This window comes from Lyngbya sp. PCC 8106, from assembly GCF_000169095.1.
GTDB lineage: Bacteria > Cyanobacteriota > Cyanobacteriia > Cyanobacteriales > Microcoleaceae > Capilliphycus.
Genome location: NZ_AAVU01000010.1, coordinates 57,672 through 171,036 on the forward strand (window position 1 = coordinate 57,672; position 113,365 = coordinate 171,036).

Consider the following 113,365-nt stretch of genomic DNA (forward strand, 5'->3'; position numbering starts at 1 on the left):
CTTTGGGACTCACTAACACAATATCAGCATTTAAAGCCCGTCGTATCCGAGTATTACTATCAAAAAGAGAGGCTTGAAACCCAAGCTGCATAAACATTAAAACATCGGCAAAGGCAATCCCAGAAATTGCTACAAACAAGCGACTTTTATGGTGAGTCAGTTGTAACCATCCTAGCGGTGTTCGTCGTTGTAATTGTTGCAGCCACTTGATCATAATTCCACCTCAACTTGAACTTGCAAATTGGTAAATTTTGCTGCGGTTTGACTAGAGTTATCATCTAAACGGACATGAACTTCTACAACTCTTGCATCTATGTTTTCACTCGGATCAGTATTAATCACGCTTTGCTGTTGTACTTTGTGATCAATTCGTTCTACTGTTCCTGTTAATATTTCGGGTAAAGCTTCACTGGTAATCTTGGCAGTTTGTCCGAGTTTTATTTTTTGAATATCGCTTTGATAAACTTCGGCGATCGCATACATTTGTTGAGTGCGCCCCAACTCGATAATCCCTTGATTAGAAACAACTTCTCCCGCCCGAGTATGAATATCCATCACCACTCCATCTTGGGGTGATCGCACATAAACTTGGGCTAAATTGGCGTTCGCTTGTTTAACGTTGGCGATCGCTTGATTGACTTCTGTTTGGGCAACCTGCACATCAACAGGGCGAACTTCTGCTAAACTTTCTAATTGTGATCGCGCTTGACTAATTTGTTGACTTCCGGTACTTTGGATGCGACTCAGCGTAACTTCGGCTTCGATAATTTGTTCTTTTGCAGTGCGATTAATTCGGTCTAAATTCGCGACCGCTTCGATAATTTGTTCTTTTGCAGTGCGGTTAATTCGGTCTAAATTTGCGACCGCTTCGGCAATTTTTTGGCGACTGGTTTCTACGTTTAACTGTTTACTATCAAACGAGGATTGAGAAATTGCGCCTTCTGCGTACAACTGTTGATACCGTTGATATTCGGCTTCGGCGTTGTTGAGTTCCGCCCTCAACCGACTGATCGTGGCTGCTTGGGCTGTGCTTTCCCCTTCCCACTGGGCTTGAATACGGCTAACGGTTGCTTCTTGGGCGCTGCGTTCTCCTTCCCACTCGGCTTGTATCCGTTGAAGGGTGGCTTTTTGAGCGGCTTCATCCCCTTGTAATTGCGCTTGGAGGCGGCTAATTTGTGCTTTTTGAGCGGCGAGATCTCCAGATTTTGCCCCCGCTTTAACTTGTTCTAGACGGGCTTTTGCAACTTCTACGTCTTTTTGGGCTTGTTCTAACTGGGCTTGTAAGCGATCGCGAGAATCTAAAATCGCAATAATGTCTCCGGCTTTGACTTCATCTCCTTCTTGGACTCGTAATTCAGCAATTCGGCTTTCTTGGGTAGAAGTCGAGGCTTTGAGTTGAATCACTTCCCCATCGGGTTCTAAGCGCCCCAAAGCCGTGACGGTTTGGATTTTTGGGGTAATGGTTGTGACGGCGGGTGTCGTTGGGGTAGACGGCGATCGCAAGGGGAGATAAATCGCTACACCACCGATTCCTAAAAGGGCGACACTGGCGATTGTCACCCACTTTCGGGGGAAAGTTTGATTGATTCTGGCTGCATCCTCCATGAGAGGCAACTCCTTGTAAAAAGTTTTACTGAACCGTTTAGTCTCATTACTAAACAGTTTAGTTAAAATAAAAGAGACTGTCAACTGGAAAAAAATGATGAAATCCTCAAACCCCCAAAAATCATCTCGCCCCAAAGCATCTGAAAAAGCGAAAGCCATTCTCGAAGGTGCGATGCAAGAGTTTATGCTGTCTGGGTATGCTGCCGCAAGTATGGATCGAATTGCCACCGCCTCTGGTGTGTCAAAGCCAACGCTTTACAATTATTTTCAAGACAAAGAAGGTTTATTTATTGCCTTGATTGAACAATTAGTCGAAAAAAGATTTCAAGATTTTTTTACACCCCAATATTTCCAAGAACCTATTCCTTCAGGAAAAGGAGAAATTATTTTGCGTGAGTTGGCTAAAAAAATTGTCGAAGATGCTACCAATGATCCGCAATTTCTCGACTTTATGCGAATTATTTTAGGAGAATCTGGACGGTTTCCCGAATTAGCCCGTAGCTTTACTCGTACCATTAAAGCAACTGCTTTTCAAGCCATTACTCATCTATTTGCCAGTTGTTCTGAACTTAAAACCGATGATCCTGAAGTCGCCGCCCGAATTTTTTTAGGAACGATGGTTCATTTTGTGATTACACAAAAGCTGCTGTATGGTGAAGATATTTTGCCGATGGATAGTGATCGTTTGATTGAGGGGTTAATGAGTTGCTTAACTCGTTAAATGCAATAATATTTTATCACTAATCTCTTGAATAGTTATTCCTCTTGACACAGATTCTTGAGAAAATTTTGACCTGCTTGTTCTAAGTCTTCATTAATCGAAAAGGTTAGGCTGCGAACTCGAATTTTGACACCAATTTCTTCATTGAATGGATTTTTAAAAGGTACGGGATAAACGAGAACAGCGTTAGAACAATTTTTATGCGACGCATAAGTGTTTACTTGGTCAATATCAGAATTTGATGGTTTATCATCGGGTAGTTTGTATTTGGTATCGAGAATGTAGAGAGTATTTTGGGTTGTCGTGTTGTAGATTTCTATATCAATTCTACGCCGTATTTTTCCAATATAAACCGGACTTTGTATCCGAACCGATAAATGAGAGGGAAGATTCAATTTTAGCCATTCTGCAACAAACAACTCGTACAAGTTTGCCATATTTACCAAAAAGGAGAACATTGTATAGTTTCCAACTTGGTGAGACGCACCACAATTATCGAGGAAAAACAGACAAATTGAGTGCATTATTTGATAATCTTGATTGAGGCGATTATAAGAACGATTAACACAATCTTTTCCTTGAAATGAACGGTGAGTAACTAATCCATTCAGAACGTGATAGGCTTTTCTAATCTTCGGAGAAACTGTCGGCGAACACAAGCCAGTCCGACCAATAATGTACAGCGTCCAAAGCAAAATCTGGTTATCTTCTATATCCGCAGTCTGTTCATCGTAGTGACATTTTAGCTTAACGTTCCAGGGTTTTTTAACTGTTTCTCGCAGGTCAATTTTTCCGCGAATAGCCGAGAGATGGCTACTAACAGGAATATAAGTTCGGTAAAGTCCCCGGCGAGTCCGAGCGAGTATTTTATCGGCGAGAAAAGCCGCAAGTCTGCTATAAAAATCGTCTACGCTTTGACATTGGGTAAATTGATGATCAAAGATTTTAAAGCTTTTCAATTGATAAGCATATTCTAACATTCCGAATAGATTAGAAATGGGAACTTTTGGCTTGATGTAAATGTGTAGTTCGGGTGTTAGGATAATTTGACCAACCCATCCTCTAGGTTTGAGTTTATATTTGTTGTTGGTTTTAATAGAGGGAAACTCTACATCAATTAAATGTTTGTGATTTTTCCAAATGAGTTCAGCAATTTCTTGGTCTAGTTCATCCCGTTCAAATAGTTTGGGTTGGTGTTCGGTGAGTTCTATAATTTTGGGTTGGTTCATTTCAAATTAAACTATAAGGTTAGATTCACAAAGCTTAAAAAGAGATCCCCCTAAATCCCCCTTAAAAAGGGGGACTTTTAAGCTACTTATTTCTTATTCCCATCCCTTTTAAGGAGATTTTCAATCTTATTCCCCCCTTTTTAAGGGGGGCTAGGGGGGATCAAAAGGGGGACTTTTAAGCTACTTATTTCTTATTTCCATCCCTTTTAAGGAGATTTTCAATCTTATTCCCCCCTTTTTAAGGGGGGCTATGGAGGATCAAAACGGGGACTTTTAAGCTACTTATTTCTTATTCCCATCCCTTTTAAGGAGATTTTCAATCTTATTCCCCCCTTTTTAAGGGGGCTAGGGGGGATTAAAAACGTAAAAACATGACAATCAAAAATTTAAGTATTTCATACAACTTTATTGTTTAAAAAGTTTGTTCTTAATCTCAGACCAGCGAAAATTCTTGATTATATCTCGCTGATCATAAAAATATTCTTCTAAATAGGGTTCAATTTCCATCGTCCAGATATCCTCAATGTTATTTTCCAAATCATCAACTAAGAAAAATGAAATCCCCAGTTCGTGATGGGGGTCATCAATTGTTTGATTCAAATATTTTAGAATATCGATTAATTCTTCGATAAATTCACTAATAAAACGGTGTTCATGGTAATTACGCAATACATCATAATTGGGAGAAAGCGTAATAAAAGAAAAGCGGCGACGAAGTGCGTGGTCAACCAAAGCAATAGAACGGTCAGCAGTGTTCATGGTTCCAATAATATAAACATTTGGGGGAATTCCAAACGGTTCATTACTCCCCGCTAAACAAATTTTTTCACGTCGATATTCCAACAAATACATCAACTCTCCAAACACCTGAGATAAATTCGCCCGATTGATTTCGTCAATAATAAGAACACAAATTCCTTCACAGGATTCTGCTTTTTTACAAAACTCAAGAAATCGACCCGAAACCATTGAATAGGTTAACTGTCCGTCTTTTGTATCAGGACGAATTCCCAGCATAAAGTCTTCGTAGGTATAGGCGGGATGAAACTGAACCAATTCAGAGAAACCTTGAGTACCTCCTATTAAATGTTTGGCGATTTTTTTGGCGATGAATGTTTTTCCTGTTCCGGGTGGCCCTTGAAATATCACCTGTTTTTTTCTGTTAATTATCTTTACCCATCTTTCTAGTTCTTCTTCTTCAAAACCTGTACTCTTAGCACATTCAACGAGACTGTATAAAGGCTGTAAATTGAGATATTTACAGATATATGGAAGAGGATTTTGGGTCATATAAATTAACATCAGAGGCAACATTTTTTGAAAAGTTTTATCCAAGTAATATATAAAGTCATCGACTGACATACGACAGGCTTCTTCAATGCCTATTTCAATTTCAGAATGATAAACCTCGGGATCAATATCATCATAAATTCCAAGAGAGTTTAGTTTTTCGATAAATTTTTCTTTGATTATTCTTTCTGGAGATCGGGAATCTAAAAGCTCTATTTCATCCTTTAAAGATCCTATACTAACAAAAATGTTATGTTTATTGATAATTTTTGACTTTATTTGTAGTGATTTGGGCGTTAATAAAATTAAAAAATCACACACAGTATTCCTTGCCCAATTTTTACAATAAATTTCAGATTTGAAATAATCTCCCCGATTATTTTGAGAATTAATAATTTTTAAACTCCTGAAAAGATTGACATAAAAACATGAATATAGTTTTTGCTTTTTTCCAAGATAATTAATGGTTATATCTACAATTTTTTGAGCAGTTGAGGCGATTTTTACCAAATGTTCTATTTGTGATAAGTCTAGTAAAACCTCACCTTTATAATCCGCTCGATTGTCTATCTGCACCATAACATTAGGTATAACTTCAAACATCTCCTTAGTGAAAAGAAAATCTTCCTGTTTCTCACTCATTTTAATCTCAATCCCTTTAATATTTACTTTAACAGTCAACCAATTAAACGTGCAGTAATTAACTCATTAACCATTGTACCTTCAAAACGGTCGCCATCCAGCAGAATTAAAGATGTTGATGTTGGTCTGGAAAAAATGCGACAACAACGGTATAATTATCTTGAATAATTTCAAAAAAAGTTGGTATATTTTCTGATTTTAGTTGTAAAAATGATCACATACTGAACTGTATATTTATCTCTTAAACGCCCCCTAAATTCCCCTGCCCCCTAAATCCCTCAATAATGGGGGACTATAAAAAGCAAATTCTAATTCCCCCCAGAATTGGGGGGCTAGGGGGGCTGATAGTAACCCGTTCAAAATTAATCATGCTAGACCAAACAAAAACACCATTACTAGAAACTTTAAAAACCCTTGCAAATCGACCTCATGCAGCCTTTTATGCACCGGGACATAAACGGGGAAACGGAATGAATTTGTTATTACAAAATGTCTTAGGTTCATCAGTATTTAAAGCAGACTTACCCGAACTCCCAGAACTTGATAATTTATTTGCACCCGAAGGCGTTATCGAGTCAGCACAACAACTCGCAGCAGCAGCATTTGGGGCGGAACAAACGAGGTTTTTAGTAAATGGTTCAACCGGGGGAATTATTGCCTCAATTTTAGCAACTTGCGGAACAGGTGATAAAATAATAATGCCGCGAAATGTTCATCAATCTGTCATTTCTGGGTTGGTTTTATCGGGAGCAATACCTGTGTTTTTACAACCCGAATATAATGCCGAATGGGACTTAACCTATTCCATTACTCCCGAAGCTGTTGAAACTGCATTAAAACACCATGCAGATATCAAAGCGGTTTTGATGGTTTACCCAACTTATCAGGGAATTTGTGGAAATATTGAACAAATTGCAAAAATTACCCATGACTATAATATCCCGCTTTTAGTCGATGAAGCACACGGGCCGCATTTTTATTTTCATGCTGATTTACCCATTGCCGCATTAACAGCAGGAGCCGATTTAGTGGTACAGTCAACTCATAAAGTATTGGGTGCAATGACCCAAGCTTCGATGCTCCATCTTCAAGGCAATAGAATCGACCGATCGCGTTTAAATCAAGCTCTACAAATGATACAATCTAGCAGTCCGAGTTATTTGTTATTAGCGTCTCTAGATGCGGCTCGTCAACAGATGGCAACTCAAGGACAAGAGTTGATGAATCAAACCCTACAGTTAGCCGAAACCGCCAAAATATCCTTAGAGAAAATTCCCGGAATTTCTGTATTGAATTTACCTAAAATAAAACAAAATTCATTTATCGCTTTAGACTCAACTCGCCTGAGTGTAAACGTCTCTGATTTGGGGTTAACAGGTTATCAAGCCGATGAAATTTTACATCAACAATTTGGAGTTACGGCAGAGTTACCCAATTTGAAGCATTTAACGTTTATTATTAGTTTAGGGAATACCGAAGCTGATATCGAACAACTGGTTAAAGGTTTCACTCAATTGTCGGAAATGAGCCATGATTTTCAAACAATTTCCCCAGAGTTTCCGCTTCCGCCTGTGTTTTCCTCTGTAGTCAGGTTTTCACCTCGCGATGCGTTTGAGGGGGCGAGTCAGAGGCGAAGCGTTGATGATTGTATTGGGTGTATTAGTGCGGAAATGGTTTGTCCCTATCCGCCTGGAATTCCGATTTTGATGCCAGGTGAACAAATTAGCGCAGATGCGATCAATTACTTACATAAAGTTTTGTCAGTGGGTGCGACAATAACGGGATGTAGTGATCCAACTCTCGAAACCCTGAAAATATACAAGTCTTTCCATTAAGATAAAAGAATCGAGCGCGTTCATTCTAAAAAGATATATTCTTAATTTCAAGTTATTTTATGCCTTCCAAACTCTGGCCTTATATCACTCCCGGTATTCCCGATGAATTATTTGAACGTTTACCGGGTATTCCGATGAGTAAACGAGAAGTTCGCATCTTGTTAATTTCTCTGCTGCAACTTCAAAGCGACTCTGTAGTTTGGGATATTGGTGCTGGTACTGGTACAATTCCAGTAGAAATTGGTTTATTATGTCCTCAAGGTCGAATTATTGCAGTCGAACGAGACTCTGATGTTGTCAGTTTAATTCGCCAGAATTGCGATCGCTTTGAGGTTGATAATGTAGAAGTTGTGGAAGGAAGCGCACCAGAATGTCTGCAAGATTTATCGCCGATTCCCCATCGAGTCTGTCTAGAAGGGGGACGGGATATCAAAGCGATTTTAGCTGAAGCCTGGAAATATCTACAACCCGGAGGCCGAATTGTGGCGACAGCTTCTAACTTAGAGAGTCTTTATGGAATTTCTGAAGGGTTTGCCCAGTTGCAAGTTCGTCATGTTGAAGTGGTTCAATCTTCCATTAACCGTTTAGAACGTCGGGGAGGAAGTCAATCTTTTGAAGCGATTAACCCGATGTTTATTCTCAGCGGCGAGAAACTCGATTAGGGAAAATTGTAACTTGTTTACTCAATACCGTCATACTTAGAGTTAGGGGATTGAGAGGTTTAACTGTTTCATCCCGCATCGTGCCATATCATTTGTCCTATGTCTTGGTCTCGCATCTTTAGTGGAATTGTTGCAATCACCGTCGCCCTCGGAATGATTCTTTGGGGAGGATGGTACTTTACGATTGGCTTTGGGATTATTATTTATCTCGGGCAACTCGAATATTTTCAGCTTGTTCGGGCAAAGGGAATTGAACCTGCGGGGAAAACAACCTTAGTGGTGAGTCAAGCCTTACTGATTACGGCGGCTTTTGCACCCACTTTAGTTGATGCGATGTTTGCTTTGGCGGGAACACTAATCTGTTTTTACTTGTTGTTTCAGCCGAAGCTATCCACGATTGCTGATATTGCCTCCTCGATTTTAGGGCTATTTTATGGAGGGTATTTGCCGAGTTATTGGATTAGATTGCGGGTTGGCATCGAACACCCTTCACTTCTGGTCAGCAGTGCGATTACTAATCCTCAGCTTAACCTCAACTGGCCGCAGTTTTGGATTCATCCGGGTAATCTTCCGGTGGGACTGACGGCAACATTACTCGCGTTTCTGTGTATTTGGGCGGCGGATATTGGGGCTTATACAGTCGGGAAGTTATTTGGGCGAACTCGTCTATCGGATATTAGCCCGAAAAAAACGGTCGAAGGGGCTGTTTTTGGCGTCATTGGCAGTATGGCGGTGGCAATTACCGGGGCTTGGTATTTGCAATGGCCGATTTTTCTGGGGTCAGGTGCGGCGTTGGGGTTATTGATTGGGATTGCCAGTTTACTCGGAGATTTAACCGAGTCGATGATGAAACGAGATGCAGGGGTGAAAGATTCTGGACAATTGATTCCGGGTCATGGTGGAATTTTAGATCGGGCTGATAGTTATGTGTTTACAGCACCGTTGGTTTATTATTTCACCACGTTGTTGTTACCGTTGCTTTCGCGGTTATCTTGAGAAACCAATGTGAGGTTAGAAGTCAAAAGACAAAAGATAAGATCTCCCAACCTCCCAATCTCCTCTTAAGGATTCACTTGAATTTCTCCTTTCATCTGTAATTGTTCGGGACTAATACTTAACTGTTGAAGATTGACATCTGTTCCCAGGTCAATGGTCATGTTATCCAAATCATAATGCTGCTGTTGCTGAGGAAGTTTTAAATGGGGAGAGGCGAGTAATAATTCCGTTGGGCTGGCAAGGTACAATTCGGAGTGAAAGCAAAAAGGAGTTAATTCATCGTGGGTTGATAGCATCTCTGCGGTTAGTGTCAGTTGATCCTGGCCTAAGATAATTTGTAGATTTTGCAAACTTTTAATGTCATTTGGGAAAGAAAGATTGCAGTTCTTTGGATTCTGCGATTGAATCAAAGGAAGAAGGAATTTTGTGATCGCATTGGTGAGCAGAGGAGCTTGTAAGGAGGTGTTCAGATCGGCGGAAAGCAAACAGACTTGACAATCAACAGGAAAGGATTTGAGCAGCTTTAGGGGTTTGCCTTTGAGAACTTGACCGATGTTGATCTCAATACCAGATGCACACAGATCAACTTGGCTGAGGTGTAAGCCTCGATAAACCGCATAGGCAGTCCAAACTGTTACCTGAGAAATATGACCCGTCAATATTGAACGATTATTGCCAGAGATTTTAATGTCTAAAGCATCTATTTGTTCAACTTGCGATCGCAACCATAATTTTACAGCCCGCGATAAAACCTTGCCAACCAGTGGTTTAGATGATGTCTCAGTTGAACTCATAGATTGAAAGTGCATTTTACAAATTTAAGTTTAAACTTCCATTGGGTGATGTGGACAGAATCAGAAGATTAAAAAGAAAATCTTTGAACTGCTGTATAAACGTTATATACCAATCTCTACCCAATGTTTGACATGAGAGCCTGACAAATCGGTTTGAGGCAGTAGGAATGTTTAGATTGAGATTGCGTAAGAAGAATTACTGATTGCTGTAATATTTGTACATAGTCTACCAAATTGTGCCAAAATTTAGCGTGGTTCAAAAGTCTATGAGAAGATTGTCTACGCAATCTTGACTGATATGGATGAAAGGCTACAAAAAATCATGGCAACTTGGGGCATTGCCTCTCGTCGTCAAGCCGAACAAATGATTCTTGCTAAACGAGTGCGGGTCAATGGTAATATTGCTCATTTAGGACAAAAGGCAAATCCGTCATCTGATGACATAGAAGTAGATGGGAAACCAATCAAACCCTCTCATCGACCTGTGCCAATCTACCTTTTATTAAATAAACCAATTGGGGTGGTTTCAACCTGTGCTGACCCCGGTGGACGGCGCAACGTATTAGACTTGTTACCTCGCCGACTACAGAAGGGCCAGGGAGTTCATCCGGTAGGACGTTTAGATGTAGACTCCACTGGAGCATTACTACTCACCAACGATGGGGAACTCACCTTTCGCCTCACCCATCCTCGCCACCATGTTCCCAAAACCTATCAAGTTTGGGTGCAAGGTCATCCACCCGAATCTGTGTTGCAAGCATGGCGCCAAGGGGTGATATTATCAAGTCGAAAAACTCTAAGCGCTGAAGTCCGACGGCTACAACAGAGCATTGATTCTCAAACGCTTTTAGAAGTGATTTTATTTGAGGGGAGAAATCGACAAATTCGGAAAGTCGCAGAGCAACTCGGCTACCCTGTCGTTAAACTTCATCGGAGTGCCATTGGTTCAATTCAGCTTAATCCTCCGGGAAAACCTGAATTAGCACCGGGCCGCTATCGACCGTTAACCCCGTCTGAACTTGAATTTTTACAAAATCAGGTGAATCTTTAGCCTCAATATGCCAAAAGTCTTCTCAATCACTTATATAAATATTAAGGAGTTGTGCGTATGAAAGTGAGTTTACCGTTCTCAATGATTAGAAAAAATCTGGGTGACAATAATCGTTCTGTGACCAGTATTGAACAAGCTCAGAGATTGGTTGAGGTTGGCCTTCAACTGCGTCAAACTCGGGAACATCATTCTCTATCATTAGATATGGTGGCAGCCTACACCATGATTCGCCGCCATTTACTCCAAGCTTTAGAAGAAGGTATAGTCGAAAATCTACCTGAACCCGTCTATACTCAAGGCTTAATCCGACGATATGCAAACGCCCTGGGTTTAAATGGCGAGGAGTTGGCAAATTTCTTCCTTCCTGAACCGATTATTCTCTCACTGGAGTCTAGCTCTTGGTTGTTACCGTTACCTCAGTTACGACCAACCCATCTTTATCTGACTTATATTCTGTTGATTTTGGGGACGATGAATGGCTTAGTCTATTTGATCCAATCCTCTCCCCAAGTTCAAATTCTACCGGAGTCCAGAATTGCGGAAGTCCCAGCTACAAGTACAACTCAGTCGGTGAGTGTTTCCGCGAACAATTCAACTCCAGGTCAAGACCAACTTGCGGTGCAAGCGACATCGACTTCCATTAACAACAATAAGACAAACTCCCCGACCTCCCCTGTTTCCCCCCCTGCGCCGATTAACCAAACCGTTGAAGTGGGAATTACAGTCAAAGATGAATCTTGGGTTTTGATTGAAGTGGACGGAAAAACTGAATTTCAGGGGATTTTAGCGGGCGGAAGCAAACGAAGTTGGAAAGCCAACAATGAGTTAGTGGTTGTCGCCGGGAATGCAGGCGGCGTGATGGTAACAGTCAATAACGGCAAAAGCCAACGTTTAGGAGAACCCGGTATGGTTGAGGAGGTCATCTTTAAAAGCAACCAACCCCAACCTCAAACGTCTAACTCTAACTCCTAAAACGGGCGATTTGTCGCCTTTGTCAGCCGTGAAAGCGAGTCCTCACACGACCCTAGATATTTATCTGGGCAACTATCTGGGCAACCGACCATAGGTTTCGGTCAATGATCTAAGGCGATCGCGAATTTCATCGGTAATGGCTCCGGGTAAGAACCGCCATGACCAGTTGCCTTCTGATGTACTCGGCTGATTCATCTTCGCCTCGCTACCTAAGCCTAAAACATCTTGCAAGGGCAAAATGGCTTGATTCGCCACCGATGCGAGTGCGACTTGGATTAAATCCCAATGAATGCCGTGACCCATCGTTCCGCCCACATAACTCATCACTCGGGCTTGGGCTTGCAAGGAACGTTGACTAAACCAACCCACAGTGGTGTCATTATCGTGGGTTCCGGTATAAGCGACCCAATTGGGCGTACTGTAATTGTAGGGAAGATAGGGATTACCTGACCCAGAATCAAAGGCAAATTGCAAAATCTTCATGCCGGGAAGTTCAAATTTATCCCGTAGCGCTTCGACTTCTGGGGTGATTAAACCCAAGTCTTCGGCAATAATCGGCAATTGGCCAAGCTTCTCATTTAACAGATTAAACAAGGCTTCTCCGGGCGCTTCTATCCAGTAACCATTCACCGCAGTTGTTTCACCTTGGGGAACGGCCCAAAATGCTTGTAGGCCTCGGAAGTGGTCAATCCGCATAATATCTACACAGTCTAAAATGGATTGCACCCGTTGCAACCACCAGTTAAAGCCATTCTGTTGAACTCGTTCCCAGTTATAAACCGGATTTCCCCAGAGTTGACCTGTGGCGCTAAAATAATCGGGTGGAACTCCCGCCATTAATGACGCTTCACCTGTTTCGCCGTCTAAGCAAAAGATGTCAGGATGGGACCAAACATCCGCGCTATCATGTGCCACATAAATCGCCACGTCTCCAAAAATTTGAATTCCCTGTTCGTTGGCGTATTGTTTGAGTTTGGACCACTGACGGAAAAATTCAAATTGTAGGAATTTATGAAAGAAAATTTGATCGGCGAGTTTGTCGCGCCATTGTTGGATGGCTTCGGGTTGGCGGCGAGCAATATCATTGTCCCATTTATGCCAACTTTCGCCATCATGGGCTTCTTTAATTGCCATGAATAGGGCATAATCATCTAGCCAGTATGACTTATTTCGACAAAATTCCTCAAATTCGTTTTCTTGTTCGGTGAGGGTTTTTTTGAAATTCTGACAAGCTTTATTAAACAAGTCCCATTTGAAAGCTTTAACTCCATCAAAATCAACTTGTTCGACGGGAAAAAGTGGTGTATTGACTAAATCTTGAGATGTGAGTAATTCTTCCTCTAATAAGAGATCCGGACTGATAAATAACGGATTTCCCGCCATTGCTGAATAGGATAAGTAGGGAGAGTTGCCAAATCCTGTGGGGCCAAAGGGCAAGATTTGCCACAGTTGTTGTCCACTATCTCTTAAAAAATCGACAAATTGATAGGCAACTGGGCCAACATCTCCGATCCCATATCGACCGGGTAGTGAAGTGGGGTGAAGCAAAATACCGCTAGATCTTGGAAATGGCATGATAAACGCAATTGCGACTGTGATAAATATCTGAATACTTTAAGGGATCATTTGCCTTTAGACATCCAGCTAAGGGTCAAATTTTACTGGCTGGTTGGCTTGGCACGACAGTCCGTGTCCGTTTAGATCCTTTATTCATCTTACTCCTGTTGGAGACAGTCGTTAATCAAAAAAGACAAGATCCTATTCGTTATCGTTGGTCAACCCCTTCTCTCTAATGTTAGTGTCTTGATTTTGAGTTTTGATTAAATCTCCTCAAGTCTTGAGTTTTTGACTGCCAAAAAATTATTAATCAGATGATTTTATTTTTAATAATAAATTTCAAAACATTTTTTACATCAATACTAAAATCCTGAATATGAATCAACTATGAATTAAAGATGATTCATCCATGAAAATTCTCGGAAAATAGGCTAATTGTTTGATTTTTGCGGAAGTTTTAGATAGAGTAGATAAGTTAGGTTAAGGATTCAAAAGACCCGCTTACAAGCTATTATCCTAAAATCTGCAACCTCAAATCTCAAGTAACGACTAAAGATTTAAAACACGATTATGTTGACTGCATTCACCGCCGGACTATTACTGATTACTCTCTCTGAACTTGGAGACAAAACCTTCTTTATTGCGGTAATTCTCTCCATGCGCTATTCTCGAAAACTGGTTTTCATCGGCGTTACTCTGGCTTTAGCCTTAATGACAATTTTATCCGTTTTTGTTGGAAAAATTGTCTCTTTTCTTCCCGAAGTTTATATCCATTATGCGGAAATTATCCTCTTTTGTGCCTTTGGAATTAAACTCTTATACGATGCCAGCAAAATGTCCGCTACATCAAATAAAGAAGAAGAACAAGAAGCCGCAGAAGCTGTTGAAAAAAGCGAGTCAAAATTTCCAAAACGCAAAAGTTCATTGGGAATTATCTTAGAAGCTTTTCTCTTGACTTTTACGGCTGAATGGGGCGATCGCACTCAAATTGCAACCATTGCGTTAGCGGCAACTTATCAACCCTTGGGAGTGGTTTTGGGTGCCACTTTAGGTCATGCGATTTGTGCAGCTATTGCGGTTGTTGGCGGACGATTAATTGCTGGAAAAATTTCTGAACGGATGATTACTGCCATCGGGGGGTGTTTGTTTATTCTGTTTGGTTTAGTTGCGATTTGGAAACGGGTAGGAACACAAACAATTTAGCAGGGAACAGGGAACAGGGAACAGGGAACAGAAAGAAGGCAAAAGGCAAAAGTTTTCTAGGGGCGGCTTGATGCGTAAATCTATCTTACCCAGAAACAACCTTTATAAATTGGCCCCCTTTCAGTCACCGGAAACCTGACACCTGACCCCTACATTTTAACCGTTGGGTCGTTGAATAATTGTCTCAATAATCCGCCGTTTAGCTTTAGTATCAATCCCAATTAAACGCACATAATCATTAGGATGTTCAGATAAACAAGCCTCAATTTCTGCCATAATTTCCGATTGATGAGTGCTATCAACTATTGAACAGGTTTTCCAAGACCCTGTTTTAAAACGACGAGAATCAGCATATTCCAAACCAACTCGATATCCTGCTTCTATAATCTGTTCAATTTGTTCGAGAACATCTAAACTCAGATTCGTTGTCACCGCCTGACCTTCACTAATAAAAGTTGATCCTTTGCTATCCCCTTGCATTACCCCTGTTACTTTGCTATCAAAGCGATGAGGGGGCATAACGGGGTTATAAGGAAGATGAGTTTTTTGAGTATAATTTTCTTTTTGTTCAACAGGATTTAAGGGTCGTTGAGGTGGGATTGTATTGGGATGAAAAATGCGGTTTTGGTTATATTCCTCTACTAATCTTAACTCTTGGATGCGTCGTTGTTCTGCCACCATCTGATGACCCATTTCTAGCAAGTGAGAGAATTTAAAATTAGGTTTGTTAAATTCTGGTGGCTTTTCCGTACTATTGACAATTCGCTTAGAAATTTTTTCGATTCCCATTTGATGAATAAAGCTTTGAATTTGTTCATCATAAATTCGCGATCGCAATGCACTAAAGAAATCTACTGACTGTTCTGGAAACTCGTCAACTAACTTAATAATATCTTGTTTTAAAAGTTCTTGTTGAAAAATCCCCTCAACAATTTCAACCCGTTCTTTTGAGTTGGGTTCCCAATAGAACTTTTCCATTCGTCCGTCTCGAATAAGCGGTGCATAAAGCGTGGAAAAATCATTTCCGGTGACAATAATTGGAATCCGTTGTAAAGGGGTTTCATCGTAACTTCCGGGTAACTGAACATTCGTCGGATTATCCGCAATATTCATTAAAGTCGCGTTGACTAACTGAGTATTAACCGTGTATTGAGTTCCCGAGTCAAAACGTCCAGCCCCCGCATCAATATCATTAATAAATAATGCACACATTTGACCTCTGACTTTTGTTTGTTCTGAGGCTTCACGATACCGCAGTCGAATTAACCGTGAAGGATCTCCAGCATCTGGACTCTCTAATTCACCGCCAGAAATTGTTACAGGTTCAAATCCCATTTTCTCAAACACCAGTTCACATTGAAAGGTTTTTCCTTCTCCCTTGCGTCCATGAATTCCTAAAATTAGGGGAACTCGCAGGTTAGAGATCTTTAAGAAATTTTTGGTGATATGAACGGCTAATTTGTCAAGAAACCGGGGAGAGATATAATAAGACATTGGAAAAGTAAGATCTGATTTGACAGTCTTATTTTAAGATAAAACAGACCTTTTGAATTGCATTTGATTAAATTGTTACAGATTGACCCTTCAGTTATTCAAATGTTTACCTTTTCCTCAAGCCAATTTCAGAGGATGTTCTAAGGGTTTGGGTTGAGGTAAAGGTTTACCCTCCTCTTGATATTCTTGAAGCAGCAATTCTAACACCTCTTGAGCATTATTTAATGCTTCTTCATAGGTGTCACCGTGAGTGTGGAATTGTTGGGTTGGAAAATCAGGTAAATGCACTAAGTAACACCGATCTTCGTTTGACCACTGCATCACAATTGTATAATGAAGTTTCATTGTTCTCCTCCTTGCTGTTCTTGAACTTTTTTCAATATCTCTAGTTGACGATTGACTTCTTTTTCGATATAAGGTTTTGCATCATCTCCATCTTTTCCTGAAATAGTAATAGGTTGATCGGGAAGTAGAGGATGAATCCATCTGGTGTGACTACCCTTTGCAGATCGATGAATAAATCCAGCTTTTTGTAAGAGGCTTTTTAGTTCTCGAATCTTTTTAGGCATAACCAAGTATTTTGATATAAATTTTAGCATACATTAATTAATTTTTTCAATGCAGATGCGGAACAAAAAAACTCTGGTATAACAAAATCTGGGATTTTATTTTTTATAGACTGCGGTTTGCACAACCTCAATTTAGAAAAAATCTGTCATAATAAATAGAGTAAATTTGTTAAAATTATTGATTTTTAGCTGATGTGCGGACGATTTACTTTAACCGATAACGGCGAACAAATTCCCGAGCAATTTCAGTTATCGGAAATTCCCGAAATCACACCTCGTTATAATATCGCTCCCACCCAGTTGGTTGCAACAGTTAGCATGAATTCAAAATCGGAAAAACGACAATTTAACTGGATGCGTTGGGGGTTAATTCCCAGTTGGGCGAAAGATCAAAAAATGGGTGCAAAATTGATCAACGCTAGAGTCGAAACCGTTACCGAAAAACCCTCATTTCGCCAAGCTATTCGCCAACATCGCTGTTTAATTATCGCGGACGGGTTTTATGAATGGCAAAAACAAAAAGATGACAAACAGCCCTATTATTTACATCTTGAAAATCATCAACCGTTTGGGTTTGCCGGACTTTGGCAACGGTGGAAATCACCGGAAAATCAAGAGATTATTTCCTGTACAATTTTAACCACAGAAGCCGATAACCAAGTTCGTTCCATTCACCACCGACAACCGATTATTCTTTCTGAAAATAATTATTCTCAGTGGCTTAACCCCCATCTAACCAAACCCCAGGAAATTTTACCCTTATTAACCGCTCAACCCCGTTTGAACTATTATCCCGTTAACCCTGTTGTCAACAACCCCCGCCACGAAAAAGCCGACTGTATTCAAGAAAAGGGATGAAAAATTTCAAGAATTTGTCATAATAAATAAAGAGAAAAATCACAAGAAGGAAAACATTTATGACCTTACCAAACGGCCCCCAAACGCCCCGGGTTCTCAGAATGATGAAATTCGTTGCTCGTCCCTTAGATTATTTAGAAGATTATTATCGGCGTTACGGTGACTTTATCCGCATCGGTAAGTCAGCAACTCCCCTTGTTTATGTCAATCATCCCGCAGCAATTGAAAAGATTTTTACCGCAGGTTCTGAACAATTTAGAACGGGAAATGCCGGAGGAGTTTTACTGTTTTTACTCGGAGATAATTCAGTTTTGATGGTGGATGGAGAACGCCACGAACGTCAACGCAAACTGTTAATGCCTCCCTTTCATGGTGAACGCTTAAAAACTTACAATCAGCTTATTTGTGAGATTACCAAAGAAGTGATGTCACAAGTCAAAATTGGTCAACCCTTTCGAGTTCGGACTTTAATGCAGGATATTACTTTGCGAGTGATTTTAAAAGCCGTTTTTGGACTCACAGAAGGCGAACGTTATGAACAATTACGACATCTTTTAAGTGCAATGATGGAGTCTATTGGTTCACCTTTAGCCGCGAGTTTAATGTTCTTCCCAAGCTTGCGTCAAGACTGGGGCGAGTGGAGTCCTTGGGGGCGTTTTTTACGCTATAAACAACAAGCCGATGAGATGATTTATGCCGAAATTCGTGAACGAAAACAACAGAGAGACTTTGACGGCGATGATATTTTAACTCTGTTAATGTCGGCGCGAGATGAAACAGGTAAACCGATGAACGAAACTGAACTTAGAGATGAATTAGTGACCTTATTAATTGCCGGGCATGAAACCACTGCTTCCTCTTTAACTTGGGCGTTATATTGGACACATTATCTACCAGAAGTCAAGGATAAATTATGCTTTGAATTAGCGAATTTGGGCGAAAATCCTCACCTGAGCGAGATAGCCAGACTCCCCTATTTAACCGCCGTTTGTAATGAAACATTGCGAATTTATCCCGTTACATTAACATCGGGTGTACGGGTGTTGAAAAAGCCCTTAGAATTGGGTGGTTATTCCTTTGAACCGGGAACGGTATTATTTCCCTGTACCTATCTCGTTCATCAACGAGAAGATATTTATCCCGAACCTAAAAAATTCAAACCCGAACGATTTTTACAACGGCAATTTTCACCCTACGAATTTTTTCCTTTTGGTGGGGGGCATCGTCGCTGTATTGGCAGTGCAATGGCAACTTTAGAAATGAAAATCGCTCTAGCAACAATTTTATCAGATTGGCAACTCAAACTTCCCCATCATAAAGCCTATAAACCTGTTCGTCGAGGCTTAACTTTATCTCCTCCCGCTCAGTTGAGTTTAGTTGCTGTAAATCGTTTAAACTAATAAAGAGTTAAAATACAAAAAAGGGTGTTATGGTTGTTCCCGTTGCAGTTGTATTAGGAGTAGGTTCAGGACTGGGTGCTGCTGTTGCTTATCAATTTGCACGTCAGGGGTATGCGGTGGCGTTGATGGCGAGAAATTTAGACCATTTAACTCCGGTTGAACAAGAAATTAAACAGTTTGGAGAAACAGCAATATCAGTAACAGTAGATGCGACAGACATCATCCAAGTTGCAGAAGCATTTGCAGAAGTTCAAGCCGAATTAGGAACCCCAGAAGTGCTGATTTATAATGCCGGAATGTTACAAATTGGGGGAATATTAGAACTAACTCCCGAACAGTTTGAACAAAGCTGGAAAGTGAATTGTTTTGGTGCATTTTTAGCCGCCCAACAGGTGTTACCCGCAATGGTTGAACAAGCCAAAGGAACGATTATTTTTACAGGTGCAACTGCGGCTATACGAGGTTCTGCGAGGTTTTCTGCTTTGGCGGTGGGGAAATTTGGTTTACGGGCGTTGGCGCAGTCTCTAGCGCGAGAATTTGGGACTCAGGGGGTTCATGTTGCTCATGTGATGATTGATGGGTTAATTGATACGCCGAGGGTACGAGAAATGTTTCCCCAACGTGAACCAGATACCTTGATTTTACCCGATGCGATCGCTAAAACCTATTGGCAATTACATCAACAATCGGCAACAGGTTGGACGTTAGAAATGGATATCCGTCCCTCGGTAGAAAAGTTTTAATTCAAGTTTTATTAATTCAGGTTAATTATGACTGGAACTGTGGCAATTTTTTACGACATCGAAAATCTTTTAAAAGGATATGGGTCTTCTCAAAACTATATTAATAGTATTTCCCTAAAATATGTATTTAATAAAATTAAAAGCATTGAAAGAGTCGAATTTATTGCGGTGCAAAGAGCCTATGCAAATTGGAGTGATCCGCGATTATCTGTGATGAAAGGAGAAATTAATGAACTGGGAATTGATCCCATACAAATTTTTGGCTTTTCTAGAAATACCCATAAAAACGCCGCCGATATTCAGTTAGCAGTAGATGCTATTGATTTGGCTTATCTCAGAAATTATATTGAAATTTTTGTGATTGTCTCCGGTGATGGGGGATTTTCTGCTTTAGCCAAAAAACTGCATGAATATGGAAAATATGTGATTGGTTGTGCTTATTTTAATGCCACAAATAAAATTTTTGAATCCGTCTGTGATGTTTTTATTGGGATAGAAGAACCCGAAGAACATGAAAGAGAACGAGGAGATTTAGAAAAGGTCTTAAAAATCACCAATCCTAAAGTTATCCGATTATCAGAACAAATTCCTCGACTCACCACAAAAGATAAACAACAAATTATCAACCAGTCAAAACTGATCATTAACTGGTTTACAAAAGATAGTGAAAGTCACAGAGAATTAGAAACAACCGGAATTCATTTATCTGTTGTTAAAGAAGCATTCAAGTATGGAGTCGAAAATTTAAATTCTTCTTTGATCGGTTTACCTAAATTTGTTAATTTTCTCCAATTTATTTGTTCATCAACACAGATTAATGTTTTAAGATCTGACCGAAATGAGACAATCATTGCGTTACGAAATGCTCAGATCAAAAGTTTTGAAGCTTTACCAGATATTGAGTCAGATTATTTGCATTCTATAGAAAATTACCAATCAATATTAGCCCATGGTACTCCTTGTCTAAAAATGACAAGTTCTCAATATCTAAAGCAAATACTGATGGCATTATCTCAACAAAATAACCCCGAAGCCAGTCTCGACATATTACTTGATTATATTAATCATTTATATCCTGATTTAGAAAGCGAAATCATTAACTCCTCATTGATTACATTAATAAATATTGATCTCTTTGAAAGACAACCTCTGGATAAACCTTTATCTGAACAAACTTTCAGGTTAAAATCTGATTATTTAGATCCGGAATTAACGCTCAATAAAGTCAAAGAAGCAATCTCCTCAAAATTATCCAGTTTTTGGGGAGAACATTTAAACTCTGATACCCTAAATACACTCTTATCAGATTTATAGAACAAAAATCCTCAAAATGTAGAGATTTTTCAGATAAAGTTTTACAATGTCAGAAAAGAGAAATTGTGATTATAGGTTGTATGGATACAAAAGCGTTTAGAAGAACACTGCAAAAATCAGAATCCTATCACCGGAAAGGCTTCGGACATGAAGAAGAAGTCGCTGGGGTGATGCAGTCGGCTTATCAAAGCAGTTTAATTCAACAAATTCGGGAGAACAACTACACTCTCGAACGAGGAAATGTCACAATTCGACTCGCGGAGGCGTTTGGCTTCTGTTGGGGTGTCGAACGGGCGGTAGCAATGGCCTATGAAACTCGTCAACATTTTCCCACAGAACGGATCTGGATTACTAACGAAATTATTCATAATCCTTCAGTTAATCAACATTTGTTGGATATGAAGGTTGAATTTATTCCCGTTATCGACGGAGAAAAGGATTTTTCGGGAATTGGTATCGGTGATGTTGTAATTTTACCTGCTTTTGGGGCGAGTGTCCAAGAAATGCAAATTCTCAACGACAAAGGCTGCAAAATTGTCGATACAACTTGTCCTTGGGTTTCTAAGGTTTGGAATACGGTTGAAAAGCACAAGAAAAAAAGCTACACATCTATTATTCACGGCAAATACAAACACGAAGAAACCGTCGCTACCAGTTCTTTTGCTGACAAATATTTAGTCGTGTTAAACCTCGCGCAAGCTGAATATGTTTGCAACTATATTCTCAACGGTGGAAATCGTCAGGAATTTTTCGCTAAATTTAAACACGCTCATTCTGAAGGGTTTGACCCGGATAAAGATTTGGAATGTGTGGGAATTGCCAACCAAACGACGATGCTCAAAAGCGAAACAGAACAAATTGGAAAGCTGTTTGAACGTACCGTTATGCAAAAATACGGCCCAGATCAATTAACCGAACATTTCCAAAGTTTTAACACAATTTGCGATGCCACACAAGAGCGTCAAGATGCCATGTTGGGTTTAGTCGAAGAAAAGCTTGATTTAATGATTGTGATTGGCGGTTTTAATTCTTCCAACACCACTCATTTACAAGAAATGTCAATAGAACGAGGAATTTCTTCCTATCATATTGATAGCCCAGAACGGATTATTTCCGGCGATTGTATTGAACATAAACCCTTAGAAAAAGATATCGAAATCGCAGAAAATTGGCTACCCGAGGGAAAAATTGTTGTCGGTATTACTTCTGGGGCTTCAACTCCCGATAAAGCGGTTGAAGACGTGATTGATAAGATTTTTGAGTTGAAAGGTAGTGCTGTTGCAGTGTAGAAACTTTTAAGGTTTCTAGTAGTAGGATTTTGTTGAAACTGAGTGTAGCGAAGAATAGAAAATTATTTCTGAGAGGCTTCGTTACACTTAGAATCACAGATTGAACTCATTACTGTGACAGTTAGCCTAGTGACACCATTAATAGAAGTGAAGCTGGAGTTGAGTCTGTACTTTCAATAATTTTGACTTGTGCAATCTCAATAATTGTCATAATTCGTTAAAACAGAAATAATCAAACCTTTAACATTTTCCACTATCACCACTTATTCAATACACATCATCCAAACAACCATGAAAACATTAAACAGCCCTAAAACTTCCCCCTTAATTCAACGCCTGCAATGGGTATTTAATCCTCTCGAATATATGGAAACGAATGTCAAAATTAATCGGGATATTTTCAACACCCAGGTTACAGGTGGTGTCGGGCTAATATTTGTCAATAGTCCTGAAGGAATGCAAGAATTACTGACTCGGGATACCAAAGAATTTTACGCCCCAGGTTCAATTAATGAAATTTTGAAACCTCTACTCGGTGAACAATCTGTTATGCTATTAGATGGTGATCGTCATAAACGACAACGTAAACTCTTAATGCCTCCTTTTCATGGGGAAAGAATGCGAACTTATGGCGAACTAATCCTTAATATTACACAGCAAGCCACCGCAAAATTGAAACCCGGTCAACCGTTTATCGCCCGAAATGCCATGCAAGAAATTACGTTAGCAGTTATTTTACAGGCGGTTTTTGGGATTTACGAAGGGTCGCGTTATGACAAATTAAAACAATTAATTACTTCATTACTCGCAGTCACAGACTCTCCCGTAAGTTCGAGTTTATTATTTTTCACATCCCTACAAAAAGACTGGGGTGCTTGGAGTCCTTGGGGAAGATTTTTACGAATGCGCCAAAAAGTTGACCAATTATTGTTTGCAGAAATCGAAGAACGTCGCCAAAATTGGGATGAAAATCGCACCGATATTCTAAATTTAATGATGGCGGCGCGAGACGAAGACGGACAACCGATGGCCGATGAAGAATTACGAGATGAATTACTCACTTTATTGGTTGCAGGTCACGAAACAACTGCAACTGCAATGGCTTGGGCGTTGTATTGGATACATCGACAACCAGAAGTTTATCAAAAGTTGATTCAAGAGTTAGAAAGTTTACCCGAAAATGCTGACCCGATGACAATTTTCCGGCTTCCTTATTTAACAGCCGTTTGTAATGAAGCCCTGCGAATTTATCCCGTTGCGATGTTAACTTTTCCCCGAGTCACAAAAGAACCAACACAACTTCTAGGATATGAATTAGAAGCAAATATAGGTTTAGCGGGTTGTATTTATTTACTTCATCATCGAGAAGATTTATATCCCGAACCCAAACAATTTAAACCCGAACGATTTTTAGAACGGAAGTTTTCTCCCTATGAATTTTTACCCTTTGGTTCAGGTGCGCGTCAATGTATTGGGATGGCGTTAGCGCAGTTTGAAATGAAGTTAGCACTGGCTCAAATTTTACTTGATTATGACCTAACTTTACTTGAAAAACGTCCGGTTAAAGCTGCACGTCGAGGGGTAACATTATCGCCTGTTGGGGGAATTAAAATGATGATGAATGGAAAACGCACTCCCTCAAAATCTGTCGCCATTCCCGCAACAGTTTAGAAAGACTCATCTAAAGTTTTAGGGGCGAGTTTAACCTCATGTACGACAATATTTGTAAATTCATTGCTGAAGAATTTTCCACCGACTTAGCCAGTTGGTTACTAGGTGAACCCATTCAACTGACGCAACTCAGCCCCAAAGAACTTTCTATTGAACCCATTCGCACCGATGCGTTAATCTTAAAACAGTCTAATAATTTAGTTCTTCATGTTGAATTTCAGACTAAAACGGAAGCCACAATTCCCTTTCGGATGACAGATTATCGCCTGCGAGTACATCGGCGCTATCCTGATAAAGAAATGCACCAAGTCGTTATTTATCTCAAACAAACGGCTTCCGAGTTAGTTTATCAAAATACATTTACTTTGACTCGAACTCGCCATGAATTTGAGGTAATTCGCTTGTGGGAACAGCCAACCGAACAATTTCTTGATACACCGGGATTATTACCTTTTGCGGTATTGAGTCGAACCGATGAAAAAGTGGAAGTGTTGCGGGAAGTCGCGCGTCGAGTGGAGGCGATTTCTGATAGACGAGTTCAGTCTAATGTCGGTGCATCTGCTTTTATTCTCGCTGGGTTAGTATTAGAGAAGGAGATTATTGGGACTATTCTTAGGAGGGATATTATGGAGGAGTCTGTGACTTATCAAGAACTAAGAAGAGAAGCGCGCGAGCAAGGACTTCAGGAAGGTAGAGTAGAAGGACTTCAACAAGGACTTCAACAAGGACTTCAGGAAGTCGCTCTCAATTTACTGAGGAGTGGAATGAGTCTCGAACAAGTGGCGAATTTCACAGGTTTATCCCTTGAACAAGTTACACAATTACAGCTTATTTCTACTCAAGCTGAACCTCCCGTTTCTGACGATAATTAGTTAATACAAAATTGAAAAAATAATGCGACACAAGGGAATAGGGAACAGGAGTAGAAGTAAAAGAGGGGGCTGGTTGATTGAGGTTAATTATGATAAACATAAATCTAGATGGAACCCGCCCCCGTCACAATATCGAGTTAAGTCTTCTCTCCAATTTGGATGTCTGGTTTGGCAATTCCTTTTTGAACTTGGGCGTGTTTTTCTACCCCTTCAAACGCATAACGATTGTAACCATTGCGTTGAATTAATTCCTCGATATAAGCTACCCGTTCAGTTGTGGCTGGATGAGTCGAGAAGAAAGAGGAACCGCCTTTAGAACCCTTTTCTTCTGCTAATGTAATCATCAAATTATGTAAACCATCTGCCGCATATCCAGAGGTTGCTAATACCCGAGTTCCCACTAAATCAGCTTGTCGTTCTTGATCACGATTGTAGTCTAAATTAATCAAATTGGCAATAATATTTCCGAGGGGAACGGTATTATTCAACGCTGCATTAACAATCTCTCCCAGATTATTATAAACATTATTGGTAATCACTTGTTTAAACCCATGAGAAAGCACCGCATGACTGACTTCATGGGCTAATAAACCTGCAAGTTCGGCTTCCGAATTTGTTTTGAGAACTGCGCCAGTATTGACAAAAACTTTCCCTCCCGGTAAAGCAAAAGCATTCAACGCCTCATCTGCAACGACATAAAATTCATAATCAAAGTCATTTCTTCCCATATATTGAACGATTTTATTTCCCAACTCATTCACATAGTCAACGACTTCTCCTTCTTGAACAATGGGTAACTCTCGCTTATACATTCCCGCAATTTGATTTCCAATTCCAGACTCTCCTTGAACCAAAAGCGTTCCCATTTTTATCCCTTCTCCCACAATCGCCCCCACCGGGTTACAGGCACCAATAAGAAGACATCCTCCCACTCTCACTGCTGTTCCTACAATTCCCCGTCTCACCATTTGTCCTTCCAGTCTTCCTTGAAATTTTTTGAGGTTTTTATCTGCACTTTCTGTTAAGGCTGAAGTTTGAGGATGTTCGGGTTGAATGAGAGTAAATTGACGCGCTGCAATGGAAGCTTCTAAGTATTTTTTATCTGCTTCTAAGGCTTTTACTTGAGCAACAATAAGTTCATAATTATCAGGAAATAAACTGGTTGCTTGTTCTAAAACCTTGAGAGCGTGTTGAAGTTTTTCTTGTTTTTGATACGCTTGAGACAGGAGTAAATGACCGGGAATAAATGCAGGATATTGTTGAACAAATTTTTGTAACGGACTCAAATCAGCGGTTTCTTGCCAAACAGCTTGTGCTTCAATCCACAGCGGTTGTGCTTCAGGAATCAACTGTTTAGGATTGGTAATTTGTCGTATAATTTGAGGTCTTTGTTCAGCTTTAAAAGGTTCTTTAACTTGTCGATAAATCAGTTCAGCTTTGGTTTTATTTCCATTGCGATAAAACTCGTCAGCTTGGGCTAAGAGGGTAAAACGTTCTGAGCGTTGAAATTCTTCTTCGAGATTTTGGAGTTTGTTTTCTAGCTCAACTTTAGGGGTGGGCTTTTTATCTGATGTTGAAACCGATAGGGGTTCTAAATTGGCAATTTTTAGAGAATATTTACCCGACTGTTCTGTTGAATTAACACCGCTAACTTGTAGCGAATAAGTACCCGTTTCTGAAAGGGTAATTTGCAGTTCTGACTTCAATAAATTGCGGCTAACTTGACGACTTTCGCCAATGTTTTCACCTTGAGGATTGAGTAAAATTAGAGTCGGAACAAAATCGGAACTTTCTGCGGTAATTGTTACAGATTGACCTGCTCTGGCGGTAAAATGATGAGCATTGAAGGATGTTTGATTAAACTGTTGTCTGACATCCGCCCTGAGAACTCCATCTTCTGCTAAAATAACGATAGAAGTCATGGGAGTTACGGCAGAAGTTGCAAACGCTTTACCCCCAGCGAGCCAACCGAATCCCAGGGTGGTTAACCCCAAGTGAAGGCTAAGAAACAGAGCCGCTCCTAAAGCTACCCATCTAAAACGATTGATTGATTTCATCACACCAAGGAAGTCTCTAAGTATACCTATTATAGAAATATAGAAGACTTCTCCCCTAAAAGTGTTTCAGGTTTGAGGAGTTCAATGCAGCACAATTTATCCCCTCATTGCTCGCCAATCTCCAGGGATTTTATCTAATTTTTGTTGGGTTTTGTAACTTCACCCCACCGACATCACAAGCAAGAGCGAAAGCAGAACAAACGAGAAAGCCTGAAGCCTTTAGTCAAGGAAACTAAGAGCCTCAAACTTTCAAGTTTAACTGAAGCATCAATGGACTACCGTAAAAAACAACAGACCAACCATAAGACGATTAAAGTTACCAATGTAATAAATCGTTCAGGCTCTAATAAACCCGCCAGAGGACTGAGTAAACTACCTAAAATCAAGCCGAGAATCAGACCAAAAACCGTCAATAATACAGCTCGACCAAATTGATTTTCTTTACGATTGAGAAAATACAAACCTGCACCGACACCGAGCGCCAGAGGAAGCTGCAACAACTGAATATTCATTCCCGGATAAATACTCAAAAGACTTAATCCCCCGTACATTGCCGAAGTCCATAAGACATCAGAACGAGTGGGAGTGTCAATCATTCGTTGCAACCATGCAGGCTTAGAGGAATTAGACTGTTGTACCTCATTAGTCGAGGCTTTTTGTTTTTGTAGCCTCCGTTCTTCAGCAAATCGAATGCGTTCGGGAACCTTAATTTTCCCTTCCTGGCGCAATTTTAGTCTATCCATCAAAATGGCATCGTAGGCCGCTTCGATGGACTCAATGAGCTGACGCTCACCAGTATATTGCTCTCTCAGGCGATTGCGTGCATCCTGAATTTCATCAAAGGAGGCATCGACAGTGACCCCAAGCTGTTCGTAGGGACTTTGCTCACTCATCGCAGTTTTTAAACTTTTTCTCTAGATTAAGCTTAACGCGATCACCCTAAATCTAGGGGATCAGGTTAAGGTTGTTTACCTTAAAAAATAGACATAGACAGTCCATACTGACCAGTATACAAGACACCGCTCTAGGTGGAACGACTTAAGACGGAACACTGACAATTCCAGACCACTGAACTTTTTTGAGATGGTCTCGGCGATAGGAGAAAAAAGACTGCGGTTGCTTGTAGGTGCAATCTGGCGAAATCGCCACCTGTTCAGGGCTAATCCCCAACTGTTCTAACTGTAAAGCATTCACACGACGGACATCAACCCGTACTTTATCCGGTTCAGAGTCCGGTAAAATCGGAGAGGGTGCCAAATCAAATAATGCGGCTAAGACATCTTCAACAGAAGTTGTAGCTTGGGGGAGAATCGTTATCCCCAACTGTAATGCTACCTCAGAGGAGACTTGATAGACTTCCCCAGAAATAGCTGGCCCCATGGCAATCCGCAAATTGATCAATTGACTGCCTTGAGCTTGAAACTCAGCGATCGCTTGGGGTAAAATTTTACTCGCGGTTCCTCGCCAACCCGCATGAATAGCCGCCACATTTCCAGTTTGTGTATCGGCAATCAAAACAGGTACACAGTCAGCGCTTGCTACCCAAACCGCTTGTTGGGGATGTTGAGTCAGTAAAGCATCTGCGTCTAAAAGTTCAGCCGAGTCCGCCGAGTCAGTAGAAAGTAAAGGCTGAACCTGGGCTGTGTTTAAAACCAAATTGCCATGCACCTGTTTAACGCGGTAAGCCGCAGCGTTAGGTTCTAAAACCTCGACCAACTCAGCGGGAGTTCGAGGACTAAAATGGCGACTGAAAAAGCCATGAGGCCAAGCATCGAGTAGACTGCATTTGAGATAGGGTAATTCTTGCCATTGATGCCAGTGCCAGGTGTACATTTTACAGTTTACAGTGACCAGTTTTTACAGTTTACAGTGACCAGTTTGACCTATTGCCTGTTGCCTATAGCAAGATTGCTTATTGCCTGCTATATTATCGTAATTTGACTGTGACTCTCAATTCCCAACGTTTAGAAGCTGCAATAGAAACCTTACAGGAGTTCGCTGAACCCGATAATACTCACAATCGCGATCCCGAACCTGATTTCAAACTGCATTTATTTGAGTGTATCCCTTCAACCAATCAAATCTTGTGGGAATTGATAGATTCTGGAGCAAAAGCCGGAACAGTCGTGATCGCCAGCCAACAAACCGCCGGACGGGGACAGTGGGGACGACAGTGGCAATCGAGCCAAGGTGGGTTATACTTGTCGATGGCTGTAGAACCGCAAATTCTAGCCAGTCACCAAGCCCAACTGACGCTTTGTAGTGCCTGGGGAATTGCCACAATTCTGCAAGATTATCACATTCCCATTCGTTTAAAATGGCCGAATGATTTAATTCTGACAGAACGTAAGTTAGGTGGTATTCTGACAGAAACAAAAGTAAGCAATGGGCAAATTATTCGAGCGGTCATCGGGGTCGGCATAAATTGGGCAAACTCCATCCCAGAAACGGGAATTAATCTGCAAACTTACTTTGCTCAAAATCCTCCAGTCAGGGTATTTTCATTAGAAATGTTAGCCGCACTGGTTGTACAAGGATTAAGAATGGGTCTGCGGCAGTTATTAACAGTCGGAATAGAACCTGTCTTAAAGTCCTACTCGCAGCTTTTGACCTGTATCGGGCATCGAGTTAGAGTAGCAGAGCAATCGGGTGTCATCATTGGAGTCAATGCAGCAGGCGAACTCCGGGTTATGCTAGAACCTGATCAGGCTAATAAAGCCCAAGAAATTTACATTGAGCCAGGTAAAATAAGTCTTGGCTATGGTTCAGATGAATCATTTAATATCAAATCTTGACCTATTCACATCGGTTGTGTGAGGAAAATGACGGAATCTCGGTACTCTAAGCAACAGCTCCAATCTCCAGATTGTCAGTTCGTGGAGCGTGGGCAATCCCGTAACGAGCCAAAGCAATCATCTACCCGGGCGGATATCGGTAAAATTCGTTCTCGTCTGATCGCAGGAAGTTCAGCCATTTTAGGGTTAGGCTGTGCGACCAGTTTAGGGATACTAGGCGGTAGTGCGATCGCCACGCAACAATTTTCCATTCCAATAGACTCCCAACCCTACGATTCGGGGGCTTCCTATTCGGCACCAGAATCCTATTCTGCACCCAGTTATAGCGCACCAGAATCCTATTCGGCACCAGAATCTTATTCTGCACCCAGTTATAGCGCACCTAGTTATAGCGCACCCAGTTATAGCGCACCCAGTTATAGCGCACCCAGTTATAGCGCACCCAGTTATAGCGCACCGGAATCTTATAGCGCACCCAGTGGCAGTTATGGCTATTCCTCTGGGGGTTACGACTCTCAACCGGGCTACTATTCCCAACCCGCACCCGCCCCGGATTATCAAGCCCCTACAGGCGGCTATGGCTATTCTACCCCTGAACCCTATTATCAAGAACCTGCGGCATCTGATCCTCCACCCGTCGAGAGTTATTACGCAGAACCGCCTCAACTCGAAATTCCGACGATTATTCCTCCTCCTTCAGAACCGATAGAGTTACCCAGTAAAGAAGCAACCATTCCATCTGGGGAAGATACTCTCATTCTTCCGGGTAAACAACCTATTGCGGCACCGCCCGTGATTTCACCCCAAGCCGAAAACTCAAATCTTGATCCGGCAGGCAATAACTATATTGATCCGACAGAATACAATATTGGGGCGACAGGTGGTTATGAATCCCCCAATACGGTGATTTTCTCGGAACGTTCAACCGGATGTGAGTTTGCCGTCGGCGTGGGCGGGGGTGTACCCACTGGGGCTTGTTTACCTGTCCAAAGTCCGGCTTACACCGCAGATGGTAATCCTGTTTATCCTCCGAGTTTAGTGGGCGGAGGTGTTGGCGGGAGTGGCAATCCTCTGGTTAGAAATAGTAATTCAGTTAATAGCAATAACGTTTATCTCGGCAATGACAACACCTACGCCGGGAATTCCAATTCCTATTACAGTAGTAACAATACTTGGCAACCCGCACCCCAGCAATGGTACGGAGAGTCACCCAGTCAGGTCTCTGTCTCGGGTTTGAGTCCCGTTCAAGTTGGGCCGGTGAGTGTGAGTGCGATGAGTAATTCTGGGATGAGTTACTATAACCGTACCATGCGCCCCCCGGCGGTTTCTGGAAATGGCGACACAAATTTATTGTTTCCCCTGAGTATTCCAGCGCCGATTACGTCTTTGTTTGGTTGGCGAACTCATCCTGTATTGGGTTATGGTCGTTTCCACACGGGAATTGATATTGGGGCGGATACCGGAACGCCTGTGGTGGCTTCTTATTCGGGTCAAGTTACAATTGCTGACTGGTTGGGGGGTTATGGACTGGCGGTGATTGTTGATCACCAAGCAAAATCCAACGAAACCCTTTATGCTCACTTATCAGAACTGTTTGTGCAACCGGGAGATTGGGTCAAACAAGGAGAAGTGATCGGACGAGTGGGAAGTACGGGAATGTCTACCGGGCCACACCTTCACTTTGAGTTGCGGAAATTGACCGATCAAGGTTGGGTAGCGGTGGATGTGCAAACGGATCTTGAATTTGCCCTCGCCCAACTCTTTAATACGATGCGAACCGCAGAGGTGCCGCCAGAAACCTTTATTGCGGCTTTACCCCAAGAAACCTTTGATGCAAGTACCGGAACGCCTAAATTACCGCCATTACCGCCAGGAATGGATATTATTGTTCCTAACCTCGAACCCCCGACTTTGAGTTTTGGGTTTACAGAGAATGTCAAATCACAACAGGAACAGTAGAGTTTGTAGAGACGTTCAATTGATGGGAGCGTCTCTAATGATTTATCCTAATAAAACGGCAAGTAAAGCTTTTTGGGCGTGCATTCGATTTTCAGCTTGATCCCAAACTTTTGATTGTTTTCCTTCGATCACAGCGTCGGTAATTTCTTCTTCTCGGTGGGCGGGTAAACAATGCAAAACAATAGCATTATTAGCCGCTTTTGCCATTAATTGTTCATTAACTTGATAGGGTTGAAACTGAGGAATGCGGGTGCGGGCTTCTTCTTCTTGACCCATACTCGCCCAAACATCAGTATAGATAACGTGGGCATCTTTTGCCGCTTCTAGGGGGTTATCTGTAACGGTCACTTCGGTTTTGCTATGGGCAATTTCAGTCGCTTGATCAACAATATCACGATTGGGTTGATGATCAGCAGGAGCAGCAATTCTCACATTCATTCCCACCATTGCACACCCTAACAGCAACGAATGTGCCATATTATTTGCACCATCGCCAAAATAGGTTAAGGTTAAACCCGAAAGCTTTCCAAAACATTCCTGAACGGTCATTAAATCTGCGAGAACTTGACAGGGATGTTCACGGTCTGTTAGAGCATTAATAACCGGAATTTGAGCATAGTCGGCGAAGGTTTCAATATCTTTTTGTTCAAAGGTACGAATCGCGATAATATCAAGATATCGATCCAACACTCGGGCTGTGTCTACTAAAGGTTCACCACGACTAACTTGAGTAACACTGGGGTTGAGATCAATGACTTGTCCGCCCAACTGATACATGGCTACGGTAAAACTAACCCTTGTTCGAGTCGAAGCTTTAGAAAACATCAAGCCCAACACCTTATTGCGTTGAACTTTTACCATTCCTGATTTGAGTTGCGATGCCAACTCCAGCAGCGAGTACAACTCATCGACACTCACATCAGCCAAACTGAGGAAATCTCGTCCTTTCAGTGATTCCATAGTCGCCCTGTCAATTTTCCGTGTTCAGTGAAACGTTGGTATTCGCTCACTCATTCTCGTGTCATTTTAATAGATTAAAGTTGATCGCGATCGTGAACTTTATACAAAACTCGGAATTTCTCAGGGAATAGGGGTATTTGGGGAAAGCCTATTTACTCGACCCTTTTCCCCATTCTATAAATGATCTCAGATTCGGAGGTGTGTAGGGGTTGACGCCTGGCGGCTCATTCTGATAAATTATGAATAGTATTTTTTATAATCGAGTGTTGAACAAAATATTTTTATCACAACCATCCCATTGTATGATAGTACCCTAAGCAACCCGAAAAAGTCAAGAGAGTCTGCCGAAAAAAATCGCGAAATTTCCGGGAAAAACGAGTTTGAGCGCAAAGTGCGGTCTTGGTGGTTTCCATCAAGGAGCAACTTTGCAAGAGAAGGCAATGAATAATGAATAATTGTCTTCCCTATGTCCCCTGTTCCCTGTCCCCTGTTGGTTCTAAAATAGCGATCGCTCTATCAATTAAATCACAACCCTGTTCTACAGACTCAATTTTCGCCAATTGGTTACGGAGTTCATTCGCCCCTGCAAACCCTTTCGCATACCAAGTCATGTGTTTGCGAGATTGATAAATTCCCCGTTCTCCTTTATATTCACCTAAAGCCTTGAGATGTTCTTTGGCGCATAGCAGACGTTCCATAATATTGGCGCCTGGTTTCACTTCTCCCGTCTTCAAAAACGCATCAATTTCACCGACTAAAAACGGATATCCCAACGTTCCCCGCGAACACATCACCCCATCAGCGCCCGTTAACTGCAAACAATCGATAGCACTTTCGACGGAAATAATATCACCATTGGCAATCACGGGAATAGAAAGAATTTGCTTAACTTTAGCAATCCATTCCCAGTTTGCCTTACCATTATACCCGGCAGCGCGAGTTCGAGCGTGAATTGTGATCATCGCAGCGCCCGAGTCTTCCATACGTTTAGCGAAGTCGAGAATATTAATTTCGTTGTCATCCCAACCAATGCGAGTTTTTACCGTCACCGGAACGTTAACCGCCTCGACAACCGACTGTACAATGGCTTCAGCAACTTTTGGCTGTCGCAACAACGACGAACCCCCGCCTTTTTTGGTGATTTTATTCACCGGACATCCCATGTTAATATCAACGGTATTGGCGCCTTCAGTAACCGCACGTTGGGCAGCTTCGGCGAGAAAATCAGGCCGACAGTCAAACAGTTGTATACTAATAGGGCGCTCGTTGGGGTCAACTTCCATCATTTGCGGAAGTTCTTCGAGATGACGAACTTGGGAAGCATGAACCATCTCAGTATACATCATCGACTCTGGGGCATATCGCCGCACTAAGCGCCGAAATACCAAGTCTGTGACACCCGATAACGGGGACTGAAGCACTCGACTATTCACCTCAACCGAACCAATTTTGAGGGGAGTGGATAAAAATTGTTGAAGTTGCGGGGAGAGAACAGACATAGTTTGAGTGTTAGGAGAAAAAGAATTTTAAGTAGAAACTAATGTTCTTGCCTATGAAGTCATTTTAATATTTTTAAAGCTATTTTTCATCTCAAACAAGTCCTCTCCCCATCAACTTCGGTAATTTTTAACAGAGGCTTAGGGAGAAAGGTCAAACCCAAAACTGCATCACTCAACACCCCTCAGACATAAGAGATAATGAACTTGGCATAACTAAACATCCCCCAAATCTAACGTTAGGAAATACCAAGCCGACGCTTGACTTCATCTAAAGAAATAGTTTCTGTTAGCATTTGATTAGCGATTTTCGAGCATCTCCTCAACAGTCATCTTAATATCGCTGGCAATTTTTTTCAGCAAGGTTGGTGAAATATCTTGTCCTTTGTGAAAAGGTACGGTTGTTCCTCGACCATCCTCATGGCGGAATTGCTTATGTGAACCTTTCTGGCGAACTTCAACAAATCCCAAATTTTCCAATATGCGAACAACTTCTTGAGGTTTTAGAATTGGAATATTGCTCATGCTGAATGAATGATAATTTGTTGTGTGCCGACAAACTGAGTCTCAAAGGTAACATCTTCTTCGAGTAGCATTTTTATAACTTCTGTTAAATTATCTTGAAGTTCATCAAGGGTTTTTCCTTGAGAATGGGCGCCCGGAAAACCGGGAACATAACCGACATAAAGTTGGGTGTCAGGGTCTTTTTCTACAATTGCTGTAAATGTTTTCATTGGGTTAACGTCAATTTAGATATTTATTTAAAGCCAAAGCCGTGCTAACTGCAATTATAATTAGTCTCGGCTGAACCTGGGACTGTTGATAAATGGCGAGGGGGGTCAAAACTTAGAAAAACCTCTCCCCCAACCCCTCTCCTACGAGGCGAGGGGAGTTCAATTTTCTTCCCTCCTTTCAGGGGGGACTGAGGGGGGTCAAAACTGCATAACTCAACACCCCTCAGACATAAGTGATAATGAACTTGGCGTGACTCTCTACCCCATGAAGCGAACTTCTCTCAACCCCTTCCTCTGGCTAACGGTTTTTGTTGGATGTTCTGGACTATTAACGGCAATACCTCCTGTTATCGGACAGACAAATTCTGCTGTATTATTAGTTCAACAGTCCGATGAACTCGAAGAAGCCAACCGACTCGAACAACAGGCTGTTCAACTCTATCAACAAGGAAAATATAACGAAGCCATACCCATACTCAAACGGGTTCTAGAAATTATAGAAAGACTTTTAGGAGAAAACCATCCCGATGTTGCCCAAAGCCTCAACAACTTAGCAATACTCTACCGTGACCAAGGACGCTACAGTGAAGCTGAACCCCTCTTCCAACGTTCCTTAACTATCTATGAGAAAGCCTTGGGAGAAAATCATCCCGATGTTGCACAAAGCCTCAACAACTTAGCACAACTCTACTACTCCCAAGGACGCTACAGTGAAGCCGAACCCCTCCATCAACGTTCTTTAGCGATTCGCGAGAAAGCTTTGGGAGAAAATCATCCCGATGTTGCTACCAGCCTCAACAACTTAGCACAACTCTACGACTCCCAAGGACGCTACAGTGAAGCCGAACCCCTCTACCGACGTTCCTTAGCGATTCTTGAGAAAGCTTTAGGAGAAAACCATCCCGATGTTGCTACCAGCCTCAACAACTTGGCAACACTCTATGTTTCCCAAGGACGCTACGACAAAGCCGAACCCCTCTACCGACGTTCCTTCGATATTTATGAGAAAGCTTTGGGAAAAGACCATTCCCTTGTCGCACTCAGCCTCAACAACTTGGCATTACTTTACGACTCCCAAGGACGCTACGATGAAGCCGAACCCCTCTACCAACGTTCCTTAGCCATCTACGAGAAAGCCCTCGGAACTGAACATCCCGATGTTGCCACCAGCCTCAACAACTTGGCATCACTTTACGACTCCCAAGGACGCTACGATGAAGCCGAACCCCTTTACGAACGTTCCTTAGCGATTTGGGAGAAAGCCTTGGGCGAAAATCATCCCGATGTTGCACTCAGCCTCAACAACTTAGCATCACTTTACGACTCCCAAGGACGCTACGATGAAGCCGAACCCCTCTATCAACGTTCTTTAGCGATTTGGGAAAAAACTTTAGGAGAAAATCATCCCTCTGTCGCACAAAGCCTCAACAACTTGGCATCACTTTACAACTCCCAAGGACGCTACGACAAAGCCGAACCCCTAATCCAACGTTCCTTAGCGATTCGCGAGAAAGCCTTGGGAGAAAATCATCCCTCAGTCGCCACCAGCCTCAATAACTTAGCAATACTCTACCATTTCCAAGGACGCTACGACAAAGCCGAACCCCTAATCCAACGTTCTTTAGCTATCTGGGAGAAAGCCTTGGGAGAAAACCATCCTTCGGTCGCCGCCAGCCTCAATAACTTAGCATCATTTTATCTATCTCAAGGAGACACAACTCAAGCGATGAATTTTCTGAGTCGGGGACTAGAAGTTCAAGAACAAAACCTGAATGTTCTTTTAGCAACAGGTTCGGAACGTCAGAAACAAGACTCGATGAAAACAGTTTTAGGGACGACTTATGCTACTGTTTCTCTGCATATTAAAGATGCACAGAAGAACTCAGAAGCGGCACGTTTAGCCCTCACAACTATTCTCCGTCGCAAAGGTCGGATTTTGGATGTAATGACTGATAACTTACAACTGTTAAGAGAAAATATCACGCCTGAAAATCAACAATTTCTCGATGAATTAGCCGCAGTTAGAACTGAATTGGCGACTCTGATTTACAACCAGCCTGAAAATATCCCCGAAGAACAATACCGTCAACAAGTTGCCAATTTAAGACAAAAATCGGAGCAACTCGAAGCCGAACTTTCTCGCCGCAGCGCCGAATTTAGAACCCTTTCAGAACCCGTTACCGTGGAAGCGGTACAACAGTTGATTCCCGAAGATGCGGCGTTAGTTGAATTTGTGTTGTATGATCCTTTTGATGGGAAAGCTGATAACTTTCACTATGCGGCTTATATACTCAAGTCTTCCGGTGAACCGCAATGGGTTGATTTGGGAGAAGCCGAACCCATTCACAAAGCGGCTTTCTTTCGTTTCAATTTAGCCCTAAAAGACAAAAAAGATGCTTTCATGGGAAATTCCAATCAAGTTAAACAAACCGGACGAAAACTTGATGAACTTCTCATGCAACCCATTCGAGAAAAGTTGGGGAATGTTAATCATATTATCATCTCACCGGATGCCCAGTTAAATTTGATTCCGTTTGCGGCGTTGGTTGATGAGAATAATCAATATTTACTGGAAACTTATAAAATTACTTATCTCACAACGGGACGAGATTTAATTCGTTTCCAACTCGAATATTCTCACAAACAACCGCCCGTTATTGTTGCTAACCCAGATTATGATAAACCCGGAGAACCGACAACCGTTGCTGTTTCAAAAAACTCTGAAATTTCCCCTCAAACTTGGGGGGACAGAGGGGGGCTATCCCAAACTCGCGGAATGAATCAACTTTCTAGAGGGGTTGAGATGAGTTTTGGGGCGTTACCGGGAACGGCTGAAGAAGCAAGGGTAATTGCACCGTTATTGTCTGATGTGACGTTATTTACCCAATCTCAAGCCACAGAAAATGTCGTTAAACAGTTGCAAGCACCGAATATTTTACATATTGCGACTCACGGCTTTTTCTTAAAAAATCTCCCGAGAGTTGAACCGGATAATACTTTTGGTTTAATCTCAGAAAACACTCAACAAAATACCCCAATTCAAGAAAATCCTTTAGTGCGTTCAGGGTTAGCATTCGCCGGGTTTAATCCTCGTGATAGTGGTTCAGAAGATGGGGTATTAACAGCGTTGGAAGTGGCAAATTTAAAGCTACGCGGTACAAAGTTAGTCGTATTATCGGCTTGTGAAACGGGGTTAGGAGAGATTGAAAACGGAGAAGGGGTTTATGGTTTACGTCGTGCGTTTACGTTGGCGGGGGCGGAAAGTTTATTAATGAGTTTGTGGACGGTTAGCGATGAAGGAACGAAGGAATTAATGATTAAATATTATCAACGGTTACTGCAAAATCAAGGGCGTTCAGAGGCTTGGCGTCAAACTCAGTTAGAGATGTTAAATTCTCAAGATTATCAACATCCCTATTTTTGGGCGGCGTTTGTTCCGGTAGGAGATTGGACACCGATGGAAAATTGAAATATTATTTAATTTGTATTTTATGTTTTCAGATTATAAGCTATCAGGATCAATATTTAACTCTCGGAGTTTAGCGGCTAGTTTTTCTGTTTGTTGTCGTTCAAGTTCGAGTTGTTGTTGTGTGGTTTGGGCTGTTTCTTCGGCTGTAATTGCCCTTTGTTCAGCAGTTTGGGCTGCTTCTTCGGGTGTGGGAACTAATACCCATTCTGGCGTAAAAAATCTCAATTTATGTTCATAAATTCCGATAAAAAGTTGTAGCTGTTGACTCCAAAGCCATCCCTGTTCGTTGGGGTGAATGTCTTGATATTTGCCATCAACTAAGTGAAATCCCTGAAATTCTAGAGTGTCTGGAGAAAACCAAAAATAGTCGGGTGTTCGGAAGATTTCTTGATAGATTTGTTTTTTCTCATTCCGATCTACTTTTGCGGTTGAATTGGATAATAGTTCGATAATAACGTGAGGATATTTGCCGTCTTCTTCCCAAACTACCCAACTTTTTCGGGGTTTACGTTCGGTGTTTAATACAACAAAAAAATCAGGCCCGCGAAAGTATTCTGATTTGTTTTGATTCGGACTATAATAAATAGTTAGATTTCCCGCTGCAAAATAATCTTCTTTGTCTTTCCATAGCCAGTCTAAACATTTTAGCAGTAACAATAATTGTTGTAGATGTAAATAACTTTCCAAAGGTAACTCCTGACTTTCTAAGTCACTCGGGGGATATTCTATTTCTACCCATTCTTGTTGGGAATTTTCCAAGTATTGAGCTATGGTCATGGTGTTCTCCCGTTGTATCTCTGAAGTTTATTAATCTAGTTTTTATCATAGCTTATGGATGAAATATCAGGGCGCAAGACTTACGCCCTCCTGGTGTTTAATCAAGCTATTTTTAGGGTTTTTGCGGCTTCTAATAAATGCTGATGAACCGACTCCGAAGCCGCCACTAATAAACCGGGACGACTGTAATTTTCACAGGTGTTTAAAGGAGGGGGAACACTTCCGTCATGGGTGGTAACAATACATCCGGCTTCTTGGGCTAAAAATGCCAATGCAGCCCCATCGATAAATTTACCCGCCCGAATTACTGTTCCACAAACACAACCACTTAAAATACCGTTATGGTTGGGAATTTGAGCATCAGAACTGTAGTCATTTCCGACATCAATAACATCATAATTTTTCTGGAGTAAAGGTTTAAATTCACTCATTCCCCATCCGAGTAAAATGATCGGTTCTGTTGACTCTAATTTAACCGGAACACAAGCGTCTAAGTCGTCTTCAAGATAACCTGTAAACGTTCCTTCACCTCGCAGTGCATAATAATAGGTATTTAAAGCCGGAGAAATAGCTAATACGGCTTCAAATTCATCACTGTTGAGAACGGTGAGAATAATTTGATAGTTGTTGTGTCCGTCCATATAAAACTTCGTGCCATCAATGGGGTCTAGTGTAACTAAATAATCCCCTTTTTCTCCGAGTTCAATACTGCGAAAATATTTGGTATTTCCAGACTGTTCATGTTCTTCTCCATAAAAACGAATATTTGGAAAAGTTCCTAAAAGGGCGACTTCAACTAAAGTTTGAATAGACAAGTCGGCGTCAGTTAAGGCTTCAGCGAAGAAGTTATCTCCGTCTTTGTTTGGAAGGGCGCGAATAAGAGGCTGAAGTTGACGCGCATAACCCGCAGCGACTCGCAGATAGGGAAGTAGTGTTTCTAAAATTTGGCGAGGGGTTGGGGTTGGGTGAGACATAGCTTTGGGAAAAAGATGAAGTTCAACTCTAGCAAAGCATCTTCTTTTCGTTCTGACAAGTAGAAATAGAGGAGTTTAGGCGTTTAGAAGTTCAGAAGTTCAGAAGTTCAGCAAAAAAGATAGAATAGCTATACAATTATTTTTTTGATCTCTCGTGAAGTTTCTGACGACTCTCTTACTGTTGTTGTTGCTTTTGTTAACGTTTTCCCAACCTGCACAAGCTTCTCTGTGTCGCACTGTCAATGAGAACAGAATTTGTATTCTGAGTATTAAGCGTAGTGCTAAATATCATTGGGAATATCGAGCGTCTGTGAGTATTAATGGCAAAAAAACACCTGTTGAACTTTATAATTGTCGCAGACGGACTAAAATTGAGAGTTCGGGAAAAACGAAACGGTTTGATAAAAATGGAGCGGGTGAATTGATTTGTAGTTTGTTAGAACAATCATAAGTTAAAAGCGTTTATTCTGCCATCTTTTCTCTAATCTATTGATCAATCAGCGTCTTGATTGGGTTGAATGAATTGAGGAATGTTATATAAAACAACAGGATCAGCACGATGTTGAGTCAGGGGCATAACTTTCGGAATCTCAGTACAAATTTGGATTAATTTTAAATGATATCTGTTAAACTGAGTGATTAATGCTTTAGAATATAGTTGATTTGGCGACAGAGGGTTAGAGTTGAGCGATGAGATCACCTCAGAAATCAATTTAGAGAAAAATGATCTCCTATTTTTGGTAAACTCTGATCGATAGAAACTAACACAAAGAGGATAGGGAATGGCGTCCATCTGCGAGTTGCACCAACAACTGGTTAACAAGGAACGCTCGGCTGTAGAAATCGCCCAAGAGGCGTTAGAGCGTATTGAGCAGCTAGACTCAAAATTAAACAGCTTTTTATGTGTAACAGCAGATCGAGCGTTGCAGCAAGCCCGACAAGTGGATGCTAAAATTGCCGCAGGAGAGGAAATTGGTCTACTCGCTGGAATTCCAATTGGCATCAAAGATAACCTCTGCACTCAGGGAATCACTACAACCTGTGCATCCAAGATTTTAGAGAATTTTGTACCCCCCTACGAGTCTACCGTGACGCAAAAGCTGGCGGATGCGGGTGCAATTATGGTGGGAAAGACGAACTTAGATGAATTTGCGATGGGGAGTTCCACCGAAAACTCTGCCTATCAAGTTACCGCAAATCCTTGGGACTTACAACGGGTTCCGGGCGGTTCTTCGGGTGGTTCGGCGGCGGCGGTAGCGGCGGATGAATGCGTTGTGGCGTTGGGTTCCGATACGGGTGGTTCGATTCGTCAACCTGCTTCTTTTTGTGGCATTGTGGGCTTGAAACCGACTTATGGGTTGGTGTCTCGCTACGGTTTGGTGGCTTATGCGTCTTCTTTGGATCAGATTGGCCCTCTGGCCCGAACGGTTGAAGATGCAGCGATTTTATTACAAGCGATCGCCGGTTATGATACTAAAGATGCCACGAGCCTAAATGTTCAAATCCCGAATTATCTAGCCGCCCTCAAACCCACTCTCAAATCCAAAAGCCGCGTCAAAGTTGGTGTGATCAAAGAAACTTTTGGAGAAGGGTTAGATCCTGTTGTTGAACAAGCGGTGACAAAGGCAATAGAAACGTTGCAAGAACTAGGCGCAGAAATTCAAGTGATTTCTTGTCCGCGTTTTCGTTATGGTTTGCCCACTTATTATATTATTGCGCCGTCGGAAGCTTCTGCAAACTTGGCTCGTTATGATGGGGTGAAATACGGTTTTCGCAGTCGGGATGCAGAAAATTTAATTGATATGTACTGCCAAACCCGTGCAGAGGGATTTGGGGCGGAAGTTAAACGCCGAATTATGGTGGGAACCTATACCCTGTCGGCGGGATATTATGATGCTTATTATCTCAAAGCTCAAAAAGTCCGAACGTTGATTAAACAAGACTTTGAACGAGCGCTTTCTCAGGTAGAAGTGTTGGTTTGTCCGACTGCTCCGACAACGGCTTTTAAAGCAGGTGAAAAAACGGCTGATCCCCTCAGTATGTATTTGTCTGATTTAATGACAATTCCAGTGAATTTAGCGGGTTTACCTGCACTCAGTATTCCTTGTGGGTTTGATGAACAAGGACTTCCAATTGGGATGCAATTAATTGGGAAAGTGTTAGGAGAAGCTCGACTGCTGGAAGTGGCTTATGCTTATGAACAGGCGACAGCTTGGCATATACGCAAACCTCAGCTTTAATCAATTAGAAATCACTCTATTGGGTGATGTCATTCGGTCTGAGAATCAGTAAACTGGAAAGTATATCCAAAACATGATGACGATCTAAAAATAGCTTGGATGCCTAAACTTGGCTCTGAGCTATTTTTTTATAAAATACTGTTTTTATCTACAAATAAAATGGTTCCATAATAAAATTAGAGAATCTGTACCCGAACCTAATCTAGAAAGATTAAGCTGCAATAGAATTACTCTCTCTGATTTATTTGCCTTTCATCTGGCCCTAAAATATTTACAACTTAAGTTTTGACGAACTCAATTCTAAGACATTCTAGCTCACCTGGATGAGAAAATCAAAGGTTTAAACTATCTTTAACTCTCATCCAGATAAAATTGAAATCACTCGGGAATTTTCATCAAACAGCCAACAATATTAACGGATGACTGTGATTAATTTCCCATGAAATCTGAGCGAATAGTGACTTGAGTACCCCAAGTAATCACTTTATACTGTGCTTCTAGGAGTCTTCTTCAGCCGTCGTTATCTGTATAGATTCAACTTCGGGTACAGATTTCACTTCTAATGTTCGGACTCGGTTAATCGCTGCTGCGAGTTCAAACCGTCGAAACATGGCTAAATCTCCTTGAGGAAAAGGGGTAATTACATCTAATCCTTTTTCGGTAATATCCGCCATAATTTGAGCTAAAATTTGAGGGAGTGTATGTTCACCATTAATATACTTTTTTCTAGCATAAACCATTGCGGCGGCGATCGCCCGTAATTGATCTTTAGAAACAAGCTGTTCAACCCCAGATAAATCAACATCTTCTGTTCCAAATGTGACTTCATCTACATCCCGAACTTTCACCCGTACATCTCGCCGTCCGTGACTGGGATCTAAACTTTCAGTAACAGGAATACGGGATCGAATTTGACCAAACTGTTCACCGCCTTCTGTTGTTCGACCTGTGGTAAATTCTGCGGCGATTTCTTTGGCTTTTGCGGTTAATTCTTGAGGTTGAAAATTATCCATTCCAATCACCGTATCCGCCACATCAAAATAATCCCCACTTCCACCCATCACTAAGATTGTAGACACACCATAATCAGTATAAAGTTGGCGAACTTTATCAATAAATGGTGTAATCGGTTCTTGTTCTTTGGCAATTAAGGCTTGCATTCGGCGATCGCGAATCATAAAATTAGTTGCCGCCGTATCTTCATCCACCAATAAAACTGGAGAAACATCAGGATTAACCGAGTCATTTTCTAGCTTTACTAAAACCTCTAAAGCTTCCATAATGTTAGCTGCTTGTGAGGTACTTCCACTCGCATTTTCAGTTGAAAAATTCTGGGTAGATCGTCCTTGAGGCAATTGATTAATAAAAGGTGAAATATCAACACCTGCAACGCTGCGACCATCTTCAGCCCTAATTTTAACTGCGTCTATACTGGTCGTTACACATTCTCGTCCGTCTCCAAAAATATGATTATAAATGCCCAATTCTATCGCATTCAGTAAGGTCGATTTCCCGTGATATCCACCCCCTACGATTAGGGTAATCCCTTTAGGAATTCCTAAACCTTTAATTTCTCCAAAGTTAGGGCAATTGAACTCAACTTCTAGAGATTCGGGTGATTGAAACGGTACAACATCAGTTTCTAAAGGTCGTTGATCAACCCCACTACGTCGAGGTAAAATTGCACCATTAGGAATAAATGCAACTAACCCTTTTTCAGCGAGTTGTTGACGTAACCAGTCGGCATCTTCTACTGTCTCAACATGGCGTTTACAGTGTTCAGGATCGAGGTTTTTATATTTAAGAGAACGTTCAACAATTAGGGGAATATCATCACAAATCATCGTGGCGGCTTGTCGTCCTAAAATTTGCCGTCCTCGGGCGGGAAGTCCGACAAAAAATCGCATTTCAATCCCTTTTTCTTGGGTCGAAGGCTGAGGTTTGGCTCGCTGAAAAACCGGGTTAACCCCGATAGATTTCGGTTGAGGAGGAGCGACATAAATCAAGCTGGCTGAGGTGCGTTCTAATACCTCTTGTCCCATTTTTGTAATCGCAATCATCCCGCTTTTTCCTGTTCCTCGGCGGCTACTAATCTCTCGACTATTGCGATCAAATTGACGAGTCAGGTAGTCTCGCAAAGCAATTTCTCGAATCCGGTTTTCGTAAAGTTCTGGGGGAAATCCGGCAATATTTGGAGAGATATGAACTCGAAACTTACTCGGAGCAGCAAAGGGATCACCTTGAACGTAATCAATAATCAGAGTAAAGTCTTCAAACTCATAAGTACCGAGAACGTCTTTATAGGCTTTATAACCTCGGTTGTCTAGGTCAAGTAATTTTTGGCGGAGGTCTTCTTTTGTGTTCATGAGTCAGATCTCAATGAGTGTATGATTAATTGTTTCTATCCGGAAGGGTTTTGCTGTGAGTTGAATCTTCACCCTACTTACCAATTTGCCGAATCAGAAAGCCAAAGAGAGAGCCTACCTTTTGAGTGAATGAACTTATTATATCAGAGGATTTTCAGTTTCTCTCAGAGGTTCATGGGCTAATTGTTCGGGTGAACTATTAAGGGGTGAATATTGTCCCAATTTTGTCCCCAATTTTATTTAGTTTTCTAATAGGTGAGTGACGACATTCACCAGAACTTGAGCTGAACCCATGAGAAATTCTCGATCAAGATTAGCGAGAGTATCAGTGGGTTGATGATAGTGAGGAGAACGTAAATTCGCGGTATCTGTAACCAATACGGCTGCTATATTTTGATACCAAAAGGGAGCGTGATCGCTGCGTAAAACGTCAGGTGTGAGTATACCTTTTAAGGGAATCGGCAAGGTGACAATGGGCGGTAAATTCAACTCAGATACATGAGAGGATATTCCCTGAAATGATGCTAATAAATCTTGATGTTGGGCTTCTCCCACGACGACTAAAAACTCGCCTTTGTCACTAGAAGTTTGGCTATTTGCTGGTAATAAAAGATCGACATTTAACCCGGGAGGATAGTGTTGACAGCCCTCAACTCGACAAGCATAACCGACCATATCAAGGACAATAACATGACGTAAAGTTTGTAAGTTTTCGGGACGACTGGTAAATGCAAAACTTCCCAATAGTCCGAGTTCTTCTTGATCAAAAAATACAATTTCTAAGGACGTTGCTGTTGGTGTTGAACCGAATAACCGAGCGATTTCTAAGATAACGGCGATTCCGCTACCATTATCATCGGCACCGGGTGAGTTAACGACTGTATCATAATGAGCGCCGATTAATAGAGTTGCAGCATTCGGATCATCGGTAGGTCTTTTAGCAACAATATTAACCCCTTGTTCAAAAGGTTGCAAGTCAGGAGAAAACCCAAATTTTTGGAGTTGTTCGATTAAATAATTCCGAGTATATTCACGATGGTTTTCTGTTGTTCGTTCTCCGACAATATTTTCGAGATGACTCCAAATTTGATCGGGGTTGATTTCTTTGTTTAGCGGAGAACTAGAGACTTGAATTTCAGAGGGTAAAGAGGTTTTAATGGGCTTTTGAGAACTAGCAAAATCTGCGGTTTTTGAAATCCTGTTAGGATCAGGGGAAATTGCAGTATTTTCGGGGATGAATCGAAAGTCTAAAAGTGTTGTCTTCCCCTGCCAAATAGCCACGAGAAGACCTATGATTAAAAACAAGGCGACGATTCTTTGATTAGTCATTTTGATCGACGCTCAATCTTCCTCAAAATCAATCTCTTTATTGATCACTTGCAGTCCATTTTCAGTCTGTGTGACTTGAGGAATGGTTGTGATGGAATCAAAATAAGCCAGTTGAGGTTTTTCGGGAAGCCAGTCGTCAAAACGAGGTTTAAAATTGTCAGCAATTTGCCAAAATGTCTTAATTTCTTGTTCCAAACGTTGAGCGAATTGATTAATAATTTTCGCTTTTTGACCCAGTTGGGGCCAAATTTCTTTGGCTTGTAATTCATACAGTTTGACTTGTTTAACGGAGAGTTTTGCTTGAGTTTTTTTGAGTCTTAAACGGGTTGCTTTCATCTCTCGTTCAAGTTCGGGTAACTGGATTGACCATTCAGCCAATTGAGTTTGACAGGCTTGAGAAAATTCGGCTTGAGCTTCTGGTGAGTTATCTTTTGGAAACAGAAGTATTGCTTGAAAAGAGGAACGCTTGGCGCACAAAGTATGATACTCCGCTTGGATTTCATCCACTTGTGCTTTGATCTCGTTCCATTCTGATTGAAGCTGTTCAATAACTTGACTCATGGTTTAATCGCTCGTTAAAACAGAGGCATTGTTTTAGTTTACCAAAAACTGAGCCGTTAGATTATCGTAATTTTGGGTAATCTCTGACCTGATTTTGGGTGAGGGAAGTTAACGATACTATCAAAAATTCAGTTTAATGATTTTTGGTTTTAGTGTTGACTAAATTTATAACGCAATAATTAAGAAATTGTGATTACCACTAACCTCACTTTACTATAATTAAATTAGATGTCAAGTTCTAGCGGGGGCAAATATGGCTTATTTATGCGAACTGAGTCCGAGTCAAAAAGTCTACTTAGATATGCAAGCAAACCAAACCGTTGTCACGACAGTCAGCAGTAGTCCCGGACAACAACAGCAGTCTAGTAGCAGTTTTACGACGGGAAGTTGGACTTCTCCTCCTCAGGTTTATCGTAATAATGCAGGAATTACAATTGAGATTGAAACAGCACAGGGAAAACACTATATTAATGTGCAGGGAAATAGCATAGGAGTGATCGATCATTTACCTTCGATGAGTCAGTCTGAGATGCTACAACTCCAACAAGTTTCCAGCATTCCAAATCGTACAATGTCTCCGATGAAACCGATGGAACCGATGAAAATGGAGAATATGCAGATGAATATGAAACCAATGGAAATGAAAATGGGAAATATGGAAATGCAAATAAATTCTCCTGAAAACCCTGCTTCTCAAGTTAAACGTTTTTGTAGTCAATGTGGAGCATCTATTCAATCAGAAGACCACTTTTGTTCAAGTTGTGGTCATCGCCTAGACTAACCAAATTGAGCAACTTTTAGCTGGCACTATTACCGATATTGTCATCGGATTTTTTGCTCATCTCCGGCTTGACTATTTTTAACTTTCTAGAACCTGAACCCTCTCTTGGCCCACCTTCAAAATCATCCTCCATCAAGTTTCCGATTGCTTCGTTTAGTTCTCCAGGATTCATAAAGATAATCTTGGAGTTATTACTCGCACTTAATTTATGATGTGCTTCCACATATTGTTTAGCAATCATATATTGAATAAACTCTCGACTATTGGGGGGAATTTGTAGAGATTTAGAGAGAATTTCTATGGCTTCGGCTTCACTTCGAGCAATACTAATTTCCGCCCGTTTTTTGTTTTCTGCTGCTTTTTCTTGCTCCATTGACTTCATAATTGCAGCCGGAGGGGTAACACTTTGGAGGTTAACCCGAATCACTTTAATTCCCCAATTTCCGGTCGCTTCATCTAAAGTTTTCAGGAGTAAATCGTTGATTTCATTAATTGAGGAAAATAGTTCTCTCATCTCAATTGTGGCAATTTTTGCCCGCAGCGTCGTCAAAACTAAGTTAGAGATAGAATCTTCAACTTGTTCGACCTCATAGTAAGATTTCTCGATATCTTCGATTTTCCAAAAAACAACAGCATCAACCGTTAAGGGAGTATTATCCCCGGTAATCACTTCCTGGGGTTTAATATCAATAAACCGTTCCCGAGTGGTATCGTAGTGAACAATCTTTTCTAGAAAAGGGAGAATATAACGAACTCCAGGTTTGAGGGTGCGATGACGGCCATTTAAGCCTTCAACAATGGCTTGATCTCCGCCACTGACGACTTTAATGGAGGAATTAAACACAACCCCAATCACTAATGCAGCAAAGAAGCTGAGTAAATATTGAGCCATAATGATGATGTAATGTCGAGTACCAAGTTCAAGAATAGGTCTATAGTAGCACCGTTTCTTCTCAATAGAGCAATGCCCTATAGACCGATTGACTGTTCCGTTAAACCAAAGGCTTTGTTCAGTCCTCTTTTCTTAACTCAACTTCACAACTGATGACTCAAAACCGCCCGATAACGAACTTGATTATTTCTCACTTTTTCCATGGCTTGATTTGCTTTTTCCATCGGGAAAATTTCGACAATGGGTTCAATTTGATAACGTTCAGCAACCGATAACATATCCTGCATCATCGCCCGTCCCCCGATCACCGACCCTAAAATTCGCCGACGCTTCATCAATAAAGGAAAGGCTGGAAAACTCAACGGGGCGTCGGGTACCCCAACCAGGGTTAAAGTGCCATCGGAGTCCAGAAAGTCAATGTAGGATGCCCAGTCTATGGACGCCGGAGCCGTACTTAATAGGATATTTAACGGTTGAGATGGGGCGGAAGGGGGTTGATTTTTTTCGACAATTACAGTTTCATCGGCGCCGAGTTGATGGGCAAATTCGGCTTTATCTTTTGAGGTGGTAAAAACAGTGACTCGGTTGCCCAATTTACTGGCAAATTGTACGGCGAGATGACCTAACCCCCCACTCCAATCACTCCAATTTCTAATCCTGAACCCATTCCCGCATATCGTAAGGCTGAATAAACGGTAATTCCGCCACAGAGTAAAGGCCCTGCAACATTTGTTTTAATACCATCAGGAATTGCAAAGGCAAACCGAGAATCTACTTCTAAATAATCAGCAAATCCTCCTGGCCCAGTGGCAATTAATGCTTGCATTTGATCACAGAGATTTTCCGAACCTCGCAAACAATCTCGACAGGATAAACAAGAACTTCGTTGCCAACCAATACCTACGCGATCGCCAACTTTGATATGATTAACTTGGGAACCGATTTCGATGACTTCTCCGATCACTTCGTGACCGGGAACGATGGGATAATTAGTCATTTCCCAGTCATTATCAACCATGTGTAGATCGGAGTGACAAATCCCACAAGATAAAACTTTAATGATACATTGAAAGTTCTGGGGAGATGGGGCTTCATAACTGTAAGGTTCGAGTTCTGCACCGGAAGTTTTAGCAGCTAATCCTTGAATTTTCATAGATTTTTTTAGGTCGATATAGACACTTTTTTTGCGCTGTTCGCGCTCTTATTTGTTGTTGGACTTTAGTCCGTTTTCTTGCGCCAAAGCACTACAATGACTTAACGGTTTGTTGTTGGACTTTAGTCCGTTTTCTTGCGCTAAAGCACCCCAACGAACTGAGTTTATTTTTGCTGATTTTGGGCTTGACTCATTATAAACTGCATTAACCCTGGAAACAACCGATAGGCTTCTGTTGCTATCGATGTCAACCCGACAACGGTTTCAGATTTTTTCTGATTCACCGCTTCCCAAATCGCCTTAGCAATATCTTCAGGTTGACTCACAAAAGAGGATTCTAACACACTTTGCATTTGTTGGCGACGGTTCTCTACTTCGCTGTTATTTTCGCCCCGAAATTGCGCTCTTTCCATGAAATTACTGTTAATAACTCCCGGATGAACGGCACAAACATTAATGCCTTTTGGATCGAGTTCTAAACGTAGAGTTTCTGTTAGTCCAGTTACCGCATATTTACTGGCACAATAAGCAGTCATATCGGGTAAAGGCATTTTTCCCCCAACAGAACCGACGTTAACAATTGTTCCTTTTTTGCGTTCAATAAAATGGGGCAAAAGGGCGTTAATTGTATGTACATAACCCCAGAAGTTGGTATTCATTAATTGTTGCCAATCTTCTAAGGTTGTTTTTGCCATAGAACCCGTTAAACAAATTCCGGCATTATTCACTAACACATCAATATTTCCGTAAACCTCTAAGGCTTTTTCAACTAACTCTTGAACCTGTTGAACCTCTCCCACATCTGTAGCAATTGCGAATGCTGAACCGCCAAGACTTCGCACTTCGTTTGCAGCAGTTTCTAATCGCTCAAAATTCCGAGCGGTTAACACCACATTATAGCCTTTTTGAGCAAAGAGTAAAGCCGTTGCTTTCCCACTGCCTTGAGACGCGCCAGTAATTAAAACCGTAGAAACCATAAACTCTAAAATTGTGAAAGGATCAACTGTAAATCGTTAGAACTTGTATTCCATATAGTTATGATAATCTTTTCATCTGAAAATTCAATCCTCAAAAAGATAGAATTTGAGACGGCTGAAAAGTACAACCGGAAAAAACCTCTTTGTTATGATGCAAAACTCTAATTCAACTTCTCCCTGGCTTGTCGCGTTGGTGGTCTTGGTCGGTGTCATTGCGGTTTCAACGGGGGCAATTTTAGTCCGTTTAGCAATAGCAACCGCCGAAGTCAATACAATCGGATTTAGTTTAGTGATGTCAGCATCTCGCCTCAGTTTTGCGGCATTACTTTTAGTTCCAACTTGGCAAAAAATTACTTGGAAAACGCTACAACCTGGCGCGTTATTTTATGCAGCCATAGCCGGAATTTTTCTAGCCTTACATTTTGCGACTTGGATCACCTCTTTATCTTATACCTCGATAGCCGCTTCGACAACATTAGTCACAACTAGCCCGGTTTGGGTGGCAATATTATCAGCAATTTGGTTAAAAGAAAAACCGTCAAAATTAACAATATTGGGGATTATCATTGCTTTAACCGGAGGACTGATCATTGCGTTAGGAGACGGGAATACAACAGAAGCGAGTCGTAACCCAATACTCGGAAATAGTTTAGCCTTAATCGGGGCTTGGGCAATTAGTTTTTATCTCATTTTCGGACGAGAAGCCCAACAACGAGGCTTTAAAATAGGCGGATATATTGCAGTCGCTTATAGCGTTGCCGCAGTAATATTATTACCTTTACCCTTTTTCTTCGGAACAAATTATAGCGGGTACCCGAGTTTAGTGTATGTTTACCTAGTGCTGATGGCAATTTTACCGCAACTCGTCGGACATACCAGTTTTAGCTGGGCGGTTAATCGCACCTCTCCAACTTTAGTGATGTTAGCGATATTATTTGAACCTGTGGGGGCAAGTGGTTTAGGATATCTATTTTTTCAGGAAATTCCTTCTTTAACAGTGGTCGGAGGTGCTATTATAATTTTAATCGGAGTAGCGATCGCCGTATTAGGTACAAAATCCAATACAATTTAATCTGAAAATAACGCTACACTTCTAATAACAGCAGTTCACTAGCACTTCGAGACCCCGAACTTTTTCCGAAAGGGTTGGCAGATGTCACCCAACTCTATACCCTTTAACTTAAAGTCGATTGCTGCTGGAAATTGCTTCTATCGATGAATTAACGCTTACTCAACATTTAAACAATTACCGATGACTGCTACTCAAGCCACTTTTCCGATTGACCTCGGGGCCTACAAACCCCTCTCACTCGATCCCGCTAATGCGACTCTCACCAACGAACAGCGGGAAACCCTCAAAGCCAATATCCAATTTTGTCGAGATCTGATTGTCTTTTTCACCGCCACGGGTGCAGCTAGAGGCGTCGGCGGTCATACAGGCGGCCCCTATGATACCGTACCAGAAGTCATGATCCTCGATGCCTTATTCCGAGGCGCGGCTGACAAATTTGTACCAATTTTCTTTGATGAAGCCGGACACCGAGTTGCGACTCAATACCTGATGGCTGCGCTGGGGGGTGAACTTCCCGCCGAAAAACTCCTACATTACCGCGAAGCTCATTCTACCCTACCGGGACACCCTGAACTTGGACTTACTCCAGGCGTAAAATTTAGTTCAGGTCGTTTGGGTCATATGTGGCCTTATGTTAACGGTGTAGCGTTGGCAAACTCAGGTAAAACGGTTTTCTGTTTGGGTTCAGACGGTTCACAACAGGAAGGAGACGACGCCGAAGCCGCCCGTTTAGCCGTTTCTCAGCAGCTTAACGTTAAACTCCTGATTGACGATAACGACGTAACCATTGCCGGACATCCTTCTGATTATATGCCCGGTTACAGCGTTGCCCAAACTTTAGCGGGTCACGGACTGAAAATTTTAGAAGGAAATGGCGAAGATATTGATGATCTTTACCGTCGGATATGTGAAGCCGTAAATACCGATGGCCCGGTTGCCGTTGTCAATAAGCGTCCGATGGCGGTTGGTATCGAGGGGATAGAAGGGTCTGAACATGGTCACGATGTGATCCCCCTCGATAAAGCAATTAAATACCTCGAAGCCAAGGGTAAAACTGCTGCGGTAGACTATCTCAAGAGTATTGAGAAGCCGAAGAACACCTACACTTTCATGGGTTCGAGTGATAAACTGGGGTCGAACCGGAATGTGTTTGGGGAAGCGGTGGTTTCGGTTTTGAAAGGAATAAGTGATGCCGAACGCAAAGAAAAAGTCATTTGTATTGACAGTGACTTAGAAGGATCTTGTGGTTTGAAAGCGATCGGTGAAGCGTTCCCAGATATTTATATTAAAGCCGGAATCATGGAACGAGGCAACCTCTCGGCAGCCGCAGGCTTCGGGATGGAAAAAGGCAAACAGGGAATTTTTGCCACGTTCAGCGCCTTTTTAGAAATGTGTATTTCTGAAATTACGATGGCACGGTTGAATTATTCTAACCTGCTTTGTCATTTTTCTCACTCCGGTATTGATGACATGGCTGATAATACTTGTCACTTCGGTTTGAACAATATGTTCGCTGATAATGGCTTGGATGATGGCTATGAAACGCGGTTATATTTCCCCGCAGATGCGAACCAAATGAAGGCTTGTGTTGAGTCGGTCTTTTCTGATCCGGGGTTGCGGTTTATTTTCTCAACTCGTTCAAAAGTGCCTTATATTCTCAACACTGATGGTAGTAATTTCTTCGGCGACGGATACAAATTTGTTCCGGGGAAAGATGAAGTCATCCGCGAAGGTACAGCCGGATATATTATTAGTTTTGGGGCAGCTTTGTATCGTTCTCTCGATGCGGTTGAACGTCTCAAACAAGAAGGAATTGATGTCGGTTTAATTAATAAGGCGACGTTGAATGTGGTTGATGAAGACATGATGGCAAAAGTGGGTCAGTCTCCAATGGTGATCGTCTCAGAAGCGTTTAACCGTCGGACTGGACTGGGTAGCCGTTTTGGAACTTGGTTGTTAGAACGTGGGTTCTCTCCGAAGTTTGCCAGCTTAGGAACTCATCACGAAGGTTGTGGCGGCTTGTGGGAACAATTCCCCCATCAAGGTATTGATCCAACGGGTATTATCAACAAGGTTAAACAGTTAGCCAAATAAAACAGTTTAAACAGTTGTAGGGTGCGTCAACTCATTAATCTTTAAATTCTTGATAAAAAATGAGAGAAATTGACGCACCATAATCATATTAGGGGCGGGTTTATATAGGTTATTGATGGGAAACATACATCTGTACAGAACTCGCCCCTACTGTTTACTATAAAACCCGTATTCTCGCCCAAATCAATTAATCATCATAACTAAAATTTAGACTCACCATTTCGTTAGAATTTCCTCGACGACAAAAGACAACATTGTTACCCCGATTTTCTTTGAAACAAGCAACTTGCTGTTCAAACGCTCTAAGATTATTCTGATAACGACCTGGATCAATACCGAGTTTTTGTCGAAATTCTCCCCATGTCACATCGACAACAGCTTCACCTCCACAAATCATTTCCACTTCGCCTCTTTCGATATCCACATCCCCGAGATCGACTTCCACTTCTGCATCTTCTATTTCTAAAATGCGACAGGCTTCTAATTTATTCTCTCCACAAGCTGCTAAAATAGCGACAAGTGGGATCGCCAGAGTGAAAATTCCGATTGATCTAATGGGTTTTAACACGATAGTCTTGACTCAATTCGACTCGATAGGATTAACTACATCGATATTTGAGCCGACTTCGGAAAGTTTACAAAGGTTATATTTAGGTTATATTTAGGTAAACAAGATTATCTCAAGGTTAAGCGATTCTCCTATTGAGAGGCTACGCCAACGCAAACCCCGTATGAGGTCTAACATCAGGAAGATGAAACCCTAAAACAATGCGATCTTTAGGAATTCCAGCTTCTACTAATTCCGGTGTAATTCCATCTTCGGTATCATCCCGTTGAACCCAAATTTTACCCTCAATAATATCCAAGTGAACCATACAACTGTGTATTCGCTTAACTCCATCCCATCCCAAACTAATAATTAAATAACTATCTATTTCGGAGTCAACAACTAATTTATATTCAACCTCATCATGGGTGTAAAATTTTGCATTTGCAGCTAAAACTTGTTTAATGATTTGTCTATCCTGGTTTAAGGTATCCATCGGACAATCACCTCTTTTTTGGGTTCAAAAATTAATAAATTTAGGTTTTCGGTTTCGATTAAAAGTTGACCTATGGGTTCTTCAAAAGTAGATTGATAAGTTGTTTCACGCACAGCTAGATACAATCCACGATTCGGTTCTGTTTTACGAAGAACAGCACGATACATCACAAACTGTCCAACTGCATTTCGCAAATCTTCAACATCAGAATAACCGATAAAGCTTTTGATTTCAACGGCTATTTTTTGATCTTCTAGTTCGGCGGCGAGTAGCTGTTTTGCACCTAAGTCTACATACATATCCTTAGTTCCCCATCTCAGATGCAAGGGATCGTGAGTAATTGTCCAATTCTCTTTAATTAAGGCATTTTTAACCGCATCGTGATAGAGATCTAAAGCTGGCATAATTCTCTAGAACAGCAATCAATATCTACTATTATACCTGATTTATTCAAGTTGGGAAAGTCCCAATTTTCGAGCTACTTCTATAGAAGCAACCGGATAAACGGTTTCTGTGGGAGTTATTAAATCCCTCTAATCTCCCCCACAAATAAATTGATATTGTTCGCGAACAAACTCAGAAATATATTCAATTTTAAGACTCCATTCTTGAGTATATTTTTGTAAGATTTCGCCTTCTTGATATCACGACTAATATATCAAATCATAAAAATTCTGTTTTAGTAAAATCCGCACCTTCTAATTTCAGAAATATTTTGCGAAGAAGCTGTTGTCATCAATACAGGATTACAGCTTAAAAAGATGAATTTAAAGAAAATCATTCAAAGCATCATTCGCGAGGAACTTGACGGAACTTCTGAAAATTGGGTACGATTTTCGAGACTCGCATTAATATTAAGTCGTGATGGAATTAAAATCCAAGCAGGATACTTTGATAAAAATCCAGATTTTCGCATTTACAGAACCAACAATACTAATGTATTTTATATCGCGCTACCTGAATATTTACCTCAAAATAATACAAAGCATCCTCCCATCAGAAAAAGAGTATCTCAATCTAGAAAGGTTATTTCCAAAGCGGTTAATAAACCTCCTCAACCCAAGCTTACTCCAGATACAATTAATTCCCCAGAAAGTTTAGAACAGGCTTTTTTAGACATTCTCATCTATTTAACTGAAAATCAACCCAATCATTTTATTCACCCAGAAATCTTCGGCAATCAATTTTATTACATCTATCAGAAACCCATTCGACAAGTGATAAAAGAATTTTTTCCCAATAAAAAACTGAAAAATGTATTAAATGAAAGCTCATTATTCTTAGTTCGAGAGTCGTCTAAAGACTCAAATAAATGGGAAGTCGCGATCGCCAAACTTGTCAAGCAGGTGTTCTAGAAACCATGAATTATTTGTTAACAGGAGTAGTTCTAAAAACTATATAGCAAGGGTTTTAGGGATTGATCTTCATCCTATTTTTAGGAAAGTTCAGGGTGTAAGCAAGAGGGCGCAAGTTTTACACCCCGACAAAGTTGTATTTTGTTGTATTCTATCGAGTTAAAAAATCCTAAAATTTACTTGCTATCCCAGAGGATGTTTAGCTTTCGATAAAGCCGCCTCATAGCTTTTTTTATTGCTTTGAACAGACTTCATCAAATCAACAACTGGGTTAGGATAATCCACCCCTAATTTAACACCAAACCGCTTTTGTTCTACGGGTTGTAACATCCAAGGTTCGTGAACTTTTGACGCAGGTAAAGCCGCTAATTCTGGCAACCAATGCTTAACATAATCACCATTGGAGTCATAATCTTTAGCTTGTTTAGGAATATTAAAATACCGAAACCCTCGCGCATCATTTCCGACTCCTGCGGTATAGTTCCAGTTTCCCCAATTACTACAAACATCATAATCAACTAACAGCGACTCGAACCATTCCGCCCCCATTTTCCAATTTATTCCCAAATTTTTAGTCAGAAAACTGGCTACATTTTGCCGCCCTCGGTTCGACATAAAACCTGTCGCTGCAAGTTCGCGCATATTCGCATCAACTAGGGGAAAACCTGTGGTTCCTGTACGCCAACATTCAAACCGTTCCCAGTCTTCTTTCCAGGGAATTGAAACCCCTTGTAACCCAGACAGACGGAAGATTTTATTGCCATGTTTCAGACAAATAAACCTAAAATAATCCCGCCATAACAACTCAAATACTAACCAATAAGTTGAGTCATTTTTTACCCGTTGTTCTTCATAATCTTGTACATGATCATAAATAAAACGAGGTGATAAACATCCTAGTGCTAACCAGGGAGAAAATTTAGAGGAATAATTTGCCCCTAACATTCCATTCCGGGTTTGTTTATAGTCTTTTAAACAATCTTGTTCCCAAATATAATCAGTTAACCGAGAAATTCCGGCTGTTTCTCCGCCTTGAAATTTTAAAACTGATCGTTGATCAAACTGAGGTGTTTCTAAACCTAACTTTTGTAGTGTTGGCAATTCTCCAACTTCAATTTGAGGTAAAATCGGTAAACGTTGAGGTGTGGGAAAGGACGCATAAATTGTGCCATTTTTCTCAACTTGTTTCCGAAATTGGGTGAAAACTTCAGGAATTCTGTTAATTGAAAACGGTAAATCATCAAGATCATAAAGGGTTGCTCCCCAATAGGATTTTAATGATACATCTAAAGGGTTTAACGCTTTTTCTAATGTGGTTTCAACGGCTAATTCTTCTGAGGTTACTTCACGATAATAGTAAACTTCATCAATTCCTAATTGTTTGACAAGTTCAGGAATAACTGTCTCCGGGAAATCATAACGAACGATTAAATCACTTCCTAATTTTCTCAGGGAGTTGCGTAAATCTGTTACGCTTTCGAGTAAAAATTGAGCGCGAAATACTCCCGTTTTAGGAAATCCAAAGGAGGTTTTTCCAAATTGTCGGGGGTCAAAACAGTAAACGGGAATGATCTCTGCTTGCGCTTTCACTGCTAAATGTAGCGGTTCATGGTCATGGACTCGTAAATCGTTACGATACCAGATGAGAACTCGTTTATCACTCATTTTTCCTTGACCTGAATTAACCTCGTTACAAATATTAACAGAGATATCAGAATTTAACAATTTCACACAAAATTAACAACAGAGGTTCAATGCAATTACAATTAAATGATGGCTATATTTGAAGTGATCAGCGTCAAATTAGAGTTATACTTATAAAAGGTGCAAGCTTAATCTATTAATAATAATGAATATAACTATTGAACTTGAAGTTTTTCAGAAAGAGTGGTTACAAGGTATTATAGAAGGTAATCCTTCAACTTTAGAACTGGGACGCCGTTTTGCAAGAAAATTAGTAACTCAGTGGCTAGATGTCGATGAGTCCTCAGATGATATTGTCTATTGTGATGGTAGCGGAGATGGAGGAATTGATATTGCATATCTGCATCGAGGTGATAGTCTAGATGAAAGCACTGAAGAAGGAGATACATGGTATTTAGTTCAAAGCAAGTATGGTAAAGCATTTTCAGGAACGGGTACTCTATTAAGCGAATCTCAAAAAATAATTGATACTCTTGATGGTGGTCGAAATCGACTGTCATCATTAGTTGAAGATTTAGTAGAACGTTTAACTAACTTCCGACAGCAAGCATCAGAACGTGACAAGATGATACTTGTATTTGCTACAGAAACCGCCTTAAATGATACAGAAAAACGAGCGTTAAACGATATTCTCAGTATGGGAAGAAATAGATTAGGAGCAATTTTTGATGTCGAAGCCGTTTCAATTGAAACAATTTATCAGAGAATTATAGAAAATAGTCCTACGCGAATTAAAATGCCTTTAAGAGCAAGTGATGCTAAGGGGGATAAATTATTGGTTGGTGCAGTTAAATTAAAAGACTTATACAATTTTATGAAAGATTATAAGGAATCTACAGGTGACTTAGATCAACTCTATGAGAAGAATGTTCGTCGTTTTTTAAGCTCAAGAAGAAAGGTGAATAAAGCCATCAAAAAAACTCTTGAGCAAGAGCCAGAAAACTTTGGACTTTATAACAATGGAGTGACCATCGTAGTCGAAGACTTTGGAAAAACAAATAAAGGATATGGATATGAGTTGGTTGAGCCTTATGTGGTTAACGGCTGTCAAACTACTCGAACTATCTGGGATGTTTTATATAAAAAGCTAGAAGCTGGTGGTACTGGCTCTAGTAAAACCTTACAAGAATGGAAGGAAAAATTATCTAAAGGAGTTGTTATTCTTAAAATTGTTAAAGTCGGCTCAGAGGGGGAAGAACTATTAACTCAAATTACACGTTATACCAATAGTCAAAATGCTGTTAATGAAAAAGATTTTTTAGCTTTAACATCTGATTTTAGAACATGGGCTAAACAGATCGCAGAAAAGCATAATCTATTTCTTGAAATACAACGAGGTGGTTGGGATTCACAAAAAGCATTGCAAAGTCAAAATCCTGGTACACATCAGTTTAAAAATTGGGCTAATGCTTTTGATCTTTTGAAAGTATATGGTGCTGGATGGTTAGGAGAAGCAGGACTTGCTTTTGGAACAAATGCACCTTTTCTACCAAAAGGTAAAATTTTTGAAAAAATAATGAATCAAAAGGAATCTAATCAAGCTTTTGGAGTTGATGACTTATACGCAGCTTATCTTCTTCAAAAGACTTCCAATGAAAAATATAAGTTTGGAAGAGAAGGGGAGCCTAGCCGACGCTTTACTCGTTTCTTGTATTACATGGTAGTCATAGATTTACTTAAGTCAGTAATGATTAATGCTCCAATAGAATCAACCCCTGTCAAAGTTACTGAATCATTTTTAAAACTCTTTCAATCTGAGTTTGAACTAGCTCGTGATGCGCTGCTTGATACAGCAATACAACTTATAGACGATTATATGACAGAAGGAACTGATGAGTCCGTTTACAAAGAACCCGAGTGTAAATCAAAAGATGTTAAAGGATATATGCGATCAGAACAGTTAGGTAAAAGTGAAGAATCATCCCCTCAACTCCTTAAATCATTGTCCATTCATAAAAAAGTTATGAAAAGAAAAACAGGCGATACACAGTCTCCTTTTGACTTGATTTTAGCAGCTATAAACTCTTGACTTTATTCTGGATAAATTGATTGAGCAACATTTTAGTCAAGTAGTGTATGATTGACGAAGTGATCGCTAAACTCTCTGAATTTTTTCAATGATGCCAAATTTCTCGCTTCAAATCAGCGATAATCAAAAACAGGCAAAAATCGAGTATCCTAAGAGAACTGCAAACTCCCACACCACCCATTATGAGACTTGAGGAAGCTGTAGAATTCGCTGAAAATCCTGAACCCCGTTGTCCTTGTGTGCTGTTGTTGGACACTTCCGCCTCCATGCAAGGTGTACCCATCGATGCCCTCAATGATGGCCTCAACACGTTTAGACATGATTTAGCTCGTGATGAACTGGCAAAAAAACGGGTCGAAGTTGCGATTATTTCCTTCGATAATCAGGTGAAAATTGTACAAGATTTTGTCACTGCTGACCAGTTTGAACCCCCATTATTAACTGCACAGGGGCAAACTTTTATGGGAACAGCAATTAACCAAGCCCTAGATTTAGTTGCTGCTCGTAAAGCCGAATATCGTAATAATGGAATTGCCTACTATCGCCCTTGGGTGTTTCTGATTACCGATGGTGAACCGCAGGGTGAGTCTGAACGTATGGCGGAGCAAGCGGCTGAACGTATTAAACAAGAAGAAGGTAATAAACAGGTTGCTTTTTTTGCGGTTGGAGTGGAAGGGGCGAATATGGAACGCCTGAGTTTAATCGTTGAACGCGCTCCTTTAAAATTAAAAGGATTAGACTTTAGAGAAATGTTTATTTGGTTGTCTGCAAGTATGCAAATGGTGTCTCATTCCAAAGTCGATGAACAGATTGCTTTACCGCCGCCAGGATGGGGAGCTGTCTAATTAAATCTGCCCATTACTAATCGTTAATTAATTGCTATTCGCTAATTTCTGAGCATCTTTTACGGGATATCCCATGTCTAACTGCGACTCCAATTGGCAAATTGTATCGGCATCAGTACGGGGAACGAGCCATGAAAAATTTGATCTTCCCTGTCAAGATGCTCACTGCTACAAAAGATTATCTGATAATCTTTTAATTTTGGCTGTGGCGGATGGAGCCGGTTCAGCGAGATTGTCAGAAATTGGCTCAAAAGTAGCAGTAGAAACGGCTGTAAATACTCTTGCTCAAATGATTGATCTTCCCTTTTCATCACCAGAAGAAATTGACTGGAAAGGACGATTAATGAACTCTTTAAATGCAGCAAAAATGGCAGTAGAAGCCGAAGCTAGTGTTCAAGACGTGGAAATTCGAGAATTAGCAACAACACTGATTTTGGTGTTAGCAACCTCTAATTTTATTGCTGTTGCTCAGGTGGGTGATGGAGCAGCAGTTGTAGAAGATAAAGCGGGAAAAATAGAAGCGATTACCCAACCCGAACAGGGTGAATATTTGAATGAAACAAAATTTTTGATTGGGTTTAATGCGGTGGAAACGTCACAAATCAAGGTTTGGGAAGGTGAACCGACTCATTTAGCAATTTTTTCCGATGGCTTACAAATGTTAGCTTTGAAAATGCCCGAAGCAACTCCCCATCGACCTTTCTTTTCGCCCCTATTTAAGTTTGTTTCGATGATTACAGATCAACAAGATGCTCAAGAACAGTTAGAATCTTTTTTGCGATCGCCTCGTGTGACTGAACGAACTGATGATGATTTAACGCTAATTCTAGCTGCATTATAACATATAAATCAGCCAAAATCAATCTTTAAACTGGTCGTTCAAACAGAGTCTTGAAATTAATTGATAAAAATCCGGTTCTCCCGACAAAGTGAAGGAGTATTCAGTTGTATTCCCTTAAATTCAGGTTATACGTTAACTGTATATATCAATACCAATGAGTCCACATTTTCTTCGTACTCTGCGATTAACTTTACTCCGTTTTAGCCTCGTTATTCTATTAACTCCTGCTTTATTCTACTTAGGACTGTTACTCAAACGACCCCTACCCACTGCTAAACAAGAACAACTGTTTCAAGGGATTACATACCAACGAATTCGCCGTTCAAAACCCGATCCTTTAATGATTCATATTGTTAAAATTGACTTAACAACTCCAGGGATTGAACTTTTAGTAACACCAGGAGAACAGGGAGAAGATGATCAGGATATTTCTGCTCAAACCACTTCAGAATTTCTACAGAAACATTACTTACAACTAGCAATTAACGGCAGTTTTTTTCATCCCTTTTATGTGCATAATCCGATAGATTATTACCCCAATTCAGGAGAGCGAGTTAATATTTTTGGACAGGCAATTTCTCAGGGAAAAATCTACTCAATAGTTAATAAAGGATGGTCAGTGCTTTGTATTTCTCCTAAAAAAAAGGCAGAAATTTACTTTGATACTTGTCCGAAAAATACGCTTCAAGGGATAGCAGGTAATCTAATTTTAATCGATCAAGGTCAACCTATTAAAGTCAAAAAATTCTCAGATGCTAATCAAAAGTTTCCACGAACGGCTGTAGCAATTGACAAAACAGGAGAAACGCTCTGGTTAATTTTAATTGATGGTCGTCAATCCTGGTATAGTAAAGGCGTAACCTTAGCCACCTTAACGAATATTATCCAGGAACTAGATGGGGTTGAAACCGCATTAAATTTTGATGGTGGGGGTTCTACAACGTTAGTGATTTCTGAGGGAACAGATACCAAAGTTTTAAATGCACCCTTTCATAGTCGAATTCCCATGCGTCAGCGTCCAGTCGCCAATCATTTAGGAATTTATGCTTTACCCATTGAACAAAAATAAGACCATTTTGACTCTTTTTTAAAGTTGTTTAATTTACTCTAATTTTAACCCCAATTTGTAGAGAAAATCTTTAGAATATCGAGCAAGTTCCCAATTGTGAGCAGCCCAAACTTGAGTCGGGTGTAACCCTTTAGCATTTTGAAAGTTAACACCTTGCAAATTAGCCCCTTGAAAATTAGCCCCTTGTAAGTTAGCATCTTTGAGATTAGCCCCTCGGAGGTTTGCATCTTGAAAATTGGCATCTTTGAGGTAAGCGCCTTCTAAAATTGTACCTCGAAGATTGGCTTCTTGAAAGTCTACCCCTTGTAAGTTTCCTAAAATATAAGCCCCTTGAATATCTGCTTTTTGGAGATTAGCTTCTAACATATTAACCCCTTGTAAATCTGCATAACTGAGATTAGCTGAACTTAAATTTATTTTCTGCATTTGCGTTAGAAGAAAGAACGCTTCTTCTAGATTAGCTTTCCAAAAATTAGCCCCTTGAAGTTGAGTGAGTTCAAAGGTGCTTCCTTGCAAATTTGCTTCTTGAAGTTTAGCCCCTTGTAGGTTCACTTCTTTAAAATCACCATCCACTAAATGAATTTGTTCAAGATTGGCTTTCGGTAACAATAACCCCTTTAAACTAATCCCATCTTTAGCTAATTCTTCTAAAGCTTTAATTCGAGCATGACTAAATTCAATGCCTTGAGCAGAGTCAATTACTTGCCACGCTTCATAATGAGATTGTTTCTTTCCTCGTCGCAAATAAACGACTAAAGCGCTAACAATACTAATACTTTCAAACGTTCCTAAAATCCGAGAATTTTCAATAGAACGAATAAACAACTGCCCCCAGTCTGTTTGCTGTTCTAAAGTGTTTTCCAGATATAAAATAGAGAGAATAACAAAAATAACAGCTATAAAAATAATCAGAACTTCTACAACATCACGCAATAGACGACCACAAACTCGATGAAGTCGAGATATTTGTCGCTTATTACCTAATCGACTTATTTTTTTTTTGAGGTATTCCATACTTTAAAATCGGAGAAAAATTAAACTTTCACTCTAATATTTGATCAAAAAAATGTAGAATTCTTCTCAAAAAAAGAGCTAAACATTGCTAAAATCTTTGCAACTCTAAACCGATCATAAAACCCTAACATCCATAGTAAATTTGAGCCTGACTCAAACCAAAATCCCGTAGATAATGTTGCCAGCGTTTAGCAATTTCAGGATTAGAAAACGGCCCGACCGCAACCTTGGAATTAAAAGGACTATTCCGTTGATACACCCCCGTTTCCGGCACCCCCAATAAAATAACTTGTTCCACAATTTTAGGTAAATCTTCGGACTTACCCGAAATCACCACAAAATAAGCCGCTTTAGCCTTACCTCCATGGACTCCATAAGTCCGTTGTGCTTCCTCTAAAGCCGCCTCTGTTTCAGGATTCAATCTGCCATTCACAGGCCCAGGATCAAGACCCAGTGCTTGCAGTCGTCTTTGCAACTCTAGCACCAGCAACTTACTGTAATGTAAACGTCCAAATAACTTATCTTCCGGCATGGGTTAATAGTTTACAGTTAAGACCTTCTCTCTATCTTGCATCAGTCCAGAGACATACTCCGCAACGAATGGTACACCTCACCCGTATTTTTACTCTACACGAGGCCCAAAACAACAGACGGAAAACACCCGAAGGCCTTGTTATCCTAGTGAAAGAAACTGCTTGATTGCTTATCCATTCCTCATCTGCAAACTATGACTGAACAACCAACCCGCATCTGTATTTTGGGTGGAGGCTTTGGTGGACTCTATACCGCCCTGCGCTTAAATGAGTTACCCTGGCAGAAATCTCAACAACCCGAAATTATTCTTGTTGATAGCCGCGATCGCTTTTTGTTTTCGCCATTGTTGTATGAACTCTTAACCGGAGAACTGCAAAGTTGGGAAATTGCTCCCCCTTTTGAACAACTGTTGCAAAATACAAATATACGCTTCTGTCAGCAACTTGTCACCGCGATCGACATCGAAGCCCAGCAAGTTCAGCTGAGTGAAGGTGAACCTGTGACTTATGATTATTTGGTTTTGGCGATGGGAGGGGAAACGCCCCTCGATATCGTACCGGGAGCGGCTGAATATGCAATTCCTTTCCGAACCCTCGAAGATACCTATCGCCTCGAAGAACGCCTGCGGGTTTTGGAAGCCTCTGATCGCGATAAAATTCGCATTGCGATCGCAGGTGGCGGTTATAGTGGTGTAGAGTTGGCTTGTAAGCTGGCTGACCGACTCCAGGAACGGGGACGGTTACGACTGATTGAACGAGATCAGGAGATTTTGCGGGGTTCTCCGAGTTTTAACCGTGAAGCCGCCCAACGCGCCCTGCAACAGCGCCGGATTTGGGTAGACTTGGAGACAACCGTGCAATCGATTGAAGCAGATTCGCTTGCTTTGGAATACCGCGAACAGATCGATACAATTCCGGTCGATGTGGTCTTGTGGACGGTGGGAACGAAAATTTCGCCCATTGTGCAGTCGCTACCCGTCAAGCATAATCAGCGAGGTCAGGTGAGCGCCACAACATCATTGCAAGTTGTTGACCATCCCGAAATTTTTGCGCTAGGAGATTTGGCTGATTGTAAGGATGTTGACGGCCAAACGGTTCCCCCAACGGCTCAAGCCGCGTTTCAACAAGCAGACTATACCGCCTGGAATATTTGGGCTTCTCTAACAGGACGTCCTTTGTTACCCTTCCGTTATCAGGGGTTAGGTGAAATGATGACTTTAGGAACCGATGATGCGACCCTGACGGGTTTGGGGATTAAGTTAGAGGGGCAAATGGCACATCTAGCTCGTCGTTTGATTTATCTTTATCGTTTGCCCACCCTCGATCATCAAGTTCGAGTTGCTTTTAACTGGATGACTCGACCCCTTCAGGAAATGATGTCACCTCCGACTCGCTAGACGGGTGCAAAGGTAGGGAGGTAGGGAGATCTTGCTTCTTTCCTCTCTCTGTTTGATGGGTTTAACCCCTGAATTGTTTAATACTGTTTTCACCGGAATAAATCTCTATTTAGAATAGGCTAACACAGCTATAACAATGCACCCTTTGTTCATCAAATTAAGCTTAAAAACAATTAAAACTATCGTTCATTTCTAACCCATTATGCCGCCTAAAAACTTCAAAGTTGCTACATTTAACCTGTATAATTTAGTGTTGCCCAATGTCACTTACTATGATAGAAATAAATATTCTACCGAAGTCTACGCTCAAAAGAAAACCTGGATAACAGGACAACTCGAACGAATGAATGCTGACATTGTGGGCTTTCAAGAACTCTTTCACGAACAAGCAATAAAAGAGATTGTACAAAACATAAAATCCTATGAAAACGCTCACCTTGTCGTCGGCTATCCAGCAAGCTATAACCCCGAACAACTCAGACCTTTAGTTGGACTGGTTTCTCGTTTTCCGATTTTAAATCATCAAGTTTATGAAGATTTTCCCCCGCAAGCTCGTTTAGAAATCAATGATAAAGATATCCCCTTAGATAAATTTTCTCGACCTATCCTTTCAGCCCAACTACAAATTAGTGATAGCCTTGAATGCACTGTTTTTGTAGTTCATCTAAAGTCAAAACGCCCCATTTTACCCGCAGATGCAGATAAAAATGATCCCGTTGAACAAGCTAAAGGAGCCGCCAGAGCGTTAATCTTACGAGCAACAGAAGCCACAGCATTACGCATGATTTTGATGGAAACCTTAAAAAATCGACAACATCCCGTTATCATTATGGGTGATGTCAATGATAGCGGTTTATCCGTCACAACTCAAATTATTACGGGACAACCCCCTTGGGAAAAACTTCCCTTTGAGAAAAAGAAAGAAATTTGGGATACTTTACTCTATAGTGTTAAAGATATTCAAGCTCGTCAAAGTTATGGAGATTTTTATTACACTCATATTTACAACGGCTATTATCAAGCTCTTGATCATATTTTAGTCAGTGAAGAATGGGTGGCTCAAAATCCAAGTCGTTTGGGTCAAGTGGAATATGTTTCCATCCTCAATGATCATTTAATTGATGAAACCTTGAGTTATGAAGATGTCGAAAAATGGCAATCTGACCACGCTCAAGTTGTCACGACTATTAAACTAGAAAAGTAAAAAGTTAGCAGTTTTAGGAGGTAGTATTGTGCATCGGGAAAAATAAATCACCCTCATTCGCAAAGTTCGCAAAGTCGAATAAGTCGATGCAAGTCCGGCTTGTCCGGTGAATACAACCGAAGTCTCAAAATAGTTAAAATCTTGATAATTGTATCCTGACTCTCTGCTAAGGTTGGAGGTGAACCTATTCTCAAACGCTATAATGATCAAACAAATAATTAAGCTGATCACCACAATTTCATTAGCGATCGCGATCATCATTTCCAGTAGTTTGCTACTCCCTCAAGAAGTTTTTGCTGAACCGAAACCAATGTGTAGTCAACCCATTGAAGCCGGAACTTGTCAAGCCAGTTTTAACCGCTATGCGTTTAATGGTAATGAGTGTGTTCCCTTCTCCTTTGGTGGTTGTGAAGGGAATGAAAATAACTTTATGACCCTCGGAGATTGTCAACAAACTTGTCTCGGTGAATCCAAACGTGTAGATCAAGCGAATACACCTGAACAAATTTGCGCTCAACCGATACAAAGTGGTACTTGTCAAGCCGATTTTAGTCGATATGCGTTTGATGGTAATGAGTGTGTTCCCTTCTCCTTTGGCGGTTGTGAAGGAAATGAAAATAATTTCACAGCCTTAGAAGATTGTCAAGAAACCTGCATTATCAAAGCTCAACAATAATCCTGTTCTGACCGCTTTTAACGCTCTTTAACCCCAACCAAAGATCGGGTTTAATATTAAAAATCCGATCTTTTTTAGAACCGAAATAAACAAGAATAAAACCTTACAACTTCTTGATATCAACACAATTTCTATCCCCCTGAGTCAAGGGTGTTGTAAAGCTTCTCACCGACTCAATTTCACCGCCTAAACCCTTCAAAACAGAGTTTAACTCTTTTTCTTCCTCCACAGTCCAATGTCCGCGATACAACACCGCTCGACCTCCTTTCTGACAAAAAGGTAAAGCATATTTTGCACAAATAGGAGCCGCAGCCACCGCCCGAACCAAAGCCAAATGATACTTATTTTTAAACTTTAACTGTTGATTAACCTGTTCAGCACGACCGACAAACAAGCTTGAATTTTTAATCTCTAAATCAGCAATCAAAGACTCTAAAAAAGTGATTTTTTTGCGGACACTATCTAACAACATCACCGAACTTTTAGGGAATGCAATCGCCACAGGTAAACCCGGAAAACCTGCCCCGGTTCCAATATCAATCACTTCAACAGTTGAGGCAAAATCCCATTCTCCTCTCAACAGCGGTGCAATTCCCGCCAGAGAATCCCATAAATGTTTTTCCCAAAACGCTTCAGGTTGAGTAATTCGAGTTAAATTGAGAGATTGATTTCCCGTTAATATCTCCTCATAGAGACATTGAAACTGTTGGTTTTGGGCTGCCGTCGGTTGCCAATTTAAAGTTTCTAACCAAACCGAATCTCTATCAGGAATAATCGGGATTTCAGGATCATTCATTGTTAATTAAACTGCAAAAATATTATTAATTTTAATCAAAAAAAGGGATGTTTATTGAGAACCAACTCATGATATTTTTTCCCAAGCCGCATCCGGATCTAGGCATTGTAAATCTCCATGATTCAACGTCCAGCACTGATCAGCAACCCCGATCAAATCAGCAGCATCGTGAGTCACAATCAACAACGTCCAATGGTTTTTTAACTTCGCTAATAAACTCACCAATTGTTGTCGCATTGACCAATCCAACCCCGCTGTCGGTTCATCCAACATCAACAAATGCGGTTGACGAATTAATTGTACCGCCAAAGCCAAGCGTCGTTGCTGTCCTCCACTTAACGAATGCGGTGGATTTTGCAGGGATATATGACCCAATCCCACCTCATTTAACGCATGATTGACCTGTTCTAGTCCTAACTCGGGGTGTCCGAGGCGTAATTCCTCCAAAACCGTTCCCCCACAAAAATGTCGTTCCGGAAACTGAAACACCAAACCTGCTAACTGTTGTAAGTGTTCAGATGTTAACACCTGATCTCGCCAACAAATTTCTCCCCTTGTTTTTTCAGCCAAACCCGCTAAAATTTCAAGAAGCGTACTTTTACCCGATCCACTGCGACCCACAATCAACCCCATTTGCTGAGGTGCGAGTTCCAAATTAATGTCTTTTAGGATAGGTACAGGAGTCGCGGGCGGATGATAAAGTATATTCTTGAGATAAAGCATCGGGGAAAAAAGCTAAAATTTGAAAGTTAGTAAACTGTTAAACCCAGTTCCTCAAAATCATAACATCTGCTGACCAGTTCTTGTGGAACAAGTTCTTTTATTCTACCGTCAATAATTCATTATTTACTGTTGTCATTACTCGAAAATTAATCCTTATGTTTGCAGCTTCTTGGTTAAAATATTTAACTCCAACTTGGCAAAAAATCAGTGCCGTAACAGCGAGTACCACTGTCCTTTTCCTGAGCTTATCCATTATTCCAGTCTGGGCAGCCGACCCCTTTCGAGAAGGAGATCAAGCCCGAGAAATTGGAGAAAATACAGAAGCCGCTTTCAAGGCAATGTTTGAACAAGGAAACTATCAAAATGCTCAATGGTATCTCGAACAAGCGGTATCTCAAGAAGCAGATGAACCGATAATTTACGCCTTGCTTGCTTCTTTAGCTTACCAACAGCAAGACTTAGAAGGTGTGAAAACCTATGCTGACCAAACAATGGTGGCTGCAAAAGCTCTAGAAAGTCGTGATTTATTAAGAAGTAATCTATATATTGCGATCGCGTATTTCTTAGATGGTGCTTATATTTTAGCCACAAAAGGAACGCTTAGAGGTGCGCCCGTTGCCCTAGATATGCTTCAGGATGTTTTCAAACACATGGATGCAGCCGCTCAAATTGATGCAACTGATCCTGAATTGAATCTCATTCGAGGTTACATGGATTTATTTTTAGCTCTAAATCTGCCGTTTTCTGATACTCAAGCGGCAATTCAAAAACTCGTTGACTATGGAAGTCCGCGTCATCTGGCTTATCGAGGTCTAGCGCTCGCTTATCGAGATTTAGACCAACATGAAACAGCCTTAGAATTCATCAACAAAGCGATCAAAGATGTGCCAGAAAATCCTGAACTTCTGTATATCAAAGCTCAACTCCTCAACTCCATTGCCAAACGCAATAATAGCCCCTTGACTTTAACAGAAGCCCAAGAAAGCTTTCAAGCAGCCTTAGCCGAACCCCAACAACTCCCGAAAAAAATAGTCGCACAAATTTTTTATGAACAATGCAAAAATCTGAACCGCATTGATAATCAAAGTCGTGCTTGTGATCCAATGCGAGATACAATCAGAGAAACGAATAGTTCGTGGGGGCCAACAAGAGAACAAATGCCCACTTTATAAACCCGATCAACGAGTAATTTTATGGAAGTTAAATTTCGCGAATGTAATCCTTTTGATATCTGGATTTGGCTTAAATTTAGTACCGTTCCTTCTATGACTGAACGTCAGTATATTGAAGAAGTGTTTGATTCTTGGTTTCTCCTCGGAAAATTAGGTGGGTTTAACGCAGAAAATCTACAAGTTCAAGAGAGTGGAGTCGATATCAACTACATGACCTATGATCTAGATAATGCCCAGAGTAATATGATGGCACTCATGCACAATATGGGAGAAATAGAATACGAAGGAGTGTGGGTAAGATGTTGGTTTGATCTCGGCACCAGTGATGTTTTTTCTCTTGATATTTTGATTAGTGCTTTCAAGCAACTGAGTCAAGAATATGTCACTATTGAAGAATTAATTATTGGTGGAGAAAATGAAGATTGGCCGATTAATGAAGAGTACAGAAATTCAAGTTTAGCAGATTATAACTAATCATTGTATTGGGTGAATTCATGTCTAAGAAAATTCGAGTCTTAGCCTTAGGATTAATTCAAGATCAAAATCGCTTGTTTTTATCCCAAGGTTACGATTCAGTCAAACAAGAAAACTTTTATCGGGCTTTAGGAGGAGGTGTAGATTTTGGCGAACAGAGTCGAGACGCTTTACAACGAGAATTCTTAGAAGAAATCCAAGCAACCCTGACTAATATTCAGTATTTGGGTTGCTTAGAAAGTATCTTTGTTCACCAGGAAAAACCTGGACATGAGATTATTCAACTTTATAAATGTGACTTTGCAGATCCGAAATTCTATCAGATCGAACAACTCACCTTTAAGGAAGGAAAACGAGAAAAAACAGCACTTTGGGTTCCGCTTGAACGCATTCTATCCGGTGAATTAACCCTCTATCCTGAAAATTTTCTTGAATATTGTGTAAACCCAAAATAGCATTTTTAAAACAACGAAATTTGCTGCATCTCTGGATTTTCATAGCCTACATCTTGCAGTAGATTTTGCTGTTGACAGCCTTGAACTGCTAGGCGATCACAACATTCATTTTCGCGATTTCCTGCATGACCTTTGACCCAAACAAATTTTACTTGATGCTGTGAACAAAGTTTTAGTAACTGTTCCCAAAGATCCGGATTCATGGCTAATTCTTTTTTATTTCGTTTCCAGCCATTAGCTTGCCAACGTTCTGCCCACCCTTTTTCAATTGCATCAACCACATATTTAGAATCACTATAAAGCTTAACTTTACTTTTTTTATCTAAAACTTCCAGTCCAACAATCGCCGCCATCATTTCCATGCGATTATTGGTTGTGAACTGAAAACCCCCCGATAATTCTTCTCGATGATCTCCACGAATTAACACAATCCCATAACCACCTGGCCCCGGATTTCCCTGACAAGCCCCATCAGTATACAATATTACTTCTTGAAGTTTTGATGAATTTTCTGGAGTGTTTTGAATCTCTTGAACCGACTGATGAGACGCTAAAGTTTGAGTAGGTTTGGGTTGGGGTTTATTTTTTGGCAGAACCGTCAAATTTTGCGTTACACTCTCCCGATATAACCGCATCATCTTTAAAAGATTGGATCGATATTCTGGCGGTGTCGCTTCAATTTCTGCTAAAAACTCAGCATTCTCGATAGGAGAGGATTGATGTACAGGTTCAGACAAGCGGTGATCGGTCATTCCATTCAGTTGAGACATAATCTTTTTTTGAGTCAATGCAGTCTATACAGCATCACTGCTCTTTTTATTCTAAGATGCAACTGCACATCTGCTTATACAAAAATATTGCGGATCTGAATCTATCTCCAGATAGAGATGTCAATGCTATTATTTATCTTAAGCTAAAATATAACCTTAATCAACAAAATGATCAATGATGAATTGATCACCTGAAATGGAGGATGCAAATTCCCGGCTTTGGTTTGAGTTCTAAACTAAAAATCCTGAATTAAAAGTTTTTTGGGGAGTAAAAAAATTGTGATATCTTTCAGTTATTCATCTTTTAGGACTGGTAACTTTATATTCATAGCTGAGTTCAAACTTGACCTAAAATTAACTTTGTTTTAACGAATTTATTAATTTTTTAAATCAGAATTTTGGATTAAAATATAACAACATCGATTAATATTGGCTTCGCCAGGAGGAAAAAAAACAGTGACAGCAACACAACCCGATCCATTTTTTAGTCTCAGTAAAATGAGTGAAATTATGCGATCGCAGGATTGGCAACAAACTCCTCTGGGTGCAGTGGATCAATGGTCTGTACAGCTTAAAACCATTTTAAATCTAATTTTAAACGCTTGTCATCCAATGTTTATCCTGTGGGGAGATGAAAAACATTTCCTCTATAATGATGCTTGTCGTTCAATTTTTACTAATATTCAGCCGACTTTAACTTTAGGTCAACCTTTAAAATCTTGCTATCCAAACCTAGATCAGATCATTGCTTCAGACATACAACACATTTTAACAACAGGAGAAGCGATTTGTCGTGAAAATCAAGACTTCAATCAACAGTCATTTATTGAACAAAAACACGGTTATTTTAAAACCTCCTACAGCCCAATTTTGGATCAAATCGGTCAAGTAGCAGGTGTGTTGGGAACCCTGATAGAAATCCCTTCCCCTGCACAGGCACCCATTAACCCCGAAACACCCTCTAATATCTTAGAACGAATTACCGATGCTTTTGTCGCCTTAGATCGCAATTTTTGTTATACCTACGTCAATCAAGAAGCGGCCCGTTTATTCGGATATTCTCGCGAAGAACTACTCGGAAAACAACTCTGGAAAGATGTATTTGTAGCCGAAGCAGAATATCCCGAAGCCGAACAATTGCGTCAAGCGATGAAGGAACAAACCCCCCTTTATTTAGAAGCTTTCTCCCCAAGCCTGAATCGCTATTTAGAAATCAACGCCTACCCGTCAGTTGAAGGAATTTCGATCTATTTTCGAGATATTAGCGAACGCAAAAAAATCGAAACCCAACTACAATCCAGCGAAGAATTTAACCGTCGGATTATCGAAAGTAGCGCCGACTGTATCAAAGTATTAGACTTAGAAGGACGACTGCTTTCAATGAACTCCGGAGGACAACTCATACTAGAAATCCATGATCTCCAACCCTTTTTGGATCAACCTTGGGTAAAGTTTTGGCAAGATCGAGATCATCCCAAAGCCGAAAAAGCCATTCACCTCGCAAAAGTCGGAGGAACCAGTCGTTTTCAAGGCTATTGTCCGACTCAAAAAGGTCAATCTAAATGGTGGGATGTGATTGTCACCCCGATCTTTGGAAAACAACAACAAGTCGAACAAATTCTCTGTCTGTCGCGAGATATCACCAACTTAAAAGAAGCCGAAAACGCACTCCGAAGCAGTGAAACCCTCTATCGAACCCTCAGCGACGCCGTTCCCGACTTTATCTGGTCTTGCGACAGCAATGGACAAACCGATTTTGTCAACTCTCGCTGGATAGAATATACAGGGTTAACCCTAGAAGAACTCAACTCTAAAGGCTTACAACAAATCAATCATCCCGATGACTATCCTCACTTACAGCAAGCCTGGGAAGAAGCCAAACAGCAAGGAGGATTTTTTGAAGCCGAATTTCGCTACCGTCGCCATGACGGAGTTTACCGTTGGTTTATCGGTCGTGCAGCCCCCCTCAAAGATGAAGTCGGTCGCGTAATTAAATGGATTGGCACCACCACAGACATCCACGAACGCAAACAAGCCGAAGCCGAACGAGAACAACTTCTGCAACAACTCGAAACCGAACGCTCTCGGATGAATGCCATCTTACAACAAATGCCTGCCGGAGTGCTGATTGCAGATGAGGCTACCCAAAAATTAGTTCTCGCCAACCAACAAGTCGAACAGATACTCGGCTACTCGTACCCCCTGGACTTAGAGTTAGATGCCTACGCTCAAACGATTACCTTTACCGGGTTTCATCCCAACGGACAGCCTTATCAAGCCTCGGAATATCCCCTACTGCGATCGCTGAAAACAGGCGAAGTCATTTTAGGGGAAGAAATTTCCATTCTCCGAGCGGATGGAGATAGTATCTTTATTAACGTTAATTCCGCCCCGATTCGTGATCAACAGGGAGAGATTGTCGCGGCCGTTGCTGTGTTTCGAGATATTACCGCTCAACGACAGGCTGAACTCTCTCTGAGACGAGGTGAAGAACGATTTCGCGCCCTGATCGAACAAGCACCCGATGCCGTATTGATTGCCGAGATCGATGGCACCTATATCGATGTCAATAATAACGCCTGTGACTTATTGGGTTATCGGCGAGAAGAACTGATTGGCAAACAAATCAGTGAACTGATTCCGAGTGAAGACCAGCCTCGACTCGCAGCAATGAAGCAATCTTTACTCCTCGGGAATACCCACGTCGAAGAATGGAAGTTAATCAGAAAAGATGGCACTGACGTTCCCGTTGAAATCAGTACCAAGATTTTACCCGATGGCCGTTGGCAAGCCTTTGTGCGGGATATCACCGAACGTAAGCAAGCCGAAGCCGCCCTCAGACAACGGGAAGAAGAACTCCGCTTAATTACCGATGCAGTCCCGGCTTTAATCGCCTATGTTGATCGAGAGCAACGGTTTCGCTTTGTTAATCGGGCTTATCGGGATTGGTTTGGATATCCGCCTGAAAAGATTATCGGTCAGCATCTGGCAGAATTTATTGGGGAAACGGCTTATCAGTATATGAAACTGAATGTCGAGTCCGCCCTGGCAGGAAAACCCGTTACCGTTGAACTCTGGATGCCCTTTGAGGGTGGCCCCCGTTATGTTCGTCGTCAATATATTCCCGATATTGCAAACAATGGTACTGTCAAGGGATTTTATGCGCTGATTACTGACATTACCAACTTAAAACAAACCGAAGAAGCACTACGCCAGAGTGAACAACGTTATCGCTCTCTGGTTTCTATTTTGAGTTCTATTGTGTGGACGGTTAATCCCGAAGGTCACTTTATTCAACCTCAGCCCGCTTGGGAAATTTACACCGGACAAAGTTGGAGTGAATATCAAAATTGGGGTTGGATAGAAGCAATTCATCCTGAAGACCAAGCGCGAGTTCAGTCGATCTGGATACAAGCCCGAGACAACAAAACGATTTATCAATCTGAAGGACGGATCTGGAATGCTGCAACCCAAAATTATCGCTACTTTGAAGCCAAAGGAATCCCGTTATTGAACTCAGAAGGTTCGGTTCAAGAATGGGTAGGGACGATCACTGATGTAGACAATCGTAAACGAGCAGAAATTGCCCTCGGGCAAAGTGAAGAACGATTTCGGCAAATGGCGGAAAATGTCGAAGATGTTTTCTGGATCATGGATGTGAAAGATGTGCAGATTCTTTATGTGAGTCCAGCCTATGAACACATCTGGGGACATTCTTGCGATCGCCTTTATACCAATCCCTACAACTGGCTAGAGGCAATTCATCCCGAAGATCAACAGCGAGTCAGAATCGCTTTTTTTGAACAAGGATTTCAGGATCAATTTAGCCAAGAATATCGCATTATTCGTCCCGATGGTTCGATGCGGTGGATACGCGATCGCTCTTTTCCCATTCCCAACGAACAAGGTGAAGTTCGGCGTATCGCTGGCATTGCTGAAGATATTACCACCAGTAAACAAGTTGCCGCCGCTCTGCGACGCAGTGAACAACAATTTCGGGTGGCTCAAGAGTTGTCGCTGTATGCGTTTACCATTCTCAAAAGTGTACGGGATGAAACCGGACAAATTATTGATTTTGAGTTTATTTATATTAACCCCAAAGCCGCAGAAGCGGTCAAACGTTCGGCGGAAGATATCATCGGTCAACGACTTTTAGAAGTATTACCCGGAAGTCAACTCAATACCAATTTGTTTAATCGCTACATTCAAGTGGTGGAAACAGGTCAACCTCACGATATTGAGATTTTATACGACGCTGACGGGATTACAGGTTGGTTCCACAATATGGCGGTTAAGTTAGAAGATGGTGTAGCCGTTTCCTTTAGCGATATTAGCGATCGCAAACAAGCTGAGGAGGCTTTACGGGACAGTGAGGCCGCAGCTAAAGCCAGGGCTGAAGAATTAGAAATCTTGATGGAAGCGGTTCCCGCAGCGATTTGGATCGCCCACGATCGCAATTGTCATCAGATGACTGCCAACTTAAGTGCCTATGAACTGATGCGAACCTCTCCCGGTTCGATCACCACTGCGACTTCGCCGGATGGAAAGAACTACTTACCGTTTAAGCAACAAAGAAATGGCAAAGAGATTCCCCCTCACGATTTACCGATGCAACGGGCGGGACGCACAGGTGAGGAGGTTGAAGGAGAATTAGAGTTTGTGTTTGACAGTGGCGAAGTGCGCTATATCTACGGTAAAGCCGTTCCCTTGCGAAACGAACTGGGCAAGGTGCGGGGGGTAATTGGAGCGTTTTTGGATGTGACGGAACGCAAACAAGCTGAAGCTGAACGAGAACAACTTCTAGCCCGTGAACGGTCTGCCAGAGAAGAAGCTGAGGCTGCTAACCGCATCAAAGATGAATTTTTGGCGGTTTTGTCTCACGAGTTGCGATCGCCGTTAAATCCAATTCTCGGGTGGGCGAATTTGCTTCAGCGCCAAAAGGTCGATGATCAAGTTTTTCATCAGGCTTTAACGACGATTGAGCGTAATGTGAAGTTGCAAGTTCAGTTGATTGATGATTTATTAGATGTTTCTCGGATTTTACGCGGTAAATTGAAGTTAAATCGCTCGTCGGTTGATCTGGTTGTTGTGATTCTTTCTGCAATTGAAACGGTTCGTCTAGCGGCAGAAGCGAAGTCGATTGAGATTAGAACTCACTTAGATACTCAAGTTGGAAAGGTGTTAGGAGATGCGGGTCGTCTTCAACAAATTGTCTGGAATTTACTATCCAATGGGGTGAAATTTAGTGAGACTGGCGGACAAGTGGATATTTATTTAGAATCTGTAGGAAATGAGGCTCAAATTCGGGTACAAGATCGCGGAAAAGGAATTAATCCCAAGTTTTTACCTTATGTGTTTGATTATTTTCGTCAAGAAGATGGAACAACGACACGCAAGTTTGGTGGCTTAGGGTTAGGATTAGCAATTGTTCATTATATTACTGAAATGCACGGCGGAACGGTGCAAGCGGAGAGTCCTGGCGTTGGAAAAGGGGCTACTTTTACCGTTAAATTACCTTTACTTCCCCTTGAGGGTAAATTTTTAGACTCTGACAAAATCACAAATGCGAGATCGATTAATGGTCAGTGTTTACAGGGAGTTCAAGTTTTAATTGTTGAGGATGAAGCCGATACCCGTGAGTGTCTTTCGATGATGTTAGAACAAGCAGGTGCAACCGTGACGGCAATGACTTCAGCACCTGAAGGTTTAAAAGCATTTATGAATTCGACTCCCGATATTTTAGTTAGTGATATTGGGATGCCGGGAATGGATGGTTATCAGTTAATCAAGCAAATCCGCTCATTATATAAGAATGAATCGGACAAACAAATGCCTGCAATTGCCTTAACTGCTTATGCGGCAGAAGCTGATTTTAAAAAAGCGTATCGATCCGGTTTTAACCAGCATATTTCTAAGCCGGTTGAACCGCAGATTTTAATTCAGGCAATTCTTGATTTAATCAATCCGTAAAGGGATTAATATTGAGTAAGGTGGCCCTCCCCACCTCCCCACCTCCCCACCTCCCCATCAATCATTTAGTCCTACTCGCTCTGTTCTGGCTCTCAAATCCAGAAAGCATTAAGTTTTAGCGTTAACTCTTTACAAAAGGTAGCAGTGTGCAGTTTAATAAGGGCAATAGGGATATTAGCATACAAACAAGCCAAGAGAGTTACTACCGTCCCCGATTGTACTCCTTACGGACAAATATAAATCATGCCACAAAACAATGTCACCTCAAACCCAGAGGTGAGTGCATACCGAGATCGTCTCAATACTTGGGCGATCGCTCGTTTGCTTCCTGACCTCGAACAGACAGTTGTAGCAAGATTTCGCAGTCGTTCAAATGCAGAGGGACATTTAAAGCGTTTGAAACAACTCAGTCCGCAAGCCTCATTTGTTCTTGTATTTGATCGTCAATCGGAAACTCACGAATAAAATTATCAGAATTAATCAAACTTTATTGTAGCCAAAATAGGGGGAAAGATTAGGTACTCTTTCCTTCTCAATTCTATATAGGGGTTTTGATGTAGTATTGTAGAAATGAAGACCGAAAAACAAAAAATGCTCTCAGGAGAACTCTATTTAGGGAGTGATCCTGAACTGACAACGGAGCATCAACGAGCCGATGAATTGACTCGCCTGTATAATGCAACACCTGCAACTGAACTCGAACACCGCCAAACGCTAATCCAAAAATTATTCGGTAAAATTGGTTTAAATGCGGTTATTACTCCGCCTTTTTATTGCGATTATGGGAGTAATATATATGCCGGAGATAATCTTTATATGAACTTTGGTTGTGTAATTCTCGATTGTCATACGGTTCATTTAGGAGATAATTTACTTTGCGCTCCCTACGTTCAAATTTATACCGCTCATCATCCCATTGATCCGACAATGCGATTAACGGGAAAAGAACTCGCTACCCCGGTTAAAATTGGGAATAATGTTTGGATTGGGGGTAATGCAATTATTTGTCCGGGGGTAACAATTGGAGATCATACAACGATTGGAGCCGGAAGTGTGGTGACGAAAGATATTCCTGCAAATGTTGTGGCAGTTGGAAATCCTTGTCGAGTGATTCGAGAGTTATCTTAAAACTGTTATTTATCATTATAAATTGTACAATATTTTAAACCAACTTACAAACGTTTGTGCTTGGGGATGTTGCGGGTCTAAAATACATTCCATAATGGCATTATGTGGAGGTCGTCCCGGTGGATTTTGCCATCCTAGCCAGGTGTAAATATAGGCTTTATCACAATGAACATCTTTGTAAACTGCGCCTTTATTCTTTGCTTCTTTCGCAACTTCTTGAGCGTATTTCCAAAGGGGTTCGCTTCCATCGGGAACCAGATAAGCTAAAAATGTCTCTAACATTCCTCGCATTTTGTTATCCGGCATGATCCAAACTCCAAATTTAATCCCATCGGAAGTGTTATGAATCAGTCCGGTTTCAGGAAGATTTTCAGGAAGATCGGGAATACTGGAAAGACAGGAGTTTCTGACACTTTGCCAGCGTCCTAAAGGGTTATCATCAGCATCAACAATCATTCCCAGTGCCACTCGTCCAGACGCTTTAAGTTCCGTAGAAATTAACACAGGATCGATCAGTTGTGTATCACCACCGTAGACATCAATATAAACAACAGGATTGTTTTTTGTTCCCCAATTCACTCCATTTGCTTCTATTAGATAAGGTATCGTTCGTTTATCCTGTTCGCCTTCAACTAAAAGCAAATTTTTGTGTATTTTTTCCATTTTTAACGCACCTCAATTTCCCGTTCCGCAGCCATAACGATTTCTTTTTCGGTAAAGACAACGCTTTTTTCTTTGCCTCGTTCAATGCGATGAATTGTAATTCCATCTTCTGTTGCATCTTCTCGACTGGCAATGCTGGCTAAACTCGTCCAACAATCACTATTATGGGTTGTTGCAAAGACTTGAACATCTAGTTTTTTTGCAGCTTCCCAAATCAGTTTCCACAGATCAGACATCGTAGAATAATGTAATCCGGTATCAATTTCATCGACTAATAAAACTCCTCCTTTGACAGAGGCTAACGCCAGTGAAAGTCCTAACATTCGCCAAATTCCATCTCCTAAACTTCCAATTGGTATCCGTTGTTCTCTGTCAGAAAGGAGTACAACAAAACCACCCCGTGAACTTGAAGATCTGTAGATTTTAGAACTAATAGAAGCAATACGTTCAATTGTAGGTTCAATTGTTTGAAGTGCTTCGTACACCAGTTTCTCTTCAGAAGTTAATACAATATCTTCAAAAAGTTCAATCATCATCTCAATAGATAAAGACGAAGAGGTAATAAATTGTGTTACAGAGTTTATGTTTTTATTAGATAAACGCAATCGATTCATGCGAATATATCGGTCAGACAAACCTCCATTAGAAGATAAAGGCCGCTCCCAATTTTCTGACTCTTGATTTTCGGAATTCCACCGAATATTAAAACCCAGTTTAACCAATTCAACTGAATCATTAGCGGATAAATTTTCATAACTTAACTGCTCATCTGATTCGGAATCAGGTTCTAATTCGGAAGTAGATGGGATTGAATGTATTGAGATAGTAACTTTTTTGTGATCACTTTCATCCAGACTTGAAATTGAAAACTGGCTATCAATATCAATATCATGTCCATGAAAAAGATGACGAATCTCAAGTTCTGTTTCAGTTCTTATGTTATCTCTTGTTAAAGAATATTCTCCTCTTTCAATCATTGTTTTAAATAGAGGCTCAAGATTAGTTCGAGAACACAATAGAAATTGAATTGCTTCTAAAATAGATGTTTTTCCACTATTGTTTTCACCCACCAACAGATTAACTCGACCGAGTGACTGAAGTTCAAAGGACTGAAAACCTCGAAAGTTTTCTATTTTTAGGGTCTTCAACATAATTCTGCCACCTCAAGACTATAGTGAGATTTTAACAAATTAATAGGATAAGCGATCACTCTACTATAATAGAATTTATAATGATCGTCTTTTTTCTCAAAAAATGACTCAAATCAGAAAACGTTAAATAAATTGAGAGAAAGATGCAATTGTAGTCAATATACGTTAACCTATTTGAGAGTCCAAAAATAAAATAAATATTACTCATGTCATCGAATACAACTGCTAATCCTCTCGCTGTCTTTGTTCCTTGGCTGCATATGCACCAACCGCCGATTTGGGTAGGTCAAGGTTCAGATGCAAAACTGATTGGGAATTTAGAAAAAATGCTCAACAGCGAACCTAATTCTGAAGAAAGTTGGAATTCTCGATGGTTTGCTCAAGCTTACAAAAATCCGGCTCGTTATGTAAAAAATCTCAAATCCGAAGGTTTAAATCCTAGAATAATGGTTGATTATTCAGGAGTTTTGTTAGAAGAATTAGCCAAACTTTCAAGTAATGGTCATTTTGCTCATCTCGAAGTAGATGGAGAAATGATGGGGGATGTAATTGGCTTATGGAGAGAAGTTTTAAGCGAACATTCCGAAGCGGTTGAATTTACGGGAACGGCTTATAGTCATTGTTATTTTCCCGCTACTCCTGAACGAGATCACGAAGCCCAAATCATGGAATGGCGGCGAGTTTTTGCAGATTTATTTGGAACAGATGCACTTGCAAAGATTCGGGGATTTTGGCTTCCAGAAATGGGAATGACAGGTGATCCAGCAGAAGCATTGCGATTAATTCGGTTACTCAAAAAATGTGGATATGAGTGGATTATTCTGCCTCATTCTGCTCTAGAATATCCGAGTGATTGGAGTACCCCAGAAGTCGAAAATCGAGTCCATTGGTTAGTCGTGGAATCGGGGGGAGAATCAGAACGAATTCTCTGTGTGGTGCGTGATACCGATATGGGAATTCGCCAACAAAGTGGTCAAAATACTGATGGATGTATTCAAGATATTCGCTATCGAGGAAATACTCTAAAAGAGTCTAAAATTCCGCCTTTAGTTGTCCCGACATCTGATGGTGAAAATGGCAACGTTATGATGTTTGAGTATTTTAGAAATTCTTTTGTTCCGTTATTTCGAGAGTCACAACACTGGCCGGATATTGCCTTTATGACCGTTAGCCAGTATATTGATTCTTACATTGGTCACAATCCCAGTACAGAAGTTCGCCTCAAAGCAACTGGGGGGTCTTGGATTGGTGGACATCAAAGTTGGAATGAAGGAGACTTACGCCAGGGAGTTTTGAAAGCGGTTGAACGCTTGAGTCAAGCCTGTGCTTCTCGCCGACAATCAAGCAATTCATCCCTCTCTGATGAACAAGAGCGAGCGCTATTATTGTGTGAAACCAGTTGTTTTGTGTATTGGGGTTCGGAGTTTTGGGCGCAACAAGCCAATCAGTGTTTAGCCTGGGCGGAAGATTTAATGGGTGAAACGGTTCGTCAATAGCTTGATAGAAAGACAAGAATACCGCTACAATCTGAATTAAGTTTTTCAGATGTTTCTAAATCATGGGGCAGTTCAAAAAAAGATTTTGGCTATTCCGTCTCTGGTCAAGTGATGAAAAATTCATTGACTTCATAGAAGATATTGAGGTCATCATCTCCAAAATTCTGTCTTTGGCGATGGTGGCTTTGATCATCTCGGCGACGGGTCATTTAATGGTTTTCTTATTCAAAGAGTTACTTTTTGATCCAGATCTAATCTTTAAAAATACTCTATTTGAAATTTTTGGATTATTTTTAAATCTGTTAATTGCACTTGAACTTTTAGAGAATATTTCGGCTTATCTTAGAAAACACGTTATTCAAGTCGAATTAGTCATTGTTACTTCTTTAATTGCGGTGGCGCGAAAAATCATTCTCTTTAATCTAGACAAGAAAAGTGGAGTGGATTTAATGGGTTTAGCTTTAGCTTTATTTGCTTTGTCGATTAGTTATTGGATTATTCGTCGGACAAATGCTAATCGTGACAATGATCATTAATCTAATCTTGAAACGATTCAGACTCTTACAAATAAACAGGTTACAGCCAATAAAATCATCAATTATTACGCTATAATATACAATTAAATTTATTTAATGGAGAAATAAAAGTGACATATTTTTTTGAATTTGAAGATGATTTTGTCTCCTCTTTGCGCTGTATTCCGATGATTGTTCGCTATAAACTGGATACCTGTGGAGTGAAATTAAAATTAGCCCATTGGAATCAATTTCCCCAAACTGAACGTCAAATATTAGTCAAACAACCCACGACAACCCCAGAAGAAATCCAAAGTTATCAAAATCTCTTACAACAATTCGCCGATAAATACACCGACATTCCCTTAAAAGACTTACCCATTGAGGAAAATCCAGCGTGGTTAGAGACAAATAACATCCCCGAAACAGTTCAACAAAAAGCTGAAGAAGTCGGCGTTAAACTCACACTTCAACACTGGCAAAATTTAACACCACTTCAGCGATTTGCACTAATTAAACTCAGTCGTCCAAGTCACGAAAATCACAACTTTCTACCCGCAATCAAAGAATTTAATCTCGTTTAATTCCTCAACCTTTACTCAATCAATCCAACCGGAGGTGTAATTTCAACTCGATTTTTGTTTAAATCCACCACAGGAACAATTTCTTTGACAAACGGAATCAAAACAGTTTTGGGTTTCGACTTACGTTTTTTGCGACGAGTGGGAGAAACATCAGCAGAAGATTGATCGGGATCTAAAGGAATTTCTGAAGGTTCTAAAGTCGATGAATAAAGTTCAACTTCTAACAAATCATTTCCCGCCGGAACCAAACTAATCACAACACCAATCACTTCTTTAGTCAGTTGATTAAACACTTCCAAGCCAATCAAATCCACCAAATAAAATTCATTCTCTTCTAAATGAGGGCGATCACTTTTAGATACAAATAACGTGCTATTTCGCAATGCTTCGGCTTGTTCTCGATTTTCAATTCCCTCCAATTCCAGCACATACAGACTTCTTCCCGGAATCTGACGTCCCTCAAGAAGTTCTATCGGTTGGGGTTCAGATTGTCCAGGTTGCAATAGCCAACGTGTCCCCGGTTCCAAAAATCGTTCTGGGAAGTCAGTATTGGGGTTAACCCGAACTTCACCATCTAATCCTTGGGCGGCGACAATTTTACCAATCTCAATCCACTCAGACATGATAAGATTTCTACACTCACAGGCTAAATAAACTGAATGAATCTATGGGAGCAGGTGTTCTACTTTGGAGTTCACGGTCATCAGTAAAAAAGATAAAAGGCTCGATAGCGATCCTGTTATTCCTTTTACGAGTTCGTCAACAAGCTCATCCAACTCCAAATCAGTTTACCTTTGGGGGTTGGATTCTCATTTTATCAATTATATTCTCTCCGAGACTCTCTTTTGCGACTCCAATTTCATTATTGCTGGAACAACGAACCATTCTTCCGGTTGCACAAATTCCCCGCTTGAGCGAACAACAAGAGATCAAAAACTCGATTCAAGCCGAAGTGGATCAAGCTTTTCGTCACAAACTTTCAGTGATTAACTTATTGTTAATTCTGTTGTTAGTGATGCCCACATTAGCGGCTGCGGGGGTTTGGTTTATGTTAGCTCAGTTAAGCCAAAAAACGATTTTAGCTCAACAGGAAATCGACAGTTTAAAAGCGGATGCGTTATCTCAACTAGAAATCATGCTTTCTGAAGCTCAGACACTTTTATCTCATCTTAAAGACCAAAATGCTGAGGTTGATCGCTCGTTAGAGTCTCTGAAAACCCCACCCCATCTTCAACTTCCTCAACCCATTTCTCCTAATAGTCAACAAAATTTAAAACTGGCTCAAGATTACGCGAAACAAGGGGATAAATTTTTTACTCAAGGCTGTTATGATGAAGCCGTTCAAGCTTATGATCGCGCCTTACAACTTGATTCTCAGGGGGTAGAAGTTTGGAATAATCGCGGTGTTGTTTTAACTAAACTTCAACGATATCACGAAGCGATCGCCTCCTATGAGCAAGCTTTACAATTGCGCTCAGAATATGCGGATGCGTGGAATAATCGGGGTGTGGCGTTAGGGAAGTTAAAATATTACGAAGCTGCGGCTTTATCCTATGAACGAGCGATTCGTCTTCGAGAGAATTATGTTGATGCTTGGAATAATCGAGGATTTGCTTTAGCACAACTTCAACGGTATGAAGAAGCGATTGATTCTTATCAAAAAGCGGCTCAATTGAATCCTGAATTTTATTTGATTTGGTATAATCAGGCTCGGTGTTATGGCGTTCAAAATCAAGTAGACTTGGCTCTCGAAAGCTTAGAGCGAGCGATGAGTATCAAACCAACTGTTGTCCGCAATTTAGCCCAGAAAGAAACGGATTTGGAATCTCTTGTTAATGATGAAAGATTTCAACAATTAATCCAAATTCAAAGTTAATTGTTAGTGATTAATAATCTATTGATTGATGATATGATTAAATTGAGTCAGTTATTTGGATTGATCATAACGGTTTCTGTGAGTTTTCAAAATTCAGTTTTAGCTACATCTATTTCTGAGCCTTTGATCAGCACTAACCGTTCCACTCTCACCGAAATTCAAAATGAAGTTTATCCCAGTGTTCGCCGCATTACTCCCTTTGTGAATACTTGGATTGTCATTGCTGTTTTAGTTTCCACTTCAACTGTGACCAGTGTTTTAGTTTTATTTGTAATGTCGATTCAAAAATTTAAACACATTCAGCAAAATATTCAGGGGATGAAACAAGATACTATCTCTCATCTTAATCAAAGCTTATCAGAAGCTCAAGCTGTTGTCAATGACCTGCAATATTCTATTCAAGTTAGCCAAGACAATATTCATAAAATATCATCTCAAACTTTATTATCTTCTCAAACAGAGCAAGATCATACTGAAACTCAGATAAAATAGATGTAAGAAAAATATTCTTTCAATGTTAACTCAAAAAAACTGAAGATTTATGCTGTAAATAATCTAAGATAAAATTAATCGTTTGCGGTTGAACCCATCCTTTCTTAATCGCAATTTCTCCAAAACGTAAATTCGTCTGATGCTGTTCGTTTAAAATCATCTCAATTTGCAGATCATTCAAAAGTTTTGCGGATTTAAGATATTGTCCAATCGGCTGCTGAGGCTGGATTCTGATTTTGATTAAAGAGTCTGCAAAAAAATCTATTGTTTCTTGCTTCAACCATCCATAACTAGCGATAATTTCTCCGATTCTCATATAATTATGGGCGGTTTGCTGAACATCTAATACTTGAATAAGCTGAGATTCTGAAATCAAACCTGCTTTCTTCAAAAGATACCCTAAAGGTAAAGGATTCAGGGGTAATGAAGTATTTAGACTTGGCTTTGTTGTTTTATTTTTAAACATTAACTCTATCCACGAAATTGGAACAACAATCGGCCATAAAATAGTCATTAGTAGCAACATTTTCCAGGAATTTAGGTGAGTGAGAGGAGTCGTAAAATCACGAACAAAGAAACTAAACCAAACTGAGAAACTCGCCAAGCCACCAACACAGTATATCACTAATATGAGATTCATAAAGTTTTGAGTATTTGTTCAGGATAGAAAACCTTTTTGTTAATCTTTGATCTCCATTTCTTCTCAATTACTCTAGATCAATTCTTCTTCTTTTTGACATCAATTGAAGGATTGAGATTAGCACCCTGAGTAGAATTCGAGATAACTCTCGTCTTGATCTAAAAAACTCCCATGTTATTGAGGGTTAACTGGGAGTCAATGTGAAAACCTGAACTTATTTATATACCACAATTACTGTCTTATTGACCCGTTCTAATTCACTCCTCTATCGATACACTCTGGACTTTATTCCCTGTGGATGTTAGTTTCGCAATAGAGGTTGGAATTGTTATCGGCCAACAGAGAGAAGCCAGCACTAAAACAACCCAGGATGTGCGGTCATTAAGAGGAGTGGTCGAGTCATTCAAAAATACGATAAACCACATCCCAAAAGCGGCTAAAGCAATCAAAAAGTAGCAAATTAATACAGTTTCCATAACATACTTGCCCTATCGGCTTTTTAACAACAACAACTTCTTACCCTATCCCCAAGTTTTATTTTAGTTCGTGTGATAGGTTTTCCTATCTTTGTTTCTAATTTAAACTCAAGTTATATGTTTAGACTTATGCTGTCAACATAAAATTTGAGATTAAAATAGGTCTGCTTTTTGATTCTTTAATTAGGCTTTATAGATGAAATAAACCTTCATCTATACAGAGAATAATAGATTATTATTATTTTCTATGCCTAAATAGGTTCTGCTCCCTGATCTCTTTAAAAATCTTTTTCTCTTTGCTCGTTTGGGTAGAAATTACATCAAAAAGTATTGATACAAGTTTCTACTAAACTAGAGATTAGTTTCAACTTCCATTCGTGAACTAACAGCCGCAAAGAGTAGAACGTTTAGAATAAGATTTTACTCTCTATTCTAACTTATCATACAGCATATATAAGTCATCTGTCTTCAGATAGAAACTGTATGAAGCTTTCTCAACTGTCACATTCATCAAACATGGAGAGAGAAGGAAAGGGGAGACTTGCAACCCAAACATCACTCAATAAACTCCGAAATGATGCTGTTGATGTCCATTGTTTCCAGAAATGGCAAGTCTCCATCCTTTAAAATCGGGAAACCTCATGCTAACGGACCTCTAACAATTCGTACTGTTACAGATCTTCACATCACTAGCTTATGATTCCGGAGACTCACCCAATGAGACTTTCGCTAAAAGGGCTTCTCGGGCTTGTTCGCGATCATCAAAGTGAACCTTCTCAGTTCCCAAAATTTGATAATCTTCGTGACCCTTTCCGGCGATCAGCACCCCATCACCCGGTTTCGCCTCAGCAATAGCACGCTGAATGGCATGAGCGCGATCGCACATCACTATCGGTTTGATCTCCAAATCAATACCCGCTAAGATATCCTCTAGAATCCGATTGGGATCTTCGGTGCGAGGATTATCAGAAGTCACCACCACCACATCTGCTAAATCCGCCGCAATTTTGCCCATTTTCGGGCGTTTGGTGCGATCGCGATCTCCTCCACACCCAAATACACAAATCATTCGCCCTGGAATAAACGGACGAGAAGCCTTTAACAAATTCTCCAAACTATCAGGAGTGTGAGCATAATCAACAATCACACTAACATCCTGCTGAGAGCTAATCTGCACTCGTTCCATCCGTCCCGGTACACCCAAAAACTCGGGTAATTTTGCCATCATCGTCGCCAAATCTAAGCCCAGTGACAACCCCGCCCCGATAGCCGCCAGCAAATTCGATAAATTGTATTGACCCACCAAAGGCAACTCAAAAGCCGCTTCACCTTGAGGCGTATGCAAAACTCCTTTGACGCCATTGGGTTCATAACTGAGTTGAGCAGCCCACAAATCCGCCGTAGAATCATTAATACTATAACTCCAAACCCGATCCGCTTCTAAACGTTCAATTAGGCGTTTTCCATAGGAATCATCAGCGTTAATAATCGCTCGACCTTGAAGATACTGGGGACTAAATAGCAACGCTTTCGCCTCAAAATAATCCTCCATCGTCTGGTGATAGTCGAGATGGTCTTGGGTTAAATTCGTAAAAACAGCCACATCAAAGGGACATTCCAACACTCGTCCTTGGTGGAGTGCATGGGAACTGACTTCCATCACGCCATACTGACAACCCGCTTTCACCGCCTCGGCTAACTTTTGTTGAAGTTCCACCGCAAAAGGAGTCGTATAAGCGGCTGTAATCTGCGAACCTAACCAACGAGTATAAAGCGTCCCAAACAAGACTGTTGGTTTGTCTGAGCATTCCAGCAAATATTCAATCAAATGAGTAGTTGTTGTTTTGCCATTGGTTCCCGTAACCCCGACCAGTTTAAGCTGTTGGGCTGGATAACCATAAAAAGCCGCCGCAACTTGGGCGCAAGCGGTTGTCATATTGACGCTGGGAATAACACAAGGAAGTTCTGGGCTTTCAGTTGACGTCTGTGGAGTCTTCTCCGCCGCCTGTTGAGACACTAACGCCGCCACAGCACCATTAGCGATCGCACTCGGCCAAAAATCCCCGCCATCGACTCGGGTTCCCGGCATTCCAATAAATAAATCCCCAGTTTGACACGCATGAGAATTGGTTGCTAACCCTTTAACGTCTTTCTCAAAAGCGGGATGGGGTTTAAACTCAGACAAATCGGCAACTTTTGCGAGTAACTCCTTTAATTTCATCACAACTCCTCACCAATAAATTAGGTTTAACTTTGCTTGACATCCTCCCGACGCCAACACTTTGTTTTTGGCGCGGGATTCCCAAATATCACTATTTGGGTTCCTGTTTCTTAGCACCTGGCTTAACAGATTTACTCTGTTCAGCTCTTACAGTCGCTCCGCAGGCTGACACGGCAAGTCCTGCCGCCAAAATGTTTATACTGGCGTTGAGATCTCGGTCATGGTGAGAGTTACATTTAGGGCAATCCCACTCCCGGATATTCAGCGGCATTTTTTCTGCGATGTATCCACAATTAGAACATCGTTTTGAACTGGGAAACCATCTATCTATTTTGATTAACTCCCGTCCGTACCACTCCGCTTTATAGGTGAGTTGTCGAACAAGTTCTCCCCAGTTTGCATCGCTGATTACTCTGGCGAACCCGTAAGGGTGATTTTTAACCATGTTCTTCACAGCCAAATCCTCAACAACTATCGTTTGATTTTCACGAATTAGTTGGGTGGTTAGCTTATGAGTATGGTCGCGACGAGTATCAGCAATTTTAGCTTGGATACGAGCAACTTTAACTCGGGCTTTCTCTCTATTCTTTGAACCTTTAGTTTTCCGGTTAAAAGACTTTTGAGCGAGTCGGAGTTTTTTATATAGCTGATTAAAATGTTTGGGATTGGAAACTTTAACCCCGTCAGATGTGGTGAACAGACTGGTGATTCCCAGATCGATTCCTATCTGTTTTTTGACAGGCTCTAACTTCTGATTCATTGGATCATCAATCCTCAAAGAAACAAACCATCTCCCACTCGGATCTAATTTGACCGTAATGGTAGATGGTTCGCAATTTTTAGGGAGTTGACGACTCCACCGAATCGGTAAAGGTTCTTTGCACTTTGCAATGTAAACTTGACCCTCTTTAAACTTAAATGCTGACTTCGTAAACTCTGCACTGCCACCATTGCGTTTTTTCTTGAAGTTCGGGTATTTTCCCCGACCCGCAAAGAAGTTGGTAAAAGCAGTTTGCAGATGTCTTAATCCTTGCTGGAGTGGAACACAGCTCACCTCATTTAAGAAGTCTAATTCTTCCTTTTTCTTCCAGTTTGTCAGCATTGAAGAAGTTTGAGAATAGCCAACCCGTTCTTTTTTTTCATACCACGCCTCAGTGCGTGTTGCTAGTGCTTTGTTGTACACTAAACGCACACAACCCAACGTCCTCCTCAACAGGTTCTCCTGTTCAGAAGTCGGGTAAAAGCGGTATCGGTAGGCTTTTTCAGTCATGTTTCACAGTTTATCACAAAAATCGTGAGGTATGGCAGTCGGCATTCCTCCTATCGCCAACTCAGACTTATGGCGTGGGTCTCCTGCCGAAATATAGATGAACCCGATCCTAAGTCTCGACACTTTAGCTGACTCCGCCCTTTTTTCAATACCCTCTTTTTAGAGATACTTCCGTAACATCATATCTAATTGCTGAGGAGTAATCCGGGGAGAAGCGCGAGGTAGAGGTTCTTCACCACACTGATAATCCCGTTGTCTACACAAAACCGGAATATCATACTCATAGGCTTTGAACCAGTCCTCTTGAGTGGTAATATCTCGCACTTCTAGCTCAAATTTACATTCACTTTCAGGATCGGCGAGAATTTGTTCTAATTTTTCTTGTAATCCTTCGCACAAATGACAACCCGGTTTGCTATAAAGAATTAACAGCATTTTACACCCTCATACTCTATTAGGACTCCTGACTCTATCTGTTATGAGTTTACCAGAAATTGTATCACCTATTCGGGATTGATAAGTTTCAAAAAGAGATATCCTTGACCCATTACACAGTCGAGTTCCTGAAGCAGTTCTCTCCGTTCATCGGTTTCGATTCCTTCAGCAATTACATCTCAGTCGAGAGGATAGGCTTTAGTGACAATTTATTGAATAATTTTAACTTTTTGGCTGATTTTTTGAGAATGATTAGAAGTTTTAAATATAATGTTTCTAACAAAATGCTAATCAATGATTTTGAATTTCAAGCAATAGGGGTGACAATTTGTTTCCGCGATCATCATTGAGGGAGCAATAGTTTAACCCAAAATGATCAGTCAGAAAAAGTCTCAGTTCATCTGTTGAACCTCAACCTAGACAATCGTTGAATCAAAAAGATAAAATTGAATTGACCCGATCAACTTCTATTCACGAAGCTATTCTGAGGACAAATCGATGACATCCAACAAATCTCGTATTTTGTTAACACTTTTCGTTTTAGCAATACTTGCAGGTTCAATTACTGTAAATTTCTTGTTATTTAACCTAGCTAAAAAATACTACCTCGAACTCAATCTTACTCGTTTAGATCCCTTGGGTTGGAACCAATATTTCCCAGACTCAAACCCACCCTCAAAAGCAAATTCTCAAGTCCGTTTAGTCTTTTTTGGAGACTCCAGAGCGGCGGATTGGCGATCGCCAGATCTTGAGGAATATGAGTTTATTAATCGGGGAATTGGTTCTCAGACATCGATACAAACAGTTAAACGATTTGAACAACATATTACCCCTCTAAAGCCGGATATAGTGTTAATTCAAGTCGGAGTTAATGATTTAAAAACTATTCCATTATTTCCAATGCGAAAAGAATTAACGATTGCTGACTGTCAAGCTAATATCCAGAAAATTGTAGAAGATTCAAAAGCTTTAGGTGCTATTGTTTTGATCACCACTATTTTTCCAGTTGGGGAAATTCCCCTTGAACGTAAACCATTTTGGTCAGATGATGTGAGTCAGGCGATTGAACAGGTTAATGTTTATATTAACAGTTTGGCGAGTGAAGATGTGATTGTATTTGATGCGTTTTCGGTTCTTGCTGATGAACAAGGCGCTATCAAGCGAAAATATACAAAGGATGAATTACATTTAAACTCGCAAGGATATGAGGTTCTAAACCAAGAGTTAGTGTTGTTGTTAAACTCCCTCAAGCTTTCTACGACTGAGGGTTAATATGAATTATGATTATATAGCGTTTCAATCCCTAATAGGGATTATAGGTTATTTAGAGAATTACTCCCATGGGGATTAGCGCCGCCGCTAAAGTCTTCAAGTTTCAATCCCTAATAGGGATTATAGGTGATTTCGAGTCACTCCAATGGGCATTTCTGCTGCGGCTAAGGTCTTCAAGTTTCAATCCCTAATAGGGATTATAGGTGATTTCGAGAATTTCAACTACTCAAGCTTCTCTGCTGTTGTAGGTTTCAATCCCTAATAGGGATTATAGGTGATTTCGAGTTCTTGACCAAGGCAGGCGAAGCAAAGCTAGTTGAGTTCTAGTTTCAATCCCTAATAGGGATTATAGGTGATTTCGAGGATTTTTCGAGTTCATCCCCAGGGATGCCATTTTATTGTTTCAATCCCTAATAGGGATTATAGGTGATTTCGAGGTTTTAGACGCTGAGATTGATTTTGTGATGTTTTCGTTTCAATCCCTAATAGGGATTATAGGTGATTTCGAGCCGATCAGGGGAATGTAAGGAGGTGATGTCTATTGTTTCAATCCCTAATAGGGATTATAGGTGATTTCGAGCTGGGGAAAAATGGGTGCTGATAGATATTTAATTGTTTCAATCCCTAATAGGGATTATAGGTGATTTCGAGACCTAACAACGATCAACGATGGCGAATTATATAAAGTAGGTTTCAATCCCTAATAGGGATTATAGGTGATTTCGAGTATAATCGGTTTGTGTTCTTAGTTGTCGGTCGTTTCAATCCCTAATAGGGATTATAGGTGATTTCGAGAATGGTTCAACCAACTGTTCGAGACCGTTGAGGATGTTTCAATCCCTAATAGGGATTATAGGTTATTTCGAGTTAAAGCTATTGATCCTAATCGGCAAAGGCATAAACCATTGTTTCAATCCCTAATAGGGATTATAGGTTATTTCGAGCTGTTTTGATATCTAAATAGCTGAATTGCTTTCGTTTCAATCCCTAATAGGGATTATAGGTTATTTCGAGAATTTAGATTCTTTAATCGGATCACAAATCAATAAAGTTTCAATCCCTAATAGGGATTATAGGTTATTTCGAGGAATAAATAGAATGAGCAAACATGACACTTGGGGAAGTTTCAATCCCTAATAGGGATTATAGGTTATTTCGAGCCTGCCCTTCTGTGGGTTCAGCCCTAATGTTATCCGTTTCAATCCCTAATAGGGATTATAGGTTATTTCGAGCGGTTTTATCAGGTTCGGCTTCTGGTTCCAATAGTTTCAATCCCTAATAGGGATTATAGGTTATTTCGAGTTTTCTGTTACAATACCTTTTACAAATTGATAATGTTTCAATCCCTAATAGGGATTATAGGTTATTTCGAGCGTTGAACGCCCCGAACTAGCCGCCGAATGTCTCCGACTGGGTTTCAATCCCTAATAGGGATTATAGGTTATTTCGAGTTTCTACTGCTACTTCTTCAGCGCGGGGTAAAAATGTCTAGTTTCAATCCCTAATAGGGATTATAGGTTATTTCGAGCCGCCAAGATACAGCTATTGATTACAAATTAGAGTTTCAATCCCTAATAGGGATTATAGGTTATTTCGAGAATCGATTGATGCTGAAGTGATGGAAGTCGTGAGTAAAGTTTCAATCCCTAATAGGGATTATAGGTTATTTCGAGCATTTATATTAGCTACGGCGTTGCCGTTGACATGTTTCAATCCCTAATAGGGATTATAGGTGATTTCGAGCGTTCACCCTTAGCTCGTTTGTTTGAAATCTGCTGTTTCAATCCCTAATAGGGATTATAGGTTATTTCGAGTGAAAAATACAAGCACCTGAGCAACATACGGTTGTTTCAATCCCTAATAGGGATTATAGGTGATTTCGAGATTAAATGCGCCCCTGATTTCCAGTCAGAGACGTTTCAATCCCTAATAGGGATTATAGGTGATTTCGAGCGGTCTAGTTTCAATTAAAGGATTAATTGACAATGTTTCAATCCCTAATAGGGATTATAGGTGATTTCGAGTATCTAGAGTTGCACGGAGAGAAACCATCACCGGAAGTCTACCGAGAATTGTTTCAATCCCTAATAGGGATTATAGGTGATTTCGAGCAAGCATGGTTGAAATGAAATCTGAGCAGTATAAAGTTTCAATCCCTAATAGGGATTATAGGTGATTTCGAGGAATTCCGAACTTTTTAGTTTAAATTTAAGAAGTTTCAATCCCTAATAGGGATTATAGGTGATTTCGAGCCATCCTCACCGTGCTTGATTTTCCAATTGGTGGTTTCAATCCCTAATAGGGATTATAGGTGATTTCGAGAGGTGCAGTTAGGGTATAATCTTCAGTAATCTTGGTTTCAATCCCTAATAGGGATTATAGGTGATTTCGAGCGGTTACTGGTTTTGGTGATTCTTTCCGGTCGTTGGCTTTTGGTTTCAATCCCTAATAGGGATTATAGGTGATTTCGAGGCTCAAGTGTTAGACGTAAAAACCCCAATAATTCGAGGTTTCAATCCCTAATAGGGATTATAGGTGATTTCGAGCAGGAAGATCCCGAAAACTTCTACATGGAGATTAAAGAAGTTTCAATCCCTAATAGGGATTATAGGTGATTTCGAGAACTAGCACAATGTAATCGGTGTCAGATTGTTTAGTGTATGTTTCAATCCCTAATAGGGATTATAGGTGATTTCGAGGACAATCAGTGGAGATTAATTCAAAACCCAGAGGTTTCAATCCCTAATAGGGATTATAGGTGATTTCGAGTTTATACGGTGAGCGGATAATGTCAAAATTTGCTTGTTTCAATCCCTAATAGGGATTATAGGTGATTTCGAGTAAATGTTGCTAACGAACTTGAACTTGATATTAGTTTCAATCCCTAATAGGGATTATAGGTGATTTCGAGGCAGTGCAGACCTTTCTAGAACAGCAAGAGTAATGTTTCAATCCCTAATAGGGATTATAGGTGATTTCGAGGAAAAGCACTGAGTTTTATCCGCCGAAGAAACGTTTCAATCCCTAATAGGGATTATAGGTGATTTCGAGCATCGATTAAGTTTGCGAAAAATCGCCAAGTTCGTTGTTTCAATCCCTAATAGGGATTATAGGTGATTTCGAGTTTAATAAATAGTCCGAAACCTGTTCCCAATCCTCCGAAGTTTCAATCCCTAATAGGGATTATAGGTGATTTCGAGTGGCGGATTTGATTACCAACAACACCGCCAACTGTAGTGTTTCAATCCCTAATAGGGATTATAGGTGATTTCGAGAACAGATTGCAACTAAAGCTCAAATTGCAATGCGTTTCAATCCCTAATAGGGATTATAGGTGATTTCGAGTTCCGATTCAGGTATAATCGTAGTATCATCGGGATAATAAGTTTCAATCCCTAATAGGGATTATAGGTGATTTCGAGAAGCGATTCGGAATAAAAGGTTTAAACGGTTTGGTTTCAATCCCTAATAGGGATTATAGGTGATTTCGAGGACGGCGATCCCTAGTCAATAACCATTAACCAACAAGTTTCAATCCCTAATAGGGATTATAGGTGATTTCGAGTCGAAGACGCTGAAGAAGACTTAATCACTGTCGCTGAAGATGTTTCAATCCCTAATAGGGATTATAGGTGATTTCGAGAGCGGCATTCTGAAACCCTTAATATATTTAGTTTTCGAGGAGCAGTTGCGCCTGGTGCGACTAAAACTATAATACCTGATCATCTCAGATTTGTCAAAAACGCTGAAACCCTTACACAGAGGGATGCGCCCACCCCTCAATTTTCAGAACAACCGCAAACCCAGACGCCATCAGCGATCGCGCCCTTGAAAACCATTATCAAAATTCTACACCTACCCTCGGGCGCAAAAAACGATGTAGAGTCACCCGTAGATCAAAAGAAGACAGAGACACTTATCGGCTATTATCGAAAGTTCAGAATTGATAAAATCAAAAAGCCAATGTTCGCAAGATCTCTAAATCAAACCCTTCAGTCGCGATGGTTTCCCCGTCGTCGAGGTCAGTCTATCTTACACCTGATCAGTTTATTCTGTTTGTGCTGGTTTTTGGCAGTAAGCTGTACTCCTCGTTCAACTCAAACCAACTCTCCCGCTTCCCAGACAAACCCTGGACGAATTACGATGGGGACAACTCTCAAAATTCGCACTCTCGATCCGGCCGACGCCTACGATGCCCTTTCTAATGATATCTTTTACAATGTCGGCGATCGCTTGTACACCTACGAACAGGGAACCACAACACTCATCCCCCAGTTAGCCACCGCTTTACCCACCGTTAGCGAAGATGGGCTAACTTATACTATCGGTGTGCGTCAGGATGTTGTTTTCCATGATGATACTCCGTTTAATGCTGAGGCGATGGCGTTTTCCCTCAAACGGTTTATTGAAAATGGGGGACAACCTGCCTTTTTACTCGCTGATACGGTGAAGTCTGTCGAAGCAACGGGCGACTATGAACTGACGATTATATTAAAACAGCCTTTTGCAGCATTTCCTAACTTACTCGCGGTGGCGGGTACTTTGGCGGTGTCTCCCGAAGCCTATGAGTTGGGGGCGGGTAAATTTCAACCTCAAACCCTGGTGGGAACTGGGCCATATAAACTCGCAGAAAATGGAGTTGATGTCATTCGTTTGGATGTCTTCGATCAATATTGGGGTGAAAAGCCCCAAAACCCCGGAATTGATATTCAACGCTTTTCTAGTTCTGCCAATTTATTCAATTCGTTTCGCAGTGATGCAGTAGATATTGCTTATCTTTCTCTTGATCCCGATCAAGTTATTAGTTTACAAGGAGAAGTCGAAAAAGGCAAATGGCAGATGATCGCCGCTGATGGTAATACTATTAATTATATGGTTCTCAATCTCAATTCTGAACCGTTGAATAAGCTAGAAGTTCGCCAAGCCTTAGCCGCAATTATTGACCGCAATTTGATTAATGAACGAGTATTACGCGGACAGGGAGAACCCCTTTATAGCTTGATCCCCACTACGTTTGATGCCTATAAACCCGTATTCAAAGACAGTTATGGAGATGCCAATGTCGAAAAAGCAAAAGCATTGTTAAATCAAGCGGGATATACTCCTGAAAATCCTGCCGTTGTTGAGGTTTGGTATGCCTCGGGAAATAACAAACGAGCAACTTTAGCCAGTACCCTCAAAGCCTTAGCGACTGAAAAGTTAGACGGGGTGTTACAACTCGAACTCAAAGGAGTAGAAGCCACAACCGCTTTTGAGAATTTGGATAAAGGAGTTTATCCGACATTTTTGTTAGATTGGTATGCAGACTTTCTAGATGCAGATAACTATTTGCAACCGTTTTTAGATTGTGCCGAAGGTTCACCCACAACAGGCTGCACAAAGGGAGCAACTCAATCTCAGGGATCATTTTATTACAGTTATCGCGTCAATGAATTGATCGATCAACAGCGTCAAGAACAAGACCCCCAAGCCAGACAATTAATATTTGATGAGTTACAAGCTATTCTGCTCAAAGATGTTCCCTATATTCCTATTTGGCAAGATAAAAACTTCATCTTTGCTGATAACAATATTAGTGGAATTCAACCCCAAATTACTCAACAATTGCCGTTCTGGAAAATTAGCAAATCCTAGCAATTTATCCGGATTTGCTGTATAATATAATTGGGTATTTTGGTGTTATTTCCCTCAAGGAACAATTCGCAAAAGAGAGACGTCAAAGAGAAAGGATAACCGGAGAGAACATCCGGAAGCTTTGAGGAGAATCATCCGAATGGAGGAGAAAAATTAATCAATTGGGATCATCCAACTGAAGGAAGTCAACTCCTCTTTCGGGCGATATTCTAGAAGTAAATCAAATCAGATTAACTTAACCTTGGGGGGAATACAAAATGAAAATCAAATCCATTTTATTAGCAGCCTTTTGTACAGTGGTTGTCGGGGGAGTCGGTACCGTTATTTTAGAACCTCCGACAGCGATCGCCCAAGAGAATCGAAATCAAAGGCGGACAAGGGTTTCACAAGCAGAAGCAGTATTAATTGATCGTAATCCCAACGCCAGAATTAACTTACGCACAGAACCCAGTTGGCGATCGCGAGTTCGAGGTTCAGGGTTAGTCGGAGATCGGGTCGAAATCCTCAAGGAAACCCAATCCCGTGAGGGAGAAATGTGGTATGAGGTGAAATTTAGAGAATCTGGGGAGATGGGTTGGATTCCGGGTGAAAATATTCGAGTCGGAGAGATAGGTTCTAGCCGAGGGGAGTCGATGCAGTTGTCCCAACGGGGAGAAGGAACATTTCAGATCTCAGGACGTTCAGGTTGGGAGATTACCCAGGTGACGGCGAATGTCGATGACGGAGATCAAGTCGAATTAGCGTTTCGCTTAGATGATAATCGGTTAATTCGCTTAAGTGGAGATTTGGATCGACGAGATGCTTATACTTTGGTGATCGATGTTGAGAATTCAGGAAATGCAGATGCTTCAGGAACTATTGATATTGAGTATGGGCTGAATAATTCGATTAATCGCATCTATGGAGATGGTCGTCTCGATGGTCAGCCATTTTCGATTAGTTTTAATGGGGAATCCCGCATGGGAAGTTCAAATAATCCTACTCAAGAATTTGTCGGTCAAGATATCAATGCAGTTGTGCGTAGTTTGCGATCGCAAGGGTGGAGAGTTGTGGAAACTGATCCCGGTGTAGTGAAGTTAGATCGGGGTCGATTAGGAATAGATATTAACTTTGACCCCAGAACTCGTAACGTCAGATCCGTTCGCACGATTGATGTCATTTAGGGGTTGTTGTCTGAGGAAGATAAGTGACTGAAAAGCACGATAAAATCAGGGTTAAGAAGATGATTTTCTGGGGATCAGAATTGGAATTCAGGGAATTCTTATCTAAAATTTACAAGATGGGCGGATTTGTCATTCAAGAGTTTGAAGGAAACAACAAGAAGCTTGAGTCAGGGAGGATTAAAAGAGTTCAAGATGAACAGTTACACGTTAAAGCTTGGTCACAGTATAACGGGTTTACTCCTAACAATTGGACTCTTTTCGGGGTTAGTGATTGAGAGTCAACATACTGTTTTAGCAACTCCAATCGTCTCCGAAAATCCGACAGATTCAGCTTCACCAACATCCTTAGAGGGAACTTCTTGGATATTAGTCAATTGGAGGACTGAAAACAACAGCAATTTGTTAGAAACAACAGAACCGATCACAGCCAATTTTGTTGAGGGTCAGGTGAAAGGAAATGCCAGTTGTAATCGATATATTGCCTCCTACAAAACAGAAGGTAATCAACTCCAAATTACACCCGGTATCACCACTCGCAAAGCCTGTATGGGAGATCTTATGGATCGAGAATCTGCCTATCTTGCTGCTTTAGAAGGAGTGCAGCAATATGAAATGAATGATCAAGGTCTGCTCATTTCTTACACAACAGAACAGGAATCAGGGGTAATGACATTTACACCTCAACCAATCGGTCAGTTAGAGACTCAAACTTGGGTTTTAGTTTCCTTAGAAGAAGCAACGATTTCGAGAGTTACCTTGAAAGAAACGGAAATTACTGTTAACTTTACAGAAGATCAGGTCAAGGGTTTTAGCAGTTGTAACCAGTACATGACCAATTATACAAAGGAGGGGAATAAACTTAGTATTAATCCTCTAGCGACAACACGCAAAGCTTGTCCATCAGAGATTATGCGACAAGAGTTTCAGTATCTGACAGCATTAGAGAACGCCCAATGGTATGAAATTAGCCCTCAAGGTCAACTGAAAATCTCTTATCAAGCCCAGCGAGGATCGGGTGTGATGACATTTGCCCCTCAACCAATACAACGTTGATCAATACAACTTGGATGATCACCGCCTGGGATAATTCTGGGACTCCAAAAAAGCCGATTGAGGACACTCAAATCCAGGCAATATTTGCAAGCGATCGCCGAGCCGGGAAGTCCGGTTGCAACCAATACAGAATAGCTTACCAAACAAAAGGTAAAACACTGAAGGTAACATCTGTTGCTTCACCCAAAATGGCCGATATGCTTGCAATTATGGAGTAAAAATCACAGGATTTTGATGGCATTAGAGGGGCAGAATCAAACAAAATCAACGCTCAAATCAACTGCAAATATATTACAATACAAAGTGAGGTTCTGGTTCTATGACATTTCAAAGTGAACAAGTAAAAACCATGAGTTCTACCACAGAAGAACGAGTCGTTTATGTAGACTCAAAAACTGTTCCCTGTACTGGAGTTGCTCCTCAGAACTGTTTACAGGTTCGAGAAAATCCTGAAGAAGAATGGATATTATTTTATGATGCCATCACCGGATTTGAATATGAACCTGGGTATGATTACAAAATTCGGATCGCCGAGAAAATTGTTGATAATCCCCCGGCTGATGCTTCTTTATTTCAATGGAGTTTGCTCGAAGTTCTCAGTAAAACCCCCGTCAATTAACAGTTGATCTGTTCACCCCCTTTCCGAGAAACTTACCGTGTACACACATCCTCATTCTGAGGAAAGAATCCGCCAAGTCCCCCAATTTTGGGGGATTTAGGGGGCGGTAATAAACCAAAGACTTCTATATACACAGTCGCCCCAAAACAGAAAGTGAGGGGGAAACTATTCTTACGTCCAAGCCCGGAAAAATGTATTATCTTGCCAAGCGACTGCGGTACGTTTTTCAATAGCTGCCATTTCTTCGGATGTAAGCGTTTGAAACGCTTGAGCAACTTTAAAATTCGATTCTAATTGTTCAACGGTTTCTGCGGCAATAATACAACAATGCACCCCCGCCAAAGACAAAACATAGCCCATCGCTTGGTGCATTCCTTCTAAAACTCCACTACGAATTAATCGTCCATAAGCCGGAACTTTCATCGCAATTACACCCACATTTTTTTCTTGGGCTACAGGTAAAACCGTCTTAGAAAAAGGTCGAGGATGATGAATATCTGCCGCATTAATAGAAACTAATGTTGTATCAAATGGATAACGACGCAAACCTTCAGCAATAATATCCGGTTCGTGATGTCCGGTAATGCCTGTGTATTTAATAATTCCCTGTTCTTTCGCTTCTTCGACGGCTTTAATTGCTCCATTCGCCCCAAAGATTTCGTCTAAAGTTTCTGAGAAAGAAACATGATGCAATTGCCACGAATCAAGGTAATCTGTATTCAGGCGTTTTAGCGAGCGCTCTAATTCTCTCCAAGCCCCATCGCGATCGCGTTGAGCTGTTTTAGTCGTCAGAAAGATTTTGGAACGGTAAGGGGGTAAAACTTTCCCCATATGTTCTTCACTTGGCCCATAGCTGGCTGCTGTATCAAAGTAGCGAATTCCGAGCTTTAATGCTGCTTCTACTTGGGCGACGGCTTCAGCTTCTCGTCCTGGTTTGGAAAGGGGGGTTTGTCCGGCACCTCCTAAACCAAAAATGGGCAATGTTACGCCTGTTTTCCCTAAGACTCGTTCTGGCATCGTTGCGGTATCAGGGACTTGAATTGCAGAACGAGCGGTCACTTGAGACTGTCGTTGCTGTAATGCTGTACTCCCAACAATGCCGCCTGCAACAGCAACCCCTGTCATTAAAAACTTGCGTCGTGTGGTTTTACGTGTCATATTTTACAGTGATTGGTTAACAGCAATTTAAACTTAGCGAGATTCTCAAAATTGAGAATTCATTATTTATTTTACCTATATTTTTTAATCTAGATTTCTCAACGTGACAACCCCAAGCTTTCGGTCTTCGTTAAAATCAGTCATTCGAGGGAGATTGAGCAATTTTTGGATCACCTCTATTTTAATCAGTTTATTTCTTGTGTTGGGGTTTGCTTCTACTGCGATCAGCCAATCTTCACCTCCTCAACCCCAGTCCTCAGCTTTGATCTGTGAACAACAATTAAACCCTCAAATCGATACAATTCTCAACCGCCCTCAATTTAAACGTTTTCGTTGGGGAATTTCTCTCAAAACATTATCTCAAAATCGAGAACTTTATCATCGAGATGCGGAACATTATTTTATCCCGGCTTCTACTGTTAAGCTAATGACAACAGCAGCAGCTTTATCTCAACTTTCCTCTAATTATCGCATTCCAACTTCGATTTATGGAGATGCCAAAGGAAATCTTTATATTGTCGGACGGGGTGATCCGAGTTTAACGACAACTCAGTTAAAAGATTTAGCTGAACAACTCAAAAATCAAGGCATAACTCAGGTTAATCAATTAATTGCTGATCAGGGATATTTTCCGGGTTTTGCAGTTCATCCCAATTGGGAATGGGAAGATATTCAAGCGGGATATGGTGCGCCTGTTAATAGTTTAATTTTGAATCAAAATTCACTGGATTTAATCTTATCCCCACAAAGGATTAATCAACCCTTAAAAGTGACTTGGGTGAGTCCTCAACAGGGGAAAGGATGGCAAATCAGAAATAATACAATCACCGTCTCAAAAAATCAACGGGAGTTTGTGGAAATTGGACGAGATCTCACCCAACCCATTATTGATGTTTCTGGACAGTTGCGAGTCGGTTCGGAACCAGAACCTGTTTATGCCGCAGTTGTTGAACCGACAAAGAATTTTATCCAAGAATTTAGACAGATTCTAGAAATGCAAGGAATTCGAGTATTAAAAACAAGTATTGTCTCGAATTATCAATATTCTGATCCAGAATTAGCGAGGGTTGAATCTCCACCTCTTGCTGAATTAATTCAAACAACAAATCTAGATAGTAATAATATTTTTGCGGAGGCGTTACTGAGAATTTTAGGTGTACAACAACCGAGTTTAGATGCAGTCGAAACAGGATTAACTGCGATGCAAACAATTTTAACCCGCTTAGGAGTTGATCCAGAAGGTTATCGTTTAGTAGATGGTTCAGGTTTATCTCGTCATAATTTAGTCAGTCCAGAAGCGTTAACTCAAGTGTTAGTTGGTATGGCAAATTCACCTCAGTTTGAAATTTATCAAAAATCCTTATCTGTCGCTGGAGAAACCGGAACGTTAAAAAGGCGATTTCAAAATACAACAGCCGCCGGAATTGTGTCGGCAAAAACAGGAACTTTAACCGGAATTTCGGCGTTAGCAGGATATATTAATCCCCCCAATTATCAACCGTTGGTGTTTAGTATTCTGGTGAATCACTCAAATTTATCAACTGCGGAGTTAAGACAAGCAATTGATCAGATTGTGATTTTATTAAGTCAATTAAAAGGGTGTTGAGTTTGAGTTTTAGATCCTAGCCTTTGCTTTGTTTTTTAACTTGATCTTCGCTTTAATTATTCAATCTCCTGAATTTAGAAGTTGCTGTTCAATGAATTCAAACAGATATACGAGTTGAACAACAGGAGTCAAAAAAGACCAAGCTGTTATGGTTAGGGTGGGCTAGCGTTGAAATACCTACCCTGTTGAAAGTTTTCCAACTGTACCCAACTACGATCAAAGCAAAATCTGATATTTTTTAAATTTAGATGCAATTCATCCCACTATCAGATAAGATGTATCTAATCTCAAGAGTGACAAAATTGCGATCGCCAACCCCATCCCCCAAGCTGGGAATCAAGTTTCGCAAACTCATCGCTCAAATCCGTCAATTCTTTTCAAGATAAAACCTATGAAAGCCCAGATTTATGAGAGAATCGAAACTCTAGTTGATATTCAAGAAAAGTTTAGCAAACGCTTGATTCCCAAAGGAACGATTGGTACTGTGACCGAATATTATGAACGTCCGAAAGAAGCCTATGGCGTTGATTTGAAAATAAAAGACGAAGCTGCATTTGGAGGCTTTGACTATGAGAATGTATTGCTTTATCCCGAACAATTTCAAGTGATTAACCAAACAGCAGAAGAAGAACATTTAAAAACAGTTTATAAAGATATTGATTATCAAGCCCCTCAAGTGACACCAGATGATCCACAATTTATTGCTCAAACTAACAAATCTCAGGTAAACTTGTAAGAAAAGGGTGCAATCTTAATAAAAACTTCGGTCGCGAGCTGCACTCTAGGATAGATGCTAAAAGCTTCCGGATTTTTGCAATGACAGACCGAAAAAGCCTACTCAGAACGCTGTCAAACCAAAAATTACCGACCAGGAGGCATTATGAAATGGAAACGGCGTACTTACATTGTTCTGTTTCTGTGGACAATGTTAATGGGTATAGCACTCCATAACGCTGTCACCCGTCCCCAGGAGTTTAGTCTGCGAGTTTTACACACGAATGATCATCATGCTCACCTCGAAGCTGTTGAAGTGGGTGAGACAACTCTTGGGGGTATTGCTCAACGTAAAACCTTAATTGACTCGCTGCGGAGTGAGGACAAAGCCCCTACATTGGTATTAGATGCGGGGGATATTTTTCAAGGGACTTTGTATTTCAATAAATACTTGGGTAAAGCCGACTTACCTTTTTATAATGAGTTGAATTATGCAGCCGTTGCTGTTGGAAACCACGAATTTGATCAAGGTCAACAAGTTCTCGCGGACTTCATCAAAAAAGCTAAATTTCCGATGGTTTCAGCTAATATTGAGGTTGCTGCAAATTCACCCCTTTCAGGTTTAATTAAACCTTGGATTGTGCAGGAAGTCAAGGGTCAAAAAATCGGCATTCTCGGCTTAACGACAGCCGAAACAGCACTTTTATCAAGTCCCGGAGAAGGTGTTGTTTTTACCCCGGAAGTTGATGCCGCCCAAAAAGCTGTTACAGCGTTACAAAAACAGGGTGTTAATAAAATTATTGCCCTCACTCATTTAGGCTTTTCCAATGACAAAGAATTAGCCCGTAAAGTCGATGGAATTGATATTATTATTGGCGGACATTCTCATACGCCTTTAGGTAATATGCCCGGCGCGACTGAACCGTATCCAGTGGTTGAAAAAACACCCAATGGCGAAACGGTTTTATTAGTAACTGATTGGGAATGGGGTAAGTATTTAGGGGATTTACAAGTTAGTTTTGATTCAAAAGGTCATCTGATAAATTGGCAGGGTTCGCCCCATGCAGTTGATGGTAATATTAAAGCAGATGAAACTTTTGTTGCTCAACTGGATGAATTCAAAAAACCCCTCGATGATTTGCGTCAACAAGTTGTCGGAAAAACGACAGTTAAATTAGATGGTGATCGCGCTAATATTCGCACCCAAGAAACAAATTTAGGCAATTTAATTGCGGATGCGATTTTAGATAAAATGCGCGTTGATAATGGTCAACTTGCGATTGTCAATGGGGGTGGAATTCGGGCGAGTATTCCCGCAGGTGAAGTTACAGTGAGTCAAGTGTTAGAAGTCTTACCGTTTGGAAATACTGTGACTCGATTAGATTTAACAGGAACACAAATTAAACAAGCCTTAGAACATGGAGTTAGCCAAGTTGAACAAGGAGAAGGATGTTTCCCTCATGTTTCAGGAATCCGGTTTACTTGGAATCCTAAAGCACCCCCAGGTTCTCGAGTTGTTTCTGTACAAGTGAGGGATGAAAAAGGAAAAGAACAGCCTCTAGATCTCAATGCAACCTATCGAGTCGTCACGAATGATTTTATGATGGGTGGAGGCGATGGTTACAAGATTTTTGAAGCAGGTGAAAATCAAGTTGATACCGGATTTTTACTAGCCGATGTGGTGATCGATTATATTCGGAATCAATCCCCATTAAACCTCAAAGCAGAAAATAGAATTGTACCGAAAAATGTCTAACTTGAGTCGGTGAAGGATGGATTTAAAATCAAATCATCATGAGTAGAGGTTTAATTTTAGACCTCTATTTTTATGATCTTTACCCCTAATGTTCACAAGCGGGATCTAACTTAAATCCTCGTTCAATTAAACCCACTCCGGCTTCAAAGGTATTGAGTTGAATACCATCTCCCATACAAACCGTTGCCCCATAAAAGCCACAACCGGAACTTGAATCAATTTGACGATTGATCGGATTTTTGTACCCAAAGATAACTTGAAATAATTCCTGAGAATCATCAGAATACATCTGATCAAAATCAGGAAAGTTAGGAGTCAACTGATAAAAAATAGCAGTAGCTTGGTTGCTTTGAAAGGTAATTTCAAACAGCACACCAGGATGGCGATCAAACGGATATCTAATCACAAAATTCTCGTCTCTGACTTCTTCCTGGAGAGGATGACCAAAATATTCAGCAATTTTCTCGGGAGATTCCCCAAATATTCGCCGTTTTTTCCCCGTTTCTAAAACATCCATTACAATATATTGGTGGGGAACAGCATCGATTTTCAGCGCCCGACATAACAACGTGGCAATCTCTCCCCGTGTTGAATTTTGATTAGAATTAAGTTGTCGAATTGCCGGAAAATTGACCACAATTCCCCGCCGAGTAGCCGCAGCAACAAGCCCTCTGGCATAACTCGGAATATTCCTGGCATCCTCAAAATTTCGATTGAGAATTGCCATCGGTTCGGCTTCAGACTGAAAGTAGAGGGCAGATCCCAAAACAGCGATCGCTTGAACTCGAGGAAGGGGTTGTTCCGGCTGAAATGTTCCATCGGGATATCCGCTAAAAAACCGCTTTTTTGTCGCTGTTTGGATACTTTCAAAAGCCCAATGAGTTTGGGGAACATCCCGAAATGGAATTGCTGATCGTACCTCCTCCGCTTGGGGAAACGCCCCACACATTAGGGAAGCAAATTCAGCCCGAGTTAGAGAAGCTTGAGGGCGAAACCTGCCGTCAGGATAGCCACTAAAGCGCGATCGCTCTTTCAAAGCAAGAATAGATGATTGCGCCCAGTGGTCTTGAATATCAGAAAACATCTCTAATTGTGCGTGAAAGACTTAAATCACACGATAAATAAAATTAAATGTTGCCCAAGCATTAATATCTAAGGCTAAATCATCAGTGGAAATACCCGCCCGTTCAACACCAAGCTGACTTGCGTTACTCAAATCTTCTAACACCGCTTCAGCGACTTCTAGAGGATTAGATAATAAAAATAACTTTGTATTTCCGCTTCCCATTGTCTTTGTTTTCTCAATCGCTTTCAGAGCCTTAGTAAAAGGATAATGACTAACAACCAGATAAGTTTCTGCTAATCCGGCAGGCCCTCTTACCATTTGTCCAACCGTCTCTGTAGATGCTGTATTTTCAAAAGAAGCACTCGAAGGTAAACTCATGGTTTTACCGGGAGAAACCCGTTTTTGTCGAGGTACATTCCCGAATTCCTCATTAGTTTCTGTCTCTTCCAAAACCGGATCGAGAAGATAGGCTTGTCCGCGAGTATTGAGATGAAACCAGATAAAATAGAGAGGTAAATTGCCGTTATTTTGCAACTGGTACTGTACTCGACTGCCGACAGGAACCGACACAATACCTTGACTCATCGAGGGTTTCACAGACGACGATGACGGATTACTGGGGGGTTGATCTGCTTGCGGTTGAGTTGGACTGGCCTCATTTTCACTTTGAGGGGTTTCTCGACTCATCAGGACTTTCGCTTGAGGGGTGAGTAAAGCAAATGTCGTTCTCGCCCTCATTAACGAAGACTGATCATTTTGGGTGAGGTTAAGGAGTTTCGCCGCCAGTCGGGTTTTTAGTTGAGGAACCAGTCGCTGTACGGCAATTTTTACCGCCTCTCCGCCTTCTCCGACACTTTCCGGTAAAACCGCCTGTCCCATCGAGAATAAACCATAACGGCCTTGAAACATCGAGGGCAGAGGTGCAGAAGGACTTTGAGCAATCGCTGTATCTCGTACCCGACCGAGAATAAAATCAGCAGGTTGGTCGTTCGTGACGATAGACACATCGGCAATTCCCGAAAAAGCGCTGGTTGCATCAACCCGTTCAATCCGAGCAAGTTTGGGGTCTAGAGCAACCTTCAAGTCAATTTGTCGGGGAAGGACACGAATCGCTTCTTTCACCCGTTGTCTGGCTTTGATTTCGGGTAAGGTCGAGTTACCACTTCCAATACTGCGGACTGTTGCTTTTGCCGTTAAACCCGTGCGAGAGCGAATCAACAGTTGAGACAGAATCGGACTCACCTCAGATTCGGAGTCCGGTAAAACGGTGTAAAGAGAATTCGCTTCATAATACTCTAAAATCGATGCAGGTAGACCAGTCAACAAGAGTTTAGCGGTTTTGCCATTATCTTCTACCGCCTTGATGACTCCACCTGCGCCAGAGGAGTTGGATAATAAATTTTTCAGAGCCAGCGGTTTATCTGTCAGACGGGATTCTGAACCCGAGGAGAGTTCTTTGTAGAGTTGGGGTTGTTGAGCAACACCCATCGTTTGTTCAACCACACCTGCAACTTGAATTAAACTCGATTGCAAGCTATCAGCGGGAAATGCTGACCAGAGGGTTTGGGTGAGAGTATGGGTAAATAATCCCGCACTCCAGTTATCCCAGTTAATTTCAACAGCGACTTGTGAAGGTTTAGTTCCACTGAGAACAATACCCGGAAATTGATTGGGACGGCGTTTTTCGAGTTGTTCTCTCGATAAGTTCAATTGAGACAAGAGTTGATCTTGAAAATCTTGTTCAGCTTGGGAGATTTTAGAAGTATTGGGACTCGCACTCGAGCGAATGTGAAAAGCCCCCTGTTGGCTAAATCCCGGATAAGCATAGCTGGTGTCCAGAATTGTAATAACTTGATGAGTCGGCAGCGATCGCAGCAGTAACCAGAGTGTATCCTCTAGTAAGTCATTAATCTCGCCATCTTCTGCGGTGCTAGAAGTCCCATCAACAGGCACTAAAGCATTCTGACTCATTGAGGAATTGGTCGTTGAATTTGAGCGGGGAATAGAACTCCCATAGCCACTGAAATGAAAAACAACGACATCACCCGGTTTCGCTTGTTCGATCAGATGAGTAATAAAGGCATTTTCAATATTTTCACGAGTCGCCTCAAGATTACTCAGCGTGATAATATCTGAATCTTGGAACCCAAAGCGACAGGTCAAGAGTTCTCGTTGAAGTTCGATATCAGTAATGCACCCTCGTAACGGCTCAAAACCGCCATTACTGGCTGGATATTGATTGATTCCGACCAGCAATGCTAACTTCCGGCGAGTGGGTTGAGCGAGGGCTTGGTAATAGCGTTCGCTACCCATCCACCATTGTGTTTCACTGATTCCCAGTGCTGCTAGCAGTAGACTAGCCCGTTGCAGAAATTCCCGTCGTTGTAGTCCCATTCTCTCTCCCTGACATCCTACCCGGCTGCTGAAAACTTCTCACTTTTTTCACTTCATTGAATACCATACTAGGTCGAGGATGCTCAACGATTGTTCCATCAATCCAGCTATTTTCCTCAATAGGTCAGGTTAGCAAATGTTAAACTTGCTTTCCTTTGTCCTTTTATGATCTATTGTTTTGAGCCTTTTCACCTGACGATCTCTCAAAGACCGACTGAACTCAATTGGTAAGCGGCAGTTTCTAGCATTTTAACAGCTCTCTACTTTGAGTGAAGAAGTTCATCCATCCACTCAACCCCTGATCGGCATAATCGAGCCAAACTTAACCGCACTGCCTGAAATTGTATCGTGCTTCATGCCATCAATATACCCCTATACCTGCAATTTTCTCAGAGACTTGTCAGTTCATTGATCAGTAAAAACCCCTGGGGATTAAGCCCGGGCTATTTTAGTCTCACCGCAAAAATGGTCGCACTTGATCGGGTGAAAAGGCAAATTTCCCGATCTCCACGCCAATCAAACAGTCCTGCTGGGATTAAGAGGTGATCTAAAAATTTAAGCTCTCAGTTGATTTTATATAAATAATTCGGTGTAATAGCGACAATCCCCTTAATCCTAGATGCACCCTTGCCTTAAGAGGATAGGTATGCTGAGGTTCATCCTCAGACTATTTGAAGATTACTAATCAGCACAGGAAGAAAGGGAAGTTCTGATCAACTCCAAAGCCAAACTGAAATCTGACTGACAGACTTAACCCTGCATAGCTTTAACTAATTCTGCCGCGACTTCAGGACGAGAGAATTCCGGCGGTGGCATTTCACCCCGACGCAACATTTCCCGAACTTTGGTTCCAGACAGGTGAATCCGTTGTTCGGGTTTACTCGGACTGGTTTTGCTGGTTGCCATCCCACCACTGAGGGTACAGTAGAAGGCGTGTTCAAATTTCATCGGGATGATCCCCAACTCCGAGGGTTCAAACTCCTCGAAAATATGTTGAGCATCATAGGTGCCATAATAATCACCGACACCTGCATGATCACGACCCACAATAAAGTGAGTGCAACCGTAGTTTTTGCGGACGAGCGCATGGAAAATCGCTTCTCTCGGGCCTGCATAACGCATGGCAGCCGGGTTGATTGCTAAAATGACCCGATCTTTGGGATAATACCCTGCCATCAAAATTTCGTAGCAGCGCATCCGCACATCCGCAGGAATGTCATCGGACTTCGTTGCTCCGACAAGGGGATGCAAAAATAAACCGTCAACGGTTTCTAAAGCACACTTTTGAATGTATTCGTGAGCGCGGTGGATGGGGTTACGGGTTTGGAAACCCACAATGGTTTTCCATCCTCTTTCCCAAAATAAAGCCCGAGATACGGCAGGATCAAGCTGATATTGGGGGAATAAGGGGTGATCATCACGCTCCAGTAACCACACGGGGCCAGCCAGATTAATCGGCCCTTGTTCGTAGACGACTTTTACACCTGGGTGCTTGTCTTCTGTCGTCCGATAGACGTTGAGAGCTTCTTTTTCTTTGTCGTAAGTATATTTCTGTGTCAGCTTGAGGACACCGACAAACTTACCGCTAGGAGAGTTTAGACGAATGAAATTTCCTTCGACTAAGGGTGTTGCCACCTCTTGGCTAACGGACAAGGTAATCGGAACAGACCAAGGTGAGCCGTTACTCAGGCGCATATCACTGACGACTGTTTCATAGTCTGCCTGTTCCATGAAGCCTGTTAAAGGGCTAAATCCACCGATGGCAATCATTTCTAGGTCGGACAGCGATCGCTCATCGAGTTGAACGACAGGTAGGAAGTCGGCTTTTTCGAGAAATTCCTGCCGTTTTTCAGGGGAGGCAATGCGGTTAATTAGTTCTCCACCGTGGGGAGCAATTGCGTCTTTCTGCTGACTCAAGGGGACCTCTCTAGGTGAACGACAAGTTAGAGAAAATATTAAGTTTTTCTGACTACTTATCTTAACCTGTGATCGCCCAGTGGTTTTATGTAAATATACCTATTTGTGATAATTTGATTGTCAAAACAGGCGATCGCCGTTGAGTCTGTCCACTATTCTCTCCGGGGAAAAGCACACTCATAAAATATGAAATTTGTCAAGTTAAAGCGTACATCAACCGGAAAAGCAACTGAGTTCTGTCGGCAGAAGGATTTTAAAATGTGTTAAAACAGGTATCCTAGAAGCAAAATAGACTGACCACACCAGGGTGAAGGAGTAAACGATGCGAGTAAATTGGAAACTATTAGTCATTGTTTTGCTATGGATGCTTCCGGCTCACGCTCAAGTCTCCAGCACTCAAGTCCAAGCGTTAGTTGAAGCCTTACGTTTAGCGGCACCACAGACGGGAACTGAAAACGATGGATTGTACACAGATTGGCAGATCAAGCCGGATAACATCCCTCGTTGGTCTAGACTGTGTACTGGCCAGGAAATGACACCCGCTCAGTTTGAAGCCAATGATCGCAAAGCCAGAGAAGTATTAGGCTGTGTCATGGAAGATGTTCTCAAAGAAGAATATCCCAACAGTGGTAACAGTGAAGAAGTGGCAATTCGTCGAGCCGCAGCCTGGTGGATGACCGGAGATCCCAATCAATACAATAGTGGTCAGACGGCTGAATACACTCAGAAGGTCTTGCGTTTCTATCAACAGCAAAAGTAAGGATCAGTCCAATCATTTAACCTTCTATGGAGTGTAGACTTGCTCTAGAGATGGGGAACAATTCTCTGTGACTATTCGACTGATACAATAGAGAATAGAGCATTAGTTGCCAACTTTAAACTTCCCCAATTTGGGTGAAGTTAGATACTGGGTTTCACATCTTAACTTTAGAAAAAAGAACTAGCCAGTTTATCGACTCCATGGAGGCAGACATGAAACGCACTTTAGCGATCGTCACACTCTTACTCACCACCTGTTTAACAATTCCCGCCTTTGCATCTCCTGATAGTCGGCGTGAAACTCGTAGCGATCGCAATTTTGATCATACGGTACAAAGCGAAGGGGTATTGCTCGCCGATAGCCGAGAAGATGAAGCTTGGGATCGATATCGCGATGAGCGTCATCGGGAACTTGATCGCCAGATGAACGACGAGATGAATAGACCTCATAACTCCCGTTTGTCTCAGCAACAGAAAGAGAAAGTCATTCGCGATGCTCATCGAGAACTTGATAAACAACTTGATCGAGATGAAAAGGAATGGAAAAAACGCTATGATAGCTCGAATGGTCGCAATGATCGCAATGGTCGTAATGATCGTTTTGATAGACGCTACGACACGAATGACCGTCGTGATGATCGCATGAGAGATAGTCGTTATGACAATGACCGTCGTTACGATAATCGCCGTAATCGCAGCAGAAGCGATAACTATTACCGCGTTGATCCTCAAAATCCCTACGAACAGTATAGAAGAAGGGTCGATTATTAATCTACAATTTTAGTGACTCGTGAGCGTTGGGACGGGTTCTATACAAAAATATGTTTTTCGCAAACAACATTGATTAACCTGTCCTGACTTCCTGGAACCGAAAACCTGACTATTCTGCTTGTCAAGATGTTGCATGAAAGATTGTTTTTTCCGGTTCAGTTTCTACTAATAATTGACCTTTAGAAAAAACATACTGCACAGTTGCTCGTTTACGAATAGCGTTAAAACGATCTTGTGCATCTAGGATAATAAAATTAGCCGTTTGGTCGATTTCTATCCCGTATTGTTCGCTGAGTGAAAGCGTTTTTGCACCATTCCAAGTAATCATATTATAACACGCTTCAATTTCTGAAATTCCAGTCATTTGACAGACATGAACCGCCATGTGAGCCACATCTAATAAATCACCTGTTCCTAAACTATACCAGGGATCTTGTACACAATCATGTCCTAAGCTCACATTTAATCCCTGTTGCCATAATTCTTTAACTCGTGTCACTCCTCGACGTTTCGGATAGGTATCGCTACGACCTTGTAGGGTAATATTAATCAGAGGATTAGCAATAAAATTAATATTTGATCGCTTTAAGAATCCCATCAATTTCAACGCATAGGCATTATTATAAGACGCAAAAGCGGTTGTATGGCTAGCGGTAACTTTATCCCCAATTTCGGTTCTAATTGCACAAGCTGCAACAACTTCTAAAAACCGAGATTGATCATCATCAATTTCATCGCAGTGAATATCAATTAAACAATTATATTTTTGAGCGAGTTCAAAGATACGGTGAACCGATTTCACGCCATCTTCTCGGGTTAACTCATAGTGAGGAATTCCCCCCACCGCATCTACACCTAAATCTAATGCTTTTTCCAGTAATAATTCATTCTCGGGGCGACTATAAATACCATCTTGAGGAAACGCTACAATTTGTAAGGTTATCCAGTCTTTGACTTCTTCTCGAACGGCTAACAAAGCCTTTAATGCGATTAAATTTGACTCGCTCACATCT

Annotated in this window: 99 protein-coding genes and 1 CRISPR repeat array (1 of these 100 running past the window's edge); of the genes, 52 read left to right on the forward strand and 47 right to left on the reverse strand. The window is 41.0% G+C overall.

From position 1 onward, the window contains the following. Both devC and L8106_RS08915 read right to left on the reverse strand, forming a co-directional pair. On the reverse strand, positions 1 to 214 hold the 5' end (the start) of the coding sequence (gene devC, locus L8106_RS08910) for an ABC transporter permease DevC (protein WP_009783931.1). 863 nt of this gene lie to the left of the window's left edge; only the first 214 of its 1,077 coding nucleotides appear in the window; it begins with the start codon at positions 212 to 214; the stop codon falls past the left edge of the window. Continuing rightward, on the reverse strand, positions 211 to 1,605 hold the full coding sequence (locus tag L8106_RS08915) for an efflux RND transporter periplasmic adaptor subunit (protein ID WP_009783932.1): 1,395 nt from the start codon (positions 1,603 to 1,605) through the stop codon (positions 211 to 213). Before L8106_RS08915 ends, devC begins: the two co-directional genes overlap by 4 nt. A gap of 94 nt (positions 1,606 to 1,699) precedes the next feature. On the opposite strand from L8106_RS08915, the gene L8106_RS08920 reads away from it, so the two are divergent. After that, positions 1,700 to 2,326: a TetR/AcrR family transcriptional regulator gene (locus L8106_RS08920; RefSeq protein ID WP_232228449.1), complete on the forward strand. Its 627-nt coding sequence runs from the start codon at positions 1,700 to 1,702 to the stop codon at positions 2,324 to 2,326. Between the two features lie 35 nt (positions 2,327 to 2,361). On the opposite strand, the gene L8106_RS08925 is transcribed toward L8106_RS08920, so the two are convergent. Continuing rightward, on the reverse strand, positions 2,362 to 3,555 hold the full coding sequence (locus L8106_RS08925; RefSeq protein WP_009783934.1) for an McrC family protein: 1,194 nt from the start codon (positions 3,553 to 3,555) through the stop codon (positions 2,362 to 2,364). Positions 3,556 to 3,960: 405 nt separating this feature from the next. Then, the gene (locus L8106_RS29485) at positions 3,961 to 5,526 is read right to left on the reverse strand and encodes an McrB family protein (protein ID WP_232228450.1); all 1,566 of its coding nucleotides are present in this window, start codon (positions 5,524 to 5,526) and stop codon (positions 3,961 to 3,963) included. A 329-nt stretch (positions 5,527 to 5,855) separates the two neighbouring features. Here L8106_RS29485 and L8106_RS08935 point away from each other — a divergent pair, with 329 nt between their 5' ends. The 3 genes from L8106_RS08935 (at position 5,856) to L8106_RS08945 (ending at position 8,980) form a co-directional block, all read left to right on the forward strand. Beyond that, positions 5,856 to 7,322 carry an aminotransferase class I/II-fold pyridoxal phosphate-dependent enzyme gene (locus L8106_RS08935; protein ID WP_039895853.1) on the forward strand — a complete coding sequence of 489 codons (1,467 nt, stop codon included), beginning with the start codon at positions 5,856 to 5,858 and terminating at the stop codon, positions 7,320 to 7,322. Between the two features lie 59 nt (positions 7,323 to 7,381). Further along, positions 7,382 to 7,984, forward strand: a complete 603-nt coding sequence (gene cbiT, locus L8106_RS08940; protein ID WP_009783937.1) for a precorrin-6Y C5,15-methyltransferase subunit CbiT — start codon at positions 7,382 to 7,384, stop codon at positions 7,982 to 7,984. A 99-nt stretch (positions 7,985 to 8,083) separates the two neighbouring features. Beyond that, positions 8,084 to 8,980: a phosphatidate cytidylyltransferase gene (locus tag L8106_RS08945; RefSeq protein WP_009783938.1), complete on the forward strand. Its 897-nt coding sequence runs from the start codon at positions 8,084 to 8,086 to the stop codon at positions 8,978 to 8,980. A gap of 65 nt (positions 8,981 to 9,045) precedes the next feature. Here L8106_RS08945 and L8106_RS08950 read toward each other — a convergent pair whose 3' ends face one another. Continuing rightward, the gene (locus tag L8106_RS08950) at positions 9,046 to 9,789 is read right to left on the reverse strand and encodes a DUF2993 domain-containing protein (protein WP_083798387.1); all 744 of its coding nucleotides are present in this window, start codon (positions 9,787 to 9,789) and stop codon (positions 9,046 to 9,048) included. Positions 9,790 to 10,072: 283 nt separating this feature from the next. Between L8106_RS08950 and L8106_RS08955 the strand changes: the two genes are divergently transcribed. Next, on the forward strand, positions 10,073 to 10,825 hold the full coding sequence (locus L8106_RS08955; protein ID WP_009783940.1) for a pseudouridine synthase: 753 nt from the start codon (positions 10,073 to 10,075) through the stop codon (positions 10,823 to 10,825). Positions 10,826 to 10,906: 81 nt separating this feature from the next. Beyond that, positions 10,907 to 11,797, forward strand: coding sequence for a helix-turn-helix domain-containing protein (locus tag L8106_RS08960; RefSeq protein WP_232228451.1), 891 nt, complete (start codon positions 10,907 to 10,909; stop codon positions 11,795 to 11,797). Between the two features lie 72 nt (positions 11,798 to 11,869). Here L8106_RS08960 and malQ read toward each other — a convergent pair whose 3' ends face one another. Further along, on the reverse strand, positions 11,870 to 13,372 hold the full coding sequence (gene malQ / locus L8106_RS08965) for a 4-alpha-glucanotransferase (RefSeq protein ID WP_009783942.1): 1,503 nt from the start codon (positions 13,370 to 13,372) through the stop codon (positions 11,870 to 11,872). Between the two features lie 552 nt (positions 13,373 to 13,924). Here malQ and L8106_RS08970 point away from each other — a divergent pair. Then, complete coding sequence (locus L8106_RS08970) at positions 13,925 to 14,557, forward strand: TMEM165/GDT1 family protein (RefSeq protein WP_009783943.1); 633 nt, start codon at positions 13,925 to 13,927, stop codon at positions 14,555 to 14,557. Positions 14,558 to 14,713: 156 nt separating this feature from the next. On the opposite strand, the gene L8106_RS08975 is transcribed toward L8106_RS08970, so the two are convergent. The 3 genes from L8106_RS08975 to L8106_RS08985 all read right to left on the reverse strand — a co-directional run bounded on the left by L8106_RS08975 (position 14,714) and on the right by L8106_RS08985 (position 16,620). Continuing rightward, complete coding sequence (locus L8106_RS08975; RefSeq protein WP_009783944.1) at positions 14,714 to 16,051, reverse strand: ribulose bisphosphate carboxylase small subunit; 1,338 nt, start codon at positions 16,049 to 16,051, stop codon at positions 14,714 to 14,716. 117 nt (positions 16,052 to 16,168) lie between these two features. Continuing rightward, positions 16,169 to 16,396 carry a type II toxin-antitoxin system HicB family antitoxin gene (locus tag L8106_RS08980; protein WP_009783945.1) on the reverse strand — a complete coding sequence of 76 codons (228 nt, stop codon included), beginning with the start codon at positions 16,394 to 16,396 and terminating at the stop codon, positions 16,169 to 16,171. Continuing rightward, a complete protein-coding gene (locus L8106_RS08985; RefSeq protein ID WP_009783946.1) occupies positions 16,393 to 16,620 on the reverse strand; it encodes a type II toxin-antitoxin system HicA family toxin in 228 nt (75 codons plus the stop codon). The genes L8106_RS08980 and L8106_RS08985 overlap by 4 nt, the downstream gene beginning before the upstream one ends. A gap of 192 nt (positions 16,621 to 16,812) precedes the next feature. On the opposite strand from L8106_RS08985, the gene L8106_RS08990 reads away from it, so the two are divergent. From L8106_RS08990 to L8106_RS09020, 7 genes are all read left to right on the forward strand, one after another. Then, positions 16,813 to 17,478 carry an SOS response-associated peptidase gene (locus tag L8106_RS08990; RefSeq protein WP_009783947.1) on the forward strand — a complete coding sequence of 222 codons (666 nt, stop codon included), beginning with the start codon at positions 16,813 to 16,815 and terminating at the stop codon, positions 17,476 to 17,478. 59 nt (positions 17,479 to 17,537) lie between these two features. Further along, complete coding sequence (locus L8106_RS08995; RefSeq protein WP_009783948.1) at positions 17,538 to 18,878, forward strand: cytochrome P450; 1,341 nt, start codon at positions 17,538 to 17,540, stop codon at positions 18,876 to 18,878. Between the two features lie 29 nt (positions 18,879 to 18,907). Beyond that, positions 18,908 to 19,621: an SDR family NAD(P)-dependent oxidoreductase gene (locus tag L8106_RS09000; protein WP_009783949.1), complete on the forward strand. Its 714-nt coding sequence runs from the start codon at positions 18,908 to 18,910 to the stop codon at positions 19,619 to 19,621. Positions 19,622 to 19,648: 27 nt separating this feature from the next. Beyond that, a complete protein-coding gene (locus L8106_RS09005) occupies positions 19,649 to 20,935 on the forward strand; it encodes an NYN domain-containing protein (protein WP_009783950.1) in 1,287 nt (428 codons plus the stop codon). Positions 20,936 to 21,015: 80 nt separating this feature from the next. Next, a complete protein-coding gene (locus tag L8106_RS09010) occupies positions 21,016 to 22,224 on the forward strand; it encodes a 4-hydroxy-3-methylbut-2-enyl diphosphate reductase (protein ID WP_009783951.1) in 1,209 nt (402 codons plus the stop codon). A gap of 291 nt (positions 22,225 to 22,515) precedes the next feature. Further along, complete coding sequence (locus tag L8106_RS09015) at positions 22,516 to 23,895, forward strand: cytochrome P450 (RefSeq protein WP_009783952.1); 1,380 nt, start codon at positions 22,516 to 22,518, stop codon at positions 23,893 to 23,895. Between the two features lie 38 nt (positions 23,896 to 23,933). Next, positions 23,934 to 24,767 carry an Rpn family recombination-promoting nuclease/putative transposase gene (locus tag L8106_RS09020; RefSeq protein WP_009783953.1) on the forward strand — a complete coding sequence of 278 codons (834 nt, stop codon included), beginning with the start codon at positions 23,934 to 23,936 and terminating at the stop codon, positions 24,765 to 24,767. Between the two features lie 137 nt (positions 24,768 to 24,904). On the opposite strand, the gene L8106_RS09025 is transcribed toward L8106_RS09020, so the two are convergent. From L8106_RS09025 to pgeF, 3 genes are all read right to left on the reverse strand, one after another. Then, positions 24,905 to 26,824 (reverse strand): M48 family metalloprotease, encoded by a 1,920-nt coding sequence (locus tag L8106_RS09025; RefSeq protein ID WP_050779094.1) that lies wholly within the window; start codon positions 26,822 to 26,824, stop codon positions 24,905 to 24,907. A 275-nt stretch (positions 26,825 to 27,099) separates the two neighbouring features. Beyond that, a complete protein-coding gene (locus L8106_RS09030) occupies positions 27,100 to 27,717 on the reverse strand; it encodes a CPP1-like family protein (RefSeq protein WP_009783955.1) in 618 nt (205 codons plus the stop codon). A gap of 145 nt (positions 27,718 to 27,862) precedes the next feature. Next, positions 27,863 to 28,657, reverse strand: a complete 795-nt coding sequence (pgeF, locus tag L8106_RS09035; RefSeq protein ID WP_009783956.1) for a peptidoglycan editing factor PgeF — start codon at positions 28,655 to 28,657, stop codon at positions 27,863 to 27,865. Positions 28,658 to 28,767: 110 nt separating this feature from the next. On the opposite strand from pgeF, the gene L8106_RS09040 reads away from it, so the two are divergent. Together L8106_RS09040 and L8106_RS32055 are read left to right on the forward strand one after the other, a co-directional pair. After that, a complete protein-coding gene (locus tag L8106_RS09040; RefSeq protein WP_009783957.1) occupies positions 28,768 to 29,619 on the forward strand; it encodes a biotin--[acetyl-CoA-carboxylase] ligase in 852 nt (283 codons plus the stop codon). 27 nt (positions 29,620 to 29,646) lie between these two features. Then, positions 29,647 to 31,578 carry a peptidoglycan DD-metalloendopeptidase family protein gene (locus tag L8106_RS32055; protein WP_009783958.1) on the forward strand — a complete coding sequence of 644 codons (1,932 nt, stop codon included), beginning with the start codon at positions 29,647 to 29,649 and terminating at the stop codon, positions 31,576 to 31,578. A gap of 42 nt (positions 31,579 to 31,620) precedes the next feature. On the opposite strand, the gene argF is transcribed toward L8106_RS32055, so the two are convergent. From argF to L8106_RS09065, 4 genes are all read right to left on the reverse strand, one after another. Next, the gene (argF, locus tag L8106_RS09050) at positions 31,621 to 32,538 is read right to left on the reverse strand and encodes an ornithine carbamoyltransferase (protein ID WP_009783959.1); all 918 of its coding nucleotides are present in this window, start codon (positions 32,536 to 32,538) and stop codon (positions 31,621 to 31,623) included. A 464-nt stretch (positions 32,539 to 33,002) separates the two neighbouring features. Continuing rightward, positions 33,003 to 34,037, reverse strand: coding sequence for a tRNA dihydrouridine synthase DusB (gene dusB, locus L8106_RS09055; RefSeq protein ID WP_009783960.1), 1,035 nt, complete (start codon positions 34,035 to 34,037; stop codon positions 33,003 to 33,005). A 297-nt stretch (positions 34,038 to 34,334) separates the two neighbouring features. Next, entirely contained in the window at positions 34,335 to 34,559 is a 225-nt protein-coding gene (locus tag L8106_RS09060) for a type II toxin-antitoxin system HicA family toxin (protein WP_009783961.1), read from the reverse strand. After that, positions 34,556 to 34,768: a type II toxin-antitoxin system HicB family antitoxin gene (locus L8106_RS09065; RefSeq protein ID WP_009783962.1), complete on the reverse strand. Its 213-nt coding sequence runs from the start codon at positions 34,766 to 34,768 to the stop codon at positions 34,556 to 34,558. Before L8106_RS09065 ends, L8106_RS09060 begins: the two co-directional genes overlap by 4 nt. A 265-nt stretch (positions 34,769 to 35,033) precedes the next feature. Here L8106_RS09065 and L8106_RS09070 point away from each other — a divergent pair, with 265 nt between their 5' ends. Then, positions 35,034 to 38,237, forward strand: coding sequence for a CHAT domain-containing protein (locus L8106_RS09070; RefSeq protein ID WP_039895857.1), 3,204 nt, complete (start codon positions 35,034 to 35,036; stop codon positions 38,235 to 38,237). Between the two features lie 33 nt (positions 38,238 to 38,270). Here L8106_RS09070 and L8106_RS09075 read toward each other — a convergent pair whose 3' ends face one another. Both L8106_RS09075 and L8106_RS09080 read right to left on the reverse strand, forming a co-directional pair. Continuing rightward, entirely contained in the window at positions 38,271 to 39,014 is a 744-nt protein-coding gene (locus tag L8106_RS09075) for a Uma2 family endonuclease (protein ID WP_009783964.1), read from the reverse strand. 101 nt (positions 39,015 to 39,115) lie between these two features. Beyond that, the gene (locus L8106_RS09080) at positions 39,116 to 39,988 is read right to left on the reverse strand and encodes an inositol monophosphatase family protein (RefSeq protein WP_009783965.1); all 873 of its coding nucleotides are present in this window, start codon (positions 39,986 to 39,988) and stop codon (positions 39,116 to 39,118) included. A 154-nt stretch (positions 39,989 to 40,142) separates the two neighbouring features. Between L8106_RS09080 and L8106_RS09085 the strand changes: the two genes are divergently transcribed. Together L8106_RS09085 and gatA are read left to right on the forward strand one after the other, a co-directional pair. After that, on the forward strand, positions 40,143 to 40,439 hold the full coding sequence (locus L8106_RS09085; RefSeq protein WP_009783966.1) for a hypothetical protein: 297 nt from the start codon (positions 40,143 to 40,145) through the stop codon (positions 40,437 to 40,439). A gap of 331 nt (positions 40,440 to 40,770) precedes the next feature. Beyond that, positions 40,771 to 42,228, forward strand: a complete 1,458-nt coding sequence (gatA, locus tag L8106_RS09090; protein WP_009783968.1) for an Asp-tRNA(Asn)/Glu-tRNA(Gln) amidotransferase subunit GatA — start codon at positions 40,771 to 40,773, stop codon at positions 42,226 to 42,228. Between the two features lie 497 nt (positions 42,229 to 42,725). On the opposite strand, the gene L8106_RS09095 is transcribed toward gatA, so the two are convergent. The 3 genes from L8106_RS09095 to L8106_RS09105 form a co-directional block, all read right to left on the reverse strand. Next, complete coding sequence (locus L8106_RS09095; RefSeq protein ID WP_009783969.1) at positions 42,726 to 44,594, reverse strand: ABC-ATPase domain-containing protein; 1,869 nt, start codon at positions 44,592 to 44,594, stop codon at positions 42,726 to 42,728. Between the two features lie 240 nt (positions 44,595 to 44,834). Then, a complete protein-coding gene (locus tag L8106_RS09100; RefSeq protein ID WP_009783970.1) occupies positions 44,835 to 45,923 on the reverse strand; it encodes a M28 family peptidase in 1,089 nt (362 codons plus the stop codon). 12 nt (positions 45,924 to 45,935) lie between these two features. Next, on the reverse strand, positions 45,936 to 46,484 hold the full coding sequence (locus tag L8106_RS09105; protein WP_009783971.1) for a hypothetical protein: 549 nt from the start codon (positions 46,482 to 46,484) through the stop codon (positions 45,936 to 45,938). A 253-nt stretch (positions 46,485 to 46,737) separates the two neighbouring features. Between L8106_RS09105 and L8106_RS09110 the strand changes: the two genes are divergently transcribed. Next, a complete protein-coding gene (locus tag L8106_RS09110; protein WP_009783972.1) occupies positions 46,738 to 47,265 on the forward strand; it encodes a zinc ribbon domain-containing protein in 528 nt (175 codons plus the stop codon). Between the two features lie 16 nt (positions 47,266 to 47,281). Here the strand turns inward: L8106_RS09110 and L8106_RS09115 are convergent, their stop codons facing one another. The 4 genes from L8106_RS09115 to L8106_RS09125 form a co-directional block, all read right to left on the reverse strand. Next, positions 47,282 to 48,157, reverse strand: a complete 876-nt coding sequence (locus tag L8106_RS09115) for an SPFH domain-containing protein (protein ID WP_009783973.1) — start codon at positions 48,155 to 48,157, stop codon at positions 47,282 to 47,284. 143 nt (positions 48,158 to 48,300) lie between these two features. Further along, on the reverse strand, positions 48,301 to 48,750 hold the full coding sequence (locus L8106_RS33550) for a zinc-binding dehydrogenase (RefSeq protein WP_009783974.1): 450 nt from the start codon (positions 48,748 to 48,750) through the stop codon (positions 48,301 to 48,303). Between the two features lie 29 nt (positions 48,751 to 48,779). Further along, positions 48,780 to 49,310: an alcohol dehydrogenase catalytic domain-containing protein gene (locus L8106_RS33555; protein ID WP_009783975.1), complete on the reverse strand. Its 531-nt coding sequence runs from the start codon at positions 49,308 to 49,310 to the stop codon at positions 48,780 to 48,782. 164 nt (positions 49,311 to 49,474) lie between these two features. Continuing rightward, positions 49,475 to 50,287: an SDR family oxidoreductase gene (locus tag L8106_RS09125; RefSeq protein ID WP_009783976.1), complete on the reverse strand. Its 813-nt coding sequence runs from the start codon at positions 50,285 to 50,287 to the stop codon at positions 49,475 to 49,477. A gap of 151 nt (positions 50,288 to 50,438) precedes the next feature. Between L8106_RS09125 and L8106_RS09130 the strand changes: the two genes are divergently transcribed. After that, complete coding sequence (locus tag L8106_RS09130) at positions 50,439 to 51,359, forward strand: DMT family transporter (RefSeq protein ID WP_009783977.1); 921 nt, start codon at positions 50,439 to 50,441, stop codon at positions 51,357 to 51,359. Between the two features lie 180 nt (positions 51,360 to 51,539). Next, positions 51,540 to 53,453 carry a transketolase C-terminal domain-containing protein gene (locus tag L8106_RS09135; protein WP_009783978.1) on the forward strand — a complete coding sequence of 638 codons (1,914 nt, stop codon included), beginning with the start codon at positions 51,540 to 51,542 and terminating at the stop codon, positions 53,451 to 53,453. Positions 53,454 to 53,640: 187 nt separating this feature from the next. Here the strand turns inward: L8106_RS09135 and L8106_RS09140 are convergent, their stop codons facing one another. From L8106_RS09140 to L8106_RS09150, 3 genes are all read right to left on the reverse strand, one after another. Next, the gene (locus L8106_RS09140) at positions 53,641 to 54,021 is read right to left on the reverse strand and encodes a hypothetical protein (RefSeq protein ID WP_009783979.1); all 381 of its coding nucleotides are present in this window, start codon (positions 54,019 to 54,021) and stop codon (positions 53,641 to 53,643) included. A 142-nt stretch (positions 54,022 to 54,163) separates the two neighbouring features. Further along, positions 54,164 to 54,496, reverse strand: coding sequence for a XisI protein (locus L8106_RS09145; protein WP_009783980.1), 333 nt, complete (start codon positions 54,494 to 54,496; stop codon positions 54,164 to 54,166). Beyond that, positions 54,484 to 54,900, reverse strand: coding sequence for an element excision factor XisH family protein (locus tag L8106_RS09150; RefSeq protein WP_009783981.1), 417 nt, complete (start codon positions 54,898 to 54,900; stop codon positions 54,484 to 54,486). The genes L8106_RS09145 and L8106_RS09150 overlap by 13 nt, the downstream gene beginning before the upstream one ends. Before the next feature lie 357 nt (positions 54,901 to 55,257). On the opposite strand from L8106_RS09150, the gene L8106_RS09155 reads away from it, so the two are divergent. Next, complete coding sequence (locus L8106_RS09155) at positions 55,258 to 55,851, forward strand: hypothetical protein (RefSeq protein WP_009783982.1); 594 nt, start codon at positions 55,258 to 55,260, stop codon at positions 55,849 to 55,851. A gap of 183 nt (positions 55,852 to 56,034) precedes the next feature. Here L8106_RS09155 and L8106_RS09160 read toward each other — a convergent pair whose 3' ends face one another. Next, the gene (locus tag L8106_RS09160) at positions 56,035 to 57,516 is read right to left on the reverse strand and encodes a DASH family cryptochrome (RefSeq protein WP_039895826.1); all 1,482 of its coding nucleotides are present in this window, start codon (positions 57,514 to 57,516) and stop codon (positions 56,035 to 56,037) included. A 184-nt stretch (positions 57,517 to 57,700) separates the two neighbouring features. Here L8106_RS09160 and L8106_RS09165 point away from each other — a divergent pair, with 184 nt between their 5' ends. From L8106_RS09165 to L8106_RS09180, 4 genes are all read left to right on the forward strand, one after another. Next, positions 57,701 to 59,584: an AIPR family protein gene (locus tag L8106_RS09165; RefSeq protein WP_009783984.1), complete on the forward strand. Its 1,884-nt coding sequence runs from the start codon at positions 57,701 to 57,703 to the stop codon at positions 59,582 to 59,584. Between the two features lie 182 nt (positions 59,585 to 59,766). Next, positions 59,767 to 60,429, forward strand: a complete 663-nt coding sequence (locus tag L8106_RS09170; protein WP_009783985.1) for a VWA domain-containing protein — start codon at positions 59,767 to 59,769, stop codon at positions 60,427 to 60,429. Between the two features lie 73 nt (positions 60,430 to 60,502). Then, positions 60,503 to 61,270, forward strand: coding sequence for a PP2C family serine/threonine-protein phosphatase (locus tag L8106_RS09175; RefSeq protein ID WP_009783986.1), 768 nt, complete (start codon positions 60,503 to 60,505; stop codon positions 61,268 to 61,270). A gap of 154 nt (positions 61,271 to 61,424) precedes the next feature. Further along, positions 61,425 to 62,339 carry a phosphodiester glycosidase family protein gene (locus L8106_RS09180; protein ID WP_009783987.1) on the forward strand — a complete coding sequence of 305 codons (915 nt, stop codon included), beginning with the start codon at positions 61,425 to 61,427 and terminating at the stop codon, positions 62,337 to 62,339. Between the two features lie 33 nt (positions 62,340 to 62,372). Here the strand turns inward: L8106_RS09180 and L8106_RS09185 are convergent, their stop codons facing one another. Next, entirely contained in the window at positions 62,373 to 63,353 is a 981-nt protein-coding gene (locus L8106_RS09185) for a pentapeptide repeat-containing protein (RefSeq protein ID WP_009783988.1), read from the reverse strand. 124 nt (positions 63,354 to 63,477) lie between these two features. Beyond that, positions 63,478 to 63,885, reverse strand: a complete 408-nt coding sequence (locus L8106_RS09190; RefSeq protein ID WP_009783989.1) for a peptidoglycan-binding protein — start codon at positions 63,883 to 63,885, stop codon at positions 63,478 to 63,480. 195 nt (positions 63,886 to 64,080) lie between these two features. Here L8106_RS09190 and L8106_RS09195 point away from each other — a divergent pair, with 195 nt between their 5' ends. The 3 genes from L8106_RS09195 (at position 64,081) to L8106_RS09205 (ending at position 67,163) form a co-directional block, all read left to right on the forward strand. Continuing rightward, a complete protein-coding gene (locus L8106_RS09195; protein ID WP_009783990.1) occupies positions 64,081 to 65,283 on the forward strand; it encodes an NAD(P)/FAD-dependent oxidoreductase in 1,203 nt (400 codons plus the stop codon). A 202-nt stretch (positions 65,284 to 65,485) separates the two neighbouring features. Further along, positions 65,486 to 66,487: an endonuclease/exonuclease/phosphatase family protein gene (locus L8106_RS09200; protein WP_009783991.1), complete on the forward strand. Its 1,002-nt coding sequence runs from the start codon at positions 65,486 to 65,488 to the stop codon at positions 66,485 to 66,487. Between the two features lie 202 nt (positions 66,488 to 66,689). After that, positions 66,690 to 67,163, forward strand: a complete 474-nt coding sequence (locus L8106_RS09205; protein WP_009783992.1) for a BPTI/Kunitz-type proteinase inhibitor domain-containing protein — start codon at positions 66,690 to 66,692, stop codon at positions 67,161 to 67,163. 103 nt (positions 67,164 to 67,266) lie between these two features. Here the strand turns inward: L8106_RS09205 and rsmG are convergent, their stop codons facing one another. Both rsmG and L8106_RS09215 read right to left on the reverse strand, forming a co-directional pair. Beyond that, positions 67,267 to 67,959 carry a 16S rRNA (guanine(527)-N(7))-methyltransferase RsmG gene (rsmG, locus tag L8106_RS09210; protein WP_009783993.1) on the reverse strand — a complete coding sequence of 231 codons (693 nt, stop codon included), beginning with the start codon at positions 67,957 to 67,959 and terminating at the stop codon, positions 67,267 to 67,269. Positions 67,960 to 68,025: 66 nt separating this feature from the next. Next, complete coding sequence (locus L8106_RS09215) at positions 68,026 to 68,682, reverse strand: ABC transporter ATP-binding protein (RefSeq protein ID WP_009783994.1); 657 nt, start codon at positions 68,680 to 68,682, stop codon at positions 68,026 to 68,028. Positions 68,683 to 68,837: 155 nt separating this feature from the next. Here L8106_RS09215 and L8106_RS09220 point away from each other — a divergent pair, with 155 nt between their 5' ends. From L8106_RS09220 to L8106_RS09230, 3 genes are read left to right on the forward strand one after another with little or no spacing between them, the layout of a single operon-like run. Beyond that, entirely contained in the window at positions 68,838 to 69,854 is a 1,017-nt protein-coding gene (locus L8106_RS09220) for a Sll0314/Alr1548 family TPR repeat-containing protein (protein ID WP_009783995.1), read from the forward strand. A 21-nt stretch (positions 69,855 to 69,875) separates the two neighbouring features. After that, a complete protein-coding gene (locus L8106_RS09225) occupies positions 69,876 to 70,328 on the forward strand; it encodes a DUF3531 family protein (RefSeq protein WP_009783996.1) in 453 nt (150 codons plus the stop codon). A gap of 20 nt (positions 70,329 to 70,348) precedes the next feature. After that, positions 70,349 to 70,783 (forward strand): NUDIX hydrolase, encoded by a 435-nt coding sequence (locus tag L8106_RS09230; RefSeq protein WP_009783997.1) that lies wholly within the window; start codon positions 70,349 to 70,351, stop codon positions 70,781 to 70,783. A 5-nt stretch (positions 70,784 to 70,788) separates the two neighbouring features. Here L8106_RS09230 and rnhA read toward each other — a convergent pair whose 3' ends face one another. Further along, the gene (gene rnhA, locus L8106_RS09235; protein WP_009783998.1) at positions 70,789 to 71,553 is read right to left on the reverse strand and encodes a ribonuclease HI; all 765 of its coding nucleotides are present in this window, start codon (positions 71,551 to 71,553) and stop codon (positions 70,789 to 70,791) included. 456 nt (positions 71,554 to 72,009) lie between these two features. On the opposite strand from rnhA, the gene L8106_RS29490 reads away from it, so the two are divergent. The 3 genes from L8106_RS29490 (at position 72,010) to L8106_RS09250 (ending at position 78,651) form a co-directional block, all read left to right on the forward strand. Continuing rightward, a complete protein-coding gene (locus L8106_RS29490; protein WP_009783999.1) occupies positions 72,010 to 77,523 on the forward strand; it encodes a PAS domain S-box protein in 5,514 nt (1,837 codons plus the stop codon). A gap of 243 nt (positions 77,524 to 77,766) precedes the next feature. Beyond that, positions 77,767 to 77,988, forward strand: coding sequence for a hypothetical protein (locus tag L8106_RS09245; protein ID WP_009784000.1), 222 nt, complete (start codon positions 77,767 to 77,769; stop codon positions 77,986 to 77,988). 105 nt (positions 77,989 to 78,093) lie between these two features. Then, complete coding sequence (locus L8106_RS09250; protein ID WP_009784001.1) at positions 78,094 to 78,651, forward strand: sugar O-acetyltransferase; 558 nt, start codon at positions 78,094 to 78,096, stop codon at positions 78,649 to 78,651. Between the two features lie 15 nt (positions 78,652 to 78,666). On the opposite strand, the gene L8106_RS09255 is transcribed toward L8106_RS09250, so the two are convergent. Continuing rightward, positions 78,667 to 79,314, reverse strand: coding sequence for a DUF3226 domain-containing protein (locus tag L8106_RS09255; protein WP_009784002.1), 648 nt, complete (start codon positions 79,312 to 79,314; stop codon positions 78,667 to 78,669). Positions 79,315 to 79,316: 2 nt separating this feature from the next. Continuing rightward, positions 79,317 to 80,465, reverse strand: a complete 1,149-nt coding sequence (locus L8106_RS09260; protein WP_009784003.1) for an ATP/GTP-binding protein — start codon at positions 80,463 to 80,465, stop codon at positions 79,317 to 79,319. A gap of 206 nt (positions 80,466 to 80,671) precedes the next feature. Here L8106_RS09260 and L8106_RS09265 point away from each other — a divergent pair, with 206 nt between their 5' ends. From L8106_RS09265 to L8106_RS09275, 3 genes are all read left to right on the forward strand, one after another. Continuing rightward, the gene (locus L8106_RS09265) at positions 80,672 to 81,961 is read left to right on the forward strand and encodes a glycoside hydrolase (protein WP_009784004.1); all 1,290 of its coding nucleotides are present in this window, start codon (positions 80,672 to 80,674) and stop codon (positions 81,959 to 81,961) included. 62 nt (positions 81,962 to 82,023) lie between these two features. Further along, complete coding sequence (locus tag L8106_RS09270) at positions 82,024 to 82,497, forward strand: phosphate-starvation-inducible PsiE family protein (protein ID WP_009784005.1); 474 nt, start codon at positions 82,024 to 82,026, stop codon at positions 82,495 to 82,497. A 110-nt stretch (positions 82,498 to 82,607) separates the two neighbouring features. Further along, positions 82,608 to 83,060, forward strand: coding sequence for a nitrate reductase associated protein (locus tag L8106_RS09275; protein ID WP_009784006.1), 453 nt, complete (start codon positions 82,608 to 82,610; stop codon positions 83,058 to 83,060). Between the two features lie 11 nt (positions 83,061 to 83,071). Here L8106_RS09275 and rimM read toward each other — a convergent pair whose 3' ends face one another. Beyond that, on the reverse strand, positions 83,072 to 83,683 hold the full coding sequence (gene rimM, locus L8106_RS09280; protein ID WP_009784007.1) for a ribosome maturation factor RimM: 612 nt from the start codon (positions 83,681 to 83,683) through the stop codon (positions 83,072 to 83,074). A 44-nt stretch (positions 83,684 to 83,727) separates the two neighbouring features. Here rimM and L8106_RS29495 point away from each other — a divergent pair, with 44 nt between their 5' ends. Then, the gene (locus L8106_RS29495; protein WP_009784008.1) at positions 83,728 to 84,936 is read left to right on the forward strand and encodes a tetratricopeptide repeat protein; all 1,209 of its coding nucleotides are present in this window, start codon (positions 83,728 to 83,730) and stop codon (positions 84,934 to 84,936) included. A 6-nt stretch (positions 84,937 to 84,942) separates the two neighbouring features. Beyond that, positions 84,943 to 85,428: a hypothetical protein gene (locus L8106_RS09290; protein WP_156803625.1), complete on the forward strand. Its 486-nt coding sequence runs from the start codon at positions 84,943 to 84,945 to the stop codon at positions 85,426 to 85,428. Positions 85,429 to 85,453: 25 nt separating this feature from the next. Here L8106_RS09290 and L8106_RS09295 read toward each other — a convergent pair whose 3' ends face one another. The 5 genes from L8106_RS09295 to L8106_RS09315 all read right to left on the reverse strand — a co-directional run bounded on the left by L8106_RS09295 (position 85,454) and on the right by L8106_RS09315 (position 90,470). Next, entirely contained in the window at positions 85,454 to 86,068 is a 615-nt protein-coding gene (locus tag L8106_RS09295; RefSeq protein WP_156803626.1) for a hypothetical protein, read from the reverse strand. 257 nt (positions 86,069 to 86,325) lie between these two features. Further along, entirely contained in the window at positions 86,326 to 86,544 is a 219-nt protein-coding gene (locus L8106_RS09300; RefSeq protein ID WP_050779096.1) for a hypothetical protein, read from the reverse strand. A 694-nt stretch (positions 86,545 to 87,238) separates the two neighbouring features. Continuing rightward, entirely contained in the window at positions 87,239 to 88,765 is a 1,527-nt protein-coding gene (locus L8106_RS09305) for a UDP-N-acetylmuramoyl-L-alanyl-D-glutamate--2,6-diaminopimelate ligase (RefSeq protein ID WP_009784011.1), read from the reverse strand. A gap of 91 nt (positions 88,766 to 88,856) precedes the next feature. Then, positions 88,857 to 90,035: an RNA-guided endonuclease TnpB family protein gene (locus L8106_RS09310; protein ID WP_039895830.1), complete on the reverse strand. Its 1,179-nt coding sequence runs from the start codon at positions 90,033 to 90,035 to the stop codon at positions 88,857 to 88,859. A gap of 159 nt (positions 90,036 to 90,194) precedes the next feature. Beyond that, the gene (locus L8106_RS09315) at positions 90,195 to 90,470 is read right to left on the reverse strand and encodes a glutaredoxin family protein (protein ID WP_009784013.1); all 276 of its coding nucleotides are present in this window, start codon (positions 90,468 to 90,470) and stop codon (positions 90,195 to 90,197) included. 498 nt (positions 90,471 to 90,968) lie between these two features. On the opposite strand from L8106_RS09315, the gene L8106_RS09325 reads away from it, so the two are divergent. From L8106_RS09325 to L8106_RS09360, 6 genes are all read left to right on the forward strand, one after another. Beyond that, complete coding sequence (locus L8106_RS09325) at positions 90,969 to 91,742, forward strand: GDSL-type esterase/lipase family protein (RefSeq protein WP_009784014.1); 774 nt, start codon at positions 90,969 to 90,971, stop codon at positions 91,740 to 91,742. A gap of 21 nt (positions 91,743 to 91,763) precedes the next feature. Beyond that, a CRISPR array of direct repeats spans positions 91,764 to 95,385; the repeat unit is 37 nt; unit sequence GTTTCAATCCCTAATAGGGATTATAGGTGATTTCGAG. A 320-nt stretch (positions 95,386 to 95,705) separates the two neighbouring features. Then, complete coding sequence (locus L8106_RS09330; protein ID WP_009784016.1) at positions 95,706 to 97,376, forward strand: ABC transporter substrate-binding protein; 1,671 nt, start codon at positions 95,706 to 95,708, stop codon at positions 97,374 to 97,376. Between the two features lie 257 nt (positions 97,377 to 97,633). Further along, positions 97,634 to 98,539 carry an SH3 domain-containing protein gene (locus tag L8106_RS29500; protein ID WP_009784017.1) on the forward strand — a complete coding sequence of 302 codons (906 nt, stop codon included), beginning with the start codon at positions 97,634 to 97,636 and terminating at the stop codon, positions 98,537 to 98,539. Positions 98,540 to 98,731: 192 nt separating this feature from the next. Then, the gene (locus L8106_RS29505) at positions 98,732 to 99,592 is read left to right on the forward strand and encodes an META domain-containing protein (protein WP_083798388.1); all 861 of its coding nucleotides are present in this window, start codon (positions 98,732 to 98,734) and stop codon (positions 99,590 to 99,592) included. Further along, positions 99,589 to 99,810, forward strand: a complete 222-nt coding sequence (locus tag L8106_RS09355) for an META domain-containing protein (RefSeq protein WP_156803627.1) — start codon at positions 99,589 to 99,591, stop codon at positions 99,808 to 99,810. Before L8106_RS29505 ends, L8106_RS09355 begins: the two co-directional genes overlap by 4 nt. A 101-nt stretch (positions 99,811 to 99,911) precedes the next feature. Further along, complete coding sequence (locus tag L8106_RS09360; protein ID WP_009784021.1) at positions 99,912 to 100,211, forward strand: DUF4377 domain-containing protein; 300 nt, start codon at positions 99,912 to 99,914, stop codon at positions 100,209 to 100,211. Positions 100,212 to 100,382: 171 nt separating this feature from the next. On the opposite strand, the gene L8106_RS09365 is transcribed toward L8106_RS09360, so the two are convergent. Further along, positions 100,383 to 101,369 (reverse strand): aldo/keto reductase, encoded by a 987-nt coding sequence (locus L8106_RS09365; RefSeq protein WP_009784022.1) that lies wholly within the window; start codon positions 101,367 to 101,369, stop codon positions 100,383 to 100,385. 154 nt (positions 101,370 to 101,523) lie between these two features. Here L8106_RS09365 and dacB point away from each other — a divergent pair, with 154 nt between their 5' ends. The 3 genes from dacB (at position 101,524) to L8106_RS09380 (ending at position 105,445) form a co-directional block, all read left to right on the forward strand. Then, the gene (dacB, locus tag L8106_RS09370; RefSeq protein WP_232228452.1) at positions 101,524 to 102,975 is read left to right on the forward strand and encodes a D-alanyl-D-alanine carboxypeptidase/D-alanyl-D-alanine-endopeptidase; all 1,452 of its coding nucleotides are present in this window, start codon (positions 101,524 to 101,526) and stop codon (positions 102,973 to 102,975) included. 391 nt (positions 102,976 to 103,366) lie between these two features. After that, a complete protein-coding gene (locus tag L8106_RS09375; protein ID WP_009784024.1) occupies positions 103,367 to 103,711 on the forward strand; it encodes a hypothetical protein in 345 nt (114 codons plus the stop codon). Between the two features lie 144 nt (positions 103,712 to 103,855). Beyond that, positions 103,856 to 105,445 carry a bifunctional UDP-sugar hydrolase/5'-nucleotidase gene (locus tag L8106_RS09380; protein WP_039895834.1) on the forward strand — a complete coding sequence of 530 codons (1,590 nt, stop codon included), beginning with the start codon at positions 103,856 to 103,858 and terminating at the stop codon, positions 105,443 to 105,445. An 85-nt stretch (positions 105,446 to 105,530) separates the two neighbouring features. Here L8106_RS09380 and L8106_RS29510 read toward each other — a convergent pair whose 3' ends face one another. The 3 genes from L8106_RS29510 to sat form a co-directional block, all read right to left on the reverse strand. Next, positions 105,531 to 106,529, reverse strand: a complete 999-nt coding sequence (locus L8106_RS29510; protein WP_009784026.1) for an S-layer homology domain-containing protein — start codon at positions 106,527 to 106,529, stop codon at positions 105,531 to 105,533. A gap of 21 nt (positions 106,530 to 106,550) precedes the next feature. After that, positions 106,551 to 108,905, reverse strand: coding sequence for a caspase family protein (locus tag L8106_RS09390; protein WP_009784027.1), 2,355 nt, complete (start codon positions 108,903 to 108,905; stop codon positions 106,551 to 106,553). 750 nt (positions 108,906 to 109,655) lie between these two features. After that, the gene (gene sat / locus L8106_RS09395) at positions 109,656 to 110,822 is read right to left on the reverse strand and encodes a sulfate adenylyltransferase (protein WP_009784028.1); all 1,167 of its coding nucleotides are present in this window, start codon (positions 110,820 to 110,822) and stop codon (positions 109,656 to 109,658) included. Between the two features lie 322 nt (positions 110,823 to 111,144). Between sat and L8106_RS09400 the strand changes: the two genes are divergently transcribed. After that, positions 111,145 to 111,582: a hypothetical protein gene (locus L8106_RS09400; RefSeq protein ID WP_009784029.1), complete on the forward strand. Its 438-nt coding sequence runs from the start codon at positions 111,145 to 111,147 to the stop codon at positions 111,580 to 111,582. A gap of 212 nt (positions 111,583 to 111,794) precedes the next feature. Further along, positions 111,795 to 112,352: a hypothetical protein gene (locus L8106_RS29515; protein WP_050779097.1), complete on the forward strand. Its 558-nt coding sequence runs from the start codon at positions 111,795 to 111,797 to the stop codon at positions 112,350 to 112,352. Between the two features lie 121 nt (positions 112,353 to 112,473). On the opposite strand, the gene L8106_RS09410 is transcribed toward L8106_RS29515, so the two are convergent. Next, positions 112,474 to 113,365, reverse strand: an 892-nt coding sequence (locus L8106_RS09410; RefSeq protein WP_009784031.1) for an amidohydrolase family protein, incomplete at its 5' end; no start/stop codon positions are given.

Excerpts from the sequence above, each read along its gene's own strand:
- L8106_RS08915 (WP_009783932.1), bottom strand. The coding sequence starts at position 1,605 with ATGGAGGATGCAGCCAGAATCAATCAAACTTTCCCCCGAAAGTGGGTG.
- L8106_RS08920 (WP_232228449.1), top strand. The coding sequence starts at position 1,700 with ATGATGAAATCCTCAAACCCCCAAAAATCATCTCGCCCCAAAGCATCT.
- L8106_RS08925 (WP_009783934.1), bottom strand. The coding sequence starts at position 3,555 with ATGAACCAACCCAAAATTATAGAACTCACCGAACACCAACCCAAACTA.
- L8106_RS08935 (WP_039895853.1), top strand. The coding sequence starts at position 5,856 with ATGCTAGACCAAACAAAAACACCATTACTAGAAACTTTAAAAACCCTT.
- cbiT (WP_009783937.1), top strand. The coding sequence starts at position 7,382 with ATGCCTTCCAAACTCTGGCCTTATATCACTCCCGGTATTCCCGATGAA.
- L8106_RS08945 (WP_009783938.1), top strand. The coding sequence starts at position 8,084 with ATGTCTTGGTCTCGCATCTTTAGTGGAATTGTTGCAATCACCGTCGCC.
- L8106_RS08950 (WP_083798387.1), bottom strand. The coding sequence starts at position 9,789 with ATGCACTTTCAATCTATGAGTTCAACTGAGACATCATCTAAACCACTG.
- L8106_RS08955 (WP_009783940.1), top strand. The coding sequence starts at position 10,073 with ATGGATGAAAGGCTACAAAAAATCATGGCAACTTGGGGCATTGCCTCT.
- L8106_RS08960 (WP_232228451.1), top strand. The coding sequence starts at position 10,907 with ATGATTAGAAAAAATCTGGGTGACAATAATCGTTCTGTGACCAGTATT.
- malQ (WP_009783942.1), bottom strand. The coding sequence starts at position 13,372 with ATGCCATTTCCAAGATCTAGCGGTATTTTGCTTCACCCCACTTCACTA.
- L8106_RS08970 (WP_009783943.1), top strand. The coding sequence starts at position 13,925 with ATGTTGACTGCATTCACCGCCGGACTATTACTGATTACTCTCTCTGAA.
- L8106_RS08975 (WP_009783944.1), bottom strand. The coding sequence starts at position 16,051 with ATGTCTTATTATATCTCTCCCCGGTTTCTTGACAAATTAGCCGTTCAT.
- L8106_RS08980 (WP_009783945.1), bottom strand. The coding sequence starts at position 16,396 with ATGAAACTTCATTATACAATTGTGATGCAGTGGTCAAACGAAGATCGG.
- L8106_RS08985 (WP_009783946.1), bottom strand. The coding sequence starts at position 16,620 with ATGCCTAAAAAGATTCGAGAACTAAAAAGCCTCTTACAAAAAGCTGGA.
- L8106_RS08990 (WP_009783947.1), top strand. The coding sequence starts at position 16,813 with ATGTGCGGACGATTTACTTTAACCGATAACGGCGAACAAATTCCCGAG.
- L8106_RS08995 (WP_009783948.1), top strand. The coding sequence starts at position 17,538 with ATGACCTTACCAAACGGCCCCCAAACGCCCCGGGTTCTCAGAATGATG.
- L8106_RS09000 (WP_009783949.1), top strand. The coding sequence starts at position 18,908 with ATGGTTGTTCCCGTTGCAGTTGTATTAGGAGTAGGTTCAGGACTGGGT.
- L8106_RS09005 (WP_009783950.1), top strand. The coding sequence starts at position 19,649 with ATGACTGGAACTGTGGCAATTTTTTACGACATCGAAAATCTTTTAAAA.
- L8106_RS09010 (WP_009783951.1), top strand. The coding sequence starts at position 21,016 with ATGGATACAAAAGCGTTTAGAAGAACACTGCAAAAATCAGAATCCTAT.
- L8106_RS09015 (WP_009783952.1), top strand. The coding sequence starts at position 22,516 with ATGAAAACATTAAACAGCCCTAAAACTTCCCCCTTAATTCAACGCCTG.
- L8106_RS09020 (WP_009783953.1), top strand. The coding sequence starts at position 23,934 with ATGTACGACAATATTTGTAAATTCATTGCTGAAGAATTTTCCACCGAC.
- L8106_RS09025 (WP_050779094.1), bottom strand. The coding sequence starts at position 26,824 with ATGAAATCAATCAATCGTTTTAGATGGGTAGCTTTAGGAGCGGCTCTG.
- L8106_RS09030 (WP_009783955.1), bottom strand. The coding sequence starts at position 27,717 with ATGAGTGAGCAAAGTCCCTACGAACAGCTTGGGGTCACTGTCGATGCC.
- pgeF (WP_009783956.1), bottom strand. The coding sequence starts at position 28,657 with ATGTACACCTGGCACTGGCATCAATGGCAAGAATTACCCTATCTCAAA.
- L8106_RS32055 (WP_009783958.1), top strand. The coding sequence starts at position 29,647 with ATGACGGAATCTCGGTACTCTAAGCAACAGCTCCAATCTCCAGATTGT.
- argF (WP_009783959.1), bottom strand. The coding sequence starts at position 32,538 with ATGGAATCACTGAAAGGACGAGATTTCCTCAGTTTGGCTGATGTGAGT.
- dusB (WP_009783960.1), bottom strand. The coding sequence starts at position 34,037 with ATGTCTGTTCTCTCCCCGCAACTTCAACAATTTTTATCCACTCCCCTC.
- L8106_RS09060 (WP_009783961.1), bottom strand. The coding sequence starts at position 34,559 with ATGAGCAATATTCCAATTCTAAAACCTCAAGAAGTTGTTCGCATATTG.
- L8106_RS09065 (WP_009783962.1), bottom strand. The coding sequence starts at position 34,768 with ATGAAAACATTTACAGCAATTGTAGAAAAAGACCCTGACACCCAACTT.
- L8106_RS09070 (WP_039895857.1), top strand. The coding sequence starts at position 35,034 with ATGAAGCGAACTTCTCTCAACCCCTTCCTCTGGCTAACGGTTTTTGTT.
- L8106_RS09075 (WP_009783964.1), bottom strand. The coding sequence starts at position 39,014 with ATGACCATAGCTCAATACTTGGAAAATTCCCAACAAGAATGGGTAGAA.
- L8106_RS09080 (WP_009783965.1), bottom strand. The coding sequence starts at position 39,988 with ATGTCTCACCCAACCCCAACCCCTCGCCAAATTTTAGAAACACTACTT.
- gatA (WP_009783968.1), top strand. The coding sequence starts at position 40,771 with ATGGCGTCCATCTGCGAGTTGCACCAACAACTGGTTAACAAGGAACGC.
- L8106_RS09095 (WP_009783969.1), bottom strand. The coding sequence starts at position 44,594 with ATGAACACAAAAGAAGACCTCCGCCAAAAATTACTTGACCTAGACAAC.
- L8106_RS09100 (WP_009783970.1), bottom strand. The coding sequence starts at position 45,923 with ATGACTAATCAAAGAATCGTCGCCTTGTTTTTAATCATAGGTCTTCTC.
- L8106_RS09105 (WP_009783971.1), bottom strand. The coding sequence starts at position 46,484 with ATGAGTCAAGTTATTGAACAGCTTCAATCAGAATGGAACGAGATCAAA.
- L8106_RS09110 (WP_009783972.1), top strand. The coding sequence starts at position 46,738 with ATGGCTTATTTATGCGAACTGAGTCCGAGTCAAAAAGTCTACTTAGAT.
- L8106_RS09115 (WP_009783973.1), bottom strand. The coding sequence starts at position 48,157 with ATGGCTCAATATTTACTCAGCTTCTTTGCTGCATTAGTGATTGGGGTT.
- L8106_RS33555 (WP_009783975.1), bottom strand. The coding sequence starts at position 49,310 with ATGAAAATTCAAGGATTAGCTGCTAAAACTTCCGGTGCAGAACTCGAA.
- L8106_RS09125 (WP_009783976.1), bottom strand. The coding sequence starts at position 50,287 with ATGGTTTCTACGGTTTTAATTACTGGCGCGTCTCAAGGCAGTGGGAAA.
- L8106_RS09130 (WP_009783977.1), top strand. The coding sequence starts at position 50,439 with ATGCAAAACTCTAATTCAACTTCTCCCTGGCTTGTCGCGTTGGTGGTC.
- L8106_RS09135 (WP_009783978.1), top strand. The coding sequence starts at position 51,540 with ATGACTGCTACTCAAGCCACTTTTCCGATTGACCTCGGGGCCTACAAA.
- L8106_RS09145 (WP_009783980.1), bottom strand. The coding sequence starts at position 54,496 with ATGGATACCTTAAACCAGGATAGACAAATCATTAAACAAGTTTTAGCT.
- L8106_RS09150 (WP_009783981.1), bottom strand. The coding sequence starts at position 54,900 with ATGCCAGCTTTAGATCTCTATCACGATGCGGTTAAAAATGCCTTAATT.
- L8106_RS09155 (WP_009783982.1), top strand. The coding sequence starts at position 55,258 with ATGAATTTAAAGAAAATCATTCAAAGCATCATTCGCGAGGAACTTGAC.
- L8106_RS09160 (WP_039895826.1), bottom strand. The coding sequence starts at position 57,516 with ATGAGTGATAAACGAGTTCTCATCTGGTATCGTAACGATTTACGAGTC.
- L8106_RS09165 (WP_009783984.1), top strand. The coding sequence starts at position 57,701 with ATGAATATAACTATTGAACTTGAAGTTTTTCAGAAAGAGTGGTTACAA.
- L8106_RS09170 (WP_009783985.1), top strand. The coding sequence starts at position 59,767 with ATGAGACTTGAGGAAGCTGTAGAATTCGCTGAAAATCCTGAACCCCGT.
- L8106_RS09175 (WP_009783986.1), top strand. The coding sequence starts at position 60,503 with ATGTCTAACTGCGACTCCAATTGGCAAATTGTATCGGCATCAGTACGG.
- L8106_RS09180 (WP_009783987.1), top strand. The coding sequence starts at position 61,425 with ATGAGTCCACATTTTCTTCGTACTCTGCGATTAACTTTACTCCGTTTT.
- L8106_RS09185 (WP_009783988.1), bottom strand. The coding sequence starts at position 63,353 with ATGGAATACCTCAAAAAAAAAATAAGTCGATTAGGTAATAAGCGACAA.
- L8106_RS09190 (WP_009783989.1), bottom strand. The coding sequence starts at position 63,885 with ATGCCGGAAGATAAGTTATTTGGACGTTTACATTACAGTAAGTTGCTG.
- L8106_RS09195 (WP_009783990.1), top strand. The coding sequence starts at position 64,081 with ATGACTGAACAACCAACCCGCATCTGTATTTTGGGTGGAGGCTTTGGT.
- L8106_RS09200 (WP_009783991.1), top strand. The coding sequence starts at position 65,486 with ATGCCGCCTAAAAACTTCAAAGTTGCTACATTTAACCTGTATAATTTA.
- L8106_RS09205 (WP_009783992.1), top strand. The coding sequence starts at position 66,690 with ATGATCAAACAAATAATTAAGCTGATCACCACAATTTCATTAGCGATC.
- rsmG (WP_009783993.1), bottom strand. The coding sequence starts at position 67,959 with ATGAATGATCCTGAAATCCCGATTATTCCTGATAGAGATTCGGTTTGG.
- L8106_RS09215 (WP_009783994.1), bottom strand. The coding sequence starts at position 68,682 with ATGCTTTATCTCAAGAATATACTTTATCATCCGCCCGCGACTCCTGTA.
- L8106_RS09220 (WP_009783995.1), top strand. The coding sequence starts at position 68,838 with ATGTTTGCAGCTTCTTGGTTAAAATATTTAACTCCAACTTGGCAAAAA.
- L8106_RS09225 (WP_009783996.1), top strand. The coding sequence starts at position 69,876 with ATGGAAGTTAAATTTCGCGAATGTAATCCTTTTGATATCTGGATTTGG.
- L8106_RS09230 (WP_009783997.1), top strand. The coding sequence starts at position 70,349 with ATGTCTAAGAAAATTCGAGTCTTAGCCTTAGGATTAATTCAAGATCAA.
- rnhA (WP_009783998.1), bottom strand. The coding sequence starts at position 71,553 with ATGTCTCAACTGAATGGAATGACCGATCACCGCTTGTCTGAACCTGTA.
- L8106_RS09245 (WP_009784000.1), top strand. The coding sequence starts at position 77,767 with ATGCCACAAAACAATGTCACCTCAAACCCAGAGGTGAGTGCATACCGA.
- L8106_RS09250 (WP_009784001.1), top strand. The coding sequence starts at position 78,094 with ATGAAGACCGAAAAACAAAAAATGCTCTCAGGAGAACTCTATTTAGGG.
- L8106_RS09255 (WP_009784002.1), bottom strand. The coding sequence starts at position 79,314 with ATGGAAAAAATACACAAAAATTTGCTTTTAGTTGAAGGCGAACAGGAT.
- L8106_RS09260 (WP_009784003.1), bottom strand. The coding sequence starts at position 80,465 with ATGTTGAAGACCCTAAAAATAGAAAACTTTCGAGGTTTTCAGTCCTTT.
- L8106_RS09265 (WP_009784004.1), top strand. The coding sequence starts at position 80,672 with ATGTCATCGAATACAACTGCTAATCCTCTCGCTGTCTTTGTTCCTTGG.
- L8106_RS09270 (WP_009784005.1), top strand. The coding sequence starts at position 82,024 with ATGGGGCAGTTCAAAAAAAGATTTTGGCTATTCCGTCTCTGGTCAAGT.
- rimM (WP_009784007.1), bottom strand. The coding sequence starts at position 83,683 with ATGTCTGAGTGGATTGAGATTGGTAAAATTGTCGCCGCCCAAGGATTA.
- L8106_RS29495 (WP_009784008.1), top strand. The coding sequence starts at position 83,728 with ATGGGAGCAGGTGTTCTACTTTGGAGTTCACGGTCATCAGTAAAAAAG.
- L8106_RS09295 (WP_156803626.1), bottom strand. The coding sequence starts at position 86,068 with ATGAATCTCATATTAGTGATATACTGTGTTGGTGGCTTGGCGAGTTTC.
- L8106_RS09300 (WP_050779096.1), bottom strand. The coding sequence starts at position 86,544 with ATGGAAACTGTATTAATTTGCTACTTTTTGATTGCTTTAGCCGCTTTT.
- L8106_RS09305 (WP_009784011.1), bottom strand. The coding sequence starts at position 88,765 with ATGAAATTAAAGGAGTTACTCGCAAAAGTTGCCGATTTGTCTGAGTTT.
- L8106_RS09310 (WP_039895830.1), bottom strand. The coding sequence starts at position 90,035 with ATGACTGAAAAAGCCTACCGATACCGCTTTTACCCGACTTCTGAACAG.
- L8106_RS09315 (WP_009784013.1), bottom strand. The coding sequence starts at position 90,470 with ATGCTGTTAATTCTTTATAGCAAACCGGGTTGTCATTTGTGCGAAGGA.
- L8106_RS09325 (WP_009784014.1), top strand. The coding sequence starts at position 90,969 with ATGACATCCAACAAATCTCGTATTTTGTTAACACTTTTCGTTTTAGCA.
- L8106_RS09330 (WP_009784016.1), top strand. The coding sequence starts at position 95,706 with ATGTTCGCAAGATCTCTAAATCAAACCCTTCAGTCGCGATGGTTTCCC.
- L8106_RS29500 (WP_009784017.1), top strand. The coding sequence starts at position 97,634 with ATGAAAATCAAATCCATTTTATTAGCAGCCTTTTGTACAGTGGTTGTC.
- L8106_RS29505 (WP_083798388.1), top strand. The coding sequence starts at position 98,732 with ATGAACAGTTACACGTTAAAGCTTGGTCACAGTATAACGGGTTTACTC.
- L8106_RS09360 (WP_009784021.1), top strand. The coding sequence starts at position 99,912 with ATGACATTTCAAAGTGAACAAGTAAAAACCATGAGTTCTACCACAGAA.
- L8106_RS09365 (WP_009784022.1), bottom strand. The coding sequence starts at position 101,369 with ATGACACGTAAAACCACACGACGCAAGTTTTTAATGACAGGGGTTGCT.
- L8106_RS09375 (WP_009784024.1), top strand. The coding sequence starts at position 103,367 with ATGAAAGCCCAGATTTATGAGAGAATCGAAACTCTAGTTGATATTCAA.
- L8106_RS09380 (WP_039895834.1), top strand. The coding sequence starts at position 103,856 with ATGAAATGGAAACGGCGTACTTACATTGTTCTGTTTCTGTGGACAATG.
- L8106_RS29510 (WP_009784026.1), bottom strand. The coding sequence starts at position 106,529 with ATGTTTTCTGATATTCAAGACCACTGGGCGCAATCATCTATTCTTGCT.
- L8106_RS09390 (WP_009784027.1), bottom strand. The coding sequence starts at position 108,905 with ATGGGACTACAACGACGGGAATTTCTGCAACGGGCTAGTCTACTGCTA.
- L8106_RS09400 (WP_009784029.1), top strand. The coding sequence starts at position 111,145 with ATGCGAGTAAATTGGAAACTATTAGTCATTGTTTTGCTATGGATGCTT.
- L8106_RS29515 (WP_050779097.1), top strand. The coding sequence starts at position 111,795 with ATGAAACGCACTTTAGCGATCGTCACACTCTTACTCACCACCTGTTTA.